Below are 115,343 nucleotides of genomic sequence, written 5' to 3'. Positions count from 1 at the left end.
TAACGCTGCTTCTGTATACGTTGTTTTTAGTTATCGGATGTGCGATAGGTATTTGGCGTGCCTGGATGGAACGGCTGCGGGTTGATCCGGCAACGGGGAAAGTTATGTCCAAAGGGTCAATGGGCACGGCTCTTGTGCTGATCATCATCATGCTGCTGAAACATTACTTCAGCACACTGGATGTACATCATAATGTGGTTTCTCTAAGCAATGCTTTACTGTTCATACCACTCGGGAGTATTGCTGCCCGGCGTGTACTGGTCTATATGCGGATTCGTCAAATGCAAGGGCGCAATGTATAGTTAATCATACGTTTGAGAATGTAAGGCCATCCAACCATTCAAGGTTATGCTATGCGAGAGGGAGATATATGCAAAATCCATATGTCATGCGAGATAAAATACGCAATTTTCTTGCTAATCACACAGGAGATTTAATTCTAAGTCTGCTATTGCTCTACAATCTGTTCAATCCGATGGATACGTTCACGTTGCTTGGGTTGTGTGCAGGTCTGGCTATCCGTTTGCCTTACTTTGTGCTCGTCTGGACACCTGATTGGTTAAAAAGGGATCGAATGCGCACGATCATGATTGTGCTGACTTGGATAGCAACGCTGCTGTATGCCCAGCTGTTTCAAGCGGAGTACCGTATTTTTGAGCTTACCTTTTATCTGATTGGTTATGCTGCGTTGAATCTTCCCGTAGCCCGATCATGGTGGCTTGGCTTGATGATTCTCGCAGGCAATGCCATGCTGTTATATACGGCGGGTGTCGAGCCGCAGTCCATTCTCATATACACGATGGCCTACATTGTTACGTATTTCTTCTGCTGGGGCGCACGCATTAAACGGGAAAGCAGAAGGGAAAGCGAGCGTCATTATACCGAGCTTCAGAGAGTGCATGCTGAATTAAGTCAGGCGCATGAAGAGCTCCGGCATACACATGAGGAATTGGAGCGTGCAACGGTACGCCTCATGCATTACGCTGTGCTTGAAGAGCGGGGCCGAATTTCGATGGATTTGCATGATAGTATCGGAAATCGCCTGACATCGGCGATTGTACAGCTTCAGGCATTGCCTTATATGATGAAGCTGGATGCAGCCGAGGCGGATAAAGCCTTGGGCTCCGTGCTGGATGTTGTAAGGCAGAGCCTGCAGGAGGTGCGGACGGTGGCTCATCAGATGGGCAGCAGCGAATCCGGGCTTGGCCTGGTCGCATTGAACAGTCTGGTGAATGAAGTGAAGGCATTAACAGGGTACTCCATTGATCTGCACTATGCCGGCAAACAAGCAGAATGGTCAGCAGAGACCTCCGAATTGTTGTACCGGATTTTACAAGAGGCATTGTCCAACATTCTTCGGCATGCCAAGGCCACTCGTGTAAGTGTGCATATCACGGAAGAGGAAGAGAATCTATACATGCGAGTGGAGGATGACGGTGTATTTGGTCAGAACCGGACGATTATACCAGGCTCAGGCTTGTCCAGTATTGTGCCGGGTTTTGGAATATCGAGTATGAAGGCACGGTGTGAAAGGGTGGGTGGAACGATGAACATTGAAGCGATCCATCCGCATGGCATGAGGCTGGAGGTATGTATTCCGCAATCAGACATGGCGGCTGCAGGAGGTGAGGAGCAATGACAGAGTCAACAATGATACGGGTACTTCTGGTGGACGACCAGCATCTGGTCAGGCACGGGCTGCGCTTTATTATTAATGCACAGCAGGATATGAAGGTTGTGGGCGAAGCAGGAAGTGGCCCGGAAGCTGTCAGGCTTGCCGCCGAGCTTGCTCCCCATGTTGTATTCATGGATGTGCAGATGGAGGGTGGCAATGGACTGGAGGCCACACAGGCGTTACTGGAGGTGCTGCCGGAATGTAAGGTGGTCATACTGACTACTTTCGACCAAGAGGATTATGTGTATCAAGGAATACGTGCGGGAGCCGTAGGATATTTGCTCAAGGATGCAGCTCCGGAAGAACTGATTGATACTGTGAGAGCGGCCTATCGTGGAGAAGCCATCTACCGTACAGCTGTCGCAGCCAAAGTCATTGCTTTAGCTGTACGCTCAGCGGCATCATCGCCTCAGACGGAAGAATCCGTCCCGACTCCGCATTCCGGTCAGAATACAGACGAGCAACCCGAGCCTCTGACAGATGCCTTCACTGGACGTGAGCTTGAAGTGCTGCAGCAGATGGCTTACGGTCTGCGGAATGAAGAGATTGCCCGGAAGCTGTACATCGGGGAAAGCACGGTAAAGACCCATGTACATCGCATACTGCAGAAGCTTCAGGTGGAGGATCGCACGCAGGCGGTAGTTTTTGCGATTCGGAACGGTTATGTAAAGTAAATATACAGATGTAAGGTTATTGAAATTAGGACACAAATCAGGCCCTGTACCGTGCAAGCGGTTCAGGGCCTTTTGCTTTTTTCGGATAGGCAGCTATCTTTTCTTGTGGTTAACGTTCTGAAGTATGATCGGATGGTGCTAATGAATCTGCTGAATGCGCAGGACGCTGGTGAGCTTCGATGTTATCGGTGCTTGTTTGCTGAGGCGAGTAGAAGTTAATGATATCGTCAACCGTGGAAAATACAACATGTTCTTCGGATTTATATTGTTCTGTTGGAATAAAAACCTCATTTCTGTGATGGATATAAGTTAAGCCAAGTTAGACTATATAAGTTGAACTAAAGATTTTACACAGTAAGGCGAACGCTCCGCTTTTTCAGGTTTTTTCTGTACAGAATAACCTTCAAATGTGGGCATAAATAAAGAGCTGCCAGAGGCAGCCCCCGTATCAATTACAGTTTAGTAACGTTCTCCGCTTGCGGTCCACGGTTACCTTGAGTTACTTCAAACTCGACACGTTGACCTTCGTCCAACGTTTTGTAACCTTCACCTTGAATGGCGCTGAAGTGAACGAATACGTCTGTTCCTTCTTCAGTTTCGATAAAGCCAAATCCTTTGTCTGCGTTGAACCATTTTACTGTACCTGTTTGCATGTGATTCCTCCAAAAATAATAAGTTTTGTACGATCATTGGCATGAGCTGCATTCAATTCTGATTAATGCTCATCCGGTGGTTAAACCGCAAACGTAATGTCCGCTAATGTATCGACCTATATGATCATAACACGTGTACCAATATAAGTCAATTTTTGAATCATTTTTCTAGCAACAGCCTACAGAGAGGGCAGTTCCCCTTGTGGGGTGGCATGCAAAGAGTCAATAGAAGCATAGATGAACACTCGAAAAAAGAAAGCGATTACATAAAAAGTTTTTTATTGTATATTATGTTGGAAACCTTGCTTGAAGGGAAGTCAGTACATTTTCTTCGCTGAGAGATATTGTTCATTTTTTAAGGGTGTGAATCAATGAAGGAGAAGACACCAGCGAATCATCCGCAGGGTGTTGGTATAGTATTTCATGGACAGCGGTGGCTGGATAAAAGGAGGAAACAAGCATGTACCGGGTGCTTCTCGTAGACGATGAGCAGGATGTGCGTGAAGGATTGGTTGTGGAAGTGGACTGGGAGGCTATGGATCTGCGCATCGTTGGCCTAGCAGAGAATGGTCGTGAGGCGCTGGAGATGGCTGAACGGGTGGAGCCGGATATCGTGATTACGGATATCAGCATGCCTTTTATGGATGGTCTGGAACTGGCACGAAGATTGAGGGAACGGAATCCGCTGATGAAGGTCGTTATTTTGACGGGATATGATGAATTTGATTATGCCCGCCAGGCCGTCTCGCTTAGCGTGGATGAATATCTGCTGAAACCCTTCTCGGCGAAACACCTTACGGAGCTGCTCACCCGATTGTGTGCCCAGATGGCAGCTGAGATTGCAGAACGTGAAAATGTACAGCAACTGCGCGAGCACTATCGTACAAGCTTGCCCTTATTACAAGCCGAGCTGATCGCGACTCTGCTGCATCGTCAGAAATCCGCACAGTACATTTTAAACCGTGCAAGTCAGTGCGGGCTTGAGCTGGAGGGTGAGCGATACGGTGTGTCCATCCTGACCCTGCATCCGTCCGAAGATGCAGAGCTGAAGCTGTTTGCCGCCCTGAACATTGCCGCTGAAATCTGGGATGATCATCAGGCAGGATATGCCTTCTTGCATCAGGAGACGGTGGTGCTGCTCTACATAGACCGCCTCGGCGGGGCCGAGGGAGAGAAGCTGCAGCAGCAGGCACTGGAGAAGGTTGTGCGCAGCATTCATCACTATTTGCGTGTACCCGCAACGATCGGGTCCAGTCGTCTTGCAGACACGTTGCCCGCAGTGAAGCATGCCTATGAAGATGCCCTGCTGGCGCTGGATTATCGGCTCGTACCTGGAACAGACTCGTTGATCTATATTGCGGATGTGGAACGTCAGACGGAGGGTAAGCTGCGCTTTGATGAACTGAAGCAGCAGACGTTAACCCGCTGTCTGAAGGCAGGTACGCAGGCAGAGCTGGAGCAGGGACTGCAGATCATTTTCCGGGAAATTACGGTAGAGCATGGGCGCAGTGATATTCAGCTGTATCTAATTGAAGTATTAACGACCGTCTGGAAAGCGGCACAGGCTTCAGGTGAAGAGATGGAGGACATATTCGGTGCCGGATTTCAGCTGTATACGGAGCTGTTCCGACTGCCGGGACTGTCTGAAGCACAGCAGAAGGTGCGGGAGGTCTGTCTGCTTGTTCAAGAGCGCATTTCCAGCGGTCGTCAGCATGTCTATAAGGATATTGTGGAGCAGGCGCTTGCATTTACGAAGCAGCATTATGCCGATCCTGAGCTGTCCATTCAGAAGGTATGTGCACATTTGCATATCAGCTCCGGGTATTTTTGCAGCATTTTCAAAAAAGAAGTGCAGCTCACCTTCCTCCAGTTTTTGATGCAGATTCGCATGGATGAGGCGAGGGAGCTACTGCGCTCCACGGAGCTGAAGTCGTTTCAGATTGCCGAGCGGGTGGGCTTTGCCGAGCCGAACTATTTCAGCTTTTGTTTTAAAAAGCATGTCGGGGTCTCGCCCAAAGAATATCGCAGACAGGCGGAGGCAGCAGCACCGGAAGGCACCCTTCGATGAACTGGAGAGCGTTCACGGGCCCAAGCAAATCTATCGCACACAAGCTTCGGAAATATTTGCGGTCATCCAGGGTCAGCAGCATTCGTTCCATTATTACGTGGTCCTTCTCTGTTTTCATCGTACTGGTGCTCACCATTATGGCGGTGCTGCTGCATGACAAATTCACACAGGCCGCGGAACGCAGTGCAGAGCTCTCCACCAGGCAGATTGTCGATCAGGTCAGTTATAACCTGGAGGATTACGTGCGGAGTATGTCCCATCTCTATCGTGCCATCGAGGAGCATATGCTTCGGGACGGGACATGGGAAGGGGATCAGGTGGATAAACAGCTCGATACGCTGCTCAGCAGCCGGGAGGATATCATTTCGATTACGCTGCTCGACGCGAACGGAGAACTGCTCAAGAACAGACCTGCTGCCGCATTGAAGCGGAGCGCACATGTGACCCAGCAGGGCTGGTTTCAGTCAGCGCTTCGTGTGCCCAATCACCTGAGCTTCTCGTTGCCGCACATTCAGAATATGTATGCAGGACCTTATCAATGGGTCGTCTCGATGAGCAAGGGCATGACGGTTAAGCAGAATGGCCAGGAGCGGCAGGTGATCCTGCTGGTGGATATTAATTTTAAACAAATGGATGAAATCAGCAGCCGGGTCAGTCTGGGACAGCGGGGATACGTCTACATTATCGACGAGAGTGCAGGCAATATCGTGTACCATCCGCAGCAGCAGCTCATGTATATGGGGCTGAAAAAGGAAAATATCGAGCAAGCTCTGGTCGCAGCAGGCAGCTACGAGGATGAGGCTGAAGGACAGAAGAGACTGAACACCGTGAAGTCGGTAGCCAATATTGGCTGGAAGATCGTTGGCGTAGCTTATCTCGATGAGATCATGACGACTCGTCAGGAAGTGAACGGATATCTGATTCGTGTACTGGTGGTGGTGCTGGTGCTGGTCATTGTGGTGTCCATGCTGCTCTCGTCCAGTCTGACCCGTCCGATTCGGCGTATGGAACGCAAGATGAAGGCGGTGGAGCGTGGAGATTTCAACGTGGTGTTGCCAACTACGGGACCGCTTGAAGTCGAGCGCTTGTCGCGCAGGTTCAATCTGATGGTGAACAAAATTCGCACGCTTATGGATGAGATCATCCATGAACAGGAGCAAAAACGCCGTCTGGAGCTGGAGGCGCTTCAGGCTCAGATTAATCCGCATTTTCTCTACAACACCCTGAATTCTGTGGTCCGTATGGTTGGCATGAGCCGCAATGACGAAGTCATCACGATGATTACCTCCCTGTCCCGGTTGTTCCGCATCAGTCTCAGTCAGGGCAAAACCATTATTTCCGTCAGGGAGGAGCTGGAGCATGCGCGCCACTATCTGACGATTCAGCAGATGCGATTCAAACACAAGTTCACCTTCACGATTCATGCGGATGAGCAGGTGCTTGACGGCCTTACACTGAAGCTGATTCTGCAGCCATTGATCGAAAATGCGATTGTACATGGCATTGAGTACCACATGGACGAGGGGAGCATTGAGATTGATGTGCAGCGTGATGAGCAGGATGTGGTGTTCTGCATTACGGATAACGGGGTAGGCATGTCGGAGGAACAGATGGCGGCGCTCCTCAGTGGTCGTGCAGTAGTAAAAAGCGGGGCAGGCTCAGGTGTAGCAGTACGCAATGTACATGATCGCATCCGGCTTTATTATGGGGATGGGTATGGTCTGAACTATGCCAGCGAGCTGGAGGAAGGCACGAGCGTGTGGATTCGGATTCCGTTTCAACAAGCGCAGAAGGAGGACGGGGCGAATGAAGGGCAGCAGTAAATACCGTGATAAATGCAACAGTAAATACGGCAGACCAAGCAGGAGAGCACTTCGTGATATGGCAAAAAAAAGCCAGGCAACTCTGCCGGTATCCCCGGAAATCAGGCCATTAAGAGCGTTGCTTCAGGCAGCCGCAGCTTGCTGCCTGTTCATATGTGCTGCCTGCGGCATGGCGGAAGCCGATGAACCCGCTTTACCGCCGCGGATCGCATTGATCACTCCTGCAGGCGCAGGAGAACTTGCGGAGGCGATCCGCCTGGGAGCTGAAGCAGCCGCCAAAGAGCGCAGCGCACAGCTGATCACCGTTGAAGCGTATCCGGTGGATAACCCTTCACACACCTCCTCGAACGCAGACTTCACTATTGGTCCACCGTTCGCTAACACTGCAGCTGCGGCTGGGCGGGACCTGACCCGCAGTGAGCGTGAACAGGCTCAGGTTCAGGCCGCTGCCCTGGCGTTGGAACAGGGGGCTGCGGCCATACTGGTCGATCCGCTGAGCGAACAGGCTCTTGGCGATATTGTTCGGGAGGCAGAGCTGTCTGGCACGGATGGAGGGATCGTGCCGGTCATTGTGTTAAACGATGAATTTCCTGTCAAAGGCATCACCAGTGTGATCTCAATGGATAATCTTGAAGCAGGACGTCAGGCGGGGCAAGCCATGGCCGAATTGCTGCAAGGGCGAGGGCAGATTGCTTTGGTTGGTCCGGACCCGACAAGCGCCGGACTGGTCAACCGGGAGCAGGGCATTCGGGAAGCGTTAACGTCTTATCCAGCGATTGAGATTAAACCGAAATCGGTCTGTAACAATAGAGAGGACTGCTGGCAAGCAGTCAAACAGCAACTGGATCAGCCCGAGGTAACGGGAGTGGTCGCTCTTCAGGAGCAGGCTTCGCTCGGTGCCGCCGATGAACTGAATCGGCGCAGGGCTGAAGGGCGAAAGGTCAGCATCGTCGGATTTGGCAGTGAGCAGCAGCAGCTGGAGCAGCTGCAGGAGGGGGTATTTCAACGATTGATTGTACAGAACGGCTACAGCGCAGGATATCTGGGAATCAATCAGGCGCTTGCCAAGCTGGAGCATAGGCCGGTTCAGAGGCGAGTGGTGCTTGAAACCAAGGTGGTAAGTACAGACAATATGTTCTGGATGGATAACCAGAAGCTGTTATTTCCTTTTGTACAATAGAACTCATACATTCTGTCGTCGGAGTGGCTTGTGTAAAATTTTTCGTTCAATTTAGATATGTATATAGAACAGATAAATTGAGGAGGATTTCGATAAAACAGATGAAGATATTGTATTCGAATTTAATGTAAACCCTTTCATAATAGAGACATCGGTAAAGCCGAATGAACTTGGGGGAGGTCATCAGAATGATGAAAAAAACGTGGATGACGCTGCTGCTGACGGTATGCATGGCAGTGGCAGCAGGATGTGGCAACGGGGGAAGCGGTGCTGGTGGAAACGGAAACGCAGGAACAGACAACGGAAGCCAGACAGAAGCCGGGGCCCAGACTGAAAATCCGAAGATCGGGGTTGCCATCTACAAATTCGATGATACGTTCATGACGGGCGTACGGAACGCGATGACTGCGGCGGCGGAGGGCGTGGCTACTCTTGATATTGTAGACAGCCAGAATGCACAGCCGACCCAGAATGAGAAAGTGGATCTGTTCGTGTCCAAGAAATACAATGCCATGGCGGTGAACCCGGTAGACCGGACCGCAGCGGGTGTCATTATAGACAAGGCCAAAGCGGCCAATATTCCAGTTGTTTTCCTCAACCGTGAACCTGTGGCGGAAGATATGAACAAGTGGGATAAAGTGTATTATGTCGGTGCCAAAGCCGAAGAGTCCGGCACGATCTCCGGTCAGCTGATTGTGGATTATTGGAAAGCTCATCCCGAGGCTGACAAGAACGGGGATGGCAAGCTGCAGTACGTAATGCTGAAGGGTGAGCCGGGTCACCAGGATGCCGAGCTGCGCACCAAATATTCCGTTCAGGCGATTCAGGATGCAGGCATCGAAGTGGAGGCCCTTGCCGAGGATACAGCCATGTGGGATCGGGTAAAAGGGCAGGAGAAGATGCAGGCATTCCTCGCCTCCCATGGGGACAAAATCGAAGCCGTGCTGGCTAACAATGATGATATGGCACTCGGTGCGATTGAAGCGTTGAAAGCAGCCGGATACTTCAAGGATGGCAAAACGATGCCGGTCGTAGGTGTAGATGCTACAGCTCCGGCAATTCAGGCACTGCAGGATGGCACGATGCTGGGCACTGTGCTGAATGATGCGAAAAACCAGGGGGCGGCAACGGTAGCTCTGGCAGCTGTTCTGGCTAAGGGTGAGACACCAACCAAGGAAAATACGAAATTTGATATTACGGACGGAAAATATGTCTGGATTGCTTACAAAAAAATTACGAAAGACAACATTGCCGACGCCCAATAATAGCAGCTGAGAGGGACGTATGTCATTTGGGCAGCGTCCTTTTTTGACCGGTCAGATGAAAGGGGAGGATATGAAATGCAGTCACCTTATCTGCTGGAGATGAACGGAATTTCGAAAGCTTTTCCCGGTGTGCAGGCACTCAGCGAAGTGACACTGAAGGTGAAGCCGGGAACCGTTCATGCGCTGATGGGCGAGAATGGAGCGGGTAAATCAACCTTGATGAAATGTTTGTTCGGGATGTACCGTCCCGATGCAGGCACGATCCATATTGAAGGAACGCCTGTAGACATTCCAAATTCCAGGGTTGCTTTGGAGAAAGGCATCTCCATGATTCATCAGGAGCTGAATCCGGTTCCGTACCGTCCGGTGATGGAGAACATATGGCTGGGACGTTTCCCGATGAAGGGTCTGCTGATTGATGAGAAGCGCATGTATGCCGATACAAAGGCGCTGTTTCAGGACTTGAATCTGGATATTGAGCCCAGGGCATTAGCCGGAACGTTGTCTGTATCCAAAATTCAATCTATGGAAATCGCCAAAGCCGTATCGTTTCATTCCAAAGTCATTGTCATGGATGAACCCACTTCTTCCCTGACAGGCAAGGAAGTGGAGCAGCTGTTTACCATTATTAATGAACTGCGCAGCCGTGGTGTGTCGATCATCTATATTTCACACAAGATGGAGGAAATTTTAACGATATCGGATGAAGTAACGATCATGCGGGATGGATGTGTCGTAGGAACCTGGGATGCCGCTGATCTGACCACCGACCTGATCATTACCCGAATGGTGGGGCGGGATCTGAGTGAACGCTTCCCGGAACGGCTTAATGTACCCGGTGAAGTCATTCTCCAGGCAGAAGGATTGACATCGAATCAGCCCAATTCATTTCGGGATGTGTCGTTTAATTTGCGTAAAGGCGAAGTGTTAGGCATTAGCGGTCTGGTGGGAGCGCAGCGTACGGAACTGATGGAATCGTTATTTGGCCTGCGCGGACTTGCTTCCGGTACGATATCCATTCACGGACGAAAGGTGAAAATTAATTCGCCCGCCGCAGCGAAACGGCACAACATTGCGCTCCTGACTGAAGAGCGGCGGGTAACCGGTATTTTCCCGGTGTTATCCGTCTATGAAAATACGATTATTGCCAGCCTTGGTCGCTATCAGAATCGTTTGGGATTGCTGGATGAGAAGAAAGGACGTGAAGAGGCGAAGCAGCAGACGCAGAAGTTCAGGACCAAAACGCCTTCGGTTAACACTTTGATTCGAAACCTTTCAGGTGGAAATCAGCAGAAGGTGCTGCTGGCTCGCTGGCTGTTAACGGACCCGGAAATTTTGCTGCTGGATGAGCCGACACGCGGAATTGACGTTGGAGCCAAATTCGAAATCTATACGATCATTACCGAGCTGGCTCGTCAAGGTAAAAGCATTATCATGATCAGCTCGGAGATGCCTGAATTGCTGGGCATGTCAGACCGCATCATGGTGATGAGCGAAGGACGTCTTACCGGTATTGTGGACGGAGCCGAGGCCACGGAGCAGCATATTATGAGGCTGGCCGCCCAACAGCGGATGGCTGGTCAGGAGGATCACGGATGAATACAACTCTAGTTAATCAAGTGAAGCAATATGTAGCCCAGCGTGCGATTTTTATCGTGCTGATCCTGCTTGTGATCGGAATCGCGTTTGCCGATCCGAACTTTCTCGCCTTTTCCACCCTGCGGGACATTTTACAGCAGTCCTCAACCCGGGCCATTATTGCGCTGGGTGCAGCCTTCATTCTCGTGACGGGAGGCGTCGATCTGTCAGCCGGGCGTGTTGTTGGTTTGACGGCGGTTGTATCGGCATCCATGCTGCAGATCGATACCTATGCCAACCGATTTTTCCCTGATCTGCCGCAGCTGTGGGTGGGGTTGCCCATCATCATTGGCATTGTGGCAGGTCTGCTTGTCGGGTTGGTCAATGGCATTATCGTAGCCAAACTGCATGTCCCGCCTTTCATTGCCACACTGGGTACGATGGTTGCGGTGTACGGGTTAAACTCGATCTATTTCGATACCGAGCCTAATCAGTCACAGCCGATTGGAGGGCTTAGACCGGATTTTACAACGATAGGCTCTGGATTTATTGATCTGGGCGGAGGGTATTCGATCCCTTATATCGTGCTGATTGCAATCGGCGTTGCACTTATCTGCTGGGTTGTTTTCAACAAAATTCGTCTGGGTAAAAATATGTATGCAATCGGTGGAAATATTCAGGCAGCCCACGTATCCGGTATTCATGTCGCTCGCAATCTGATTGCACTGTATGCGATTGCGGGTGCACTTTATGGACTGGGCGGTGTGCTGGAAGCAGCTCGTACCGGTGGAGCTACGAATAACTATGGTAACATGTACGAATTGGATGCCATTGCTGCGTGTGTGGTTGGCGGGGTCTCGACAGCCGGAGGAATCGGAACCGTACCGGGTGTTATGGCCGGCGTGCTGATCTTTGGTGTCATTAACTACGGCCTCACCTTTATTGGTGTCAGCCCATACTGGCAGTTGATCATCAAAGGTCTGATCATTGTAGCTGCCGTTGCATTCGACATTCGCAAGTATATGGCCAAGAAATAAAAGCATGTTCTCATCTGATCATCAGCATAATCTATAGTGAAAAGCAGCAAAGAAGCCAGCCCTCAGACTCAGAGAGCTGGCTTTGATCATTTGGTTATGCATTTCATGGTTATGTATATATACTGATTTTGAGATGCGTAATCATACACTTTTTTATATTACAATTACTTCATATGCCCTATTGTTTTGAGAAATTATACATCCTTGCGAATTTTGTTAGCTTCCAATAATCGACAACATCAGCTAATCATAATCGATATAATATTTGTGGATATGTTGTTGTTAGTGTGACTTTTGTCTAAGGGGGCGAGGCTATTTGCTAAGTTACACAATGAAGATGGTAATATTCCCATTAGGTTGTCTGCTTGTCATTATATCCTCATATATATTGGGACAAACATCTCATCCGATCCTGATGCTGGTTACAGGTATATTGCTAGTGGCGAGCATATGGGGAGAGCGGCGTTATCCGGTATTACGAGTGATACAATGGCTAATCCTTGGTGCATTTCATTATTTCAGTCAATTGAACTGGTGTAACCTGCTCTATTATATGCTTATCCTCTCCATGATTCAGAACAAACAGAAGCTCAACCAAACACTGCCGATCTCTGTGCTCCTTATGCTGCAGTACACCGTGATCCGACTTTCTTACGTTTCGGTGATGGATGCGTACAGTTTACTGGTATCTATATTTGATCTGCTGACCTCCGTTGTCATTGTTGTTATATATCATACGTTGATGAATAGTGAAGCGGAAAAACGCAAGCTTCGGGAAAAGAATCAGTTTCTTACTCTCCATGATCCTCTCACGGGATTGTTGAACTATGAAGGTTATATGGAGGTACTTCATAAGACGATGGAGGAAAAGGGATCTTTCCTGTTAGTGCTTTTGAATGTACATAATTTCAGCGGATACAAAAAAGCCTCGGAAGACCCGTGGTGCTCGGTCATCACGGGTACAGGCAATATGATTACAAGCCAGTTTCCGGAAGCCTACGGCATCTCGCGGTATGCAGGTGACCGATTTGCCATCGTGCTGCCGCAAATACAGCATATTGAGGAAAGGATATCCTGTTTGTTGGCCAATGAGCTTCAGGGACTGCAAGTAGGTTATAGCATCTCGCGTTATCCGAGTTTGTCACAGACATTACAGCAATTCATGACCACTGCCGAGGACCAGCTGTTACAGCAGCAGCGCAGCCAGTGGATCAAAAATGAAGAGGAGATATTTCGCTCCGAAAGACTGCGGGCGGTAGGTGAATTGGCTGCTGGCATGGCTCATGAGATTCGTAATCCACTTACTGCGATCAGAGGGTTTCTGCAGTTGTCCCGTGGACAAGCCTTTAATATTGCACCGTGGTATGAAGTGATTATGAGTGAGGTGACGAGAGTTACCGATTTGACGGGCGAATTTTTACAATTTTCCAAGCCGCAAGTCAATCATATGAAGCCGGAGAAGCTGGCACAGTGTCTGGAACGTGTGATGTCGCTGACTGAATCGGACGCAGCCTCGAGAGGGCATCGAATTATCCTTGATATGAAGGATGAATCGGTGTACGTGAACATGGACCGGGATAAAATTGTGCAGGTTCTGATTAATCTGATTCGTAATGCGTTTGAAGCAATGTCGGACCCTGGAGAGGTACATATGGATATGCTGAAGGAAGGGGATAAGGTACTTATCACTGTATCTGATACAGGCAGCGGAATTCCTGAAAGTTCGCTTTCTTCTATTTTTAATCCGTTTTTTACAACCAAAGAGGAGGGCACGGGTCTGGGGCTTGCGCTTTGTCAAAAAATAGTTCAGGATCATAACGGTAAAATTACCGTACAGAGTGAGCTTGGTACAGGATCAACATTTACATTGTGCTTGCCTGTTGAATCGAATGAATAGCGGGAGAGAGGAAACAGACTTGTGCCTCGAACTGTACCAACAGACAGAAACAGCAAACCGTTTATAGTAAATAGTAAGACCAGCGCACAAAGGAGGGAGTATAGCTTGCTGGGTTCGTTATTCAATTTCAATCAAGAAGGGCTGTCTCACATCCATCGGTCGTTGATCAAGATCAATCATTATGGTGTGGGACAGCCTTTTTTGGCATGAAGGTTATTTATATTGAGGTTTCCTGTGACTTGCTTCCGGGTGCGGGCGAGATGGACAGCTTGCGCCATAGCCATTCTACCGGACCTAGCTTATATTTTCGCAGCCAGAAGTGCGAGAAGAGCATTAACATCAGACAGATGCCAAGCCACATCAACAAAATGAAGAGAGAGGACGGCCGTCCGCCAAGTCCGAAGCCCCATCCATAGAAGAGTACAGAGGCAATGATGTTCTGTAAAATGTAACAGCTCAGCGCCATTCTGCCAATCTCCCCGAATCGACGCAGCATTCCAGGGATTTTTTCCTTTTCCATGATCATAGCTATGATTCCGACATAACCGAGCGTGAGCACGGGGGCACTGATGTAACGTACCCAGATGTCCATCATGCCGCCTGGCACAAGCAGCAGCAGATTCAGAGGAATACCCGCTTCAAGTCCGATGATCATCAGTTTACGGCGTTTGAGACGCCCGGGCTCATCGCTGGAGAATACACCTGTCCGCATAAGCAGTGATCCGAGCAGGAATAGAAAGACATTCAAAGGAATAATCGCGATGGACTCGGCCCGGAAAAATCCGAAATTGCTCAGCCGGAACATCACTTGTTCCTGCCACGTACCAGAGGCATATAACCGGGTAATCATATCCATTCCGTTAAAGGTAGAACCGGGCTCAAGTGCCAGCAGGGCTGTAATTCCTGTAACACCAATCACGTGGATGCTACCCGCGATTCCCATCATTATCAGCATAAAACGGCGGGAACGATGAATGATCAGAGAAACAATCATACCTGTGACAGCGTAGCTCATCAGCACATCATACTCCATCACGAACAGGTAATGAAGCAGACCATCCAGCAGCAGCAGTGCGCATGACCAGATATAAACGCCAGGCCAGGTATACCCGTCGCGAGCCGCTTTTTGACGTTTCAATTCCATGCCAGCACCAAATAACAGCGTAAGCATGCCTAGAAATTTTCCGTTCACCAGTATAAGCATGATGGTCTGCAGCAAGCGATCCCCTGAACTCCACCACGGCTCAAGTGCATTGCCAAATACCAGATTCAGATCACCCAGATAAGCAAAAATCCAGATGTTTGTTCCTAATGTTCCAACAATGGCGAAACCTCGAAGAATATCCAGTAAGACAATACGTTTCATGAAGCCCTCCTTAATTAATACAAACGAATTAAAAACAATATAGCACAGTCGTATTAAAAAATACAGTGTAAACGATTTTAGAGTTCGGTGTTTATAAATATGGAAAATATGGTATTATCTATTAGGTGTAGTTTGAATACAGAGGCCGCCGATCAGAGCGTATATGTTCAAAAAACATAGGTAAAAAGGAGGCAATGGTATGTCTAATCATCAATCTCGCCGCTTTATGGCCATGCAATGGAAAACACTAATATCTTCTTTTCTTGCATTCATCCTGTTGCTGGTGTCTGTTGCGCCGGCTTTTGCCGCTTCTCCAGGAAAAACGGTCAATGCTTCGGCCAAGCTGGCGTACAATCTTAAAGGGCTCAAGTATGATAAAGCTGTTCAAAAGGCATATATCGCCAGTAAATATGTATACGTTACGCAGCGTGTAAATGGGACATGTCATCTCTCCAGACTGCTGATCAAAGGCAGCAATGCAGAATATGTGGATCATATGACGATTACAAACAGTGGTCATTGCCAGACACTGGATATGTATACGTACAATGGAGCGAACTATTTCTATTTTAGCTCCAAAGCAGATCCAACAACGAATAAGTACTGGTCGCTTCAGGTAGCAAGACTTCAATATCAGGCAGGTAAGACGGTGAATTATACCGATCTGGATCGCTTCACTTATATGAACTACGCGAACAAAAAGGGTTCAAAGCAGGGTACGACATATCGAGTGGATGGCGGTGGCAACAGCAATTATACCGTATTCCGGATTCAAACGAGGGAGGGCGGAAAATCCAGCACAGATAAGGTGGTGTGGTCCGTATATGATACGGCTGCACTCAACAGGCTGCTTGACCAGAACAAGCAGGTTCGGATGGACAGCTCTGCTGCCATTAAAGCCGCAGTTTCCAGTTTCACGCAGTCGGGCAGTGGCATTATTAGACCGAATGGTTCTTTTCAGGGCGCGGACTTGCTAGGTAAAACACAAATATTTACTTCCGGCGGAGCTGAAGGAGATACACCTCAGATTGCTAAAATTTCGAGCTCAGGCACGTATAAGACTCTTGTAAAAATAACGAATGTCGGAAAGCATGAAATTGAGGGTGTGCAGAACAAGAATGGCAATGTTTACTTTACAATTGTCACAGACCCTGGAAACAAAAAGAACGGGCAGAAAATATACTATGTCCCGGACAGCATATTTTAAGTTGAGTCAACCTCTGGCTGGACTCTGAACACTACACTATGAAGTTCTACGAACTCACTGGAAAGAAAAAAATGCCGTCGTGCTTGCTCTGTATGTTATAGGGCCAGGAGACGGCTTTTTGATATTTGCGTGGTGCAGGGGTTCTGATGGTCATGACCTTGGTTATTAGGCAGGGAGCCGCGTGTCCGAGCTGCGTTTGGAGGTACGCTGTAAAACGAGCTGCACATGATTTGACCTGCATATAGCGAATATGCTACATTGATAATAACTTGTTGTTAATAACAAAATGTTAATAACAGATCGGGGGAATAATCATGTCTCGTGGAGATAGAGAGAATAGAGCTGCAGGTGATACAGGGGCTCAGGCTGAACTACATGCAGAACAGCTTGATCGGAGCAAACCTGTGTTGAGCTCTTTGCAGCAGGAGCTGACGGCTATAAGCGAAGAGGAATTTCTCAGAACATATGATGCAGGAGATTATGAACGTCCTTCAGTCACTGTCGATATGCTGGTATTTACGATTCGCAGTGAAGAACAAGAGAACTATCGCAAGCTTGCGGAACCTGAGCTGGGGTTACTGCTGATTCGCCGGGGAGGTCACCCTTATCTGGGCCAGTGGGCATTGCCCGGGGGATTCGTATCCATGCAGGAATCACTGGAGGATGCGGCGCGGCGAGAATTACAGACGGAGACGGGGCTCGATGACATCTATCTGGAGCAGCTCTACACATGGGGGGATGTGGGCCGTGACCCGCGTACACGCGTAATCAGCTGCTCTTACATGGCGTTGGTGGACAGCAGTGAGCTGGAGCTTGAAGCCGGCGATGATGCCAGTGAAGCAAGCTGGTTTCGAGTGGAGCAGAGGCTGATCGAGGAGAAGCGGCATATCCATGAGCTCGGGCGTGTGACAGAGTGCAGACTTCAGCTCATGTTGAGCAACGGAACCGAGCAGCTGTCGGCCATAGTAGAGACGAAGGAGCAGGTGCAGGGGCGTGTACGCAGCAGCAGTCTGAGTCTGCTGCAGGCTCAAGGAATTGCTTTTGACCATGCCAAAATCATTCATTATGCGCTGGAGCGGCTGCGCGCCAAAATTGAATATACCGATATTGCGTTTAATCTGATGCCTGAGAAATTCACACTGACCGCGCTGCAGAAGGTGTATGAGATCATTAGCGGCAAGAAACTGCTGGCAGCTGCCTTTCGGCGCAAAATGGCAGATTGGGTGATCGAGACGGGGGAATATGCAAGCAGTGCGGGACATCGGCCATCCCGTTTGTATCGGTTGAATCCCGAAAGGGAGGTGATATGAGGATGGAAAAGTTTACGTTTTTCTGGCACACAGCATCTCCATTCTCCCAGTGGCACCCGGCCGATTTTATCGTGAACGGGCTTCAATACACCAGTGCGGAGCAATATATGATGCATCAGAAAGCGCTGCTCTTCGGCGATCTGAAGATCGCAGAGCAAATCATGAGCACGAATTCGGCATCGGTGCAAAAAAAGCTGGGCCGACAGGTCAAGGGTTTTGACCAGACCGTATGGGAAGCCGAATGCCAGCGCATTGTTTATGAAGGCAATCAGGCAAAATTTACACAGAACGAGGAGCTGCTGGCGGCTTTGCTGGCTACTCGTGGTACAACACTTGTGGAAGCAAGCCCGGATGACCGGATATGGGGTGTGGGACTTGCCGAAGATAATCCGCGTATTCGCAATCGCTCAACTTGGCGAGGAACGAACTGGCTCGGAGAGATTCTGACACGTCTGAGAGAAGAGATAGGAGATGCTTGAAATGAGTTATTACGAAAAAAACAATAAACATAACCAATACAATAGTAAGGCTAATGGAGCTAATAGATCTAATGCATCAGCAGACCGTACAGGCGTCAACTCGCGTTCCGGACGCTCGCGTATTGCCCATCAGACGTTGGAGATTCTGGAAGAAGGTACGTACGTGAATGGATATGACCGTGCCGTTCATATCAAGCAAGATATGCAGCAGGCCATTCAGGGCTCCGTGCTTTATCGCCCTTCGGGGCTATCTCTTTTGAAGGAAGAGCTGCACAAAGGAGAGCAAGCTGACTCATCAGGGAACCAGCAGGAGTCCAAGTCTTTCTCTCAAGAAAAGATGGCACGGATTGAAGTAACAGGAGAAACGACACTGGCGGCAGCCGCCCGTCTGACGCTGGAGGAAGGAAGAACGGATGTTGTGTGTCTGAATTTTGCATCGGCCAAAAATCCGGGCGGCGGATTCCTCGGCGGAAGTCAGGCTCAGGAGGAAAGCCTGGCACGTGCAACCGGGCTGTATCCGTGTATTGCCCAGATGCACGAGATGTATGAGTATAATCGCAAGCAGCGCTCTTGTCTCTATTCCGATTATATGATCTATTCACCACATGTGCCTGTGATTCGGGATGACGATGATCGATTGCTCGATCAGTACTATACCAGTTCATTCATTACCGCACCAGCGGTGAATGCAGGTGTGGTCAAGGAGCGGAACGAAGCAACGGATGAGCAGATTCAGGCGGTGATGAAGCAGCGTATTCGATATATTCTGGAGGTTGCGGCTGCCCAAGGTCATCGAACGATTGTGCTGGGGGCTTTCGGCTGTGGTGTGTTTCGGAACGAGCCTGCGCAGGTGGCAGCTTATTTTGCCGATGTACTGGTTGAGGAGCGATATAGTGATTATTTTGATCGTATCGTCTTTGCCGTATTTGACCGGAGCGCAGGACAACGAACGCTGGAGACGTTCCGCCGAATGCTATATAAGTTGAACTAAATTTTTTACACACACCACTCCGATGATAGAATAACCTTCCAATCGCTGTTATCCCCAGATTTTTTCGATACCCTTTTCCAAAGGGGAAAATCCGGTGATAAAGGCGACCGATCCGCTTTTTCAGGTTTTTTCTGTCCCCTCCGTTACCGTGTAAATGAATAGTTCAACTTATATAGCAAAGTAATGGTAATTTGAACTTCCATGTGTCAGACAGTACATGCATTAAAGGATGTGCAGCAAAAAGTATATGATTACAGTGTCATACATGAAGTGTAGCTCGCTTGGTTGCAGGACGACCAAAAGTTCTAGTAAACGGAGTGGTGGAGTATAATCCACATCGCAGGAAAGGATTGATATTACATGCAGTTTGATGAACGGCAGCAGGATTTGTTTGAACTGGAGGAGGACTATTCCCTGGCACACTGCATATCGGCTGACGCACGGATGGGCAAAGGAATCGCTGTGCAGTTTCGGGAGAAGTTTGATCTGCAATCCCTTCAGGAGCAGGCCGGGCAGGAGCCGCTGGAGATCGGCAGATGTTATCCGGTTGGACGGACGCTGAATCTGGTTACCAAAGCTAAATTCTCCAACAAACCGACGTATTTGTCATTAACCCAGGCAGTGGAGTCCATGCGGACAGTCTGTGAAGAGCAGGGGATTACCCGGCTGGCTATGCCCCGTATCGGCTGCGGGCTGGACCGCTTGAAGTGGGAGAAGGTTAGCATCATTATTCAGAATACGTTTGCAGATATGGATATTGAGATCGTTGTATGTGCGGTGTAATGATTAGGATAAAAAATAAAAAAACCTCAGTCTGATAAGGGAAACGCAGGACATAGAGAGCTGTAACACTCGTTAGTGTTGCATCCCTATGCCTATTGAACAGGAGCATGAGCATCATGCTCACTGTCTTGTTAACGCGGTTTCCTTGCCAAAGCGAGGTTTTTTTGTTGTTTGCGGTGTCAGGCAAAGCTTGATTTACTTTTTAGAAAACATTTCTTTCGCTTCGTCCATTGCCATCTTGTTGCCAATCGAGGAATAATCAAGCCAAGGCTGCGCCCCGATCGGATATACATGCCCGGCTTTGACAGCCTTCAGGCCTTGCCAGATCGGATTGTTTTGCAGCTCCTTGAACATCGTTTGTGCTTCATCATCCGAGTTTACCACAACAAAGATGGCATCAGCATCATAGTCTGGCAGCACTTCACGTGATACGACTTGATACGGCTTGGCGGTATCCATCTCTTTGATGCCTTTGGCTGGAGTCAACCCGAGGTCGTCGTACAAAATAGGACCCATCGGACGGCGTGTGCTGAATACACGCAGCTCCTTGGCCGTGACACGAATCGCCATCACGGTACCATCCCCGATCTGATTATGAATCAGAGATTTCACTTCCTTCGTTTCCGCTTCATAATCCTGAATGTACTTCTCGGCCTGCTGCTCGCGGTTCACCAGCTTGCCAATCTCCTTCAGATGATCACGCCAAGTGCCATTGTCGAGGTTGAATACATGCACAGGTGCAATTTTCTCGAATTTGGCGATATCGTCACCGGAAAATTCCTCATCCAGATAGATCACATCAGGTTTAAGGGCAAGCAGTGCCTCCATGTCCGGGTCTTTTACAGGTCCGAGCGGCGTTGTATCTTTCAGGAGGTCAGCGACATGGGACAGGAACCCCTTTGCTTCGCCGCCAATAACGGAGCCGACCGGGGTGATGCCCAGGGAAAGCAAATCATTGGTCAGGTGAATCGACATGGATGCAATTCGCGGTTCACCTGAAGCCGTAGTCTTGTCGGCATTGTCAGCCGAGCTGCTCGTATTTGTGTTTTGGTTTGCTGCATCAGAGCCAGATGTGGACGTTTTGGCTGCCCCGCAGGCTGCAAGTACAAGCACCAGGCTGATGGTTAGCAAAAGCATTAGATTTTTCTTCAACATATTTGTCATTCTCCTTGAACTTCTATTGGATTCATCTTGTGTAATGTAATTGAATTTGAATAAAGTGTATCGAATGGTTCATCTTCATCTATCATTTGGTTCGTACCAGCAGGTATAAAAAATAGGGTGCACCGATCGCGGCTACAACAACACCTGCCGGAATGACATTTGGTGCAAAGATTGTTCGGCCAACCGTATCTGCAGTCACCAGAATAACCATCCCGATCAGTCCGGCAGCGGGAATCAAATGCCGATGTATCGGCCCGACCAGTCTGCGGGCCAGATGAGGGGCAGCAAGCCCGATAAAACCGATCCCTCCAGCCATGGATACACTCACTGCGGACAAGGCTACAGCACAGAGAAGCAGCAGAATACGCCTTGAGCGGACAGGTGTTCCAATGCTGGTTGCAGCCGCATCACCCAGATGGAAAGCGTCCAGCGTTTTGGAGCGACTCCAGATATAGGCGATACATAGCACTACCCAGGGAAGCAAAGCCAGGACATGAATCCAGTCGCGGCCCCACACACTGCCTGCAAGCCAGCGTGCTGCAAAGGAATACGTGTCCTCATCCAGACGCAGCGACAGATACAAGGTGAGCGCATGGAATCCGGCGGCCACAGCAATACCGACCAGAATAAGCTTGATCGGAGACACTCCGCTATGTCTGTCGTAGGACAGCAGCATGATGATCAGGGCGGCAGCGACACTTCCGGCAAAAGCAAAGATCGGAATCAACAGAGCCACAGAGGTATCCATGCTGAACGAAAGGCTGACAAACACGATAAGCCCGAATGCAGCTCCAGCATGCAAACCCAGAATACCCGGATCAGCAAGGGCGTTGCGTGTAATACCTTGCAGAGCAGCACCTGCGATGCCCAATCCAGCCCCCGCAAGCACCGTCACGAGTATTCGCGGCAGGCGGTAATCAAAGAGAATGATCTGATCCTGTTCACTTCCCTGTCCCAGAAAAGTCTGCAGAACAGCTACGGGTGACATTCGCACGGTACCTGTATTCAGGCTAATGGTGATGACCAGTATTGCAAGAAAGAGCAGCACAGCACTGATGATCACTGCTCTTTTGCCCCGGGAGACTTGATCGAAGGCTTGATTGATCCTGCCGAAAATGCTCGCTGCGGATGCAAATTTTCGTTTTACCACTACAAAGCCCTCCTTTCTTTCCGGGCCAAATAGAGGAAGAACGGTACGCCGACAAAAGCAACCATGATCCCTACTGCCAGCTCTTGAGGCGGATTCACAATACGTGCCCCGAGATCAGCCAGCACCAGCAGGATTGCGCCCAGAAGGGAGGACATCGGTATAATCAGCCGGTAATCTACACCCACCAGTTTGCGGGACATGTGTGGAATAACCAGACCTACAAAGCCAATGGAGCCTACTGCTGATACAGATACTCCTGCGAGCACAACGACAGCAGCGAGGGCAAGCAAGCGGGTCCAGCGCAGATTAAGTCCCAGATTCAGAGCAACCTCTTCACCAAGTGACATCAGCGACACACGCCTTGCGAGAGGCATGGTGAGTAGCAGTGTAACCAGCAGCACGGGAAGAATGAGCCTCAGATGGCGCCATTCGATACCTCCAAACCCCCCTGCGTACCAGAAGGCCAGATCCTGGCTCAGGTCAAAATAAATGGCAACGCCTGTGCTTAATGAGCCGAGCATAGCGGCAATAACGGCTCCGGCAACGGTCAGCCTGATGGAGCTGAGCCCTCCGGGTGCAGCCATGCCGAGCAGGAAGATGAGCAGGGTGCCAAGCACAGCCCCAATGAAGGACAGCAGCATAATCCAGCCATAGGGTAATCCCGGCCAGAAGGCAAAGCTTAGCGCTACGACAAAGGTTGCTCCTGCATTAATCCCGAGTATGCCAGTATCGGCAAGAGGATTGCGAGTGATCCCCTGCATTAGCGCTCCCGCGACAGCAAAGGCTGCTCCGATTACAGCGGCAGCCAGGACACGCGGCAGTCGAAGCTCATGAATGATCTGATGAGATGTCATGGAAGGGTTGTAGTTGAATACGGCGGTCCATACCGTTTCAAGCGTTAACCCTTTGGCTCCCAACGAGATAGCAACAAACATACTGATCAGCAGCACGGCGGCAGCGGACAAAAACATCAGGCCAATGGTGAATGCCGATCGTTTAACAGCAGTTGGACGCTGGGGCAGTCCCGGATGTTGGATACGGGTCACTCCTTTATAAAAAATAACATCTTTCGTTGTTATTGATTATCATTATCAATTAGTGAATATTATAAAATCTTAATCCAGGCCCGTACATGGCATAAATTAAGATTTGGGAAATGGACATTTTTTAGATTACAAAAGTACAGGCCTGCTCGTCAACATCGAGAGCGCTTCCTCGAGCTGGATGTTAATGGAATATGGCGCGTAGACAACCCAGGCGCTCCAATCGACAAGATGCACCCGCCCGTTGCGTACGGCAGGATGGCTGCTCCATAACGGATCATTCTTTAATTTTTGCAGCAATGCTGCTCGATTATGCATGTTGTCTATCGCAAGCACCAGCACATCGGCTTCGAGACCATGCCACTCCCCGGGTGTAAACGGCATCCAGTTATAGCCGACTCCAGGAGCTTTTCCGTGCAGTTCAGCCTGGATACGCGAGGGAGCAGCGAGCTGCAGCGTACGATAGAACACATGACCGAAGTTGCGATGACTGTACATCCGTGGACCTTTGGCGGTCAATGTGCCTACAGCAACCGTAAGGCTGCCTGCAAGCTCCTTGATTTTTTTGCGTGTACGATCGGCTTTGCGCTCATGCCCGTCCAGCCAGTCTCTAGCCGCTCGCGTACGATCCACAATGGCAGCAATGCGTTCCAGATGGCCGAAGACGTCCGTTTCGTTCCATGGAATCGTAATGATGGGAGCGACATCGCCAATATGCTCCATCGCTTTGGCTGCGGCATTATCCTTGGTCAGAATCAATTCGGGATGCACATCCAGAAAAGCCTGACGCCCCTGCTCCCAAGGCTCATAGGCATGAAAAGGCAGTTTGAGCGAAGAAGGCATGTGCGGCAAATGGCCTTGAATCTGAGCTGCACATGGCGTAATGCCAAGGGTCATCAAGTGGTCCGTATACGGGTAGGAGAGGGACACAATGTTGCGATGAACCTGTTTGGTATATGCAGTCGGCGCATATCCGGCATAGTTGCGGAAGCGTCTGCTGAAATAAAACTCGTCCCGGTAACCGACCTCGCGCGCGATATCGCGAATGAGAAGATCGGAGGTGAGCAGCATCTCTTTGGCCCGGTTCATTCGCAGATGTGTGATGTACTCGATCGGATTTTTCTGCATTCGGCTTTTGAACAGCTGCGAATAGTAGGACGGATGCATTCCGGCCAGTTCAGCAAGTGTATCCAGCTTGATCTCATGCATGTAATGCTGCTGCATGTATTGAAGGGTTGTTTTTAGCCACGCCTCGGGATTGTTTCGATTCTCTTCAGCGGCAGCGGACTTGTTATCTTCAGGCCAGAGCATATAGAGCAGGTCGGTTAGCAGCAGTTGTGCTTTGATATCACGAGATGCGGCTTCATGATCGGATTGTGCGAGTTCAGTTATCTGTGCTGTAATACGCTGAATGCCGTAAAAAGGTCCTTGAATCAGTCCGGTAACAGGAGAATGCAGCTCACGTTCATAGACACGTCTGGCTTCTGTCTTCTCAATTGCCCGGAACAGATCATATTCAATAATGTACAGCTCAGCCTCGTGATCGGCATCAGCTACAAGTTCAAGGCATGTCCCAGGTGTGAACAGACAGGCCGATTTACGCATGATTCGGGACGGCTCGCCGTTAACATTCAAGGTGCCAGTGAAGCGGTGCATATATATAAAAGTGTGATGTGTGAGTGCAGCTTTATGCCACTGAAATGGCCGGTGTGTGTTAATATGCTTCGCTTGATGCAGCTCAAGCAAGCCATGCTTCAGAAAATGCTCAAGCTCTTTATTTAAGTCCAAGCTCGAAGAGGCAGACTTGCCCTGTTCTGTGAAAGCTATTGTCTTCGTATCTTTAGTTGACAAAGGTGTGGTCTTAGGAGTGTTAGTGCGGACAGTTTTAGAAGAGTTTGAAGTGCTGATAGAGCTGATATTGCTTGCATATTCAGTAGTGCCACTATCTAGCATTAGAGCAGATTTGGCATCAGGGGTGGAGCGTTTATTATTATCGCCGCATGGGCGTTCAGTCAGCTCGTTGTCTGAAGGTATGCGGTTATGGTCGATATTCCTTTTGCTGATCATGGCGTACCTTCCTTTCAGAGAATGAATCCTTTTTGTATTTTCGCGTTCCTATATTTATTCTCAGCTTGTTTCTAACCCATCTTAGCAAATCTGCTGCGCAAAATGAAATGTAACTCGCGCGAGCATCATTTTCTGACGGGAGTGCTTCTTTTTGGTAAAATAAGAGAGATACGATGTTGGACTGGATGAAATGTTCTGAAGTGATAGATCGGCAGCAGCAAATTTCTTTGAGGAGGGTGTATTTATGGAGAAACGGGACAAGGTGCGGTGGGGCATTATGGGGACGGGGTGGATTGCATCCCAGTTTGCCAAAGATCTGGAGCATGCCGGAAATGCGATAAAGGCAGCAGTCGGTTCACGGACGGAAGGTAGCGCGGAGAAGTTTGCAGCCGAGTATGGTTTTGAACACGCTTACGCTTCATATGATGAATTGCTGCGAGATCCTGAGATCGATATCATTTACGTGGCAACCCCGCACCCGGTACATAAGGAAAATGTGATGGCTTGTCTGGAAGCAGGCAAAGCAGTGCTCTGTGAGAAACCGTTTACGATGAATTCTCGTCAGCTGGAACAGCTGGTGGAAACGGCAAGGGAGCGAAAGCTTTTTCTGATGGAGGGGATGTGGACCCGCTTCCTGCCCTCGATTGCTCAAGCACGTGCATGGATTGCAGAAGGACGAATCGGACAAGTGCGGATGGTACAGGCAGACTTTGGCTTTCGTATCGGCTGGGAGCCGGAAGGACGTCTGCTTAACCCTGATCTAGGCGGCGGCGCGCTGCTGGATGCGGGGGTGTACCCGATTTCCTTTGCATCGATGATCTTTGGCGAGCAGCCGCAGCATGTATGGAGCACTGCGCATATCGGGGAGTCCGGTGTAGATGAACAGTTCTCTGTATTATTGTCCTACTCCGAAGGGCGTTCCGCCTCGTTGAACGGTGCCATTCGCTTGAATCTGAACAATGAGGCTGTTATTTATGGAACGGAAGGCCGCATTCGTCTACCATTTTTCTTGGCGGGAAAGGAAGCATACCTACATCTGAACGGCCAGGAAGAGCCTGAGAAGTACGTGGATGAACGGACTTGCATCGGCTATGCATTTGAGGCAGAAGAGGCTGGACGCTGCATTCTGCAAGGCCGCACGGAGAGCAATACCATGAAGCTTGATGAATCACTCGAAATTATGAAGCTGATGGACACCGTCCGTCGCCAATGGGGACTACGTTACAAATCAGAGTAAGGAGCGAATAATCCCCAGCGTTCAGGGCGTGTCTTGAAACCCGCTGAAGTTCATCTATAGCTGAAACCCGCTGAAGTGTAATCTATGGCCGTTTTTTGCTCCTTGCTGTGTGCTTTCCCTGCTGCGTGCTTTCCTTTGGCGTGTCCTCGGTACGCCTGTGAGAAACTTCATGCTTGGAACGAAGATTCGGTAAAATTGGATTCCTTCAGCGTTTTCAGACAACACTGGATGAATTTCAGGAATGATGGCGAGGAATTGCAGATCCCAGCACACGGCGCCCTGCCTTATGACAAGGTGGTGGTATAAGGGGCGCTGGGCATTGAGTTTTGTTGTTGTTATTTTACATCAGGAGGGAGTAGGGTGAATGTTAAAGTTTCTGATCTCCGGGTTTGAGCCGTTTGGCGGGGATACTGTGAATCCAACGGCAGCATTGATGCAGGCTTTGGAACACGAAGCAGTGGAGAGGACTGTAATCAAAACCTTGCTGCTGCCTGTGCATTTTGATGAATGTGCAGATTTGCTGATTGCGGAGATGAAGGCTTTTCAGCCGGATGTCGTTATTGCATGTGGACTGGCGAAAGGCAGAACAGCGATAACACCAGAACGCATTGCAATTAATGTAAAAGATATTCCGTCTGGCTCTTATGCGGATAATCAGGGTCGGCGTCCTGTGGATGAGCCGATTACGGCGGGAAGTCCGGATGGATTATTTTCCACTCTGCCGATTCGGGCAATGGTCAATGATATGGTGGCTGCAGGCATCCCCGCTGCTGTTTCTAATACGGCAGGTACGTATATATGCAATAACACGATGTATCGGGTGCTGGACTACATTCGCATAGAGCAGCTGCCTGTGCAGGCAGGCTTTGTGCACTTCCCGGCTTCAACAGAAATGGCTGCTATGGCGCCGTCTGTCCCGTCATTGCCGCTTTCCATGATGCTTGACGCACTACACTCCATGATTCAAACCGTAATATCTGAATCGAAGAAAATTGAAGGATGAGTAAAGTAAAGTGAAGTGAAGTGAAGTAAAGTAAAGTAAAGTAAAGTGAAGTAAAGTGAAGTAAAGTAAAGGAATGGAGGAGAATAGAATGTAAGTTAATTGAATGGAAGAGGAGAGACGAGAAGGGTATAGAAAAGAAGAGAAGATACCGGAAAAGAGATAAGTGAGTGTAAAGTAATACAAAGATTACTGCAAAGATACTACAAAGAGCAGTACAAAGAGCAATACAAGGAGCGGTACAAAAAGCGGTACAAAGAGCAATACAAAGAACAGTACAAGGAGCAGAACAAGAGTAATACAACGAGTAAGAGGGAGAGTAAGGAGAATGCGGCAGAAGAGCATGAGCAAAGAATAGCTTACTCGTAGATGTATTGACCTCATAACCATAAACAAAGTGGCAGTCCTGTTGACGTAAAGCCGACGAAAGGGACTGCCCTTTGATATGCAACGGATAAATACATAGTGATGCACAATAAGCGTTGGTATACGTACTCATTGGTGACAATATACAGCACACAGTGGGGCAATATGCAGTACCAATCAATATAGAGCACAGAATGATGCAATGCGCAGTGCCAATCATTATAGAGCACAGAATGAGGCAATACACAGTGCCAATCAATATAGAGTGCACAGTGGTGCAATGCGTAGGTCAAACAATATAGAGTACACAGTAGTGCATTATGCAGGTCGATCAATATAGAGCACACAATGGTGCAAGATGCAGCATATACAGTAAGCTAACCAAGCGCTGAATAGCTGAATAGCGTCTCGAGTTCAGGCTGAGAAATTCTAACGATCTCCAGCGACGCTATTTAGCCTAATTTAGCGGTTTTAAAATTCTAACGATTCGTAGGAACGCTATTTCAGTAATTTAGACCAAATCGAGGTCGAATAGAGTGATTTTCGGGCAAATAAGGTTTCTGGGGATCGTTAGATTTGGCAGACCACAAAAAATGGACAAATAAGCTCTCTCAGAATCGCTAGCGGTAGACACAACAGAATGGGATTGACCCAGGCACAGAACCCCGAAAACTCCATGAAATATGTTTAAATGATTGAACACATTGGCTCTGCGAAGGATGCAGCTCTTTACTCTTTACCAGCACTTTACATAGTGACTCTCTTTCCCCGCTCAGCTCAGCAATTATATGCGTAGCAGGTTCAGGTCGAACTCGGGAACCAGCTTTTCTTTCATGGCTCGTCCGAGCAGAGCGGTGATTGCAGCGTATCCATCCTCGCCCAGATTGGCGCTGAATTCGTTGACATACAAGTCGATATGCTGAGCAGCTACAGACGGGTCCATTTCTTGTGCATGTTCCATGACATAGGGTCTTGATTCTTCAGGATGTGCCCAGGCGTACTCGACCGATGCACGTGCCCAGCCAGCCAGAGCTTGAGCATCCAGATCACGGCGAGCAATAATGGCACCAAGTGGTATTGGCAGACCCGTATCGCTTTCCCACCAGTTGCCGAGGTCGGTCATTAGTTTGAGATCGTAATTTTGATACGTAAAACGTGCTTCGTGGATAACCAGTCCAGCATCAATCTGACCGTCGCGGACGGCAGGCATGATTTTATCAAAAGGCATGACCACAATTTCACCTACACCGCCGGGTACATTTTGTGCGGCCCATAGACGGAATAAGAGATAGGCTGTAGAACGCTCGCTTGGTACAGCAACCCGGCGTCCAGACAGATATGCAGGATCGGTAGTGCCATTAGCTGTTAGAACGAGAGGGCCACACCCTCTGCCGAGTGCACCCCCAGCGGGTAATAAAGCGTAATTTTCCAGAACATAGGGGAGTGCCGCATAGGAAATTTTCATGACTTCCGGAATATCCGGTCCGAGTGGGCTGGCTGCAAGGCCATTTGTTATATCGATATCGGCATAGCGTACCTCAAGCTCAGGTGCACCTGGAATCAACCCATGCACCCAGGCGTGGAAGATAAAAGTATCGTTAGGACAAGGGGAAAAAGCAATATTCATGATGTTATAACCTCCCGTAAAATAGAACTTGCTGCCTGGAGCGCATCCAGGGCATCCTTGATGCGCCAAGCGTCGCGGTTGCGTGGACCGACCGCGTTAGATATGCCGCGCAGTTCGAGCACCGGCAGGCCGAACTGCTGCGCGGCTGTTGCTACGCCGAAGCCCTCCATGCCTTCGGCGGCAGCATCCGGCACGCGGCGCAGCAGCTCCGCGGCCGTCTCCGCAGTTCCGGTCGCCGTGGACACGGTGACCGCAGTGCCTCCGCTGACAGCGAGCCCTGCCCGCTGCAGCTCATGGCGAAGGCGTGCGGCAAGCTCCGCGTCCGCCGCCACACGGGACGAGCCGAATCCGAGCTCGTCCACAGAGAGGAAGCCGTCTGGCGTTTGCGAGCCCAGATCGGCTGCAAGCATAGCGTCGGCTACCACAAGGGAGCCGACGGGCGCACGGCCGGGGAACCCGCCGCCGATGCCGGCACTGATCACCAGCCTGTAGGCTGGTGACCCGTCGCCGGTCCCGCGTGCGGGCCCCGGCCAGGATGCGGCAGAGGCCTGTGCCGCATCCGATTCCTCTGGCGCAGCGGAGCCCTGCGCCAGTTTAGGTGCACTTGCCGCTGCTGAAGCAAAAGCCAGGGCAGCGGCAGTTCCGGCAGCGGCCGAGGCAGGGCCAACGCCCGCCGCAATCACATCAAAGTGATCCGCAGCATGGTCGCCCAGCCCCCGAAGAATTGCATCCTTTTCCGCATCAACTGCAGTCACAATCAGTATACGTGAAGATCTGCCTGATGCGTTCGCAGAAGCTCCCTTGCTTGCTTCCGCCCCTACGTATGTGTCCAAGCTGATATTTGTACCAGCTTCGGCATTTGTACCTGCAATCGAATCTGTGATTATCACCATTTCAGCATGTGTATCTTTAGTCGTACCTGTGTCTGTATCTATGCCTGTATCAATGTCAGTATCAGTATCAGTAGTAGCAATTGTGCCCTTAACAATATTTGTTGAGACATCCATGTTAACGTTACTCTCTGGGGATTTGCCGCCCTCAACCGAGGGAGTAACGCTGTTGTTATTACGTTCACCAGGCTGCTGTTCAGTCATATTAGGAATGCTCCTTACCAAGACGTTATTATTTATCAGCTGTAAGCTGTATGATTCGTACATTCTGAGGATTACAAGAGGCTGTGTCCATTGGAAAAGAACAAATTTAGTCTTTTTGTCTTTCAAAGAGTGGACAATGTTTTCAAAAAGCTACTATACCCCTGCAGGTCATACGAATTCTATATATAGATATAAAATAAATATTATAAGAAAATTGATCTATATGTAGATTAGAGATTGTGGTGTGTTAATTATAAAATAGTGTCCACCTTTTGCTAAACAAAATACAAAAATGTGCGCGGGTGGTGGACGGGTTCGAAACGTTGTGAGGTGCGGTTCAAATCTACTTTGAAATCCACGCTCAGATCAACTCTTAGGCAGGACATTACAATAAACACTCGAAATTAATTTTGGATCAAACTTAGCGAAGCGTAACCCAACCCAGCCCAACCCAGCCCAACTCAGCGTAACCCTAACTCAACCCATCCCAACTTAACCAAGCTAGTTCCTTTTATCATAACGAAGGGGTACGAGAAGGACAAGTGAGAGACCACTCATAACAGAAGATTACGTTAGTCGCCAAACCATACCTTTGCTGGAAAAGCTGATCTCATCCACATGAACCAGCCTAAAAGTATTGCAACTTTTTTTTGTTCATACTTCCACATGGTCTAAGCCAATCATGCCTTGCTTCTACGATTCTCTCTCTTACATCAATTACTTACATCAGCTCTTCCATCGGTTACTGTTACAACGTATAGCATACTACATATAAAGCCTATCCCACATTACAGAGTACACTCGTCAAGCACCAGGCGTTTGCACGTAACTTTATGTCAATTATATCATATTGAATACCTGTACATATTGTTCCTCAACCTGAAAATAGATCCATCTAACATATTGACAATCTACATTAACTGTATTATTAATAATAGTACGGTTAGTACGGTGGTGGAATGCAGACCAAAGAACGTAATAAGATGGGCCCCCCGAAGGTGATATAAGTGGTGGATAGCACCGAGGTAGCGGATGAACCTCACCGAAGGTGGTATTCGTGATGGATAGCACACAGGCAGCAGGTGAACCTCACCGAAGGGGGTATTCGTGATGGATAACACGCAGGTAGCAGGCGAACTTCACTCAAGGTGATTTTCCTGATAACAGCACCTCAGCACCTAAGTAAATCATGAATTTCACCAACGATCCCACCGACCGTAATGGCTCAGTGCAGCAGCAGTAATACAGCAATGCAATATTCAACATTTTATGAGAGGAGGTGCCGGATGTTCGAATTGGATGTACGCAGCCGTAAGGCGATCTATGAGCAGCTGGTGGACAAAGTCAAGGAAATGATCGTATACGGTATCCTGAAACCCGACGAGCAGCTTCCATCCGTCCGAGCCTTGTCAACGCAGCTCACCGTGAATCCGAATACGATTCAGAAGGCATACCGTGAATTGGAACGTGAGGGTTATATTTATTCCATACCGGGTAAAGGGAGCTTCGTATCATCATCTGTGGAACATCCGAATGAAGCGATGAAAGATGAGATCAGAGAGTCGATGGTGAAACTTATCGCTGAAGCTTCGTATTCCGGCTTAACCAAAGCGGAACTGACTCTTTTATTCGAAGAAGCGATGGCCCGTATAGAGAGGGAGGTGTCACATGATTGAGCTCAATCAAGTCATCAAGGCTTTTGAACAGGAGAAGGCTGTCGATGGTGTAAGTATGCACATACATAAAGGTTCGATCTACGGCTTGCTTGGTTCCAACGGGGCGGGCAAAACATCACTGCTCAAAATCATCGCCGGTATATACCGTCAGGACCGCGGCACGGTACGCATTGACGGGGCTGAAATTTATGAAAATCTGGACCTGAAGGGTCGCACGATTTTCATGGCCGATGCACCTACCTTTTTCCCGCAATCGACGATTACCCATATGGCTGCATTTTACCGTTCTGTCTATCCGCGCTGGAGCGATGAGCGTTTCGAGCAGCTGGCTTCTGTCTTCAAACTGGATGTAAAACGCAAGCTTCATCGCATGTCGAAGGGCATGCGCCGTCAGGCTGCGGTATGGCTGGGACTCAGCTGTATGCCTGAGGTACTGCTCATGGATGAACCGATTGATGGTCTCGACCCTGTCATGCGCCAGCAGATCAAAAACCTGCTCTTTCAGGAAGCGGCCGAGCGCCAGGTTACAATCATTATCTCCTCCCACAATTTGCGGGAGATTGAAGACCTCTGCGATCATGTTGCGATCATGCACAAGGGCAAGATTATCGTTCAGAAAGATCTTGATGACCTCAAGGCCGATACACATAAAATTCAGGTTGCTTTTCGCCACCCGGATCATGCCCGGTTGCTGAAAGAACAAGTTCACATTTTGCATGAAGAAAAAAGAGGAAGTGTTTCCTTGTATATTGTTAAAGGTCATCGTGAAGATGTCACCGCTCAATTCCGATTGCATGATCCGTATCTGCTGGATGTGCTGCCGCTGACGCTGGAGGAAATTTTTATCTATGAAATGGAGGGTGCAGGGTATGATATTCAACCGATTGTACTTTAACCGCGGCATCCTGTACCAAAATTTCAGGCAGCACGGGTGGCTTGGTCTTATTTATCTGCTTCTCTTATTATTATCTCTTCCGCTGAATATCGGAACAGCATATCGGGAAAATGCAGAGAAAATCAACAGTCTGTTCATGGTAAGAGGGGAATTACTTTGGTTCTTTGCGATAAGTATACCGGTAGTGATCGGGTTGTTTCTGTTCCGTTATATCCAGGCTGGTGGACCTGCTGATCTGTATCACAGTCTGCCGCTGAAGCGTAAACATCTGCTGACGATGAACCTGTTGACTGGATTTGTGATGATTCTTGTACCTATCTGGATTACGGCTGGAGTTACTGGCTGGGTATCTGCTGTCGTGAAGGAGCCTGCCTATATTTTTGATGGCACAGCGGTCTGGATGTGGGGCGTGACCATGAGTATGGTCTCCTTGTTCATGTTTACGTTGACGGTTGCTGTAGGCATGTGTATCGGACAGTCCATTTTGCAGGGACTTACCGTGTACGGGATCTGCCTGATTCCTATTGTGTTCTGGGGAGTCTTTGAACTGCATTTGATGCGGTATCTATTAGGTTTTCCGGATGATGCATTTCAATATGGCAGAACAGAGATATCTCCCATTGTCCGCATCAGCAATCTAAATTATGCTCCAGAATGGGGAGAGCTTGGAATCTATGCTGCACTGACTGTGATTCTGGTTGTTCTGACGTACATATTCTATCGTAAACGTCATGTGGAATCGGCAACACAGGCGATAACATTCCGCATCGTAAAGCCCATTTTCCGTTTTGGATTCATGTTTACGGTGGTGTTGGTCAGCGGAGCCTATTTTACGATGATTGAACCCCGCGGTTCCGAGTTCTGGGGTGTCACCGGATACATCATCGGGGGTATTGCAGGATACCTGGGAGCCGAGATGATTATTCGCAAAAGCTGGCTCATCTGGAGCCGGAGCTTGCTGCCAAGATTTGCTGTATACGCGGGAGCTGTAGCAATCATTTTGTATGTGCCGGTCGCAGACTGGAACGGTTATGCATCGAACGTTCCGACGAGTGATCGTGTGGAGAAGGTACGAATTGGCGGAGACCATTTCACTTATGTGGATAACAATTATATAAAGATGGACGACGACCAATTTTATTCCGCAAATACGGGATATATTGACGCTGTAGTTACACTTCATCAGAAAATCGTAGATTCGGACCTGCCTTTGCGCCCATTGGGGGTGAACCGGGATGCGCGTGACGAAGAAGAAGTCAGGATCGATTATCAGTTGAAAAATGGTAAAACATTATCGAGGCAATATTACATTCCAACCTCCAATTTTCAACAAGAACTGATGGACGTGAAAAACCGGGACGATTACAAAACGACCAGGTACGAGACATATATCCTGGACGGTGAAGTCCGGAACATCGGCATCCGGTCAGGTTACAACCGAGATCGGACAGCGTTTATCACAAATCCGGAGCTGATTCGTGAATTCAAGGCGTTGTTGAAAGAAGAAATTCTGGATCAATCGTACGAAGATCAGCGGTCACCTTGGGAGACATTTGCTTCCGTTGAAGTTTATATGAATATCCCGGAATCTTCGTCCAAACTGATGTTGGATGGTGTCAATCGCAGCGCAACGTACGAGATTAAACCGAGTTATAGTCGATTGATTGAATGGCTGAAAGAAAACAAGCTTTACGATCAGCTGCGGGTATCTGAAGACGAGGTTGCCTCTGCCCAATTCATCAAACAGGAGATCAACAGTCCGGGCAACGTCAAAATGGTCTATGCTGATCCACAGTTTATTGATGGCAATCCCCAGGGCAATCAAATGATCGTGACCAAAAACAAAAAAATTATTAGCGAGCTGCTCCAGCGCCAAAGAGCCGGTTTTTACACAGATAACGACACGATCTATCAGATCAAACTCAACTTTATCAGAGGTCAGAATGTGTATATGATATTGAAAGAGGACGACCTGACCGAAGAGATGAGAGCCATTTTGCTGGACAATTAATGGTTTATCAGTGATATGAGAATTTAGCTTGACCAGATGTTCTGTATGGAATATATTAGAAAAAGTAAAAAATTCAAGCGATTCGTTATTTCACTGAATCTCATATGACACGTTTTGATGGGGAAGCACCCGTAAGAGCAGGCACAAGCCTGACTTACGGGTGCTTTTTGTCGTGACCAGAGTAGTTCAGGGAGCATAGCGGCGTTGTTGCATTCGCTATTTCGATGTGATGGAGGGGGAACAAAGATGGATAAACAAGCACGTGTATCCGAAACAGACAAACGATTACATGCATTGGGAACACCGAATCAACAGGGAATGTTTAAGTGGGTTATCTTATTCATGTTTATGTTCGCGGCGGGAATGACCTGGGATGCAGCAAATGCGTATGGGGAGGGGCTGGAACTGAGTGTAAATGCACAGAAAGCCTGGGATACCGTATTAAACAAGGCTGATGCATCGACCAAGCGCTCCCTGCTGCGAGCTTATGAAAGCACAGGAGAATGGAAGACGCAGGAAGGGCTGTGGCAGCAAAAAATCAAGCAGCTTCACAAAGCTAATGCGGATGAACTTGTGAAGCTTCGAAAGGCAATACGCGAGACGGATGCAGCCAAGCTGACGGCTCTCCAAAAGTCGCTTGAGGACACACAAGCACGTTATGAGCCTTTATTTAACCTCTATCGTTCCCTGAACCAACAATGGTCTGCCGCCAAGGGTGTTCAGAATAAGGAATGGAGAGCTGCTCTTCACGCTCAGACCGAGACGCTGAAGCCGTTGGTGAAGCTGGCAAGGGAGGATATTCGGACGTGGAAGGCAAAGCTTGCTGAAGCTCGGAAGCAGAAGAATGCTGAAATCAAGCGGCTGAGAACCCTGTTAAACGCAGCAACTGCTGTAAAAAAGCAGATACCAACAGCCCAAAAGAGAGTCAGCTTGGCCAGAGAACGATATTCTAACGCATTGCGCAGCTTCAAGCAAACATTAAAAAAGGGTGATCCTGCACGTACATTGACTGCTCTGCATTCACTCGAAGCTGCGGTTGAGAAATGCGTGAGTGCGAGACAAATCATCTATTCATTAGAGCAGAAGATATCCGAAATCTACGTTAAGGTAGGTCAGGAGGTTAGCAATCGTCCCAAGTAACCAATACAAAAAAAGGTGCCCTGTAGTCCGCCATGATTCAGTATGGCGAGACTCCTGGAGCACCCTTAAACTCACTTGTTAAACAGTATAGATAATCTGCGCATTGCTTCTTCAACCGTAGCACGTGAACAAGCAACGTTAATGCGCATAAAGCCGGCACTTTCTGCTCCGAATACAGCGCCATCATTGAAGGCGAGCTTGGCCTCATGCAGAAGTTTGCGAGTTAGTTCGGCATGAGTCATGCCCAATCCGCGGAAATCCACCCATAACAAGTAGGTTGCTTCTGGCAGAAGCACGTTGATGCCATGTATATGCTCTGTAATATACTGCTGCACATACTCCATATTACCGCGAATGTAAGTGAGACACTGGTCAAGCCATTCCTCGCCTCCATCGTATGCAGCCTCGGTAGCAGCAGCCCCGAATGTGCTGATGCTGGACAGACCCATCGTCCGTACACCCAGAGCGAAGCGTTCTCGCAAATCAGTGTTTGCAATAATAATGTTGGATGTACATAAGCCGGGAATGTTAAACGTTTTGCTTGGTGCTGTGCAGATGATGCTGTAGTTTGCAATCTCCTCCGAGATCAGACTAAGCGGTGTATGAGCACCGCGCTCATATATAAGATCGGCATGAATCTCATCTGATACGATGAGTACATTGTATTTCAGACACAGCGAAGCGAGTTCTTCCAGCTCCTCCCGGGTCCACACCCGCCCAACAGGGTTGTGAGGGCTGCAAAGAATCAGCATTTTGATCTTGCCGGTCTGGAAGCTTGCTTCCAGATGTTCCAGATCCATCGTATACTGCCCTTGCTTTTCAAGCAATGGATTGGTGACCAGCTCCCGGCCCTGACCTCTAACTACGTCATAAAAAGGAGGATACACCGGAGTTTGAATAACTACGGCATCACCAGGTGAAGTGAATTGCTGAACGGCTATGCTGAGTGCGGGCACGATGCCTGGTGTAAACACCATCCAGTCTGATTGTATTTTCCAGTTGTGGCGGCGCTCCATCCAGCTGATAACGGCCGCTTGATAAGCATCTGACTGCAGAGTGTAACCAAAAACTCCGTGTCCCACCCGTGTCTGCAGAGCTTCGATAACAGAAGGGGGAGCGGCAAAATCCATATCGGCAACCCACATCGGGAGCGCATCTGTCACACCGAAGAAGTGCTCCAGCCCGTCCCACTTTTCGGAAGCGGTGGATAAGCGGGTAATAGGTGTATTGAATGTGCTCTGATTTATCATAACTAGATGTCCTCCTTGAGTTGGGGTGCATTGTGTATTTTCGCAAAATATCTAAAACATCATCCTATATATCATCGGATACTTCTTCTATTTTCGCAAATTCCAAACCATTTTTATGTGCCCCAGGTCCTGATTTGGCGAGATAACGTTTACACTGTTTAATCCAGTGCTTATGATAGGGCTAATGTGAAATGCAAGCTAGTTATGCATTCAGCATTTATGGATGAAGTACACTGTTAAATGAATTATTCGAATGCTAAATATGGATTCATGCAATCACAGGGATAAATAGTATCCTTGAATTAAGACTTGGAGGCGATCTGAATATGAAGAACAAAAAGTGGTTGATTGGAGCCAGTGTATTTGGCATGGTGCTGACAGGATCAGCGGGTGTGTACGCAGGAAGCAAGCTGGAAACAATCAAGGCTTACCTGAACCATGGGCTTGCAATTGAAGTCAACGGACAAGCCTTCACTCCGACAGGTGATCAGGGCAAGAAGCTTGCGCCGATTACATATCAAGGCAGTACTTATCTTCCGGTTCGTTCTATTGCCGAGGCATTGAAGACAGAAGTGAAGTATGATGCCAAAGGGAATAAGGTAAGCATCGGTGGTTCCAGTTCTTCAGGCGGCTCGTCATCAACGGGTGGTGGTGAATCATCTTCACCTTCGACAGGCACAAACACACAAGCGTCAGGAGTGAAGTCCAAATATCTGCCAGCGGATTTCCCGCTGCCAAAGGATGCCAATGCGACCAGTCTGATTGAGAGTACCGTGGACGGGAACAAAAAGGTGTCGCTTACCTACACAACTAAGGAGAGTCTGACAACAATCGGTACAGACTACAAAAACTATTATCAGACCAAAAATCTCACCCAGAAGAGTGAGGATATCCAGGCTGACGAATTCAGTTTTATCGGCCGTGAGGAAGGTAAATATGCTATTTCCATTACAGGAAATGTGTCTTCGGAAAATAAGGATTTGAATGAAATTACGGTGATCTGGGGAGAGGAATAGCCTCGATACGGACGTGCCTTAACCAGTAACCAGTTGATGAAATAGAGAAAGCCGTTTGCCTGTGAGCATAAGCGATTACAGGTAAACGGCTTTTCGTATTATCAGGTTAACCGCCATTAATGGCTAACCCTACAGGTATTCATTAAACCAGCCAACGATATGCTCTAACCGGCGAACTCTCAGATACGGATGGCCGCCGCGAGATAGCTCATGGTTAGCTCCCGGGAAACGAACGAGCCGTGTCGTCTGCTTGCGTCGTTTCAAGGCAACATATAACTGCTCGGCCTGCTCAATCGGGCAGCGAAGATCCTGTTCTCCATGGAGAATGAGCAGTGGTGTCTGCACGTTGCCGACATATGCGAGCGGCGAATGTTTCCACAGCTTTTCGGTATCATCCCACGCATTACCGCCAATCTGATCCTCCGTGAAGAAATACCCGATATCACTGACACCGTAGAACGATAGCCAGTTGCAGATGGAACGCTGAGTGACAGCCGCTTTGAAACGATGGGTGTGTCCCACGATCCAGTTGGTCATAAAGCCGCCGTAGCTGCCGCCTGTTACACCAAGTCTGGTTGGATCAATAAACGAGTAACGGGATACAACGTAATCCACACTTTCCATCAGATCGCGGTAATCGCCGCCGCCATAATCTCCGCGACATGCATTCACAAATTGCTGTCCGTACCCCAACCCTCCGCGTGGATTGATATATACAACAGCATAACCTTGTGCGACCAGCAGCTGGAATTCATGCATAAATGTGAAGCCGTACATCATATGTGGTCCGCCATGAATCTCAAGAATGGTCGGGACCTTGACCCCGTCCACCACACCATGAGGTTTCATAATCCATCCTTGCACACGCTGCCCATCCGTGGTATCGAACCAGAAGGTTTCCGGTGTGCACAGCCAGATGTCCTGCCCAAGCTGCGGATTACTCAAGGTAAGACGGACCGCCTTGCTTTCAGGATCATTCGGGCTTTCATACAAATACAGATCGCCAGGATGCTGCGTGTCGGCCGCAGCGGCTACAATCTGCCCCTGCTCCAGTTCGGCAAACTGGTAGACCTCACACTTATCAGGCGACAGATACTCGGCATGGCCTCCATCTAATGGAAACCTTGCAATGCGTACACTGCCATGGATACTGGCCAGACAGAGAATAGATGAGCCGTCTCGTGAATACAACGGGCCGGTAGGCACGAGATGAGAGCGCATGTCACCTACCAGGCTGTGGTTCAACTGCACGTCCCAATGTGAACTTAAACAAGAAGGCTCTCCACCTGAGATAGGCAGTGTGTACAGCTTCGCAAGGGTAGCGTTTCCATAAGTGCGATCGCTGGCAAGAAGGGCCAGTGATTGTGCATCAGGTGCAAAGCATAGCCGATAGAATGCATACCCTTCAGGGGTTAATTGTTGTATGTTTGATCCGTCGGGTCTGGAGGTATACACATGGTTGGTCAAAACAAAATCACTGTGCTGTTCGTCCTCCGCGGGAATATGAGTAATCCATGCAACGCGTGTACCATCCGGTGACCAGGCATAATCTCCAATATCATAGTGACCTGATGTTACAGGAATAGCTTCTGCCCTTACGGGGGCGATCACAAAAAGATGAGCCCGTCTGCCATTCCATAATCCGCTCTCATCCGATTTCATGCGAATGCGATCAACGATCAGTTCTTGAGGAAGCAGCTTCTCCGCACTGTCGTGCTCTCGGGCAGCTGTTGGGCTAATCTGCTGCTTAGGGGAGGTATCCACAGTAGACTTTACAAGCAAACAATTGCCATCAGGAGACCATAAAAAAGAACTTACCCCATGCTGCAGCTCACTGATCTGTTGAGCTTCTCCGCCATCCGCAGCCATTAGCCATACCTGAGATTGCCCTTCGGACTTACGTATAAAAGCAAGCTGTGATCCATCCGGTGACCAGGCCGGGGAATGATCATATTCTCCGAATGTGAAGGGCTTGTCTTTCCGACTGCTGAGTTCAAGCATCCGCAAGTGAGAACGATAACCGTCGTGTTTGTCATTGGTTTGCCGGCTAACATAGACCAGCTTCCCACCCTGTGGAGACGGAACCGGATCGTTGACCCATGTAATCTGATACAGATCTTCGGATGTTATGGCGCGTTTTCCGTTCATCATATGTCCTCCTGCTCTTCTTGAGAGATTGGATAATTTCCTAAGCTTTCCATTTATATTAACGGAAAGAAAGGTAGAGGACAACAACGATGCCCGGCTAAACGGAGGAAGGATAATATTTTTCTTCACGCACAAAAAAGGAAAGGAAATGTTTAAGAGCAGCTCGAATGGTTTAATGTACAATGCAATTCCTGTTTTAATCTGCGTATTTATTCAGTTGCCAGAGGGAGGATGTTACGCTTGAATACACCTTATGAACAGCATGTGGAATATCCGAGCAGGAAACGGATGGCTTGGCTTACAGCAGGGGCAGCGCTTTTTGTGTGTGCAGGTTTTTTTCTGATATTTGACCAATCTTTCAAGCCGGGTTCTTCAATCATTTCTAGTGTGATTGGCCTCACATCCATTCTCTTTTTTGGAATATGCTTCTGTTACAGTCTGATCAAGATGATCCGGAAGGAACCCTCCTTTGTCATTCATGAGCAGGGGTTTATTGATTCGTCCTCCTATACTTCGGGCGGAGAAGTCGCCTGGAAGGATATTGAACATATTTTTATGTACGAGTTGATGGGGCAAAAAATGATCGGTGTGAAGCTGCGAGACGAAAATGCATTTCTGGAGCGGCAGAACGGAATGAAGCGCAAGCTGATGACGGCTAACAGCAATATGGTTGATGCAACAATCAGCATAGCTCAGAGCAGTATCAGTCTTCCGCTGGATCAGCTTTATCTTATGATGATGAGTCATTGGCGGCATGCCAGGGACAGCAGGGGATAATTTTAAAAGATCGAAACGAAGCAGGTCTTGTGGATCTGCTTTTTTTGCGTTGTATTGGAATCATACGGAAATGGGCTTTACAGTATTGTATAACTAGTGTACTATTTAACTAACACACCTATACAGAAAGGAGAGAGAACATCATGCCTATCGAATTTGATAACAATTTACCGATCTATCTGCAGATCATGCAGTACATTAAACGTCAGATTGTAACGGGTACGCTCAAGGCGGGAGATAAAATTCCTTCGGTACGTGAGCTGGCTGCCGAATTGCAGATTAATCCGAATACCATACAACGTACATTTCAGGAGCTTGAGCGGGAAGAAGTGGTAGAAACGAAGCGTGGTTTGGGCAGATATGTAACAAGTGAGGAGTGGAAGATCATGCAGATCAAGAAAGAAATGGCTGGCGAGCTGCTGGAACGTTTCCTGACCGGAATGCAGGAGCTCGGAATCAAAGAGCAGGATATTGTGTCGATTGTGACAGACGCTTTGGCAGAAGGAAGTCAGGGGAAGGGGGAGCATACACATGAGTAACATACTTGAACTTGATCAGGTGAGCAAAACATACGGACGAAAGCAGGCGTTGCACAACGTTTCGCTGACAGTTGCTCCGGGGCGAATTGTAGGTCTGCTTGGCAGCAATGGCAGCGGCAAAAGCACATTGATGAAGTTGGTTGCAGGTTTGCTGCATCCTGCGAGCGGAAGCATTCAGGTTACAGGCAAGCCAATCGGTCTGGCGACAAAGTCACTTGTTTCCTTTATGCCGGATCGTCCTTTAACCGAGAAATGGATGAAGGTACGGGATGCGATTGCGTACTATCGTGATTTCTATGATGATTTTGATGAGAGTAAGGCGCAGGAGATGCTGGCTTTTATGAGTCTGGCAGAGAATGATCGTGTGAGTCATCTATCAAAAGGCATGAACGAACGGCTGCAGTTAACACTGGCTATGTCTCGCAAGGCGAAGCTGTATCTGCTGGATGAACCGATCGGTGGAGTAGACCCGATAGCCAGAGGCAAAATTCTGGATGCCATCGTGAAATTTTACGATGAAGATAGCAGCTTGATCATATCCACACATCTGGTCAATGATATTGAACGTATTTTTGATGAAGTGATTTTTATTCGCGAGGGCAAGCTGGTCATGCACGAAGAAGTGGAGACGATCCGGCTGCAGCATGGAAAAAGCGTAGATGAGATGTTTAAGGAGGTTTATGCAGAATGATGACAATGTTGAAGTATGATTTTCGGAGAAGCTGGAATACATTGCTGGCAGGGCTTGTTATTCTGATTCTTGTTCAGGTGGGGCAAACTTTATTTTTGTCTAATGTTACCGGCAATGTACTGGGCATCATGGCATATGTTGGCGCAGGGGTAGCCATTTATGTGAGAATGATTAAAAGCTATACCGCTAACATTCGCTCGTACAATCGCCGTCTTATTCCTGTGACAGGGCTGTCGCATGTGTTGTCACCTTTAATTTTCGGGGCGTTAAACTTCCTGGGTTTGCTGCTGATTGGATTCATACACTTCTACCTGTATACCACGCTGAAGCTCGGACTGAGTTTATCGGATATTAATATGACGTATATGAGTGTCACGGAGGTCATAAGTACATTGTTGTTTGCAGGCTGGATTGTGTTGTTTATGACTGTTATCATCTTTTTCTCCATCAGTGTAGCAGGTAGTTTTCGCTGGAAAACAGGCCCATGGATCGGGATTGTTACGTTCCTGGTTATGGTTAACTTGCTTAGCTGGCTGGAAAATGTGATCTTTTCAGGGAAGTTCAGTCCGAATGATCTGTTTCAGTTCACCGAAGAAAGCACAGGAATTTCCTTTACCGCGAATGGAGTGATCTGGGCAGAAGGTCGTTGGGGAAGCACGGTGTTTGAAATCGGGCTCGCTGCGCTGCTGGTGTGGGGAATCATCTATATGAATAATAAAAAGGTGGAAGTCTGATCACTACGCCAGTAAGAGAATACGGGACTCATGTAACGGGCAGTCAGGCTGCTCGTTCATCTTTTTTTGGAAGGGGAAGGAACGATGCAATTGTACTTCAGAGATAACTTTTTTAATGCCGGATATACCGAAATTATGAATGCGGATCAGGAGCGTGCAGGGTACCTGGATTTGAAAAGTGTATTTGGTTCATCACTCGATGTCTCGGATGAAGCCGGGCTGGTCTGCAGCGGTAAATTCCGCATGTTAACCAATCGGTGGGATGTAACTGCAGCGGATGGAACACATCGGGGTGTACTGAGAGCGAGATTCAGCTTTTTCAGCAAAAAATATGAATACGATGCAGGCCCGCGCGGCATGTATGATGTATCTGCTCCCGCCTTCTCTCAGGAATATGATGTGACGGACGGAGCCGGACGTATTGTGGCAAGCTTTCGCCGTACAAGCGGCTGGTTCAGCTCCGGGGCATTTGTGCTGGATAACCAGTCGGAATATCTGGATACCTATGAATTGGTTGCTGTGGTCATGGGAGTACATGCGATTAACAAAAGACGGAATGCCGCGAGCAGCAGTTCTACATAATCGCTGGCATCGTCAGCATTCCGTCTTTTTTGGCTTATATCGGTTTGGAGTGGTTATCCGCTTGTGCAGCCGCAGCTTCCTCCACATAGGTCGACTCGGAGCGTGCGTATCGAGCCAGCACTTTGGCGGCTGTTTCGGACATTCGTTCCCGCAGGGCAGCGCTGTCCGTGATGCGAACCCGTTTGCCGAGAAAGCGCATTTTGGACAGCACATAATCCACCTCGCTCCGCGTCACCGTCAGCACAATTCGATATACATGATTTTCCTCGTTATATTCGACCTGTCTCTCAAAGCAGGAGAAGGCATACAGAATACGGGATAACTCCGCATTAAACGCTGGCAGCACCTCAACAGTGATGGTTGTCTTTCGTTTCTCGGTTAACAGGGCAATGCTTGCTTTATATCGAGCTGCTGCTTCGGGTTTGACGGACCTGGGCTCCAGCTTTGTAATGCTGTGCAGCTTGGTGGACATTAATCTGGCAAAGTGCGGGGCATACCAGAGCACGTACCACTCCTTTTTGACCATGGAATATTCAAGCTTATACGGAAAACCGAATTGCTCCTGGCTGGTACGCCCATGGCGAATGCGGCCTGTCATCTGAAACCCTTGACCTTGCAGTATCATCTGCCGTAACGGTCTAAGCAGCGGGTGAGACACACTGCGTTCCTCACTTTTGGCCTTCTCGGTCAGATCCTCCTGCACGTCCAAGTGCTGCTCGTCTTGCAGCATGTTGTTCAGCTTTGCCCACGTATCCGGATGCAGCGCTTCCCGTGCAGCCTCATGTTTCATCATCATACGCAGCCAGGCCCGTTCCTGTGAAGTCCAGGTGAACAGCCCGGTTTCATTCAGCCTCGTCATCATCTGATAATTGAACATCTTCTCGAACAGGTTCATAATATGCCGCAATCTCCTTCCATTCCTCAATCATCTCATCACGCAGCTTGAGCGGAGCCAGAATCTCACAGCTGGAGCCGAAGCTGCGCAGCCAAGGCTTGATTTCCGTAATGCCGTTCACCCGGATTTCATAGAGAAAGGTATAATCCGTCTCCGGCGTAATTGTTCCCCACTGCCCTTGCAGCCGGACTCGATCCAGAATAAAGTTGCGCTCACCCTCCTGCGGGTGGAAAAAACGTGCTCGCACCGTGACCGGGCGGCCTGTATCGACAAGCCAGCTGTAGCGGCTGATCTCGGCCCATTCCTTTTTCAACGCTTGCATATGCTCCTCTTCGATTGGGTGAAGCTCCTCCAGCTGGGTGATGCCCTCCATTCTGAACTTTACAAATCTCCGGCGGTTCTGATAGCCAATCACATACCAGCGTCCATATTGGTGATCATACACCACCTCAATCGGGATGATCCGGTTGGAGCTTCCGCCCGCTTCGCGTTCAAACTTTGGATTCGTATTTTGCGAGCTGTAGCTGGACGGTTTCTTCGGTGAGAAATATTGAAACTGCACACGTTTGCGCTGACGAATGGCCCCTAGCAGCGGATAGAGATGGGCTTCGTCCAGAATGCGCGAATAATAATGGTATTTATAAATATATGGCTCAGTTGCTTCTTCTTGCGGGAAATGAGGCGTAATGATTTTTTTCAGACTATCCCGCAGTAAATATCCCTGTACCGATGGAACCTGTGTGTTCGCCATGATATCAACAAAATCGTACAGCTCCAGCTGCTCCTCCGGAGTTAGCTGTGTCAGCACATCCTGCTGCAAGGCATAGCGATAGGGGCGCCCGCCCGGCTCTTTGCGGATGACACCGACATCCTCCAGATATTTCAGATCGGCGCGTATGGTCTTCTCATCCGGCAGGGCCAATTCCTCAGGCAGGTCTGCACAGCAGGCATCGAGCAATTCCATGGCGGTCAGCGCAGCGTTCTGAAGGGTATGTAAAATAACGGACAAGCGTTCGATCTCGGTTTCCTTCATGGATTTGGCGCGAAAAAGAAAGAGCAGCAGCGGCTCGGCAGACTCGCCATACTGAAAGCGTACAAGGTCGGACAGTTCCGACCCGACATTCGGGGCTGCTGGCTGATCCGTCAGGCTCTGATGAATATCTCTGAGCTTGCGCTGGGTTTTATCAAAGGTATGTACGGATATGCCAAGCCGCTTGGCATACTGCTTGCGATTATATGCGCCGCTGGTCAGAGACAGCATGCGCAGGAACTGAATTTCTTTATCAAAGCTTTCTTTAGCCATGGATTTCACTCCCGGTTGGACTGTGATTCTTTAATTGTATCAGGATAAACGCAAGCTTTCATAGCAAAGTTGCACGAATGCATCGCAAGTCGCCATACTTTCACCATGTTCGTGTATGACGGTGTGAAGCATAATAAGGATGTGAAGCGGGGCGATCAAGAAGCTCGGCTGATCCGAATTTCGAGGCGCCCGGGAGGGTTACTTCGACTGTTAATCGGCCAGGTCATTGGTTCGAATCCAATCGCCGCCGTTCATGGCGGTGTAGCTCAGCGGTAGAGCAGGTATAACCTTCCCCCCTTTTTCCTCGGAATCTTTGCATTAAATCTAACGCATTGACGATAGCGTTTGAAGCATATCGAACTTAAATATTGCAAGAGATAAAGCTGGAGAGAAGTTTCATACAGGGAGGTGTTGTGTGGTGAGCAGAGCAAAATCATTATTTGATTCTAATAAGCGAGCCGTATCCAATCATGACGGATATGACGCTTATGTGCGGCTGGTAGAGGAACAATACATTCAGATGCTGATGACAAACACGATGAATAATACGTTTTATGCCGATGAACAGCTGCTGATGCAGGAAGCGGCAAGCAGTCACCAGGAGATGGCAGAGCTGGATGCAGATTTTATGGCGAGGGCGCTGGTGTATGCCCGGAACGAAGGATTCATGCGTTTACAGCCGCTGTATGGCTTGGCGGTATTGTCCAGGATCGCTGCGGAGCCGTTCGCGCAGGTGTTCTCGCATGTGGTGAAGACACCTGCCGATCTGGCGGACTTTCTGACCATTCTGAGAGGAAGCGGGCGCGGACAGGGAGGGCGTGCAGTGAAGCGGCAGGTCAGTCATTTTCTGAATGAAATCAGTGAATACTGGGTGATCAAGTATAATGGACGCGGGCGCGGGTACAGTCTGGGTGATATGGTCGCCACCACACATCCCAAACCAAAGGATGAAAAGCGACAAGCCTTGTTCCGTTATCTGCGTGGACATGAGACGGATCTGACAAAACTGCCTCAACTACAGGCGCTGCACAAGCTGAAAAAGACTCGTAACCCGGCCAGTCAGCTGCATCAGATTGAGAAAGGCAAGCTGCCGTATTCCGTTGTGACTTCTATCCTTCAGCCGACACGTTCTGTATGGGAAGCGTTGATGCTCCAGATGCCAATGTTTGCGCTGCTGCGCCATCTGAATGCAATGGATCGTGCGGGTGTTTTTGAAAAAAAGAAAAATGTCGATTACGTCACACGCCGTTTAAACGATATTGAAGCACTGCGTCAATCGCGTATCTTGCCTTTTCGCTTTGTCAAAGCGTATGAGACTGTACAGCATGCGGGACTGCGGGAAGCCTTGCAGCAGACCGTAGAGATGTCGATTCACAATCTGCCGCCGCTTCCGGGCAGAACAGCCATTTTCCTCGATCGCTCGGGCTCCATGCAGGGAGACTATTTACGCATCGGTTCGGTGCTCGCGCTGGCGCTTTACAAACAAACCAAGGGCAATTCGCTGTTCTGGTTATTTGATCATCAGGTTGAGGATGCCCATCCCAAGCTGGATGAGGGCATCCTGGCTCAGGCGTACCGGATTCAGGTGAAAGGCGGAACCGACACCGGACGACCTGTACGAGAGCTGCGTGAGGCTGAGGAAAGGGTAGACCGTATCATTATGATTACAGATGAGCAGCAGAATGAAGGCATTCCATTTTACGCAGAGCTTGAACGTTATCGACGCCTGATGAATCCGGAGCTCCAGGCATTTATTGTAGATATTAGCCCTTACCGGCAAGCCATGGTTCCGCCGCGGGATGGTCAGACCTTTTATATCTATGGCTGGAGTGAAACCGTGTTGACCTATATTGCCGAGACCGTAACTGGATATGAGACCATTGCACAGCGAGTTCGGGAAATGCCGTTATAAAATAGAGAGTTTGGGATATGGGAAAGAGAAGGAGGAGAGCAGGCATGACGGGTGTTGATCAAAGGATGAGAGAAATCATTGCGAAACAGCTCGCACAGATTGAACAGGAGGAGCAGGTTCGCATTGTATACGCTTGTGAGTCAGGCAGCCGGGCGTGGGGATTTCCTTCACAGGATAGTGATTACGATGTGCGTTTTATCTATGTCAGGCCCCTTGAATGGTATCTGTCGATTGAAGATCAGCGGGATGTCATTGAACGACCAATCAGCGACCAGCTGGATATCAACGGATGGGATATACGCAAGGCGCTGAAGCTGTTCCGCAAGTCCAACCCGCCGCTGCTGGAGTGGCTGCAGTCTCCGATTCAGTATGATGAGCGATATAACGTGGCAGAACAGATTCGGGCGTTGTCTCCGCTGACGTTCTCACCGAAATCGTGTATGTATCATTATCTGAACATGGCCAAGGGTAACTTTCGGGATTACTTGCAGGGCGAACAGGTGAAGATCAAGAAATACTTCTATGTGCTCCGGCCATTGCTGGCTTGCGTCTGGATCGAACGGTATGAGAGCATGCCGCCAATGGAGTTTGAGGAGCTGGTAGAGGCTCTGATCCCTGTGGACACACCACTGTATGCTGAGATTCATGAGCTGTTAAGAAGGAAAAAGGCCGGAGATGAGATGGACCTGGAGCCGCAGCTTCCAGCCATCCAAGCATATCTGACAGCTCAGATTGCACATGTAGAGCAGCTTGCTGTTGAAATGTCAGGTCAGGATTCGGTAGAAGTTGAAGCATTGAATTTCATTTTCCGCACGGCTGTACAGGAGGTTTGGTAAACATGCATCTGATCATAAAAGCGAGCGGGGAGGGGGCAGGCTATGTATCCCATCTGCTCGCCAAAAATCCGAATAATTTGTATGACCGAACAGACAAGGGCGTACGTGTACGCATGGTATACACCAAGGTTGGTGAGCAAGAGACAGAGGTATTGATTCACGCCGAGCCCGACCCGGTTGATCTGGTCAGAGGTACGCCGGATGGATACGACATTACGCAGTATATTAATGACCGGGAATTTGTGACCAGCAGCCTGTTTTGCTCCTACATACGTTCGGCTCTGGGAACCGCTTTGAATGGCAAGCCGAAGGAAGACTATACGCAGTGGGTGGATCATGTGTTTGAACTGGAGCTGACATTTGGCCCGGTAGCTTCTGATCTGCCCGACCGTGTGGTGGAGGAGCTGTTCTCGGTTCTGGGGTATGACGTTGCGATGGAGCGTGGAGAGTCGGCGTATTCTTTTGACCTGAAAAACAGAAGCACGGTTCGTCACATCACACTGCGTGGCAAACAAACGATACAACAGGCTTTGCGTCAGCTGTTCCTGCTGATTCCGGTATTGGATAACTACAAGCATTACTTCATTAGTGAGGATGAGATTGATAAAATTAAACGTTATGGCGAAGGTTGGTTAGACACGCATCCGCTCAAAGAGCTTATCGTTAGACGTACACTTCATTTTGCCGAATTGATCCGCACATATGAGCGTAAGCATGGAGCGCTGACTGTTGAAGACGCTGGAACTGCACAGGCGGGAGTGGCGGATGGCAACCGGGAGAGACGATTAAATTCGGAATCTGAAACGCTTGGGCATGACGGTGCAGGTGAAGACAGGGTGACAGAGACAAAAACAGAAACAGAAACAGATACAGATACAGATACAGATACAGATACAGATACAGATACAGGAGCACTTTCGCCTGACACAGCACCTGTACGGTTAAATGAGCTCCGTTACCGAGCCATCACAGATATTGTAGCCTCCCTGTCGAACAAACGCCGCATTGTTGATATGGGGGCTGGGGAAGGCAAGCTTTCTGCACGACTTGCTTACATTCCGGGCGTAGAAATGATTGCCGCGGTTGAGCCTTCAGGCCAGTCACGTCTGCGGGCCAAGGAACGGTTTGCCAGGCTGCAGGATCGGGCCGGAGTCAAGGCTGTGCCAGAGGTGATGCTCGGTTCCCTGTTTTATTTTGACGAGCAGATGCAGCATATGGATGTCATGATTCTGTGTGAAGTGATTGAGCACGTTGAGGAATATCGTCTGGACCGCATTATGGATACAATCCTGAATGAATATCGACCTGAGGTGCTGCTGGTTACTACGCCAAACAAGGAATACAACGAAGTATATGAGATGGAGCAGGAGCAGCTGCGCCACCAGGATCACCGCTTTGAATGGACACGTGAGCAATTCAGCATGCGCTGCGCACAGTGGGCGGAGAAGGGTGATTATGCTTATGAGATCAGTGGAATCGGTGAGCATAAGGAAGGCTTCGGTCAACCGACACAGCTCGTAAAATTCTCACGAAGAAAGGAGGACCAAGCATGAAACGAGACGAACAAACGGGTGCGAACAATGACATGCATTCAAACGCCACATCAGAACAAAGGAATCGGCATTCAGAAAGCAGGACAGCGGAAAGGCAGCAGAACAGAGACCAGGGCAGACATCGGGAGATTCATCTGCCTTATGCAGGCATTGTTGTGCTGGTTGGTCCGTCCAACAGCGGCAAAAGCACTATGCTGGAAAGGCTCGCAGCTGAAGAAGTCATTCGTTCAACAGAGATCGTCTCATCCGATCAGTTTCGCATGCTGATAGGAGACGACGAATATATAGAATGGAAGCATCGTGCCCGCAGTGAAGCGGATGTGATATTTGCGGAATATCAGCAGGTATCAGCGAAAGCATTTGAAGCTATGGAAGCCATAATTGCAACTCGCTGTCGTCTGAACAAGCTCACCTGGGTGGATGCAACACATCTGTATCCAGAGGATCGGGAACGGTTGATTCAACTTGCTCGCAAAGCACATGTGCCAGTCATTGCGGTTGTATTGGATGTGCCGGAGCAGGTGCTACTTGAGCGAGATGATCAGCGCAAGCATCCGAGAGGACGTCAGCGGGTAAAACAGCAGGTGCAGCAGTTCAGACGTACGCTTCGTTCCATTCGTGATGAAGGCTTTGATGCAAGCTACATTCTGAAGCATCCCTACCCGGTATCCTTTGTCCGTACAGCAAATCCGTTAATGATCGATATAGGCACAGGCATTGATATTATTGGTGATATCCACGGCTGTTATGAAGAGATGATGGAAGTCATCCATCGTCTGGGGTATGTGGATGAGCAAGGGGACGGCATGTTTCGCCATCCCGAGGGGCGAAGGCTCGTTTCTGTCGGGGATGTAAGCAGTCGCGGACCGGAATCCTTGAAATGTTTGCTTTTCTGGCAGCAGCATTGTGCCGCTCGTCTTGCTTATATGGTTGACAGTAATCACGGCTGGAAGATTGCGCGTTATCTGGACGGTCGTGGCGTCACATTAAGTCATGGCGATGAACGAGTCGAGGCTGAATTGCTTCAGCTTGAACAAGTACAAGGCAGCGCTGCAGCCAAGCAAGTAAGGGAGTCATTAAAGCATTTTCTGCTGGAAGCGCCGTCGCATCTGGTGTTTACACGGAATGGCGTAAGACAGGTCGTCGTCGCTCATGCCGGGATTCGGGATCATTTTATTGGCAAGCAGTCCAGGCGTATTCAGGATTATTGTCGGTATGGGGATGTAGAAGGTACGGATGAGAAGGGGCGGCCGGTGCGCAAGGATTGGTACGTAGATCACAACTCTGGTGAATGCATCGTCTGGGGCCATGATCCGAGGCCATATCCTATGATCGTGAATGATACGGTCAATATTGATCAGGGTGTTGTATTTGGCGGTATGCTGACGGCTTGGAGAATGCCGGAACGTGAATCGGTTAGCGTAAAGGCGAAGCAGGATTATGCCGGGGATGCAGAAAGTCCATTGAAACGCTGGGAGCAGCAGCGCTTTGCACCGCCAAATATTCGCAAGTTCAAGGATGGATTTACCGTTCAGACGGAATCACGGCTGAACGTAACTGTACAGGGAGAGCTCGCGCAGACGGCGCTGGATACATTTTCACATTATACGGTTCCCTTGGAGGAACTGGTCTATATTCCGCCAACGATGAGCCCGCCGCCAGGTGAATGTTCTGTAGAAGGGTACATGGAGCATCCACAGGATGCATTCCGTTACTATCGTTCACAGGGCGTGACCCGGATGGTTGCGGAGAAAAAACATATGGGCAGCCGTGCCGTGCTCCTCCTGTTTCGCGACGAGCAGGCTGCGATCCAGCGAGTGGGCCGCCCGCTGCTGGGCAGCATCGTGACTCGTACAGGCAGAGCCTTTTTTGACCCCACGACCGAACAAGAGGTGCTCGCCAGATTACACGCGGACTTGATCGCAGGCAGTTATTTTGACCGACATCAGACGGAGTTTGTTCTGCTGGATGCCGAGATTGTACCCTGGAACCTGAAAGCAAGGGAGCTTATTGCCTCTCAATATGCCCATGTCGCTGAAGCTGCACTAATGGATCGCAGCGTTGTGAAGGACAAAATACGTGAGGCAGCGAACGCAGGCCGTAATGTTGCAGACTGGTTGCTGGAAACGGAGGTTAAGCTGGAGAATGCCCGGACATTCCGGGATGTGTTTCAATATTATTGCTGGGATGTGAACGATATTGGTGACATTAGCATTGCTCCCTTCCACACACTGGCACATAGCACAGGAACGTTCTGGGAGAAGACACATGAGTGGCATATGGAACAGAACCGTGAGCTGGCTCAAATGTGTGCGCTCATCATAGAAACAGAATACCGTGTCATTGCGGATGAAGCAGATGATGAAGAGATTATTCGCTGGTGGGAGGAGATTACAGCTGAGGGGCATGAGGGCATTGTGATCAAACCTGAGACGTTCCGCAGCTGGAACGGTGGCAGAATGATACAGCCTGCTCTGAAAGTTAGAGGACGTGCTTATTTGCATATCATCTATGGCATGGATTATTTGGCTCCTGAGCATGTATCTCGGCTTCGCAAACGCAAAACGTCCAAAAAGGAGAGACATGCACTGCTAGAGAGTGCTCTTGGCATGGAAGGCATCGAACGTTTTGTACGTGGCGAATCCATCGAGCGGATTCATGAATGTGTACTCGCTGCGCTTTCCCTTGAATCGGAACGAGTCGATCCTCGGTTGTAAGCCATGTTATGGAGTGCAGGATGACCGGGAAAATGAATGTAGAAATACGATTGGAAGGTTATTCTGTCATCGGAGGGGCTTGTGTAAATTCTTTGGTTCAAATTATCTAGAGGCCTGAACGGGGATATCTTATGGATGATGATTCATTCATAAGATATCCCTTTTTTTGCTGTTTGCATTTAAACAAACAAACGCTTTTGCTGTCGCTTTTTTTCCTTGTTTATTGCAGTTAAAGTCGGTATTTTCTTCTAAATCTCAGCTTTTGTATGCACCCATACATTAGCGGGATTTCAATCTAACCGACTTGGAAAGGAAGCGAAGCGAATGTTTAAAAGTGTGGAAAATGAATTGGAGTATGCGATGTTTAATGGAATCTGGACAACGGTGTGGACAGAAAAGGGATTTGAAATTGAGTTTTCAGAGAAGTTTCTGGAAAGATACGTGGTGATTACAGAGGAAGGCCATTATGTCGGCTCGATTGAGATCAAACCGTATACCCCTGAAAGTCTCATTAACGAAATGGGTCCGTTTTGGGAGCATCCCTCGATTAAGGACGAAGTGGGCTGCGTTGCAGAGATTGATAAATTGGCTATTTTGTCTACCTATCGGGGGCGATATGTTGCAGATTTATTGTCGGCAATCGTGCACTACGCGGAGATGAAGCAGATCAGTTATTACGTCATGCTGCTGGAGCCTGTACTGATGCGGGCCTTGCGTATTTCCTATCATGTACCTATTGAGAAGGTAGCGGGCAGAGTATTTTATAAGGGCGAGGATGTGATTCCTTCCATTGTGAACGCCAGAGAAGTATATACGCATAAGGAACGGTTTCCTTGGCTTGTGAATATGGAAAATAATTCAACAAAATCATGTGATTAACTTCTTATATCAACGAATTAATAACAATTTTAAATATCTGTCGGCTGCTGTTGTTGAACGGAACAGCGGGTGGGATTACAGCCGCTATGATGAAAATGGGGCCTAAAGGGCCCCATTCCTTCATGAGAAAGTTGGGATGTTTGGATTAGGCTAATGAACCAAAGGCCTATATCCAATCCTGGTATTGTGGGTAATAATTATAAAGGGAAGCATTGGAATCTCACAAAGTAACGATAGGGGGTAACCTGTATGGCGTCAATGATTTTTCTGGTAAAACAGGCGGAAGACGAGGAAAAGGTTATTTATCGATTCGGACCGGATGAGCGGAAGATGGGCCTTATTGAGATGAACAAAATAAAGGAAAGTGTAAAGGAATTGGAGCCTGTTCAGGTGGACGGTGTTAGTCCAAGTTTCTTTTTTAATCGTGCGGCTCAGTGGCTGGTGCGATGTTTATTCAGAGAAGGCGGCAAGTTTCCGGAACGAACCACAGTGGAGACGTAGCTGATAGCTGATTGCAGGTCCTATAGCAGGAAGGCTGTCAGACCATTGAGATAACATCAGACCAGGTGTAACATAGAAGAAGTCCAAGCGCAGCGTTGAATCGTTGCACTTGGACTTCTTTGTGTTAGATATATGTTTAAGGATTAGAGACAGGGGTTGCGAAGCGATGTTGGACATAGGCTCTACAATTCAACTTTAATGAAATAACATATGATTGTTTTCAATACGGTCTCATATACTCGAATTAATATTACTTTTCCATCTTACGATGTTTATTTTGAGACCAGGCTGTACGTAATTTTTTCGCACCGTCTGTAAATTGTTGATTAGTTAGAAGGTGGTAAGTAGACATATCAACATGCGATCGATCCAAAAGAGTGAAACGATATAACCTAGGTACGGGTTGCCCGATATTATTGATAGTAACTCCAACCAACTCACTTTTCATGAAGAATATATATGTTATGTAGAATAATTCTGTCATTGAAGTGGCGAGTATAAACAACCTTCCATGAATGATTACCCAATTATTTTAAGATGCGAAACGTATTTTCGCAATGGATAATAGGGGTTTGACGCGCGAAACAGTTCTATGGTCGGGTTATATAAGAGCTTGCCGTAAGACTTTATTCCTGTACCCGAGAAGCATGAAGCCGAATGAGAAAAGCCCACAAATCCGAATTAGGAATGTGGGCTTATACTTTCAGAACGTTTTGGCATACGAGATCAGAGCTGTAATTGTAATAATGTTAAGCAAAGTCGAGATCAGTACAGTCTGTGCAGCAAAATCAGGCTCGTTATCATATTCCTCTGCAAGAATTGAGGAGTTGACCCCTGTAGGCATGCCTGAGGCGATAATGAGCGCCTGAGCCGCTACACCTTGTAGTCCAAGCAGCAGCACGATGCTGATTCCGATTGCCGGACCAACCAGCAGACGCAGTAATGTGCTAATATACACATCAAGACGGTATAAGCGGATGGGATATTTCACAATTTGCGCTCCAAGTGTCAGCAGAGCGACGGCAACCATACTTTGCTGTGCATAGGTAAGCGGCATGGATAGAAACGTAGGCAAGGGCAGCTTCCAGGCTTGAAACAAAATACCGAGCAGCAACGCGTACGGTACAGGCATTTTCAGAAAACCGATAATTACCGCGCGATAGTTTCCTTTGAGCTTCGCCCCTTGGATAGACAGCACCCCGTAGGTGAAGGTGAGTAAAGACTGCAGGGACATGACCAATGCCTGAATGGAGGAGGCCAGCGGGTCACCACGAAATACCAGTGCATTGATCGGCAGGCCATAGTTTCCTGCGTTATCCAGCATAATGCTATTATTAAAAGCGGCTTTCATGCCTTTGTTCATACGGAATGAGCGGGTAACAACAGAGCCTATAATATAGAGAATGAGTACATAGATCGCATAGAATAGAGTAACTGTACCTAACAGCTCGCCTGACATATTGGAGTGATACATGCTCATAAAGACGGCTGCGGGGGTAATACAATAGAAATTGATTTTGGCGAGAGTGTACAAGTCCAGCTTGAACACCTTTTGCATCCAGGACCCGACAGCGATCAGGAGAAAGACGGGCAGGACGACTTCTAACATGATGTCTGCAATCATCGGTTCAACTTCCTTTTTCATGAAAATTTCAGATCTTTGCGAAAAACACTTCACCCATTATATCATTTTATACACAACAGCAAGAGAATTTGGTCAAAAAAGTTCAGGAGGTGTTGCACCATGATCCCGGATCATCTGGATAAAGGTTTATCTATTCTGTTTATTGGCTTTAATCCAAGCATTACCTCAGGAGAGACAGGCCACCATTATGCGTATAAAGGCAATCGCTTCTGGCGTATTCTGGAGCGTTCGGGGCTAACGCCACGTCTATATGATGCAACGGAGGATGGAGAATTACTAAAGCTGGGGTACGGTTTTACCAACATTGTGGCTCGTCCAACCAAAGGGATTGAGGATATTACGAAGGAAGAGTATGCAGAAGGACGCGAGATTTTGCGGAAAAAGCTGGAGACGTATCGACCGGATATCGCTTGTTTTGTAGGTAAGGGTGTGTACACTCAGTACAGCAAACGAACTAAAGTGCAATGGGGCTTCCAGGATGACCCGATCGTGAAGGAAATTCAGGAGTTTGTTGCTCCTTCCTCCAGCGGACTTGTACGTATGTCAATGGAGGAGATTGTGGATATTTATGTCAAGCTTGCGGATTTTGTGGCGGAGAAGAACGGCGGACAATGAGAAGGTTCTCTGCAATGACTGGAAATAGCTTCGTATAATGAGTTCAACCGTTCTGCGATTATGTGAGTTCACCCGTTCAGCGATGGCTGGAAAGGGTGGATTCTTTTTTTTCAGATCAAGTGAGAAGATTCGGAGACGGCTTCCGTCTATATAGTACAGAACCATGCATGGACGCTGTAGAGAAGGAGGATTACATGACACATCTGGTACCCGAGGAGGAACTGATTCAGCGCATTATAGATGGGGACAAACAGCTATTCAGTGTGCTCGTGGATCGATATAAAAATAAAGTCTACGGCATTATGCGCGGAATGGGCGCAAGTCACCCGGATGCCCAGGATCTCGCGCAAGATACATTTATTCGAATCTATCGCTATCTGCCGACCAGGAGAGAGGGAAGCAGCTTCGCGGCCTGGGTGTATACCATTGCGGTGAACGTGATGAGGGATCACGTGCGGAGTTTTAAATCAACAATTACGAATACGACTGAAGAGCCTTATTCACAAGGGGTAGAAGAGCTGACGCCCGAGAAGCAGGTATTGCAGAAAGAAATGAAACGTGAAATCTATCGCCACTTAGAGCAATTGCCGGAGTCCTATAGATTGGTGCTGCTTCTCAAATATACAAATGAACTGAGTTATGAAGAGATTGGCGAGGTTACGGGCATGAGTGCTGCCCAAATTCGAAACGCATTGTATCGAGGCAAAAAGAGCCTTCAAAAGCAGCTGAAGCGGACAGGAGGGGAGTGGTCTTATGAAGTCTAAACCGACGGAACAGGAAGTGCAGTGGGAGAAAAAGCTGTTTCAGGAAACGCCGGATTTTAATTTTACAGAAAACGTAATGAAGGAGATTGAACATGTGGAAATGGAGCATGGAGAACAAGAGCCTGTTATCACTGATCATGGAAAAAGAATGAGGCAGCGGAAAAGACGCCGAATCATATCGGCAGCTGCGGCTTGTATTTTACTGGCAGGTTCCGTGACGGTCTGGACTCAGCCTAAGCTTAAACATCAGGTGCTGAGTATGTTCTCGCCTTTCTGGCAGCAGGAAGATGAGATTTTTAAGAACGAGAAGGAAATGTCTGAGTGGACATGGTATGGTGACTATTTGCGTTCCAAGCCGCTCGGTTTGATCCAATACCCGAAGATCAAGGTCGAAGACAAAGGCTACAGTTTTGAAGTGAAGCAAGTACAATTTGACGGTTCACGGATGATCATTACTGTCGTTGAAAAGGGACCTGATGGAAAGCTTCTGCAAGCTCCACTAGAGGCGCCATTAGATGAGGGGGGAATCACGGTTACGGATTTGCTGGGTAACAAGGTTGCCAAGGAGGCCAGAAGTGGGGGGGACCCGTCCAACTTGGCACATTATGTGTTTCTTTTTGAAGATGACATACCGGATACAGTTGTCGTGAAAAATGAAGCTGATCATATCACCATCAGTACGGAAGACAAGGAAACCGGAAAGTCTGGACGAGAAAAAGTTGATCTGGATTGGAAATTTCAATTCAAAGTGGACACACGTAAAGGCAAGGAGATGGCAGTCAATCAAACCATCAAGGATGCAGCGTATACAACAAAGGATGGACTCGAATTCGAGCTGGGCAGGCTCATTCGTACCGTAAACGGCATTCGGCTGGATATGAATATTACACCAAACGCGGAGATGATCTCAAAACTGGGGCCAGAATGGTGGCGGGATATTAGGATGTGGTATCACTTCGAGACGGATGATGCGGATGACTCACTCAGCTATATCGGGGATCGTATTAATTACAGTCGGGCCAAGGTTGAAGGGAGGCTGTTTAATCCCAAGCAGCACTCGTTATGGTGGTCGGATACACCTGACAATGTAAACCTTCCACCTGATACCAAAAAGTTGAGGTTTGTTCTGGATGGTTACAGTCTCCCTGTACAGGAAGAAGCAGAAGTAACAATTCAGCTTGAACAGGGCGGAGAAACAAATAAAGCCATGTTAAAGGATAACGGAGATCAAATCAGCTTTACCAAGTATACGTACCAAAAAGATGAGGAAACTAAAGAGAACGAGTTGAGGATGGATATGGAAGGAATATTGAAAAATGACCTTGGTTCTCCTGATGATTGGACAGCTCTGGATGGTACGGGGAAAGAATATAAAGTCGAGTTTAGAGGAGGTGTTGGAACTTATAAAGACGACCTCCAAAAAACAATGGATATGGAGGTGCTCATAATGGGCTTCCCGGCAGATGCCAAACAGATTACTATGAAGCGAAAAACGATAAACAAAATGATTACGGATGTAGACTGGTCTGTAGACCTGCCTTCCTATACAACCCTTCCATGGGAAAAGGCTGGACAACAATAATGAATGATAGAAGACTTGAACCATTCATGCTAATGGATGTGTGCTCAAGTCTTCTTTTTGTTATGAATTACATTTTTCTTTCCTTACGCCGATTCCCGCGGAATCAACGTGGTTGATAACATGACGGTTTCCTTCGGAGTGCCAGGCCGCTCGATGCGGCGCTGCAAGGCTTCGACGGCACGTTGTCCAAGCTCCTCTTTGCACAGATGTACTGTTGTCAGAGAGGGAGAGGAGGTGGCTGCTGTGTACACATTATCAATCCCGATCACGAGACAATGCCCAGGTACGGAGATGCCCATCTGTTGCAGTCTGTGCATCCATTGCAGGGCAATGTCGTCATTGGCGCCAATCCACGCATCAGGGCGCTCTTCAACGGGGAGTCGCTCGATAACAGCGGCAAGCTTGTCTACCCATCTCCCGTTTTCATAGGCAACATTCCAGGTTTTAAAGCTAACGGCTTCACTCGCTTCGGTATGAAAATGATTCAAAGCCAGCTCAATCCCGATCTTGCGCTGCGCAAAACTGGCGGCACGTCCATCATCGGTAATCAAGCCGATGCGTCTGCACTGCTTCGACATGAGATATCTGGCTGCCGTAATGCCTGCTTCCAGATTATCATGGCTGATCGTATCACAGTTCAGCAGGGGCTCCTGATGATCGACCAAAATCATGGGACGACCGGTCTGTGCCAGCGTTTGCAGCACGGTATGCGGGAAAGCGCCCATAACGATAATTCCGGCACAGCGTGTCCAGTCGAGATGAGGTGCGATCGCTTTTTCAGGTGTGATGTCTTTGCCGGGCATGTCCAGCGAAGGGGACACAATAACGTGATGCCAGCCTTGCTCGTTACACCCTGAGATGATGCCTGACAGGACACGCTGCCAATAGTGCGGCTCGCCCCGGTTAAGCTGATTCATACAGATCAGGACGAAAGGGGGCTCGGCAGCATTAACCGGATTCGGGCCTGGGGAATAGCTTGCCGAGCCTGGTGTATTTTGACGATAGCCTAGCGCGCGGGCAAGCTCGAGCACACGTGCACGTGTCGATTCACTGACACCCGTTTTGCCGCTGAGTGCGCGGGATACGGCGTATTTGGACAATCCGAGCTGGTCAGCCATCGTCTGGATGGATACTTTTCGAGACATATCGTTACTCCTTTTAATAGGACATATAAATGACTTGTTTTTACGAACAGCTGAAAGAAATGTGAATTGACGTACATACATAGAACAAGTACACTTACAGGTGATAACGTTATTATAAATTATAATAACAAAAATAACAATATTATTTTAAAATCTAAACAGGTTGATTAACCGGTTTACACAGAAACGGAGAGGACTCCCATCGAACAATTCAGATTACCTAAAATCCCGATGCCTGACCTTGAATTGCCTCAAGCTGTCCTGGATGTGTTAGCTGAAGCGGATGAGCAATTACAGCACAGGCCAAGACTGCTGGCACAGTTTCGCCATTGTTTTCCGAACACACTGGAGACGACGACCAAGCTGTTGGATGACGGTACCACCTTTGTTATTACGGGGGATATTCCCGCCATGTGGCTGCGCGATTCGGTCGAGCAGGTCATGCATTATGTGCCGCTTGCGAAGCAAGACACGCAGCTGCAGCGAATTATCGGAGGCTTGATTAAACGACATGCTTTTTATGCAGACATGGATGTGTATGCGAACGCATTCAATGAAACAGCTAATGGCTGGCACTGGGATGCCAATGATGAGACAGATATGTCGCCTTGGGTGTGGGAGCGGAAGTTCGAGCTGGATTCCCTGTGTTTCTCGATGAAGCTCGCATATACATATTGGTGTGAGACGGAGCTTACGGATATTTTTGATGAACGTTTTAAAAGGGTCATGGAACAGATATTGCAGTTGTGGGAAACGGAGCAGCGGCATACAGAGCAATCTCCGTATCGGTTCATGCGGCGTAACTGTCCGGCTCACGATACACTGCGCAATGAAGGGCTTGGGATGCCGGTAAACTATACGGGCATGATCTGGTCCGGCTTTCGCCCAAGTGATGATGCCTGTGATTTTCATTATAATATCCCGGCAAATATGTTCGCCGCGGTTACACTCAGCCAGATGGGGGAGATGGCGAGATGGGTGTTCCGGGATGAACAGCTGGTGAGCCGTATGGCGAAGCTGGAGCAAGAAATCCGGCACGGCATCGCTTTATACGGTACATATCGTCATCCGGTGTATGGACTCATCTATGCCTATGAAACGGACGGTTATGGCAATGTCTGTCTTATGGATGATGCGGGCACACCGGGCCTGATGTCGATCCCGTATATTGGATATGTTTCTGTGCAGGATGAGGTGTACCAGAACACACGGCGGTTTATTTTGAGTAAAGAAAATCCGTATTACTATGAAGGTACAGCTGCCAAAGGCATCGGTAGTCCACACACACCTCCGGGGTACATCTGGCACATGGCGCTGTCCATGCAAGGGCTAACGGCAGACAATGATGCGGAGATGCTGGCGATGATTGAGCTGCTGGAGAAGACGGATGCGGGCACAGGCTACATGCATGAAGGCTTCCACGCTGATGATCCTGACACGTTTACACGACCTTGGTTTGCGTGGTCGAACAGCTTGTTTGCACAGCTGGTGTATAAGGCGATAAAGAAAGGAATTTTGGCGGCAAATGAGTAAAACTTAAAAGCCCGGACTGTCCACAAATATGGCAGTCCGGGCTTTCGTGATATCTCATTTCTTCTAGAATACAACAATTGAGCAGTGTCTATATCGTTCGCAACAGATCAGCGATCAGCACCTTTTGTCCGGTACGTGCGCTTTCGAGGGACGCGAGAACCATAGCCATGCTGTATTGGTTGTCACTGCAATCCGTCTCAGGCAGACGTCCTTCTTCGAGCGCAGTAAACATTTCCTCCAGACAGCCGTGGTGTCCGGTTTGGTCCATCACCGGCAGCTCAGCTTCAATTCGTTCACTACGCTGGAGGAAGGATAACTTGCCATCGTTCTCCAGCGTAGGTGTGTTTACCACTTCAGCATAGATGTTGTCGTGTCCATCCCAGATGGCGGTTCCTTTTTCACCCGTTACACGCCAGTTTGCTTCCCAGGATGTAGGAACACCCTCTGCACACCAGGACCCGCGATAATCGAAGACAGACCCGTCAGACATCTCGAAAATGCACAGCGCCATCGCATTTCCTTTATACCACGATCCCGGGGGATTGAATTCATGGCAGTAGACCGAAACCGGGTTTGCGCCAAGAATATAGCGTGCCTGGTCAAAGGTATGTATCGCCATATCCAGCAGGAGCGGACTGTCCATCAGGTCACGGAAGCCGCCAAAGTGCGGTCCGAGGAAGAAATCGGCCCCTGCATATCCGGGCTGACCAATCGCTCCACTGGAGATCAGCTGACGATAGGCGCGAATACGCGGATCAAATCTGCGGTTCTGCATCACGGCCTGAATGCGTCCCGTACTGCGGGCGGTTTGCACAATGTCTGCGCAGTCCGGGAACGATTCTGCCAGCGGTTTTTCGCCAAAGACGTGACAGCCCGCTTGAAGTGCGGTCATGGCCACATCATGATGGCTGGAAGGAATGGTTACATCGAAGACGATGTTGGCATCTGTTGCTTGAAGCGCATCACGTATATTGGTGAACGTAGGACATTCCAGACCATGCCGCTGGGCAAACGTCACTGCGGTTTGTTCATAGAGGTCAACGAGCCCTACGATGGCGGTATCTGGGCGTGCTTTGGCGTAGTCGGCCCAGGTGTTTGCCATGGCTCCGCAGCCTGCGATGATAACCCGATAAGTGTTGGTCATGTGTTCAACTCCTTGCGTAGATGTTCATGTTCATGTGGTGGATAGTTTATGTCTCTACACCGGGTTTGGGACAAAGCTGCCGCCGCGGCAGTGCTTCAAATAGTTGAGTGCATGCACCTGCCCGGTCATCTCAAGCTCGTCGCGGTATACCGGATCATGCCAGCCTTCAATATCAATGGTGCCCCGATATCCGTTCTGGCGCAAAATGGTGATAATATCAGCCCAGTTGCTGTCTCCGAAGCCAGGCGTGCGATGCCAAACAAATTCATGCGGACCATGCACACCGTGCTGCTTCACAATATCCCAGGCGATGGTTGCATCCTTGCCGTGTACGTGAAAAACTTTTGGAGCCCATTTGCGGAGCTGCGGAATCGGGTCGATCAAGCTGACCATCTGGTGGCAAGGCTCCCACTCCAGCCCGACATTTTCATCAGGCACAGCATTAAACATCATCTCCCAGGCGGTCGGATTATGCGCAATATTCCAGTCACCCGTCTGCCACGTTCCACCCATATCACAATTTTCAAAAGCAATCCGTACACCCCGGTCTGCCGCCCGTCGTGCCAGTTCACCAAATACTTCCTTGAAACGAGGGATGGATTCGTCAATCGGCTGGTTGGTCAAACGTCCCGTGAAGCCGGAGACGATATCTGCACCGAAGAGCTGTGCGTGGTCAATGACCCGCTCCCAGCTTGCCAGGGTATCGGCATTATCCCCCGTCCCGGTGAGCGGATTACCGAACACACTGACAGCGGAAATGACGATGCCTTGTTCGTCAACGATGTCGCGCACACGTTTGGCCGTCTCGGCGAGATCAAGGTCGCCTGTCGTTTGCCAGAACGTCAGGTTAAAGGATTCAAAACCGTGCTGCATAATTTGCGGAATCACTCGAACGGCATCCTGGCCGCCGACAAGGGTTCCAACACGTATCAATGAATTCATAGTTGTATTTCACTCCAATATTGGCTTATAGTCTTCGTGACACACTCATTATAGCCGTGCAGCTACGGGATGGCTCTAAACAATTTTGTGCTTTATTAGTCGGATTTTGTGTTGAGGGGGAAGAACGTCGTGCTGGACTTGAAAGCGCTTCATGAAGATACGCGAATTGATCATAAATCACATCCGTTTCAGCTCTTCCAGAATCGTTGTTCCGGGAAAAAAATCGAGGAATGCATTCTGTACCTGCATTGGCATGAGCATTTTGAATGGATCATCATGCGTAAAGGAAGAGCAGTGTTCCATATTGACAGTCGGCCTTATGAGGCCGAGGCAGGAGAAGTCATTATCATTCCGGGGGGAGCTCTCCATGTCGGTTATGCATTGAATGAAGGAGACGTGCATTACGACTCCATTGTGGTGAATCGTGCGCTGTTCCAGGATTTTGCCAATGACCCTGTGCATGAGCAGTATGTTGCGCCGTATCTGGAGGGCAGTGTGAGGTTTCCGGTGAAGCCAGCCGCAGAGAATGCGGCCTGTGCGGCCTATTATTCTTTATTAGATGAAGCAGTAGATGAGATGGCAACGCAGCCTCCGGCATATCAACTTGTGGTGAAATCCAAGCTGCATGCGCTGTTTACCTTGATGGCCCGGACGTTTATGCCGCATCAGCTGCGGGACAGGTCGGGCGGAGCATATTTTCCCAACCGCGATCGGTTCAAGCAGTTAATTGCCCGGATCGAGGCTGATCCCCAGGAGAAATTGACGGTTAGTGAGGCAGCAAGTCAAGTGGGGCTGAATGTGTATCATTTCTGCAAAATGTTCAAAAAGCTGACCGGACGCACCCTCGTGGAATACGTGAACGGATGCAGAATGAGTGAAGCCGAGCGTCTGCTGCAGGGTAGCAGCCTTACCGTTACTGAAATTGCTGCCCAAGTCGGGTGCGATAATGCAAACTATTTTACCAAGCTGTTCAAGCAGTACAAGGGCATGACCCCGTCACAGGCACGGGGGATGAAACAAGCGTAAGCCGTGGGACAGACTAAAGGCGAGCAAGGAAAAACCCGAGTCTAGCCCTTAGTAGGGGGCGAAACCCGGGTTGGTTGGCATGATGTATAGCAGTTTGCGATTATAGCATATGTGGTCCTCAGCGATCCGCCAGCTTATTTCAAAAATCGGGAGAGCAGTCGGTTTGCCTTTTTTGAAAGGTCCTCCATTTTGAGATTGGCTTGATCCAGCTGGTTATACGCCCATTTGATTGTTTGCAGCATCCGGGGGGATATAGGTGTGCCTTTGATGCGCGGATAAATGTTGTGATAGGCCCACACCAGATGCTCCCAGCGGTGATCATTGCCCTCCTGAATATACTCCGATACGTCAAGCACTTTGCCGCGTCCATGCTGGAGCAGGACATTTTTAAGGTGAATGTCCCGTGGATTCAAGCCACGCTGACGCACGGCTTCTCGTGCTGCGTCCACATCAAGCATAACCTGCTCGGGGACGGGGATTCCTTTTTCCAAACATTCCAGCAGGGTGTCTCCAGGTTCGTAACTGATGACTAGCATGTTCCGGCCACTGCCGTAATACGTCGGGAAATAGGGCAGTCCCTGGAGCTGCGTGTAAACGTGTTTTTCGTTATTTAATTTATCTAAAGCATGATCCGAGTATACTTTGAAGGCATACTGAGGCAAGCGATCATACGTAAAAACAGCCGCATCCGTACCTACACCAATGCATTGAATTCCTGCTGCCTCGCCGATGATATGTACCAGCTCATTGCGATCGCTTCCGATGACTTGAATCTGTTGTAATGCTGCTTCCGCCTGGAACCAATCCGGCTGCTTCATGGGTGGCGCCTCCTTTGGGATATGCCTGTACATTATTTTAATGGAATACTGCTGTGTGAAAATGTCGTGATTAGCACCATGTAGGTGAGCAAGCCGAGTGACTGGGTGTATGAGCCCCAAGTAGGTGAGCAAGCCGAGTGACTGGGTGTATGAGCACCATGTTGATGAGCAAGCCGAGTAACTGGGTGTATAAGCACCATGCAGGTGAGCAAGCCGAGTAACTGGGTAGATGAGCACCAAGTAGGGTGAGCAAGCCCGAGTGACTGGGTGTATGAGCCCCAAGTAGGTGAGCAAGCCGAGTAACTGGGCGTGTGAGCACCATGTAGGTGAGCAAGCCCGAGTAACTTAGACGGTCGCACCACGCTAACGAATCTGAGACGCCTTATTTGGCTTCAAACTGGCACATAAAAATTGTAACGAATCGTAGTGACGCTATTTCAGGAAAAGTGCCCGTTTTAACCCTCGAATAGGCCAAATTCAGTAGAATAGCGTCTCCTGGAATCGTTAGATTTCGAAACCCCGCCAAAAAGGGCAAATAAGCTTTGTAGGAATCGTTAGCGCTGCGGCAAAGGTCGATAGGGAGCTGCTTCTCCAAGTATCTTCAAGCATCTCAACCATCTCCAACCACCTCAAGCATCTCAAGCATCTCAAGCATCTCAAGCATCCTCACACGCTCTAACCTTTCTTTATCCTGATGTAACTATATAAACGATACGGATTGCAACCTAAACGGTTGCGAGCAGATGAAAATAACGGAAGCCGGGTTGCGGCATGCGTGCCGGGGCTTTATACTGTGAGCAATAAAAGCATCTTCCAGCCCGATGTTATGCAGAGCAGGGGGAGGTAGCAATGAAGCATGGATGTGCTAGCTACAGTCCGAGCCTCCGGTACGATATGGATAACTGGCATGGAGAGAGCCGATATACAGAAAGGCAGAATTCATATGGCACAATACCCGCAGTGGTCTTATTCGCAGTCGCGGGCCAATATGTTCGATGAGTGCCTGCGCAAATATTATTATCATTATTATGGTGCCCACAATGGCTGGAAAACAGAATCCGCTGACGAGATGCAGGTGCGTTTGTACCGTTTGAAGCAGCTGAGCAATTTGTATCTGGTCTTTGGTGATCTCGCACACCGGATGTGTGAGTCGGCAGTGCGGAGCAGGGGGGATGGCAAGCCAAAGCCGCGTGAAGCTTTTTTGGAGCAAACGATGCGTGATCTGCTGAACCAGGCGTATAAGGAGTCGATGGACCCCGAGCAGTGGCGCCTCAACCCGAAGAATCGTACGATGCTGTCCGAAATTTATTATGGGGATGATACGTTAAGCGACCGGGTCGCAACGATCAAGGAACGTGCCGGGGCGTGCACCCGCAATCTGTACCAGACGCTGACGTGGGAAGACCTGTCCCGTGCAAGCACCTCCATTCTTGAGATTGAAAAATGGGATACGATGCTGCTGCATGACACTCGCGTGTATGTGAAAATGGACTTGTTGTACAGACGCAGAAACGGGAACATTGTCATAGTAGACTGGAAGACGGGCAAGGAGGATGATTTCTCCGATCAGTTAATGCTGTACGCTGCCTATGTGAGAGAGCATTACCGGGTTCCGCTGGAGCAGATCGAGATTCGGGTGGAGTACCTGCTGACCGGCAAACATAAGGAGTTTATAGCAACGGAAGAGGATATACGCAAGGTGGAGGAGAACGTGGGGCGCTATATTGAGGAGATGCGCTCCTGTGTAGCCGATGAATATTACAACCGCCCGAAGGACATGTCCTATTTCACTCCGATGCCCTCACACCGGGCGTGTCGGGATTGCAATTTTCGTGAGGTATGCAGTGAACGGATTGTCTAATGCGTGAGCTGCATCCTATCCCTTTCTTTTCCTTGCCTTTATGCAAAAAAAAGAAGCGCACCGCCCGGAGATATTCTCCTTCAGGCGCTGCGCTTCTATGCGTTCCACAGTCTGGACACGGTTGTATCCAGGTGGAACGGCCAGAAGAGCCTACTGGACGGCGGCGGCATTCTCCAGCGCCTGTCCCGCAGGAACATAGGCGTGCCCGAGATCACGGGCTACCGCCTCATACGTGATATGTCCATTCAGCGCATTCACTGCGCTGCGAATGGACGAATTGCCGCGAATCGCGGCGGCTGCACCGTGGTTCGCCAGCTGCAGCGCATAAGGCAGGGTGGCGTTGGTCAGCGCCACCGTGGACGTGCGCGGCACGGCGCCAGGCATGTTCGCCACCGCGTAATGCACGACACCATGTTTCACATAGGTGGGTTCATCGTGGGTGGTGATATGATCAATGGTCTCGACGATCCCGCCCTGATCAATCGCCACATCCACGATAACCGACCCTGGTGCCATGGTCTTCACCACTTGCTCGCTGACAAGCTTCGGCGCTTTGGCGCCCGGAATCAGCACCGCACAGATCAGCAGGTCCGCCCCGGCGACAGCGGACGCAATATTGGAAGGGCTGGATACAAGCGTATGGATCTGGTTGCCAAAAATATCGTCCAGCTGGCGCAGACGCTGCAGATTCAGATCCAGAATCGTCACATCTGCCCCGAGGCCAATCGCAATTTTGGCAGCATTGGTACCTACCGTACCGCCGCCAATAATAACGACCCTGCCGCGGCTGACGCCAGGCACACCGGATAACAGAATGCCTTTGCCGCCTTCTGTTTTCTCCAGCAGCTGCGCACCGATCTGCGCAGCCATGCGTCCCGCTACCTCGCTCATTGGTGTAAGCAGCGGGAGAGAGCCGCCGACTTCAAGCGTTTCGTAGGCAATAGCGGTGACACGGTGATCGACCAGAGCCTGGGCAAGCGCAGGCTCTGCGGCCAGGTGCAGATAGGTGAACAGGATCAGACCTGGCCGGAAATAGCCGTATTCACTGGCAAGAGGCTCTTTGACTTTGAGAATCATATCGGCATCATGCCAGACTTGAGCGGCCTGTTCGACGATTAACGCACCAGCCTTTTCGTATTCCTGATCCATAAATCCACTGCCCAGCCCTGCACCTTGCTCCACAAGGACCTGATGCCCGGCTCGTACAAAATCAGCCGCCCCGGCAGGAGTCATCGCTACACGATTTTCATTGTTTTTGATTTCTTTGGGTAACCCGATTCTCATCGCCATGCACCTCGTCCATTTAATGGTTGTTAGCTTATACTACAAGTTTATGACTCCATGTCTCGTTTTGCACCTTACATAATGTCTAGCTTTTGAAATAACGACTCAACATATTGTCGAAAAAACCTGTTCAGGACATCTGTCCATGGATTATAATGTAAGAAAAAATGACACTAAGAGGGATCGACTTTGCGAAATGACCGTGTATTTACCGTCAGAGATATTCTGGAACGTCCGGTGTTCGGAAGAGCACGGCTTGCAGCAGGGCAAGAAGGCCTGGATCGTCAGGTGGGTTGGGTTCACGTTCTGGAAATTACCAATGTGTCTCCTTTTGTAAGCCCTCATGATCTTATTTTATCCACAGGGTTATGGCTTCAGTCGGAGGATGGACGCGAAGCCTATCTGATGCAGCTGATTCATCGTGAAGCGGCGGGCTTATGTGTGGAATTTGGAACGAGCATTGATGGCATCCCGGAAGCCTTGATCGAACTTGCCAATGAGCATCAGTTTCCACTGATCGTATTTGAGCAGCCGGTAAGGTTTGTGGAGATTACTCAGGATATTCACTCTTTACTTATTAACCACCAGCATCAGTTGTTGAAGAGCCTGGAGACCTATTCCCGGGAACTGCAGCAGCGCACCTTGCAAAGCACAGATATGTCAGCGGTGCTTGAACTGCTGCATATGTATGCATCCAAGCCAATTGTGTACATTTCGTCCATGGAGGCGGGCAGCTTTGTGCCCGGACTTGCCCCGGAGATGGAGCAGGCCATCTACAGCTGGTACAGCCAGGAGGTGGAGCAGCTTAATCTGAACGATTCGGCTACAGAGCTCTGGTTTCACATGGATGAGGAGCATGCACTGCTTTGTTATCCGGTTGTCTGTTTTGGTCAGGTATTCTCGGCGATCGGCATGGTAGTGCATCCTGCGACTGCTGTGGAATATCTGAAGCTGCTGCTGGATTATACAGCCAAAGCTGCGGCGGCACTGACGCTTCGTACTCAATTCCTTGAAGAGAAGATGGTACGCAGCCAGAATGAACTGATACAGGATCTGATGAATGGTCATATTCAGCAGGAGGAGCAGGCACGAACACGAATGGGGCTCCGGTTGCTGGTGAAGGGACAGTACTGGTTCGCGGGAGGTGTGCTGGAGATCGAACATCGGCTGAAGGGAACGGGACGGGAGCGAATGGAAGCGAATCATCAGGATATTCTGGTTCTGCTGCGTTCATTGCTGAAGAAAAATCATCTGACGAGCCTGCTCATGCTGAAAAATAACCAGATCTATCTCTGCTGCGCCAAGGAAGAGTCCCGAACCTCCTCGCGTCAGCAGCTAATGCAGGTGCTGGAAGGCATTACGCAGCATATCAAACGTTTTGCCGGGACCAACTTGAAGCAAGTTGAAATTCATGCCGGCTTTGGCAGGCTGCGTAATCAATTGACTCCTCTGAAGCACAGCCTTCAGGAGGCGTATCAGGTTATTGAAGTGGCGAGGTCGGTCAAACCGATGAAACATGTTCATTTCTATGATCGTATGGGTATATATCAAATGTTAAAAGCAATGCCGCCTTCCTTACTGCAATCCTTTGCAATGGACCACCTGGGAGTGCTTATGGAGCATGATCGGAACCATCAGTTGAGATTGGTCGAAACACTCCATGCTTATCTCTCGAATTTTGGAAGTAAACGAGCTGCTGCTGCACAGCTGTTCGTTCATCGGCAGACCTTGTACAACCGGCTGGAAAAGCTGGAAGAACTGCTGGGGCCCGACTACATGCAGCAGGACAAACGATTGTGTCTGGAGATGGCATTGCTTGCTAATGACATGATTGAGGGCGGGGAGGGCCAGTCCTCTTAATTCGAGAAGCGTCCTCGGTAACGAATGGATTGGTTCGCAGAGGGAGCCAGAGATAAAGAAGCAGGTGCTGCGAGACGATACGGAGACGTCATACGACCGGAGCGCCGCTGGGGTTCCAACTCTTGAACCGGAGTGGTGAGTACGTGTTGATCGAGCCACGCCTCAAGCCGTTTGGGATCAATGTCAAGTTGTCTGCTCAAATAACAGATATCGAGATTTTTTTTCACACAAATCCGCCTTTCCTGAATGATCGGGCTGAGAGTAGAGTACGAAAAGGAAGCACGAAAGGGAAGCATGAAACCAATCGGTTAACGTTGCTGTAGAGGTTTGCTCAGGGTGATCGGCGGTGTGTTCGATATGTGAAGAAGCGGCCAGGGTGTATTGGATGCGGTGTCTTAAATCTGATGTGAGCGCTTCTGTATCCTTTTTCTATAAATTGGCTTTTATCAAGATTCTAACATTTCATATGCTTATGCGCGTCTCAATCTAGTCTCAAATATGAGAGATTAAAGATACTCGAAGTGCCAGAATCCAGTATGGAGGAAATGTATGGGGAATGGTAGTGAAGCTCAAAAAGAAACATATGTCAGGGACGGCAAACGTTTCGTCGCGCGAACGAGAGAACTGATGCTGCTGAAGCAGTGGTTTGAGCATGCCGAAGCGCCTATGACGATATTTTTAGTTACCGGAATGGGTGGGATTGGTAAATCGTCTCTGCTTTCAGAAATGCTGTCCGTGTCAAGGGACCGCGGAGCTACAGCGATCTGGATGGATGGACGTTCCTGCGGCACAACACCTTCGGTGTTTATGGATTATTTCTTGTCCACGCTGGGGCTTGAACTGGAACTGTTGGGCAGAGAAGCTGCACATCCGCTTTCTTTGTTGAAAGAAACGTCGAAGAAGAGGCGGCTGGTAATCGCTGTTGATAATTACGAGGAGCTTGCTCTGCTCGAAAGCTGGTTTATGGAAGTGTTCATTGGGAAACTTCATCTAAGCGGGGTGCTCATTATACTGGCGTCCCGTCCTGAACTGGCGGCGACTTGGCGGACCCACCCGCGGCTGTATCAGCGGCTCGTGCATATGCCGCTGCAGCACTTTACTGCGGATGAAATTACAGAGTATATTGCGATAGCTGGACGACTGAAGCCAAATGTGGCGGGAACGATTACGAGAATGACGGATGGACATCCGCTTGGACTGGCTCTTGCGGTCGAGGCAGCGGATCGCGGCAGGAATTTGCCTTATGCAGAGTGGGCCGAGCTGTCCCATATGATCAGTGCCCGGCTGCTGCTGGAGCTGACCATCCCCCGGCTGCATCCGATGGTAGAGGTGTTAACCCTGCTGGAGTCGGCCAATCAGGAGCTGTTATCCGCCGTATTGGATATGGATGTGCAGCAGGAAGAATATCATATGCTGAGGAGAATGTCCTTCATTCGTTCTGCACCGGATGGCCTGGCTCTACACGATATGGCGAGAGTGCATCTGATGCGTGATTTTCGGCAGCGTGAGCCTCATCGCATGCAAGCTATGCGAATTCGAATCGCTGAGCTGCTGAAGCCGCTCCATGAACAAGCGGGCCCCCATGAGCGGCGGCAAATTGCGCGAAAGATGCTGATGCTCTGTCAGGAGTCAATGCTTCAGTTCCGCAAGTATGCCGATGTATCGAACGATTCGTTGTTTTCACCGCTTGAGCCGATGGATCGAGCTGACCTGCCTTCGCTGCACAAGCTGATGGAACAATGGAGTGAATACAGCGTTGAACCTTGGCAAGCTGTGAACTATGGTCCCTTTCTGGATGAATTGGCGCAGCGTTATCCGGACGGCATTGTACTGAAGCGGGATAAGCGAGGCGAGGTCATTGCGATGTTTATTACCGTGCTCGTGCACCGGGAGACCAGCGAATTGCTTTTAACCTATTTTCCGAACGAAATGAATGAATGCTTTGACCCGGAAGAGCTGGGCCAGGACCCGGATGAGAGCGATACCCATTTTGCGGTGCTAGCTGCCGCGAGAAATGATGTCCCGGGGTATACCCGTGAGGAACTGGTCGGATATATGATACTGGACCGTTTGTCGCTGCTGGGAGATGGGGCAAGAGCGATATTGGTTGCGACCAATCCGCATCTGAAGCTGTTTCTCAGAAGTATAGGCTTTCAGATGAGGGAAACTACTACGCGTGCATGTGATCATTATGAGAATCGGGCAGATGTGCTTGAGTTGGATCTTCGCAGCGGGCAGTTCGGTGCCTGGGTGATGTCACTCCTGCATCCGGGTTTGCCGGTTAATCCATCACAGGCAGGGAAGCAAGCATCAGGTCATCATATGAATATTTGGACTGAACAGGAGGTTCGCAAAATGCTTGGTCAGCTGCACTCTCCGGGCGAGCTGCAGAAGTATGCTGACAAGCTTGCTGGTGTAAAGGGTGGCATTCAGGTGCAGCTATATGTGCTGGACTTGCTGGAAGGCAGAATACATGGCGTAGCCCCGCAGGATCAGAAGCTGCTGCATGCCGCATATTGGACTCACGCTGGCAATCCAACTGCCGCAGCACAGGCTTGTTCCATGAGCCGTGCCACCTTCTATCGTCATCTCGGAAAGGCTCTGAGTCGCTTGGCGAGAATATTGTAAAGGAACATGTGCGTATAACAGAGGCGGAGCTGCTCAGTCAGCAACCTAGCTGAAACCGCGAAAGTTTCGAAAGACAACATTCTTAAACAAGGAAATCCAAAGCATAACAATCCGAAACGTAGCTATCCGAAACGCAAAAATCCGCAGGTTGACGGCAGACGCCCGTTCCTGCGGATTTTTGTTTTCGTTTGTCATACATTCTGTAATCCAAGCCGCTTCAGTCGGTTATACAGTGTGGCCCTGGAGATGCCCAGCTGTTTGGCGAGGGTGCGCTTGTTTCCGCCAACGGATTCCAGATATTGGAGAAGGAGCTGTGCCTCATATGCATCTAACTGCTGCTGATAAGAAGCAGTGGAGTACTGACCAGAGACTGCTTCACTCCGGGTTTCATTTTCCTCCTTCATCGAAATGTGGATGGGCATGCTCTCATGATGCGACATGTCCACGGCAGAAGTAAGTGAATCTGGCAAGTATTCGGGTTTTACCTCTCCATCCATCGTTAGAATCGTTAAACGTTCGATGACGTTGCGCAGCTCGCGCACGTTGCCGGGCCAGTCGTACTGGAACAGCAGCTTGAACACTTCGGGCGGAATCACTTCAATATGCCGATTATAGAGCAGTGAGAACTCTTGCAAAAAGGTTTGGGTTAACTCATAGATGTCCTCTTTGCGCAATCGGAGCGGCGGGATGATGAGATTGATGACATTCAGCCGATAATACAGATCCTCCCGGAATTGATTGCGGGCAATCATGGCGGGAAGATCCTGATTGGTCGCAGCGATAATTCGGCAGTTGGCCTGTTTGGTACGGGTTCCTCCAACCGGGAAATAGCTCCGCTCCTGTAAAACACGAAGCAGCTTTACCTGAAGCTCGGAAGGCATCTCCCCAATCTCGTCGAGGAACAGGGTTCCGCCATCTGCCAGCTCGATCTTGCCCTTTTTTCCCTTGGGATCAGCACCAGAGAAGGCTCCTTTCTCGTAACCAAACAGCTCGCTTTCAAACAAGGAGGCAGGAATAGCCCCGCAATTAATAGCGACAAAAGGAGCGGTCTGCGGCTCGCGCAGATCATGTATCGCTTTGGCGAACAGCTCCTTGCCTGTACCGCTTTCCCCAAGAATGAGCACGGTGGCAGGAGTAGTGCTGATTTTGCGAATCGTTTCCTGACATTGACGGATAATCGGACTGCTACCCTTGATCCGGGCAAACGGGTCAGTCTCGGGACGAAACCGTGCCACGGCTTTTTCCAGATGCTGAACCTTGGAGGTCATGTGCAGCAATTCCTGATGCAGACGAATTTCAGTAGTAATGTCAACCTCTGCCGCTACGGCGCCGACGATGCGACCGTCCAGTCTGACCGGGCGTGCGTTAATGAGAGCGAACAGATCGGGTCTGGGCTGGTGCTGCTTGCGGTAGACTGTTTCGCCAGTATATAACGTTTTGAGGGATTGAAGTCGTTCTGGCGGGAAAAAGTTGGCGGCAGGCTGACCAATAATATCGGCTTTGCTGATTGAGAAAATATGTTCAGCGCCGGATGTCCAATAGGCCACCTTGGCTTCTTCATTAATCAAAGACAGCGCAGAGCCTGCGGTTTCCAGCGTAGTTTCGAGATAAGCTTCCATCAGGCGATGCGCGTGATGCATGGATTTCATGATATCGGATGCGGAGAGATAACCGCTCCATTCGTCACGATCATTTTTGACGATCAGAAAAGGACTCTGGATAAACATCGGAATGACTTGTGCAAGCTCCAGAGTTGGCGGGATCACAGGCACGGATAACATGAAGTGATGCGGCAAGCTGCGGGACGGTAGGACCGGTGTATTGCATGACATGGCAGGTGAGCCATCCTCGAGTAGAGGGTCCGGCTGGTCAAAGGATGCAGGATAAAGATAAGCCTTACCCGCCGCAGAGCGAATAAATACAGGACGATCCGACGTTGTGTCGGGATCAGGATGTACGGGCAGATGAGGGAGTGCGCTAACGGGAAAATCATCGCAGATCAGCATGTCTGTTCGCGTCAGCTCTTTCAGTGTAGGAAGTAAATGTCTCATCAGGATCACCTCGATTACAACATTCAATTTGAAAAATATAGATTAGAAAAAGAAGTTATCATTATTATATCGTTGAAATAGAGGTGTGTATATATTTTTTGACATCGCTTGTTCGGATGAAGTGGGTGGAATGATGGATTGTAAAAAAACATTTTTTGTATGCGTTATCAAAATAGAGACAATCATAAAAGTGTTGATATTCCTGCAAAAATTAACTTTATATAGAAGTTTGAATGTTTGCGTATGTTAAATTTTATTACATAAAATAAGTGCGAAAATGGGGTTGAAAGGAACGATGGGGAACAGGTGAGAACATCCAGCGAGGGTGGGAATGTAACGAGAAGTTTAAATATTGTCTAATTTTGTGAACATAAAATTCGATGAATCTTGATTTTTAGACATCGAGTAAGATGAAAAAACCATGCGATCCGGTATGGAAGAAGGAAGGCATGGTATAGGTACAGATCGGATCGTTACACGGTTAACGAAACATGTTTTTGAGCACCATCCAGAGGTTGGCCGGCTTCTCAGCCAGACGGCGGGTGTAATATGGATACCACATCGTTCCGTACGGCACATAACAGCGGATGCGATAACCCTCCTGTGCCAGGCGCTCCTGTTCGCTCATTCGCAGGCCGTATAACATCTGGAATTCGAAAGCATCGGGGGAGATGTCCCGATCCTTGGCGTATTGTTTCGTCCAGTTGATGATGTGATCATCATGTGAAGCAACAGCGGTGTACACGCCTTGATCAAGATGATGACGAATCATCGTTTTGAACTGATGCATCACTTCGGCTGTACTCTGATACGCAACGGTGGCAGGCTCTTTGTAAGCGCCTTTGACAAGACGCAGTCGAATGCCCTCTCGAATCATGTCACGTGTATCTTCTTCCGTTCGATGCAAATAAGCCTGTAAGACAGTACCTGTATTATCCAGTCCTTCTGCATGAAGTCTTCGTACCAGGTCGAGTGTGGCTTGTGTGAATGGACTATCCTCCATATCAATGCGTACGAACAGATCATGCCGCTTCGCCTTGGAGGCAACGGTTCGAATGTTCTGATAACCTGCTTCGGGGTCAAGTGCGAGCCCCATCTGGGTCGGCTTCAGTGAAACGTTGGAGTCGGCTCCGCTGTGCGCTATACCCTCAACCAGCCTTACATACTCATCTCTGTAAAGGGCCGCCTCGTTTAGATGAGTGATACCCTCTCCCAGATGATCGAGTGTCGCCATAATACCTTTGCTGTTTAATGTGCGAATTTCCTCAAGCGCCTCTTCCAGCGTACTGCCTGCAATAAATTTGCCTGCGAGCTTTTTACCGTATTTAAGGGACAGGCTTTCTACGGCTTTATTGCCAGCCACGGTTAACAACGTTTTGCGGTATAGCTCCGTTCCGACACTCATGGTGCTTCCTCCTTAATAATTCATAATTGTGTATTTCACATATCTAGCAAAAAACGTGCCAAAAGCTGCTGTATGCAATTGCTGAGGCCCTAATTTTTTTAATGAATATTTTTATCTCCGCGAAATCCAAAAAAATATTTCATTCTCAAGCGGAGTTGGCACGCTTCTTGCTTCATATATTTGAATGAGACGTAAGTGCTGCATGAGTCCGAGCTGCGATTTTACACAAGGAACGGAGAGGACAGAAAAAACCTGGAAAAGCGAAGCGGTCGCCTTTATCACCGGATTTTTCCATTTGGAAGAGGGAATCAAAAAAAATCTGGGGATAACAGCGATTGGAAGGTTATTCTGTCATCGGAGTGCTCGTGTAAATTATCTTTGTTCGAATTATTTAGTGAGTAGAGCCCACATCCTGAAGGAGGAATCATTCATGAACATTCCATTTGTTAACGAACCTTTTACAGCTTTTGCGGTGCAGGAGAACCGGGAAGCCTTTGAGGACGCACTCCGCAAGGTGCAATCCGAGCTTGGACGGGAATATCCGATCATTATTGGCGGTCAAAAAATAACCGGCAGCCGCACGTTACATTCCGTGAACCCGGCTGCGAAGGAGCAGGTGATTGGAACAGTTCACCAAGCCAGTCGGGAGCTGGCCGAGAAGGCCATCCAGACAGCGGCAGAAACGTTCAACACCTGGAAGCACACGGACCCGAACGAGCGGGCCCGTTATCTGTACAAAGCGGCAGCTCTTATGCGCCGCCGCAAGCATGAATTCTCCGCCTGGATGGTCTATGAGGCGGGTAAGACCTGGCCTGAGGCAGACGCAGATACCGCTGAAGCGATCGATTTTATGGAATTTTATGCTCGGGAAATGCAGCGTCTAAGTGAACCTCAACCGCTCGTACGGATCGCGGGGGAGGATAATGAGCTGACATATATTCCGCTCGGTGTAGGTATCGTCATTCCGCCGTGGAATTTCCCGCTGGCGATTATGGCAGGCATGACCTCGGCTGCATTGGTGTCAGGCAACACGGTAGTTTTAAAGCCGGCGAGTACAACACCGGTCATTGCGGCCAAATTCATGGAACTGCTTGCAGAAGTGGGGCTGCCGGACGGCGTGGTGAATTTTTTGCCGGGACCAGGAAGTGATGTTGGGGATTATCTTGTAGATCATGCTCTGACACGTTTTATCAGCTTCACGGGTTCACGGGATATTGGTCTGCGAATCAATGAACGCGCTGCAAAAACAGCTCCGGGGCAAAAATGGATCAAACGTGTAATCGCCGAGATGGGTGGCAAGGATTCCATCGTTGTGGACAGTGACAGTGATCTGGAGCTGGCGGCTGAATCCATTACGGCATCAGCCTTCGGTTTCTCGGGACAAAAATGTTCTGCGTGTTCCCGTGCCATAATTCATAAGGATGTATATGATGAAGTATTACAAAAGGTGATTGAGCGTACGCAGAAGCTGACGGTAGGCAGCCCGCTTGAAATGCACAGTTACATGGGACCTGTCATTGACGATAAAGCTTATGCGAAGATCACTGAATATATTGAAATCGGCAAGCAGGAAGGTCGTCTGGTTCATGGTGGAGGCACAGGCGATCCTCAAGGTTATTTCGTCGAGCCTACGATTATTGCGGATGTGGACCCGCAGGCCCGGATCGCCCAGGAGGAGATTTTTGGCCCGGTGCTGGCTTTTATCAAGGCCGATTCGTTCCAGAAGGCGCTGGAGATTGCCAACAATACGGATTATGGCTTGACCGGGGCGGTTATCTCGCGTAATCGGGCACATCTGGAGCAGGCGAGACGTGAATATTTCGCAGGCAATCTGTACTTCAACCGCAAGTGTACAGGGGCTTTGGTAGGCACACATCCGTTCGGCGGGTTTAACATGTCGGGCACGGATTCCAAAGCAGGCGGCAGAGACTACCTGCTATTATTTACACAGGCGAAGCTGGTGTCGGAAAAATATTGACCAGGACTGATGGGGAAGGTTAATCTGTCCTCAGAGAGTTCTCTGTAAACATTAATTATTTCGCGTTCCAGTCAATCTTATCCAGCGCGACGGAAGGAGGACAACGGATGTTAGGTGTTCAGTTGGTACAGGAGCAGCGGCTCCGGCTGTCCATCACGCCGGAGATCAAGCAGTCCTTGCATGTGCTGACCTTGTCGGGTCAGGAGCTGATTCGTTATTTGCAGGATGCCGCGGCGGAAAATCCACTGCTCGAGCTGGAGGAAATACCATTTTCTCCGTACAGGTCAGCCAGAGGAACTGAGCGGTTATGGCATGGTGTGTATGATCCTTTGCTTCAGGCGAGACGTGCAGAGCCTACACTTGAGGAGGTGCTGGCTTCCCAGATTCGCATCGCGATCGCCCCGGAAGAACAGAAAAGAGCTGCCGTCTATTTAGCCGGATGCCTGAATGGAAACGGATACCTGAAGATCGAGCTGACCGAGGTGCAATCTGACCTGGGGATGTCCATAAATGAGGTCACTGCCGGCTTGAAGCTGCTGCAATCCCTTGAGCCTGCTGGAGTGGGTGCACGGAATCTGCAAGAGTGCTTGCTGCTGCAGATTCATCGTGATGCTTCGGCTGTGCCGCATGCGGCGCAGATGGTGCAGGCGGGGCTGGAAGCGCTCGTCCCTTTTCACCCTGCACGAATAGCAGCCAGGCTTGGCATAACCGCGCAAGCAGCACAGCGGGCATATGATTATATCACTCAATTAGACCCAAAGCCATGCCGCTCGATCGGCAGCGATGAATCTCCGCATTATGTTATTCCTGATGCGGCTGTGGAGCTGGTAAACAGCGAGATGGTGCTCAGCTTGTATACAGCGGGTAACCTGCGTGTATCCATGAATGAAGCCTGCAGCAGCTGGATCAGGAAGGCATCTCCCGGTGAACGCTGGGTGCATCGGGCAGCTGAGGCACGGGCGATCCTGAGGAGTATGCAGCTACGACGAAGAACGCTGCTTCGTGTAATTACAGCAGTGCTGGATGAACAGAAGCGTTTTCTGAGCGAGGGGCCTGATGCAATCGTGCCGCTGAATCTGGCGGTCATTGCAGAGAGAATTGACATGCATGAATCAACAGTGAGTCGTGCTGTGAATGGCAAAACCATACGAACCCCGTACGGGATGTATACCTTGAAAGCTTTTTTCGATACGGGTGTGAAAACCTTGTCCGGTACTGAGACCTCCTCATCGGCTGTGAAACGGCGGCTCAAGGAAATTATCCGTTCCGAATCGGTGAACAGGCCTTACTCTGACAGCCAACTCGCTGCTGTTTTGGCTGAAGAAGGCATTGTGATTTCCCGAAGAACAGTTGCGAAATACAGGGACGAACTGCGCATTCTGCCGTCTCTGGAGCGGAAACGCTGGGTCTGACCAAGGAAGTTAATGAGTAGCAGGTGTGCACATGTCTCAGAAATAATAATGCATACACCTGAAAAAATCCCTGTTATCCGAACGAACGGACAACAGGGATTTTTGGTGTTTTTGTCGGCAGCAGATTAATCTTACAACCGCTCCATATTGCGCAGGAAATGCTCTCCGGCAATACCGGGTGTTGTCATCTGCTCGGGATGTAAAATTTCTTCCAATTCTTCCGGTGTCAGCAAACCGCGCTCAAGAATGATCTCCTGCAAGGTCATGCCGGTCTTCAGTGCTTCCTTGACAATGGAGGCGGCTACATTATAACCGAGGTGCGGATTCAAGGCGGTTACAACACTGAAGCTCTGCTTCATAATTAACTCGCAGCGCTCCCGATTGGCTTCCATTTCTTCCACCGCATATCTAGTAAATACGTCAATGCCGTTATTCATAATTTTCAGAGATTGAAGCAGGTTAAAGGCAATTACTGGCCCCATAACGTTCAGCTCGAATTGTCCAGCTTCACAAGCCATACAGATGGTGTGATCATTACCCATTACCTGGAAGGATACCTGATTGATCACTTCGGCCATAACCGGATTTACTTTGCCTGGCATAATGGAAGAGCCCGGCTGACGAGGTGGCAAACGCAGCTCGTTAAGTCCGGCACGAGGTCCTGAAGCCATCAATCGAATGTCATTACAGATTTTGGACAAGCTGACTGCACATACTTTCAGAGCAGCCGACAATTCCAGATAAGCATCGGTGTTCTGTGTAGCGTCTACCAGATCATCTGCGGTCTTGAGCGGGAGACTGGTCACTTCGGACAAATACTCGGTAACCTTTACGATATACTCCGGCTTTGCATTGAGCCCTGTACCCACAGCCGTTGCACCCATATTGATGGAGAGCATACGTTTGTTAGCATATTCAAGACGTTCAATATCCCGTCCGATTACGCGGGCATAAGCCCCGAATTCTTGACCAAGACGGATCGGCACGGCATCCTGAAGATGGGTGCGTCCCACTTTGACAACATCGTTGAACTCGATTTCCTTTTGGTGGAAGGCGTCCTGCAGTCTTTTCATCGTACCCAGAAGTGTCTCCGAGAGACGATAGGCTGCAATGCGCAGTGCTGTCGGCACAACATCATTCGTAGACTGAGACATGTTCACGTGATTGTTTGGATTGCAGTGGAAGTAATCACCCTTGTTTTTGGTTAATAGTTCAAGTCCGCGGTTGGCCAAAATTTCGTTCATATTCATATTCATGGAGGTGCCAGCACCACCCTGAATGGAGTCTACAATAAAATGATCCAGATGATGGCCCTTCATCATTTCATCCGCTGCCATAATAATGACTTCACCGATTTTGTTAGGCAGCATTTTCAGCTCCATGTTCGCCATAGCCGCCGCCTTTTTGACAGCAGCCAACGCCGTAATCAGTTCGCGGTGAACCGGAACGCCGGTAATCGGGAAGTTCTCTACAGCCCGCACCGTCTGAATTCCATAGTACGCGTAAGCTGGGATTTCTTTTTCACCGATAAAATCTTTCTCCGTCCGTGTGGACATAGTAGACATCTCGTTCGCCTCCAGTGGCATCATAGAAATAGTTCGTCTCCAGCACTGCTGAAGCGCACTCAGTATATCATTTAAGCAAAATAGATGCCAAGCTAAATGATTCTTTAGGTTTAACCGATAATAATTAAAATTGGGGAATTTAAAATTCATATCAAGAATAATGAGCAGCAGGGGAGGGCCAACCAAGCTTGTCTTATCATTATGAGCTATATGGTATGAAAGTCATGCATGAAAAGGGAAAAAGGGCAAAATAGAGCGTTTTCAGTGATATATGTCACAAGAAAATTAGTGTATGATTGGTAAAATAGGAAAAAAGGACTACGGGGTGTGGGAATGAAGTGGAATTTGGGAGCGAAGACTGTTGCAGGTTTAATACTTATTTCTATTATTACATATGGGACAAGCGGCTTTTTTATTTTTTTTGTTAAGGATTGGATTTCATTAGATATCCCAAGCTGGTTGTATATCACCATTATTTTAGTGATGGGTGTATGCTGGAACGGCATCCTTGGATGGATAGCCTCGCGTTATCTGACTCGTCCTATTGTGAAGCTGTCTAAAGTGGCACAGCAGGTATCTTCTGGTGACCTGACGGCTGAAGTTCCTGCAAGGCATTCACAGGATGAGCTTACCGTATTATATGATGCTTTTCGCATAATGGTTTCTAACCTTCGTGGAATTGTGAACGATATCACCGATAGCACAAGAACGACATCGCAGAATGCCCAGTCTCTCAGTGAGGCGATTACACAGGCTGCCGAGCAGATCGAGATGATGTCGGATGCCGTTGAACACATCGCTACAGGGGTTGAGGAACAGAAGCATACGTCGCAGCAATCCCTCATGACCGCAGATGAAATGCTGCATGATTTCCAGCAGATGCAGAAGCAATCTTTGGGCATGACGGACCTGTCCGGTCAGATGGAGCAGTCGGTTGAGCAGACCAAAGAGACTTTTTCTTCACTGATGAAGGGAATGGACGAGCTTGCTGTATCTCACAATCGCTCCCGCGATATCATGCTGCTGTTGGAGAAGGAAGCGTCTGATATTGAAGTGATTACACAGTCCGTTAAAAATATTGCGGAAGAGACAGGACTTCTTGCCTTGAACGCTTCTATAGAAGCAGCACGGGCAGGAGAAGAGGGAGCGGGCTTTGCCGTTGTGGCCCAGCAGATTCGCAAGCTTGCTGACGAAAGTAAAGATTCTGTACATCGCATTAATGAGCTGATCAGCCGTGTGCAGCAGCGAATTCGGGAGACGGCACAGCTGAGTCATGAACAGCATGGTCTGGTGGTCAACGAATCAGAGCGCACGGTAACGGTGGATCAAACACTGCATGTGCTGACAGGTGCAGTTGAAGTCTTTATGCAAGGTGCGCATGATATTGGATCCAAAATAGCAGAGCAGACGGGCCGTGTTGAGCTGACTCATAGTCATGTGAAACAAATTCAGGGGAAAGCCGGTTCCTTCTCGGATGAGGCCAGACGAATTATGGATGCGGCTCATGAAGAGACAGCGATCATGCAAGAGATTTCTTCCTCGGCAGAGGAGTTAAGGCAGTTGACGGATCGACTGCTTGAAAAAACAAAAGCATTTCGGATGCAGCCTTGAGCTGTTTCCGAAATGCTTTTTCTTTTTTTATAGAATAGGATTTAAGTTAAACTATTCATTTACACGTGAACGGAGAGGACAGAAAAAAACTGAAAAAGCGGAGCGGTCGCCTTTATCACTGGATTTTCCCTTATGGAAAAGGGAATCGAAAAAATCCGGGGATAACCGCTACTCTCCAGGTTATTCTGTCATCGGAGTGGATTGTGTAAATTCTTTAGTTCAACTTATATTGAGATGAAAATTAGCTTATTATGGTTAAAGCCGAACGTTTTTTCGTGGAATTAAGGATTTGTAAAGTTTTTTTAAGAAAGATTAACAAAATTGCAACGCGCGGGCGATAAATGAAGATATAATAGGATTATCACGACAAAGAAGGAGCCCAGTATATTGAAAACTTGGACAGGTATCCTGCTGATGATTATTTTGGCGGTAGCTACACTTTCAGTAACCTCAACTGCCAAAACGACCAATGAGTCGCAACAACAGCTTACTATAGATGATTCCTCAAGCCAGGCCGTAACGGTCGAAGCTTCTTATATAGATGGAATGAAAGATAATACAAACAACAATCAAGAATCGATGCCGATTAAGGCAGATGATGTATCTGTCGCACCAGAGAATGAGCATGTGCTCGTGTACCCTATGAATGTGGAGGGCTCGGGTTATATATATAACGGTCTTGTAGTAGAAGCCAATGGAATGAAACGTGAGTTCAGTGACTGGCGATCAGAAGGAGGAACTTACAAACCTGAAGTACATGAGCTGGATTTGAATGGAGATGGCAAAAAAGAGATTGTTGTGCTGTACTCGGAAGGACATGGCACAGGCATTTATTTGGGGCGGGTGCATATTCTTGACCCTAATTCGCTGGAAGAGATGAAGCTTCAATCCCTCGAAGACATTGTGAAAAAGCATGTCGATTCCAAAGTTGAACCAGCTTCGGACAAAATCAGGATTGAAGTCGCTGTGGACGGCGTTCCTGCCGATACCTCAACTCTCGATAAAGCGCCTGGTGACGCCCCCTATCATGATCAGTTGCAGTTCGGGCGTGTTACTTATTACAGTGTGGAGAATGGCAAACTTGTTGCGTCTGCTTCTGGTGCGTATGGCGAAGGTTTGTATGCTGGTGATTTGACGTTTGCATACACGTATCAGGATGGGGAATGGAAGGCAACTGATCTGAAATATAGCATGGAAGTATACGAAGAGGAGTTTTACGAGTCTTTTGATTAGATGATAAGTGAGTCCTTTGCTGCAGCATAGGGTCATAGATATGATTACCCAATAACATACGCGTTTGTCTGGTGGACATACGACTATTGAATGAGGCTGAAAAAAAAGCAGGAACTGCAGCCTCATTTTGTGCTGCCCTGCAAAAAAAATGTTCTAATAAATTTTGGAAAACACATTGACATTAGCGCTTTAGTTGTTTAAATGTATAAAGGACAACTCATTTTAAACGTCTGGGAGGGATTTTGATGAAGAAAAAGGTCGTACTTGGTTTGATGGTGGGCACGTTGACGCTTGGAATCGGTACAGGTGCACTGGCAGCTACGGGGCTGGAGCAGATCAAAGCGTATTTGAATAGCAAAATTACGTTGAAGCTGAATGGTGAGACCGTGACAGCGAAGGATGCTAATGGCAAGACTGTATTGCCAATCACGTACAACGGAACGACGTATTTGCCGGTTCGTGCGGTTGGTACACTGCTTGGAACTGAAATTTCATATGATGGTGCTACTTCATCCGTTCTGATCGGTGGAACGAATGGGTCAACTCCGGTAACGAACAATAAATCAACATTAAGCTCGCTCGGAACATCAGTGCTCGGATCTACCGCTTGGCATACCAAAGATCCTGCGGAAACATCATACAAAGGCAAGGATTACAAAGATGTGTATCTGCATAATGATCCTTCGAAACAAGGAAAGGATATTCAGATCAACACGGGCAAAAAGTATTCATCCCTGCATCTGGAGCTGGCAGTTCTGAAAGGAAATCAGGAGATTCAAATCTATGATCAGGATCTCGCAGTTCTTAAAAAGCTGAGCATTACGCCAGAAGATGGTATGGTAAGTCTGGATGTGGATGTAAAAGGCACGGAGGCAGTCTATGTCGAGATCGTATCCGAAGATCCGGGTTCAGCTCTGTTTGTACCGCTCACAACATCTTATCTGACGAAGTAAAATAGGTCATTTATATGGTTGCGCCAACGAAGGTGACTTAATAAAAAACGATTATTCACGATGCATCTCCGCTTTCTATTCAGAGATGCATCAACGTGATAATCGTTTTTATTTTTGCTTCAAAGCAGAAAGATGTAAGTGCTGATTGTCACTCTTAACGAAGCATCGTATCCAGCGGTTTCAGATTGGCTTCGATCTCTGCGCGGCGTCCTTCAAGGAAAGGAGGCAGGGCCAGTGATTCTCCGAGCGTGGCAAAGTCCTCATCGGTATCAAATCCCGGGCCATCTGTAGCAAGCTCGAACAAGATGCCGTTCGCTTCCCGGAAATACAAGGAACGGAAGTAGAAGCGATCTACAAAACCGGAGCTTGGGAATTGGAACTGATGCACCCGGTCTACCCATTGTCTCAATTCCTCTTCATTATCTACACGAAACGCCACATGGTGCACACTGCCGCGTCCAGGGCGTTCCTGCTCCAGATCGTTGCGTTCTTCCAGGTGAACCTCGGAACCGCTGCCGCCTTCGCCGGATTCAAATACAAGCACATCGGGTTGACCAGGTGTAAAGGCCGGATAGCTTCCTTTCGCTCTGAAGCCAAGCAGGTCCGTGAGAACAGGTGCAGTGAGTGAAGCGTCTTGTACCGTCAGATGGATGGGACCTAATCCGACAATACCGTATTCCGCTGGAACAGGGCTTTGATCCCATGGTTTGCCGCCAGCAACGCCCGAATTATGCTCATCGGAAACGAGAATCAGCCGCATGCCTTCGAAGTCTGTGAAAGCCAGTGTTGCACGTCCTCCGCGTTCTACAATCTCGCCATGAGGTACTTCGTATTCGTCAAAGCGCTGCACCCAATACTGGAGGGCGGCATCGTTTGGCACACGAAGGGAAGTTGCCGAGATGCTGTTCACGCCTTCGCGTGTGCGGCCAGCCATCGGAATTTCGAAGAAGGTCAGCTCCGTACCTGGATTGCCTTTCTCGTCGCCATAGAACAGGTGATATACGGACACGTCATCCTGATTCACCGTTTTTTTGATCAGGCGCAAGCCCATAACATCCGTATAGAAGCGGTAGTTCTGGTCGGCATGTGCAGTAAGTGCGGATACGTGGTGAAGTCCTTTGATTAACATAATAGATTCCTCCTGAGAATTATAATTTAGGGTAAAGCTGCAGCACGGCTTGATATTAAATAACGTCATTGTTTAAGATTCAGATCATTTTGCTCTCACGATGACCATAAAATAATTATACTTATTAAAGTTACTAACTTTTAGTACGTTTTGTTCTTGTTTTTATCTTAACATAAAGATATTTAAAATGCAATGCTAAATGCAAGTGAAACTGGACAGCTGTATCGTTCGGTGGCAAAATGAGGAAAGTTACCATCTTAGTGGTGAGATGACACATTTCTGTGAACCTGGTCCAAAGGGGAGAAGTAAGGCATGGCTTATGCACCTTGGCTTGATCCGTATGATGCACCGCCCTTTATAGCATTCTCGACTTCACATATGATATCTATGACCATTATCGTTCTACTTGTGCTGCTGTTATTCCTGTTTCGTCATTCGCTTCGCAGACTGTCAGAACGTTCGAGCCGACTGCTGCGTATAGGACTCGCAAGTGTAATGATTGGCTCTGAGATCGTGCTGCAGCTCTGGTATGTGTATGGAGGCATATGGAGCCTTCAGACCTCACTGCCATTAGAGCTGTGCAGCCTGACATTGCTGTTATCAGCCTTATTATTATTAACACGTACACGGTGGCTGTATTCTGCTGTGCTTTTTGCAGGCATTGCAGGGGCATTGATGGCCATTGTCACCCCGAATCTGGGATATGCTTATGCCCATTTCCGCTTCATTCAATTTTTTACCGCACATGCGATGATTATTCTTGCTTTGCTGTATATGACGTGGGTGGAGCAGTTTCGGCCAGGATGGCGATCCGTGGCAGGATCTATGATTTTTGTGAACATAGCCGCCTTGGTGGTGTATGCTGTCGATGTGCTGCTAGGCGCGAATTATATGTTTCTACGCCATAAACCGAACACTCCATCGGTGCTCGATATGCTTGGACCTTACCCGGTCTACATTCTTGGAGAAGAGGTATTGGCCCTTGTGTTATTCACATTGTTATATATCGTGCTCTTTGCCATTCCTGATCGTGTGAGCCAACATCACAACAGAAAAAAGACGAAGACTCATCAGATTCAATCCAAACTGTAATGTTGGTGTATGAGCTTTGAAATAGATTAACCCGCAGACGTTCTGGTTAGCCAGAGCTTTTGCGGGTTATTTTTTACGTTAAAAGACGGGAATCTATTGAATGACCTACCCGCGCAGAAGAGATTCTGCACCATCCACGTAGATCCGTGTGCCTGTCACATGAGATGCTTCATCTGAAGCAAGGAACAATACCAGATTCGCCACTTGCTCCGATGTACCTGGCTCACCCTTGAGCGGGTGCTCATGACCTTCTGGAAACTCCACTGGAATCTGCACATCCTTCAGATCATCCGATGGATACGTATTATCATCAATATTGGTATCAATCGCGCCAGGACAGACTGCGTTGACACGAATTTTGTAACGGGCCAGCTCCAATGCCGCCATTTTGGTAAAAGCGGTTTGGCCAGCCTTGCTGGAAGCGTATGCAGAGAAACCGATCCCGGAGAATACCCGATTGCCGTTGATCGAGCTGGTGATAATGATGCTTCCACCGCGCTCCTTCAGATGAGGGATGGCATACTTCACTGTGGCAAACGTACCGCGCATGTTGATCTCCATCGTCTGGTCCCAATCTTCGATACTCATCGTTTCGATGGGGGCCATTGCACCATTGATCCCTGCATTGGCAAACACAATATCAAGCTTGCCCGCTTCGGCTGCTGCATGTTGAATTGCCTTCTGTACGTCTTCCGGCTTGGATATATCACATTCTATGACGTAAGCTGTGCCACCGTTGTTCTCAATTCTATGTTTTGTTTTCTCGGCGTTCTCTGGAGTGCGATCCAGCATATAGACCTTGGCTCCATGCTCGGCGAATCGAATTGCGGAAGCCTGACCAATCCCGGAGCCACCTCCGGTAACAATGGCGACCTTACCTTGCAAACGCTGTTCAGCCATTACTCATCCCTCCATGATCTAAAGTTTCCTTAGACGCTTTACTTTCTAAATACCCGGCACGGGAGAGGTGAATCATATGTATGCATATTAAAAAAGGAGCCGCATCCGGCCCCTTGGTTTACAAAATCACCCAATATTTTGTGATTGGTTTCAATCTTTCATTTACTTGTGCTTCTTCCAGTCCATTGAGCTGTTATTCAGCAAGTATTCAAAATCATTATCCCGCCGCTTCTGCTCAGCCTTGCGGGCTTCTTCTGCTTGTAAACGCTCTTGCTCCTTACGCGCGGCTTCGGCTGCTTTGGCTTCATCGGCCTGGGCTTTCAACTTCTCCAGCACATCACTGCTGAGCAGATCCTTCAACGTTGTAGGCTGATCTTGTGCCTGAGCCCGGGCTTTGGGAGCAGGTGCGCGTCTTTTGGATTTTGCCATAGGGAACATCTCCTTTCGCAACATGAATCAGATTACACATCATAACACGCCTTAGTATATCAGGTTCACGCTTTTCATTCCATGAAGTCGGCGCCGGAAGGCAGGAAAAAGGGCATGGCATGGCGAATGAACACAGGTATAAAATCATATAATGATACCGATACTTCGACTATTCCCTGGAGAAAGGAGTCGTTGTTCGTGCATGTGAATCGTAGTTTATTGAAAGGGCTTGCATGGGGAATGGCCCTCAGCGTCCCGCTATGGCTTGCCATTATAGGCTGGCTGCGTCTACTCTGGTGGATGCATTGAGGATGCTGCATTGGCGCTATGAAATGGATCTATATATAGGTATTAATATAAACGTTATCATTAAATAAGCTCTGTTCCGCGCCGAGTGCACAGAACAGAGCTTTTGTTTGTTCCAGAGTAACCGTGTTTACTTGGTGTCCGTTGTAATCTTCACTGGTTCCGGATATTCAATGCCGTGGGTATCCACCGTTACTTTTTTCATAATCTGATCTGTAACAGGCTTGTCTCCTTCACCAATCTGTTGTGACGCGATGCCGTCAACAACGTCCATTCCTTCGGTTACCTTGCCGAAAGTAGCATAGGAGTTATCCAGATGATCAGCGTCAGCCAGCATGATAAAAAATTGAGAACCGGCAGAATCCAGATTTTCGGATTTGCGTGCCATGGAGATAACTCCACGCGTATGCTTTAAATGATTTTTATGACCATTCGAGGTAAACTCACCCTTAATCGCATATCCTGGCCCGCCTGAGCCATTCCCGTTCGGATCACCGCCCTGAATCATAAAGCCTGGAATGACCCGGTGAAAGATCAGACCATCGTAGAAGCCCTTGTTCGCAAGGGAGATGAAGTTATACACCGTATTGGGCGCAATTTTGGGATATAGCTCAATTACAATCTTCTGCCCATCCTGCATCTCAATCGTTGCCACCGGGTCTGGTCCTTCTGGCACCGCCGGAACCGGCGTTTGATAAGCATTGTTTGCAGGGCGTCCGCACCCGCTCATAACGATCAGCAGCATCGCCAGTACGAGCGAAACTGCGGTTGCTTTTTTCCACCGTAAAGACATGAATATGATCCTCCTTGATTCGATCTTCAACTATCATACCGTTTTCAGATGCAGAATGGCAATGTAAGGCATGTTAATCTGGTGAACGGGGATGGTCTTCATAGAAGCATAGGTGTAAAATAAGGAAAATGCTTCCGCATCAGGGGGACGTACGGGTCTGTTCCGATCGCTCCATACACGGCAGTCCCGGCGTCGGCTTCGGAAAGGACGTGCGGATATATGAACTTCTCGTGGAAGCGTAATCTGGTCATATTATGGATCGGTGTCTTTTTTTGCAGTACGGCATATTCCATCTCTATTCCGTTTTTGCCTTTATTTCTGAGCAGTGATCTGGGGGTTCGTGACCATCTGGAATTCTGGTCCGGGCTGGCCTTCGGCATTACGTTTCTTGCCAGTGCCCTTGTATCCCCCTTCTGGGGGTCGCTGGCAGATAAATATGGGCGCAAGCCGATGTTAATTCGTTCAGGGTATAGCCTGGCTGTCCTGTATCTGATTAATTTTTTTGTACAGGACCCGTATTCACTCATTGTAGTTCGTCTTTTTCAAGGGCTGCTCGCCGGATTTGTGCCTGCGGCGATTGCACTGGTTGGCACGAATACACCTGAAGAGAAGACTGGGTATGCCTTGGGCATTATGTCAACGGCGGGAGCAACAGGTGGCATTATCGGTCCGCTGCTTGGCGGACTTGTCAGTCATTATTATGGCAATCGGAGCGCATTTCTATTTTCGGCAATTGTTGTGCTGGTGTCGGCGGTCATTGCCACCTTTTGGGTCAAGGAAGAAAATTTCAACCGCAATAAGGCTCGCTCCCATGTCATGGATGATATCCGTGAAGCCAGAGCAAACCGTGTGTTCATTACTGTGCTCGTCATGATGGGCATCTGTACCTTTTCGGTTATGATTCTGGAACCGCTTTTAACCGTGTATGTGATGGAGATGGGGATACAGCCCGATCGTGCTTCGTTAAGCTCAGGCATTATTTTCTCGGCAGTCGGAGTAGCCACAGTTATTATGGCTCCACGCTGGGGAAAGCTGGGAGCAAGGATCGGCTTTGGTAAAGTGATGGTGATTGGACTTGTTGGCGGAGCAGTAGGCAATCTACTGCAGTTTTTCACAACAGGTTATGTAGCGTTTGGTATCCTGAGATTTGTCTATGGACTTTTCTTCGCGGCGGTGTTTCCGGCAATTAATGCGATGATTGTACAGGTTACGGAGCCGTCATTTCGAGGTCGAGCCTTCAGTCTGAACCAGTCCGCAGCCCAGATGGGCACGATGGCCGGACCCATTATCGGGGGCATACTTGGTGGCTGGCTGCCGATACGCTGGATATTCATTATTAACGGTGCTGCACTTCTGGCTACTGCAATTGCGGTAAAATGGACCAGATTGGAGCATAAACTCCCTGGAGCAGGTTCAACTGTGGAGAAACAGTCCCGGCTTTAGATGATACATTCAATTTATTGTGAATCTATAAGTATAGCTCAGCATTGTTAAGCAGGATAAGACAACAAGCAAAAATCAAGATGACACTGCGCAGGTAGTGGTCATCTTTTTTGCTGTATGAATGGGGACAAGGCTTGTAATCAAACCAAAGAAACCCCGTTCAGTGGGGTCTCTCTGGTCAGACTTTAACTTCAAGCGTAGCTTGATGCAGTGGAGTAACATTCTTTTTTTCTCGTTTGACAATCGATTGTTATAAGTTAACCCTGATCTGGGGCGGGCTTGTCAGAAGGCTGTTCCTTGGGAATAGCATGTTCAATGGCTTGCCGCTGATCTTCATCCTCCAGTGCGCCCGGAAAGGAATCTTCGGTGAACAGTCCAAAATCGGGATCAATATCTCGCTCAGTAACCAGGTTATCCGGTTTTTGGACTTGTCGTTCCTCAGCATTATTGCTCATGAAGACACCTCCCTGATTCAGATATTTTGCACCATCCACTTCGATGACAGAACAACCTGGAGAGTAGCGGTTATCCCCAGATTCTTTTGATTCCCTTTTCCAAAGGGGAAAATCCGGTGATAAAGGCGAAGCTTATACTTCCGATGTAGCTTTCTTTCAGAAAGCTTTTAGCTCCGCTTCTTCAGTTTTTTTCTGTCCTCTTCGTTCACGTGCAAATGATAGTTCAGCTTATTTAGCGCGGCGGCAAAATGTTTCGTTCAGGCTTGGCATCAGCCCCGGCGCCATTTAACAGATCTGTCCCGTGCAGGGCGTCCGGATCGGGTGCGGCCGGGTCTACCGGGCTGCCGGGCTGCAACAGGTCGGCATCAGGTACAGATTCCAGCGGAGGCTCAGCCAGGCGGGATTCCAGAAATTGTTCATCCATACGATCACGTTCTGCGTTACTGATGGGTTTATCAGACATGAAAAACACTTCCTTTCATTAGAATGAATGGGTTAAACGATATGTTTTCAGTAGTAGTATCAAGCATGATATTATTCCCGAGAAGAGTATGGCTTATGTCAGTGTTCGTTAAAATTTAGGAAACACGTATTTCACCAGAAAGTAGAGAAATCCAAAAAAGATAATGATATAGGCAGCATATTTAATAAACGTGGAAGCGACCTTACTTGAATCTGATTTGTACTGCACATCCTTGTGTTCAACTTCTACCGTGCGATGTGGCTCGTTCATCATAATCATCTCCTTGTTTGGTGAGAGTTTGCTTTGAGAAACCATTACACACGATGCAGTGGATTGAATCGCCTGTTGCTGTTTTTAGAGCCATTCGTGTTTGGGCTATGGTATGATGAAGCTTGAATATGCAAGGAGGGGGATCTTGTGGATTGGTTCACACTAGGCAATATGATTACCCGTATTCGAATCGGACAAAAGGCCTCGACTCCCGGGTTCTCCCGCACGGTTATACGGCGGCCGGACGGGCTATTCTGGGTTGGTGGAATTTGGGCTGGACAAGTAGTCCAGCTGCGTGATTTTCTGTTCTCTGACATTTGGACCATCTACGATGATGATGAGACGGAGCAGTGGCTTGAGTTTCGAATGAAAGTAGAGCAGAAGGAACGTGAAATGATTGTAAATCAATTCGAGGACCTGCGTGAGTAGTTCTATTTTCATAACAATAAAATGGAAAAAAAACTATTAATCTACTTTAATGTGAATTGTGTAATTTAATAAGAAGGTGACAAGATCAACCGTGGCGAATCCTATAAAAGGATACATGTGAAGAGAAAATAAATACTTTGAGGTGCTGTGAATGAGAAATGTACCCAAAGCTATCATCATCCTGTGGATGACGATATGGATCATTCTGTTGCCGAATGGGTTAGTGTTTGCTGCAGCGGAAGAGGTCCGGCAGCCTGAAGCGATCACAGGATGGGAAGTGAAATGGGGAGACGCGAACGATCAAGGCTTCATTAGCGAAGTAATGGGCGAGGACGAGATTTGGGAGAAGCAGGGCGCTGGCAGAAGTATGGTAACAAGCCAGAACAGAATGATGCAGCATACCGATTCCTTGTGGACCCGTCTGGAGATTCCCCCATTGCATGATGAAAGCTCAGCGATTCGCTTTGAGAATATAAAAGGGACGCATATCGTAATCTATCTTGAAGATCGGAAAGTATATGAAAACTATCATTACAATTACGATAATAATGCTGTATTTTTACCCTTATCTGTTGAAAACTCGGGGAATACACTCTACATATGGTCACAAAATGAGAATGGCTGGCTGGGCATAAAAGGTGATGTTCAGATTGGGCCTTATGCCATGTTGCAGGAAAAATACATTCATAACGGTTTAATTGATGTTATTTTGGGTTCGACGTTTATATTTACCTCACTTGTTATGCTCAGCTGTACATTTTTCCTGGGTCAGTTCCATAAAGGTCTGTGGATGTCATTATGTGTTGTGATGGGTTCCATTGGGGTCATGGTTATAACGTACTCGCAGTTTCTGTATACGTTCTATCAAGTTTATGGTGATTTGTATTCTCTTCTCTTTGATCTGGCCATGCTGCTGGGTATGCCTGCTCTCTGTTATTTTTTTGAACAAATTATTGGTCCAGGAGTCTATGGCATATTCACCAAACTACGCAAAATTCAATGGGCCTATTCCGTTGTAGCCGTGCTCTCATTGTTTATATACGTCATAACAGGCGGACAATGGGATTGGTTATACAATCTGTTTGTGCAGAATGTGGTGGGCTTCGTGCTCGTTATTTTGCTGACCATTCTGTTCGTTGGTACAATTGCCAAGGCATTACAACGCAATCGTGAAGCCATTCTGTTAGCCACCGGTTTTGGCGTATTTTCTTTGATCAGTGTACTTGAGCTGTTGTGGTACTATCAGCGCAATGGCACGTATCATCTGCTCTGGTGGAAGTGGTCTATGGTTGCGTTTGTGATTTCGTTGATTGCGATTCTGGGAAGCCGTTTTGCGGAAAAGCACAATAAAGTGCTGCAGTATTCCAAAGAATTGGAACTGTTTAATAATGAGCTGCAGCGGTCTGAGAAAATGGAAATCATTAGCGAACTGGCTGCTTCAGTTGCTCATGAGGTGCGTAATCCACTTCAGGTGACGCGAGGATTCCTTCAGCTCATGACCGAGCAGGAGGATAACAAAAACAAAGGATATGTGCGAATTGCACTGGAGGAACTTGATCGGGCTTCGGGGATTATTACTGATTTCCTGACCTTCGCTAAGCCGGAATTCGATCATATTATATCGTTGAACATTTCGGATGAATTTGATCATATCGAAGGCATACTTGTACCGATGGCTAATCTGGAAGGCGGGAAAATAACAACAGATATTCCGCCGAACCTTCATATTCGAGGCAATTCCTCGAAATTCAAGCAGGCTTTTATCAATATTATCAAGAACAGTATTGAAGCGCTCCAGGGGGGACAAGGTCAGATTGATATCTGGGCATACTCGCAGGAAGGCAAAGTCAAAGTACATGTCCGGGATAACGGAGAAGGCATGAGTGAGGAGGCTTTATCCCGTCTGGGGGAACCTTACTTCTCTAATAAAATCAAAGGTACCGGATTAGGCATGATGGTTACCTTCCGTATCGTTGAAGCAATGAATGGGCAGATCAGCTTTACAAGCACCAAAGGGGTAGGAACAGAAGCTGTGGTATCTTTTCCCGAGTTTGTTGAATGATGAACTCGTCTAAGATACCCGGCTTGATGTTCTACCCTTTTTTTATTTCTATTCAAGTTAATGTTCGCAGAGCCTCGAATCAGGTACGCTTAATTTCTCCACGGACCACAATTGACATCATAGTTTACTTTGGAAGGGTTAGGTGGGATCACAAGCACATAATCATTTTGCTGCTCCTCGAACGTACGAACCCTGATATGATCTGGAATCGTAATACCGAATGCCTCGCGAAGCGCTTGCTTTGGATTGGAGTGCAGTTGTTGTCTGAATTTCTCGTCTGCCCAAGCCTTCTCAATAATGTCCTCGTGCAATGTTTTCTCTGATACCATCATAACCAACATTCCCTTCATATTTAAATTAAACCGAATCAGCGTTCCCTTTCTCAGGTAACATAGATGAAGATTCGCTGATCCAGTAGTGAAACCCGCCTTGATAAAGTCTTTTTTTGCGCTGTTTTATATCCAGAACGGCTTGTACCAATGCATTGTACAGATAGGAATTCAATACAATGTATTGTGGCAATACCAAGTTATAAGATGTTAATGCGTTTTGGAACTGAGATGCAATCTCGGCGTAGCTGTCCATGAAGTATGAGTTGTATATATGATTGAGTATGGAATCGTTCACTGTATGAATTGCATAATCATGATGGAGAGCAGCGGATATATGTGAGAGGTAGCTGTTGTAATTGCCATGCACAGCATCTTGTTTCATATCTGTGAAGTCATCTGTCATCTGCAGGGTCATCAGCACAATGTTCAGTGCATCACAGATCGAAGGGATGCGTGCCGGTTGTTCTAATAGAAGTAGTGAGCCGATAGCACCAAGCTGTGAGGGTGAAGCTTTCTGGGCAATGAGAAGTGGGTTTAGCTGAAAATAATCGATGTGTCGTTCACCATTTACACTTACGGCCCAATCTTGGATAACTCGTCTGAAATGCACCCAGAATACGGTTGAAGGTTCAAACAATAAGCTGTAGAGCTGAAGAGCATCAACATAATATAGATTGCCTAAGGTCAGCTTCGCTACAGCATCCTCTTCAGGCTCATCCATAACATCGTCCATATTCAGAAAATATAACATATGCAGCAGACAGGCTGTGCCAAGTAAAAGTGCTTTGTCCAATGGAAGTCCATCGGTGTGGTGCATCCATAACGGAGAGATATAACCGATGCAGCTCAGTCCAGAATCAGTTCTGACAGGATGAAGCTGATGGAGCTGTTCAAGTGCATGCCTGGCCAGTGGCTCAGGGTATTGTCGAAGCTTGTCTTCTGCCGCAGCGAATAAGGCTTCTACATCAGGGGTATACGGATCTAACCATTCTCGCCGCATCATCGAGCAACGTCCTTCCTGCCACGAAATAGAAATCCTATGTTTAGCTACAGAAGTTACATCCAGTATATCTCAAAATTTTTGAAAAATATAGGATTTTTTGTGATCATTTGTGAAAAATTTGATGACATTTCGTATGATTTAGCATAAAAAGCAGTAATTTAGGATCAGACTAGGGAGGCAGAGAATATTTTACATAGGAAAGGCGGAAAAAGATGAAAACGAATTGGAAGACAAGAGTGGCAGTTGCAGTGGCTGCTGTAATCATATCTGCAGTACCTGGACCTCGTGTATTGGCCAGTTCTACTATGCCTGTGGAGCAGGGGAAGGCAGTATCTGCTGAATCAGCAACACAGCATAAGAAGCCCTGTATTCATGCAGGTCATGGCCTGTTTATGATCGGTGAAACTGCAGAACTGCTTGGCATTGGGCTTCGTGATCTGAAGCAGCAGATGGAGCTTGGACATACGCTTGCCCAGATCGCCAAGGAACGCAAGGGCCTCAGTGAACAGCAATTGCTGCAAAAACTAAAGCCTGCGCTATCGGAGCGTCTGGATCAAGCGGTAACAGAAGGCTGTCTGACGAAAGAACAAGCTGCAGCAGCCAAAGCCGATATGGATGTGAAGCTGAAAAAGGTGGTAAACACGCCGCTTCGTGAATTGCGACGGGAATTTGCACATCATGGTAAACATTCAATGATCAACAAAGGAGCTATCGCAAGGTATATCGGAATAACTCCTGAACAGTTACAAGAGCAGCTGCATGCCGGCAAATCGCTGGCTGAAATAGCTCAGACAAAGGGCATCAGTGAAACACAGCTCGTGAATCAGCTGAAGGAACAGCTGACAGGTGATCTGCAAAGGTTTGTTCGTCAAAAGCATCTGGAGCATCCGGTTCCGGTTCGGCCAGGGCATGTACCTGGAAGAGCAGCTTCGACGGATGAAAAATAGGAGCAGTTTATCAATTAAGCTGAATGAAAGCTACGCTGTAAACTGAAAGAGCACTCTCCTGAAAAATTAGGGGAGTGCTCTTCGGGTTTCGGGTTAGCCTGAATGTGAAGGTTGTCTTTTTACACGTGTTTGAGTGCTGCTAAGCGTATTGGATTCCTTGGCTTTGTATCGTTGGCGTGATAGTCCAACTGTGAAACGCGACCCGGGCAGCCTGGACAGCCCCCAGCTGATGCCCAGCGCGGTAACAACGGTAATCGCAAATGACAGTACCGTGGCGAGTAGATGCCACCCGCTGAGGTGCAAAGGTCTCGTAAAATATGCAATGGAATAGATTACCAGAGCATGCACCAGATAGCCGCCGAAGGAATAACGTCCAATCCAGTCAAGCAGGCGCCTGAACCCCAGGTCTTTATCGCGTAATAGTGCCAGCAGACCGTAGAACATAAGCATTTGAGCCATGATAATGATGAAAGTACTCGGCTTCAGATAGGTGGAGATGTTAAGATTCATTGTATCTTCCGAACCACGCAGCACATCATATCCCAGCCAGATATACATCATAATAAAAACGATAATTGTCCACGGGAGGACTTTGGTCGTCCAGCCTCTCCAGTTTTCAACCGCCCAGGCGCATACAGCTCCAAGCAAAAAGTAAAACCAGTACATGATCCATGAATACGACCGATATTCCAGCAGACTCGACCAAGGCTCAGACAGAAGATTAGTCCAGCCGGACATATCATAATACGACCATTTCAAAAGACACACGTACATTGCAGCTGCGGCAATTATTATGGCTAGAGTCCGCTGCCCAGAAGTAAGGCGGCTGTGGGGGTTGCTTTCCAGCCGTTTACGAACAGCATGGGCCCCTGTTAAAAACAACGGGAACAGAATATAAAACTGGAGAATCATCAGGACAAACCAAAGATGATATCCCGTCTGCGGTAAAAACAGTTCCCGTACGAAGCTGCCCAGGTCCGGCATGCCGGAGGACCAGAACGATGGGGTAAACACACGCACAGCTAACCAGTAGATCAGTGTCCAGATCATAAAGGGCATATAAATATCCCCTAATCGTTTTTTAATGAAGCGTGCATAATTCTGCTTGGCATGGCGATGATGGTAGAATAACAGCGCACCCGACAGAAACACAAAGGTGGGTGTACCAAATCTCGTTAGATGATAAATCATCGTTAACATCACGGAATCGGGCTGTTCAATATCCGTCCGATAAATATACTCAGCAATGTTATGCTGCATAACAATTGCCAGGAAAGCTAACCCGCGGAGTTCGGTCCATTCGGCTATTTTCGGTTTTTTCATAATGCATTCCTCCCTTATGAAGCCAGGGTCATCGTATAAGACTAACCTTCAAACATTAAAAGCGCATTAAATGTTGAAAATAATTAAAAAAAAGACGGCATAGGCCGTCTCTTACCAGGAAATCAGCATCGCGCAGATGCTGCTCATTCGTTTGATGTTGATTGTCCAGTCTCTGCTTCGTTCGAATCCGAATGGTCTTCTTCAAACAATTTCTGAATGTAGGCTTGAAGTTTGGGTACGTTCACACCGAGTACTTGAGCGCTACCAGCACGTTCATTTGTTAGGAGTTTGTTGGGTGGAATCTGATGCTGATTCATTTCGTTTACACGAATATCAAAGCCGAGCGAAGCCAGCTTCAGCATCTGTGAGGGACTGAGATCGGTTTGAATATAGGGAGCAACGGCTTCAAGGATCTCCGGGACTTTGAAGAGTGAAGTGCTGCTCTGCATTTTCTTCGCGAGCTCGGTCATAAAGATCCGCTGCCGTTGTGTTCTTGTAAAATCGGATGTGGCATCATGCCGGAAGCGTACATATTGAAGGGCTGTTTTTCCGTCCATATGCTGCAATCCTTTTTTCAGGTCAATGTCATACATATGTTTATCCGCTTTACTTGTATAATACATATCTTTCTCGACATCAATATCAATCCCGCCGAGTGCATCAACCAGCGCTATGAAACCTGTAAAGTCTGTGTAGACGTAGTGCTGGATAGGTATACCCAGCAGGTTGCTGACCGTTTGTTTCGTTAATTCAGCTCCTCCGTAGGAGAAAGCGGCGTTAAGGCGGCTTTTGCTATGTCCCGGAATATCAACATAGGTGTCCCGCAGCACGGAGAACAGATGAGCTTTTTTGGAAACGGGATCAATAGAAGCGACCATCACGGAATCTGAACGTCCAGCATCATCACCTCTGGAGTCACCGCCGATTAGTAATATGTTGACGCGCTCCTGCCCCTCCCACTTGGGGATTTGGACCAGAGACGCATTCGAGTTTTCATCCTTGTCTGAACCATCATTGGAGGACGAAGCACTGGTGACCGTTGAGATGCTATTGGCAAAATGAACAATCGAATATCCGTAATAAATAATGACACCCGTTACAGCAAGGACCAAGGTCAGGACTGTCCCCCACAACCATCTTTTAAGCATAATCTTCACCTTTCTATGTAAGAACTGAACAGCACCCAAACTATTTTAACAAAAAGAAAGAGTTATGTCCTCTTTAATTCCGAAAAACATATAATAGGATTTTTTATTAGACAATTTGTTTATTTATAATTGATCATACAGACGATTTGTTGATTTCATGGGCTTCTTTTCACTGATAATAGACTTTATATTATCTTTTTCGATGTGTTTGATTTTTCCTGTTATATGAAATTTTATGGATTGCTAATGTCATATATTCAATTGCGCACTATACATGTCGATATATTATACAGATGTATCAGTTTAACGCGCCAAGTTGGAGGAGTGGGATGATGGAAAAAGCACGGGGGAACGTACGGGGCAAAATGAGGTTTACGATCAGGGGGAAATTGTTAGCCGGTTTTTCAATTGTTTTAGCATTGCTTATCTTTGTGAGTGTGTATACACTAATGCAGGTTTCTACAATGGCTGATCAATCTCGCCAAGTCAACAAAACCTGGATGCCGAGTGTAAGCCTACTGGGTATTATGAATGGTGATGTCTCGGATGTGGAACGGCTGGCACTTGCCGTCATCGTTGAGCAGGATCCAAGCGAAACCGAGAAGCTGAATGAAGCGTTAAACGTGGTGCTTGCCAAAATCGAGGATGAGCGTAAAGAGCTGCTTACCTTAATCAAGGGAAATACCGATGCTGAGAAGCTGTACGAGCAGTTTTCAACGAATTATGATGCATATCTGCAGAAACAGCCGTCTTTTATCGAAAATGGTCTGAAAAATGACTATCTTGCAGCCAGCAAACTGCATACAGAGTCATATCCATTATGGTATGCGGCTAACGATAGCATTACACAGTTGATTAACCTGGGAAATAACGGAGCGAAGGAAATCGCTGCCGAGTCTGTCAAACTTGCCGAGAATGCATTTAGTATCATTTTGGGTGTAGCGATTGTCGCAACACTGCTTGCATTGTTCATTGCTTTCTTTATTGCAAGTATGATCTCACGTCCACTCAAAAAGATGACGGAGGCCGCTACAGCAATTGCTGAAGGTGATCTCACTGGTGAGAGCATTGTACTGAAAAACAGGGATGAGCTAGGTGTGCTGGCGACAGCCTTTAATACCATGAGTGGTAATCTTCGTTCCATGATTCAATCCGTATCGGAGACATCGGAGCAGGTTGCGGCTTCATCTGAAGAGCTTCTGGCCAGCGCGGAGCAAAATACGAGAGCTTCGGAGCAGATCACCGAGACGGTTGAGGAATTGTCTGTAGGAACAACCGATCAGATTGATCTTGTGAAGCGTTCGTCCCAGGCGATGAACGAGATGGCTCTGGGCTCTGAACAGATTGCGGAGCTGGCTCAAAGTGTATCTGTCTCTGCTGTGGATGCGGCGAATCAATCTACTGAAGGTAACAAGATTATTCAGCAGGCGGTTGAACAGATGGGAACCGTTCGTAATTCGATTGCTTCACTGAGAGTATTGGTCACAGGGCTTGGTGAGCGTTCAGCCGAGATCGGTACCATTACTGAAGTAATCAACAACATTGCGCGCCAAACAAACCTTCTTGCATTGAATGCCGCGATTGAGGCGGCACGTGCAGGAGAGCATGGCCGAGGTTTTGCTGTCGTTGCGGGAGAAGTACGCAAACTGGCTGAAGAATCTTCTGCTTCAGCCCAACAGATCTCAGAGATTGTTCAGCTGATTCAGCAGGATACGAATCATGCTGTAGAGGCTGTGAAGGTAAACAGTAACGAAACGGAAGCGGGAATTGAACTGGTGGCTGCAGCCGGACAAGCCTTCGAACAGATCTCAGGCGCTGTCAATAAGGTAGCAGGGGAGATCGAGGAAGTATCCGCGGGTTCTGAGGAGATGTCAGCAAGTACGAATGAGGTCATGAGTTATGTGAATCAGACCTCGAATATTGCCGGAGAAGCGGCAGGTGCTGTACACAACGTATCGGCAGCTACACAAGAGCAGCTGGCTTCTATGGAAGAGATTGCTTCCTCCGCAAGCCTGTTGTCCAAAATGGCAGAGGAGTTACAGGGGCAAGTCAACAAATTCAGAGTGTAACGTTCAAATACAGAATAGAAAAAGCTGTTTCTCCCGGGATTTCCGGTGAAGAAACAGCTTTTTTGTCATAACACGCTACCTGAAAGTCACAACAAGGTCACAACAATGTTATTCCAGAAGTCACCAATGTTGATATTGCAAGCTACACAAAAGACTATAATGGTAATTAATGGTGGAAGTTGTATGGAGTTACCACCATAGAGAGGAGCGCATGTACTTCGAAACTTACAAGTTTTCAAGCGGAACTTTCAAGAAAAGGAGATGAATCGTATCGATGAAAGGGAGCTGGTGGAGACGAGTTGCAATAGCGACATTATCGGCAGGACTGCTGGCAGGGAGCTTTTCGGTGAATACAGGATTACGTCAGGTGGATGCGGCCGCTGGAGATCATAACTATGCAGAAGCCCTTCAGAAGGCCATTTATTTCTATGAAGCACAGCGGTCGGGACCTTTACCTGCGAATAATCGGGTGGAGTGGCGTGGCGACTCGGGAATGCAGGACGGGGCGGATGTTGGCGTAGATCTTACTGGCGGTTGGTATGATGCCGGGGATCATGTGAAGTTTGGTTTTCCGATGGCTGCTTCAGCTACGATGCTTGCCTGGTCTGTAGTGGAATATGCGGATGGTTATGAACAGGCGGGACAGCTGGAGGAGATCAAGGATAATATACGGTGGGCAACCGATTATTTTATGAAAGCGCATACGAAGCCAAACGAATTATGGGGACAAGTTGGAGCAGGGAACACGGATCATGCCTGGTGGGGGCCTGCCGAGGTCATGCAGATGAACCGCCCTTCGTTCAAAATTGATGCGTCCTGTCCGGGAAGTGATCTGGCGGCAGAAACGGCTGCTGCACTGGCGGCTTCCTCTATCGTATTTGCTGATGACGACCCGGCATACTCGGCGAAGCTGCTCCAGCATGCAAAAGAGTTGTACAACTTTGCCGATACATATCGGGGAAAATATACCGATTGTATTACCGATGCGACTGCATTCTATAATTCCTGGACCGGATATGAGGATGAGCTGGCATGGGGCGGAGCCTGGCTTTATTTAGCAACAAATGATAACGCTTACTTGTCCAAAGCGCTGTCTGCTGCAGATCGCTGGTCTACGAGCGGCGGTTCGGCTAACTGGCCGTATACCTGGACACAGGGCTGGGATAGCAAGCACTATGGTGCCCAGATTCTGCTCGCCCGAATTACTTCCAGTCTGAATATGCCAGAAGCAACGAAGTTCATTCAGTCTACCGAACGAAATCTGGATTACTGGACGGTAGGAACGAATGGAGGCCGTGTCCAATACACCCCTGGTGGTCTGGCCTGGCTCGATCAATGGGGCTCGCTTCGATATGCGGCGAACGCTGCCTTTATCTCTTTTGTATATTCCGATTGGGTCAGTGACCCTGTGAAGAAATCCAGATATCAAAATTTTGCTGCTTCACAGATCAACTACATTTTAGGAGATAACCCTCGTCAGAGCAGCTATGTTGTCGGGTATGGGCAAAATCCGCCGCAGCATCCGCATCATCGGACGGCTCACAGCTCATGGATGAATAACGAAGATATTCCCGCGAATCACCGTCATATTTTATACGGCGCGATGGTGGGAGGACCGAATGCGTCAGATCAATATACGGATGATATCGGGGATTATGTAAGCAATGAGGTAGCGACCGATTACAATGCCGGTTTTACCGGGGCACTCGCGAAGATGAATCTGCTGTACGGACAGAACCATCAGCCGCTTGCAAACTTCCCTGCACCGGAGGTCAAAGGTGATGAGTATTTCGTGGAGGCCGCTGTACGCTCATCCGGCTCTAATTACACGGAAATCCGCGCACTGCTTAACAATCGCTCAGGTTGGCCTGCACGTATGGGCGACCAGCTCTCCTTTAAATATTTCCTTGATCTGAGCGAGGTGTATGCTGCAGGACGCACCGTATCCGATGTTCAGGTTACTGTATCGTCTAGCGAAGGGGCAACCGTTTCACAGCCCGTTGTGGTGGATGCCTCCAAGCGGATCTATGCCATTACAGCAAACTTTAGCAATACCAAAATCTACCCGGGCGGGGAGGGCAATTATCGCAAAGAAGTTCAGTTCCGAATTACAGGACCGCAGGGTGCATGGAATCCCGCGAATGATCCTTCGTATCAGGGCCTGTCGACAGGCAATCCGTTGAAAAGCAACTACATTCCTGTCTACGATGCCGGAGTGAAGGTGTTTGGACAGGAGCCAGGCGTTACCCCTGTTACCGTTCCAGCTGCTCCTGCCGGTGTGCAGGCGGTAGCCGGCAATAGCCAGGTGGCGCTGAACTGGTCGGCTTCTGCCGGAGCTGTATCGTATACGGTGAAGCGTGCCGCAGTTAGCGGAGGCCCTTATACAACCGTAGCCACAGGTATTAATGGACTGACTTACACCAATACGGGACTAACGAATGGCACAACGTATTATTACATCGTGACCGCTGTGAATACCGCCGGGGAATCCCCAGCATCTGTGCAGGTGTCAGGAATGCCTCAAGCCGCATCGACGGTGCCAGGAGCACTGACATTAAGCGGGACAGCCGGCAATAACCAAAACATGTTGTCCTGGACCGCAGCATCAGGGGCTTCGAGCTACACTGTGCAGCGTGCTGCTGCCGGTGGTGCTTATACTGACGTCGCAGTTGGCGTGACCGCGCTGAACTATAACGACACGACCGCCCTTAATGGCACAGCCTACAGTTATCGCGTGGTTGCAGTAAATGCAAGCGGGCAGACGTTGTCCAACGTGGTTATGCTGACGCCTTCCGGGCCTCCTGCTTCGACGGGTACGCTTGAGGTGCAGTATCGAAGCGGAGGCTCAGGCAATTCGAGCAATGCGGTTACTCCGCAATTTAATGTGAAGAATACCGGCACCCAGTCCATTGATCTGAGCACAGTGAAAATCCGTTACTACTTTACCAAAGACGGCACAGAGGATATGTCCTTCTGGTGTGATTACGCGCAGGTGGGTTCAGCCAACGTGCAAGGTAAGTTTGTAGCGGTGAATCCGGCGAAAGGTACCGCGGATACGTATGTGGAGATCAGCTTCACCTCTGGAGCAGGAAGTCTGGCTGCCGGGGCGGAGACAGGTGTAATTCAGACACGTTTCTCCAAAAACAACTGGAGTGTGTTTGATCAAAGCAATGACTATTCCTACGATGCTTCCAAAACAGCATTTGCTGCTTGGAACAAAGTGACGGCGTATCAGGGCAATACCCAGGTATGGGGACTGGAGCCATAAAGGCATACATGCAGATGGAAGTGCAGAAGGCCATGCAATATTTCAAAATTGAATAGTTAAAATGCGGAGCAATTGTGGGAACAGACGAGCGACAGTGATATTATTTTTCACTAATTCAGGGAGGTATATATTGATGTTGAAGACAGCTGCAAAAAAGAGTTTAACGGCCATGCTGGCGGGAACGGTCATGCTGACCGGTTACACGGGACTCTGGACTGGTTCTCAAACGGCGCATGCTGCCGATCAGGCCATTGAAATTCAGGCTGATGGCATTAACGAAGCACGCTTTCTGCAATTATATGCTCAGCTGAAGGACCCGGCGAACGGGTACTTCTCGGCCGAAGGCATTCCGTATCACTCCATTGAAACGCTGCTGAGTGAAGCCCCTGATTACGGGCATATGTCCACTTCGGAAGCATACAGCTACTGGTTATGGCTTGAGACGATGTATGGCCACTACACGGGAGACTGGTCCAAACTTGAAGCAGCCTGGGATAACATGGAGAAGTATATTATTCCGGTCAATGAAGGCGACGGCAAAGAGGAACAGCCAACGATGAGCAAATACAATCCGAACAGCCCTGCAACCTATGCAGCTGAAAAACCATTCCCTGATCAATATCCATCCAATCTAAATGGTCAATATGCCGCAGGGAAGGATCCGTTAGATGCCGAGCTCAAGGCAACTTATGGCAACAACCAGACGTACCTGATGCACTGGCTGATTGACGTGGATAACTGGTATGGCTACGGCAATCTGCTAAATCCTTCCCATACGTCAACGTATGTGAATACGTTCCAGCGCGGTGAGCAGGAGTCGGTGTGGGAGGCGATCCCTCATCCATCTCAGGATGATAAGTCCTTTGGGAAATCAGGCGAAGGTTTTATGAGTCTGTTCACAAAGGAAAATCAGGCACCATCCGCACAGTGGCGTTACACAAACGCAACGGATGCAGATGCTCGTGCAGTTCAGGTGCTGTATTGGGCCAAAGAAATGGGCTACAACAATTCGGAATATCTGGATAAAGCAAAGAAGATGGGTGATTATCTGCGGTACGGCATGTACGACAAGTATTTCCAGAAGGTTGGAAGTGCGAAGAATGGCACACCTACACCGGGTACAGGTAAGGATTCCAACATGTATCTGATGGCTTGGTACACGTCATGGGGCGGTGGCCTGGGCCAAGGTGGAGACTGGGCTTGGCGGATCGGAGCGAGCCACACCCATCAGGCTTACCAAAACCCGGTTGCAGCTTATGCATTGTCTGACCCGGCAGGTGGCTTGATTCCTGATTCGCCTACAGCGAAAGCAGACTGGAACGCTACGCTGAAGCGCCAGCTGGAATTCTACACATGGCTGCAATCCCATGAAGGTGCTGTCGGCGGCGGGGCAACGAACAGCATTGGTGGTTCCTACGCGGCATATCCTGCAGGGGTTAGCACCTTCTATGACATGGCTTATCAGGAAGCACCTGTATACCGTGATCCGGATTCGAACACTTGGTTTGGATTCCAGGCATGGCCGCTGGAGCGTGTAGCGGAGATGTATTATATTTTGGCAGAGAGCGGCGACCTGACTTCAGAGAATTTCCAGATGGCCAAGAAGGTCATTACGAAGTGGGTTGACTGGACGAAGGATTATGTGTTTGTTGACGAGCGTCCAGTAACAGATGCAGAAGGATATTATTTGAATGCGGCAGGACAGCGGATTCTCGGTGGAACGAATGTTCAGGTAGCAACAACACCTGCCCCAGGCGAGTTCTGGATTCCGGGCAATCAGGAATGGCAAGGGCAGCCGGATAAATGGAATGGATTCAGCACATATACGAACAATCCGAACTTCCATGCCATAACCAAAGGCCCGGTGCAGGATACCGGGGTACTGGGAAGTTATATTAAAGCGCTGACGTTCTTCGCGGCTGGAACCGAGGCAGAGAACGGTTCTCTAAGTGTAAAGGGGCAGGAAGCCAAGGAGTTGGCTCAGAATCTGCTGAATACGGCTTGGGATTACAATGATGGGGTTGGTATTGTTACGGAAGAGGAGCGCGCAGATTATTTCCGCTACTTCGCCAAAGAGATCTATATCCCGGCCAACTGGTCTGGTACGTTCGGTCAAGGAAACACCATTCCGGGTACCGCAGGCGTACCTTCCGATCCGGCCAAAGGCGGAAACGGTGTGTACATCGGATACTCCGATCTGCGTCCAGCGATTAAGCAGGACCCGGCGTGGGCATATCTGGATAACCTGTACAAAACATCATACAACCCAACCACGAAGAAGTGGGAAAATGGTGCACCGACCTTTACGTATCACCGTTTCTGGTCACAGGTTGATATGGCTACCGCTTATGGTGAATTCGACCGTCTCCTTGGAGACAGCAGCACGCCTGGAGTTCAAGTGCCGGCTGCACCTGCTGGTGTAACCGCTGCCGGTGGGGATAAGCAGGTTGTGTTGAACTGGAATGCAGCTGCAGGAGCAACTTCATACAGTGTGAAACGCGCAACAGTAAACGGTGGTCCTTATACCTCCGTAGCGACTGGAGTTACAGGCTCTACCTTTACTGACACCGGACTGACGAATGGAACAGCATATTATTATGTAATTACAGCAGTCAACAGTGCCGGGGAATCTGCACCATCCGCACAGGTTACGGCAACACCGCAGGCTGGAGTGACCGTGCCGGGGGTATTTACCCTGAGTGGAACGGCTGGAGACGCACAGGCTGTGCTGAACTGGACGGCCTCGACCGGAGCAGCAACGTATACGGTGCAGCGCTCGACGGGCACGGGGGCATATGCCAACCTTGCAACAGGTTTGACGGCATTAACCTATACTGATACAACGGCAGTGAACGGAACAGCTTATAACTACAGAGTAGTTGCAACGAATGCGAGTGGTCAGACCAACTCCAACGTCGTTGTGCTGACACCGATGGCTGCTCCGATCTCAACGGGAACGCTGGAAGTGCAGTATCGCAATGGAGGGTCCAGTGCTTCGGGCAATGCGATTACACCACAATTTAATCTGAAAAATACAGGTACAACGGCAATTGATCTGAGCAAGGTGAAGGTGCGTTATTATTTCACGAAGGACAGCGCAGCGGATCTGAGCTTCTGGTGTGACTATGCACAGCTCGGCAGTGCCAATGTACAGGGCACCTTTGCTGCTGTACAGCCAGCCAAAGGCACAGCAGATACGTATCTGGAGATCAGCTTCTCTGCGGGTGCGGGAAGTCTGGCAGCTGGCGCTGAGACTGGCATCATCCAGACCCGTTTCTCGAAGAACAACTGGACGAATTTTGATCAATCCAATGATTATTCCTTTGATGCTACTCAATCCGCTTTTGGTGCCTGGACCAAAGTGACAGCGTATCAGGACGGTGTGAAAGTGTGGGGTATGGAGCCTTAATCAGCAAGAGATGATGGAGTGCCGGGCTGGTTTCAGGAATTGGGGACGGAAACGTCCGATGCATCATTCGAATCGCTGTTGATAAGCTCAAGCTGAAAGCCGGGGAGAAATCCCCGGTTTTTCATGTTTGCCAATCCATATATTTTCAAATATAAAGGGGAGATTCCAGATTGGAGTGAAATGAAATGTAGTAATGTTTTCCAATTCAGCTGCAGCAAAATATTAAAATCTAGTTCGCGGGTTGCATAACGGGGGAACAGAAGGCATACATGACCAAAACGCGGCAATCGAAGGTATATCAATTGGTTACAATAATTTAACCTTTGAATTCAGGCCATGTGTGCTCTATTTTTCCAGTGAATGAACGTTTTCCCTGATGCGATGTGCTCAAGCTTGGATAAATCTTTGCAGGACTTTGGGCTGATGAACGTTATGGAATGCCCGTTTACAATAAGGCGAGCCGGGAAGATGTCTTCCTGGTTAAAATTCTGTAATATTCGGAGGGACACGACATCATGAACTGGAAGAATACCATTGTTACGGCAAGTGTAACGGCAGCGATGCTGATGGGAAGTCTGACAACGGCAGCACTCACAGGACAGGTATCCGCAGCAGCGGCAGATCAAACCAAAGCAGAAGTCATCTGGGGTGTAAACCTTCGAACCTCACCAACGACATCGGCAAAAGTTATTCGGATGGTATCCAAAGGAGAAACGGTAACTGTGCTGGAGCAATCCGGTTCAGACTGGTATAAAATTAAAGATTCGGCTAATCGGACAGGCTACATCTCGTCCTCATCCAAATACACTCAGCCGGTGAATCAGGATACAACAGCTGAGAACAAAGGGACCGGTAACGGTTCAAGCAGTTCGAATTCAGACATTTCTAATGCCAACAACGGTTCAGCGGTCAAAGGAAGCGCGGCAGTAGAGAAGGTTATTGCGGCTGGAATGAAGTATATGGGGACCCCTTATAAATATGCAGCAGACCGCAACAGCACGTCCGTGTTTGACTGCTCCAGCTTTGTACGGCGGGCTTTCATTGATGGACTGGGCATCACACTCCCGGCTGATTCGCGTCAGCAAGGAGAGTATGTGAAGAAGAAAGGCCAGGTTACGACCAATTGGAAAAACCTGAAGCGCGGCGATCTGATGTACTTTATGTCTTATAAAGGCACTTCGGCTTCCGCTTACAAAGGGATAAACAAATCAAAGGCAACGATCACACATACGGGTATTTATCTGGGTAACGGTAAAATCCTGCATACATATTCCAACGCTGGCGGTGGTGTGACGATTAGTGATATTGCCGGCAAGCATTGGGAATACCGCTTCCTGTATGGCGGCAGCGCGCTGTAGGACAAGCTCACAGGTATAAAAACACCTTTCAATACCCTGGAATAAGGGCAAATGAAAGGTGTTTTTGTGCTTTTCTTTTTACAAGGCTGGAATGCCATCGTGGTAGAAGAGTCGGAATAAAATATCCTGATTGTAGTTGCCAAAACCCTCACCGTACAGCGTCATGCCGCCTACATGCTGGGCATCCTCTTCCACAGAAAGCCTGAGCGTCCACAGATTGCGCTCTACAGGAATATCTGCGAGTGTAATGCTCGATAGAAGCTGTCCATCAATAAAGGTTCCTTCATGCGTAATACGCAGCACTTTAAGCATGCCGTATTGATTGACAATATCGCTCCACCAGTCAGGTGTAAAGATACCACGTCCATTGCCAGAGTCGCCTGGACTGGTCCATTCACCCAAACGGATGCCATTTAGCGTGAACGTAATGTCAGAGGGCCAGTTGGGATTGACAGAGGGGGCCTCAGAGCCGATCTCCAGTGATAATTCGATAGCATCGATCAGCTGCCCGGTTAGCATATAATTTGGAATTTTATACTCGACAAATCCACGGCCAAACCACAGGATATTGGCGTGCATGCGGTCCGGGTCCAGAAAATAACGGGGATCATCATACTGTCCGATCACATGGGTGGATGTAGCTAAACCGCATGTCGGATACACGTCGAAATGGGTGTAATGTCCGATAGGAATAGATACCTCATGAAACTTGCGGGATATGCCGCTTTCCTGGGGCATGGAGATGCCAATCCAGTCCACGGCCAGGCTGTTCATTTTATGTGTGCCGCCGTCCTTGCGAACCATTTTGGACTGAATGATGCCAACGTCCTGCAGCTTGCGAACATGCATGGTGACGATTGCACTGCTTAGTCCCAGCGATGCTGCAAGGTCCTTCACATTCATAGGTGTTTCAGCGACAAGACGGATAATCTGCAAGCGGACTTCACTTGCCAGTGCTTCATATAGTGGGAGCCATTCGGCATCGGTATTTGCTCTGATCACAGGTGTTCCTCCAATTTCATTTATAGAATTAAGTTAAACATAAATTCATTGAAAAGAATAATGTTTTCTGAATTTCTGGTTGAAATATGCGGTGTTATCGATTTTAATATAAATATGAACGTTGATCCATAGAATATCAATTAATTTTTTTATTAATCTTGAGGAGATGAGATCATTCATGGAAAAAGCGAAAATGACGGTAGATAAAGATTTTACAATTGGTGAAGTCGATAAGCGTTTGTATGGATCATTTATTGAACATCTTGGACGTGCTGTGTATGGCGGAATTTACGAGCCTGGGCATGCTTCAGCAGATGAACAGGGATTCCGCGCAGATGTATTGGAGATGGTGAAGGAGCTGCAGGTGCCGATTGTACGATATCCGGGGGGTAATTTTGTATCCGGTTACAATTGGGAGGACAGCGTTGGACCTGTGTCCGAGCGTAAACGCAGGCTGGAGCTTGCCTGGAGAACGATTGAAACGAATGAATTTGGTTTTAACGAATTCGTGGATTGGGCGAAAAAGGCGAACTCCGATGTGATGATGGCGGTGAACCTGGGAACACGCGGGGTCGATGCTGCGCGTAATATCGTAGAATACAGCAACCATCCGGAAGGTTCGTATTACAGTGATCTTCGGATCAAGCATGGATACAAGCAGCCGCATGGTGTGAAAACCTGGTGTCTGGGAAATGAAATGGACGGCCCTTGGCAGATCGGGCACAAAACAGCCGAGGAATATGGTCGCACAGCTGCGGAAGCAGCCAAAGTCATGAAATGGACTGATCCAACGATTGAACTCGTTGCCTGCGGAAGCTCGCATCTGGGCATGCCTTCCTTCCCGGACTGGGAAGCAACGGTGCTGGATCATACGTATGATCATGTCGAGTATCTCTCTTTGCACCAATATTACGGCAACCCGGATAACGATACCCCAACGTTCCTTGCGCGTTCATTGGAAATGGATCGTTTCATTGATACGGTTAAAGCGACTTGTGATTACATGAAAGCAAAGAAACGCAGCAAAAAGACAATGTACTTGTCCTTTGATGAGTGGAATGTATGGTATCACTCCCATGAGAACGACTCCAAAATGGACCCGTGGCAGATCGCTCCACCGCAGCTGGAAGACATCTATAATCATGAAGATGCGCTTCTGGTAGGCTGTATGCTGATTAGCATGCTGAAACATGCGGATCGGGTTAAAATGGCTTGTCTGGCGCAGCTCGTCAATGTTATTGCTCCAATCATGACAGAAACAGGTGGAGGTTCATGGAGACAGACGATCTTCTATCCGTTTATGCATGCCTCTGTGTATGGTCGCGGAACGGCGTTGGTACCGCTGATTCAATCACCTAAATATGACACCAAAGAAATCACGGACGTTCCTTATCTGGAAGGTATTGCAGTGCATAATGAGGAGCAGGGTGAGGTCACGGTGTTTGCGGTTAACCGTCATCTGGAAGAATCTCTCCCGCTTGAGGTTGATCTGCGCAGCTTCGGTAAATGCAGCCTGATCGAGCATATCGTGCTGGAGGCAGATGATCTCAAAGCAAGCAACACAGCTGCCCAGCCTGACCGTGTCGTTCCGCATAACCGTGGTGGAGCCTCCGTATCCGATACACTGATCACAGCCAGTCTGGCAAAGGCATCCTGGAACGTCATCCGTTTGAAGGTACAGTAAGAGCGGATAAAGGAAATGTACGAGTTATGTGATGAGTTCAGGGAATTGTTAATCGTAGTGTACAGTACAGTACAGTAGAGGGTATCGGGTCAGCAGAAGGAATTATAAGGGAACGATAGAAAAATATAAGGAAGCGTAAGGAATCGTAAGAAAGGTAAAATACTGTAGGCCAAGGTAGATCGCAATAGAGCAAAGAACTCTAAAAAAACACCAAGATAAGTTACCGAATACAAGTCAGCCTTCAACGAGAGCAAGCAGGGGGACGGAGTAAAGTGAATCCCGAAGCAGGCCGAAGACTGAAGTGGCGTGAAGGTCGAAGGGACGTGAAGGTCGAAGGGACGTGAAGGTCGAAGTGACGCGAAGGTCGAAGGGACATGAAGGTCGAAGGGACGTGAAGGTCGAAGTGACGTGAAGGTCGAAGGGACGTGAAGGTCGAAGTGGCGCGAAGGTCGAAGTGGCGCGAAGGTCGAAGTGGCGCGAAGGTCGAAGTGACGTGAAGGTCGAAGTGACGCGAAGGTCGAAGGGACATGAAGGTCGAAGGGACGTGAAGGTCGAAGGGACGTGAAGGTCGAAGTGACGTGAAGGTCGAAGGGACGTGAAGGTCGAAGTGGCGCGAAGGTCGAAGTGGCGCGAAGGTCGAAGTGACGTGAAGGTCGAAGTGACATGAAGGTCGAAGTGGCGCGAAGGTCGAAGTGACGTGAAGGTCGAAGTGGCGCGAAGGTCGAAGTGACGTGAAGGTCGAAGGGACGTGAAAAAATCTGGATGCGAATATTGCATCCAGATTTTTTTTAGCCCCGTGAGCGGAAGCCACCTGGAGAGCGGAAGTCGCCCCGTGAGCCGTGCCGTAATGCCCGACAGGAACAGGATGAATATAGGATGAGTTTGCAGTCTGAGTGAGCTAGGTGGGTGGAGGTTTATTCTCCAAGGGCAGCACAATGCAAAATTCAGAAGCGCTAACGATCTCAGGAAAGCTTATTTAGGTGTTTTTCATCCCTTCCAGAATCTAACGATTCCCAGAAACCTTATTTCACCGAAATGAGCTGATATTACGCAGAAAAAGGGGCAATTCGCACAAATAGTGTCGCCTGGATTCGTTAGAATTTCAAAGTCGCCTAAAAGCCGCGAATAGCGTCATCTCGATTCGTTAGAGCTGCGAGACCAAATTCGAATGTAGGAGCGGTTAAACAAGTTATGCCTAGACGTCTCCGAGACTGATATACGAATGCCATAATATATTACATGCTGCAAGGTTAGCAAGCAGGGAGTCAATTTAGCAGCATTTATTATCCACCGAGAATGAGTTTCTCGCATAGATTTATCACTATTTTCAAGCAAAAATGATAGCGTATCCATCATCTTAATTTTTTTGGCGAAAAAAGTCGAATTATATCAACTAATACAATATGTTTTGTGATAGTATAGCAGTATATTCCAGACGAAATCGTGTGATACGGGGGTTGTTCCGCGCGTAAGCCGTCCAGGGGTATATATAGGTGAAAAGGGAGAGCGATGCTATGGACCGAAGGCTGATTTTGAAATTTACAGCAATTTGCATGATTGTGAGCTTGGTGATGACGATGTGGGGGAAAGTGCCTGTTGTGCTTGCGGCCTCCAGTAATCCGACGGTTACTTCCAAGCTGGAAAGCATTGAGGTATCCGATGTTGTGAATGGTGCGGTGCTGGAGCTCTATCGAGTCTCGGACGGGGTGGTGGTGGCTACTTCAACACCCGTTACAGGGGGCATATATCTGTTTAGTCCCGTTGTTCCTGACAGGGAACAGTACTACGTGAAACAAACGGTGAATGGAGAAGTCGTAGGATATTCCCCCTTTGTCAATTCCGAGTTGCGCAAGCCTCAAGCATCAGGGGATGTAGAGGAAGTGCTGGTTAGCAATGTATACCCTGGAGCGGAAGTAAAGCTGTATGAATCCAACGGAACCTTGGTCAACATCACAGGGGAGCTTCAATCCGATGGCACCGTGCTGTTCAAAGGTGTGACGGCAGGAATAAATTATTACACTACACAGAGTATTAATGGAGTCATTCAAGGTTCCAATACGGTGACGGTAGCTCCTAAAAGGCCTAAAGCCGAAGGAAAACCGGGACAGATTACGGTCAGCGAATTTCAGTCGGGGGCCATACTGAAGCTGTATCAGGTGAATGGTGGTACCCTGGAAGCTACTTC

91 protein-coding genes (2 of these 91 cut by a window edge) are annotated in these 115,343 nt (G+C 48.6%); 57 read left to right on the top strand and 34 right to left on the bottom strand.

Translation table 11 applies throughout. The features are described 5' to 3' along the window. The 3 genes from IEW26_RS14235 to IEW26_RS14225 all read left to right on the top strand — a co-directional run. Nucleotides 1-302, top strand: partial view of a DUF1453 family protein gene (locus tag IEW26_RS14235; RefSeq protein WP_188592853.1) — the 3' portion only. Its footprint begins 145 nt before the window's first position; the window shows 302 of its 447 coding nt (coding positions 146-447); its start codon lies beyond the left edge, outside the window; its stop codon occupies nucleotides 300-302. 68 nt (nucleotides 303-370) lie between these two features. After that, nucleotides 371-1,639 (top strand): sensor histidine kinase, encoded by a 1,269-nt coding sequence (locus tag IEW26_RS14230; RefSeq protein ID WP_188592852.1) that lies wholly within the window; start codon nucleotides 371-373, stop codon nucleotides 1,637-1,639. Beyond that, nucleotides 1,636-2,349 (top strand): response regulator, encoded by a 714-nt coding sequence (locus tag IEW26_RS14225; protein WP_188592851.1) that lies wholly within the window; start codon nucleotides 1,636-1,638, stop codon nucleotides 2,347-2,349. The genes IEW26_RS14230 and IEW26_RS14225 overlap by 4 nt, the downstream gene beginning before the upstream one ends. Before the next feature lie 452 nt (nucleotides 2,350-2,801). Here IEW26_RS14225 and IEW26_RS14220 read toward each other — a convergent pair whose 3' ends face one another. Continuing rightward, a complete protein-coding gene (locus IEW26_RS14220; RefSeq protein ID WP_111270569.1) occupies nucleotides 2,802-3,002 on the bottom strand; it encodes a cold-shock protein in 201 nt (66 codons plus the stop codon). 460 nt (nucleotides 3,003-3,462) lie between these two features. Between IEW26_RS14220 and IEW26_RS14215 the strand changes: the two genes are divergently transcribed. The 7 genes from IEW26_RS14215 to IEW26_RS14185 all read left to right on the top strand — a co-directional run bounded on the left by IEW26_RS14215 (nucleotide 3,463) and on the right by IEW26_RS14185 (nucleotide 13,850). Then, nucleotides 3,463-5,070 (top strand): response regulator, encoded by a 1,608-nt coding sequence (locus IEW26_RS14215; RefSeq protein ID WP_188592850.1) that lies wholly within the window; start codon nucleotides 3,463-3,465, stop codon nucleotides 5,068-5,070. Then, nucleotides 5,067-6,893, top strand: a complete 1,827-nt coding sequence (locus IEW26_RS14210) for a cache domain-containing sensor histidine kinase (protein ID WP_188592849.1) — start codon at nucleotides 5,067-5,069, stop codon at nucleotides 6,891-6,893. Before IEW26_RS14215 ends, IEW26_RS14210 begins: the two co-directional genes overlap by 4 nt. Continuing rightward, nucleotides 6,877-8,073 (top strand): substrate-binding domain-containing protein, encoded by a 1,197-nt coding sequence (locus IEW26_RS14205; protein WP_188592848.1) that lies wholly within the window; start codon nucleotides 6,877-6,879, stop codon nucleotides 8,071-8,073. Before IEW26_RS14210 ends, IEW26_RS14205 begins: the two co-directional genes overlap by 17 nt. A 188-nt stretch (nucleotides 8,074-8,261) precedes the next feature. Beyond that, nucleotides 8,262-9,338 carry a galactose ABC transporter substrate-binding protein gene (locus tag IEW26_RS14200; protein ID WP_373288472.1) on the top strand — a complete coding sequence of 359 codons (1,077 nt, stop codon included), beginning with the start codon at nucleotides 8,262-8,264 and terminating at the stop codon, nucleotides 9,336-9,338. A gap of 75 nt (nucleotides 9,339-9,413) precedes the next feature. Next, nucleotides 9,414-10,937 carry a sugar ABC transporter ATP-binding protein gene (locus IEW26_RS14195; RefSeq protein ID WP_188592847.1) on the top strand — a complete coding sequence of 508 codons (1,524 nt, stop codon included), beginning with the start codon at nucleotides 9,414-9,416 and terminating at the stop codon, nucleotides 10,935-10,937. Beyond that, a complete protein-coding gene (gene mglC, locus IEW26_RS14190) occupies nucleotides 10,934-11,953 on the top strand; it encodes a galactose/methyl galactoside ABC transporter permease MglC (RefSeq protein ID WP_188592846.1) in 1,020 nt (339 codons plus the stop codon). Before IEW26_RS14195 ends, mglC begins: the two co-directional genes overlap by 4 nt. A gap of 316 nt (nucleotides 11,954-12,269) precedes the next feature. Continuing rightward, nucleotides 12,270-13,850: an ATP-binding protein gene (locus IEW26_RS14185; RefSeq protein WP_229729849.1), complete on the top strand. Its 1,581-nt coding sequence runs from the start codon at nucleotides 12,270-12,272 to the stop codon at nucleotides 13,848-13,850. A gap of 217 nt (nucleotides 13,851-14,067) precedes the next feature. On the opposite strand, the gene IEW26_RS14180 is transcribed toward IEW26_RS14185, so the two are convergent. Then, nucleotides 14,068-15,216, bottom strand: coding sequence for a DUF418 domain-containing protein (locus tag IEW26_RS14180; protein ID WP_188592845.1), 1,149 nt, complete (start codon nucleotides 15,214-15,216; stop codon nucleotides 14,068-14,070). A 199-nt stretch (nucleotides 15,217-15,415) separates the two neighbouring features. Between IEW26_RS14180 and IEW26_RS14175 the strand changes: the two genes are divergently transcribed. From IEW26_RS14175 to IEW26_RS14155, 5 genes are all read left to right on the top strand, one after another. Continuing rightward, nucleotides 15,416-16,423, top strand: a complete 1,008-nt coding sequence (locus tag IEW26_RS14175; protein WP_188592844.1) for a helveticin J family class III bacteriocin — start codon at nucleotides 15,416-15,418, stop codon at nucleotides 16,421-16,423. Between the two features lie 314 nt (nucleotides 16,424-16,737). Next, a complete protein-coding gene (locus IEW26_RS14170) occupies nucleotides 16,738-17,733 on the top strand; it encodes an NUDIX hydrolase (protein WP_188592843.1) in 996 nt (331 codons plus the stop codon). 2 nt (nucleotides 17,734-17,735) lie between these two features. Further along, a complete protein-coding gene (gene ybiA, locus IEW26_RS14165; protein ID WP_188592842.1) occupies nucleotides 17,736-18,212 on the top strand; it encodes a riboflavin biosynthesis intermediates N-glycosidase in 477 nt (158 codons plus the stop codon). Nucleotide 18,213: 1 nt separating this feature from the next. Beyond that, nucleotides 18,214-19,203, top strand: a complete 990-nt coding sequence (locus IEW26_RS14160; RefSeq protein ID WP_373288471.1) for a TIGR02452 family protein — start codon at nucleotides 18,214-18,216, stop codon at nucleotides 19,201-19,203. 360 nt (nucleotides 19,204-19,563) lie between these two features. Next, nucleotides 19,564-19,986 carry a macro domain-containing protein gene (locus IEW26_RS14155; protein WP_188592840.1) on the top strand — a complete coding sequence of 141 codons (423 nt, stop codon included), beginning with the start codon at nucleotides 19,564-19,566 and terminating at the stop codon, nucleotides 19,984-19,986. Between the two features lie 195 nt (nucleotides 19,987-20,181). Here the strand turns inward: IEW26_RS14155 and IEW26_RS14150 are convergent, their stop codons facing one another. The 4 genes from IEW26_RS14150 to IEW26_RS14135 all read right to left on the bottom strand — a co-directional run bounded on the left by IEW26_RS14150 (nucleotide 20,182) and on the right by IEW26_RS14135 (nucleotide 25,410). Continuing rightward, entirely contained in the window at nucleotides 20,182-21,138 is a 957-nt protein-coding gene (locus IEW26_RS14150) for an iron-hydroxamate ABC transporter substrate-binding protein (RefSeq protein WP_145403852.1), read from the bottom strand. A gap of 94 nt (nucleotides 21,139-21,232) precedes the next feature. Further along, nucleotides 21,233-22,255: a FecCD family ABC transporter permease gene (locus tag IEW26_RS14145; RefSeq protein ID WP_188592918.1), complete on the bottom strand. Its 1,023-nt coding sequence runs from the start codon at nucleotides 22,253-22,255 to the stop codon at nucleotides 21,233-21,235. Between the two features lie 44 nt (nucleotides 22,256-22,299). After that, the gene (locus IEW26_RS14140) at nucleotides 22,300-23,271 is read right to left on the bottom strand and encodes a FecCD family ABC transporter permease (protein WP_167434014.1); all 972 of its coding nucleotides are present in this window, start codon (nucleotides 23,269-23,271) and stop codon (nucleotides 22,300-22,302) included. A gap of 201 nt (nucleotides 23,272-23,472) precedes the next feature. Further along, nucleotides 23,473-25,410 (bottom strand): helix-turn-helix domain-containing protein, encoded by a 1,938-nt coding sequence (locus IEW26_RS14135; protein ID WP_229729848.1) that lies wholly within the window; start codon nucleotides 25,408-25,410, stop codon nucleotides 23,473-23,475. Between the two features lie 244 nt (nucleotides 25,411-25,654). On the opposite strand from IEW26_RS14135, the gene IEW26_RS14125 reads away from it, so the two are divergent. Both IEW26_RS14125 and IEW26_RS14120 read left to right on the top strand, forming a co-directional pair. Continuing rightward, the gene (locus IEW26_RS14125; RefSeq protein ID WP_188592837.1) at nucleotides 25,655-26,647 is read left to right on the top strand and encodes a Gfo/Idh/MocA family protein; all 993 of its coding nucleotides are present in this window, start codon (nucleotides 25,655-25,657) and stop codon (nucleotides 26,645-26,647) included. A 364-nt stretch (nucleotides 26,648-27,011) separates the two neighbouring features. Then, nucleotides 27,012-27,650, top strand: a complete 639-nt coding sequence (locus IEW26_RS14120; protein WP_188592836.1) for a pyroglutamyl-peptidase I — start codon at nucleotides 27,012-27,014, stop codon at nucleotides 27,648-27,650. A gap of 1,147 nt (nucleotides 27,651-28,797) precedes the next feature. On the opposite strand, the gene IEW26_RS14115 is transcribed toward IEW26_RS14120, so the two are convergent. Beyond that, the gene (locus IEW26_RS14115; protein ID WP_188592835.1) at nucleotides 28,798-29,640 is read right to left on the bottom strand and encodes a 1,4-dihydroxy-6-naphtoate synthase; all 843 of its coding nucleotides are present in this window, start codon (nucleotides 29,638-29,640) and stop codon (nucleotides 28,798-28,800) included. After that, nucleotides 29,637-30,404 (bottom strand): futalosine hydrolase, encoded by a 768-nt coding sequence (locus IEW26_RS14110; RefSeq protein WP_373288476.1) that lies wholly within the window; start codon nucleotides 30,402-30,404, stop codon nucleotides 29,637-29,639. Before IEW26_RS14110 ends, IEW26_RS14115 begins: the two co-directional genes overlap by 4 nt. A 1,616-nt stretch (nucleotides 30,405-32,020) precedes the next feature. On the opposite strand from IEW26_RS14110, the gene IEW26_RS14105 reads away from it, so the two are divergent. The 4 genes from IEW26_RS14105 (at nucleotide 32,021) to IEW26_RS14090 (ending at nucleotide 36,456) form a co-directional block, all read left to right on the top strand. Next, nucleotides 32,021-32,410 (top strand): GntR family transcriptional regulator, encoded by a 390-nt coding sequence (locus IEW26_RS14105; protein ID WP_110897269.1) that lies wholly within the window; start codon nucleotides 32,021-32,023, stop codon nucleotides 32,408-32,410. Then, the gene (locus IEW26_RS14100) at nucleotides 32,403-33,305 is read left to right on the top strand and encodes an ABC transporter ATP-binding protein (RefSeq protein ID WP_145403582.1); all 903 of its coding nucleotides are present in this window, start codon (nucleotides 32,403-32,405) and stop codon (nucleotides 33,303-33,305) included. The genes IEW26_RS14105 and IEW26_RS14100 overlap by 8 nt, the downstream gene beginning before the upstream one ends. Continuing rightward, a complete protein-coding gene (locus tag IEW26_RS14095) occupies nucleotides 33,280-35,316 on the top strand; it encodes a hypothetical protein (RefSeq protein WP_188592834.1) in 2,037 nt (678 codons plus the stop codon). Before IEW26_RS14100 ends, IEW26_RS14095 begins: the two co-directional genes overlap by 26 nt. A gap of 246 nt (nucleotides 35,317-35,562) precedes the next feature. Continuing rightward, a complete protein-coding gene (locus tag IEW26_RS14090) occupies nucleotides 35,563-36,456 on the top strand; it encodes a hypothetical protein (RefSeq protein WP_188592833.1) in 894 nt (297 codons plus the stop codon). A 71-nt stretch (nucleotides 36,457-36,527) separates the two neighbouring features. On the opposite strand, the gene IEW26_RS14085 is transcribed toward IEW26_RS14090, so the two are convergent. Continuing rightward, nucleotides 36,528-37,706 (bottom strand): MalY/PatB family protein, encoded by a 1,179-nt coding sequence (locus IEW26_RS14085; protein WP_188592832.1) that lies wholly within the window; start codon nucleotides 37,704-37,706, stop codon nucleotides 36,528-36,530. Between the two features lie 326 nt (nucleotides 37,707-38,032). On the opposite strand from IEW26_RS14085, the gene IEW26_RS14080 reads away from it, so the two are divergent. Further along, nucleotides 38,033-38,722, top strand: a complete 690-nt coding sequence (locus IEW26_RS14080) for a stalk domain-containing protein (protein ID WP_188592831.1) — start codon at nucleotides 38,033-38,035, stop codon at nucleotides 38,720-38,722. A gap of 129 nt (nucleotides 38,723-38,851) precedes the next feature. Here the strand turns inward: IEW26_RS14080 and IEW26_RS14075 are convergent, their stop codons facing one another. After that, nucleotides 38,852-40,873 (bottom strand): prolyl oligopeptidase family serine peptidase, encoded by a 2,022-nt coding sequence (locus IEW26_RS14075; protein ID WP_308423468.1) that lies wholly within the window; start codon nucleotides 40,871-40,873, stop codon nucleotides 38,852-38,854. 237 nt (nucleotides 40,874-41,110) lie between these two features. On the opposite strand from IEW26_RS14075, the gene IEW26_RS14070 reads away from it, so the two are divergent. The 5 genes from IEW26_RS14070 to IEW26_RS14050 all read left to right on the top strand — a co-directional run bounded on the left by IEW26_RS14070 (nucleotide 41,111) and on the right by IEW26_RS14050 (nucleotide 44,193). Further along, nucleotides 41,111-41,647 carry an STM3941 family protein gene (locus IEW26_RS14070; protein ID WP_111271618.1) on the top strand — a complete coding sequence of 179 codons (537 nt, stop codon included), beginning with the start codon at nucleotides 41,111-41,113 and terminating at the stop codon, nucleotides 41,645-41,647. Nucleotides 41,648-41,790: 143 nt separating this feature from the next. Then, nucleotides 41,791-42,186 (top strand): GntR family transcriptional regulator, encoded by a 396-nt coding sequence (locus tag IEW26_RS14065; RefSeq protein ID WP_111271617.1) that lies wholly within the window; start codon nucleotides 41,791-41,793, stop codon nucleotides 42,184-42,186. Beyond that, nucleotides 42,179-42,877, top strand: coding sequence for an ABC transporter ATP-binding protein (locus IEW26_RS14060; RefSeq protein WP_188592829.1), 699 nt, complete (start codon nucleotides 42,179-42,181; stop codon nucleotides 42,875-42,877). The genes IEW26_RS14065 and IEW26_RS14060 overlap by 8 nt, the downstream gene beginning before the upstream one ends. After that, nucleotides 42,874-43,611, top strand: a complete 738-nt coding sequence (locus IEW26_RS14055; protein ID WP_145403576.1) for a hypothetical protein — start codon at nucleotides 42,874-42,876, stop codon at nucleotides 43,609-43,611. The genes IEW26_RS14060 and IEW26_RS14055 overlap by 4 nt, the downstream gene beginning before the upstream one ends. A gap of 84 nt (nucleotides 43,612-43,695) precedes the next feature. Then, complete coding sequence (locus IEW26_RS14050; RefSeq protein WP_145403575.1) at nucleotides 43,696-44,193, top strand: LURP-one-related/scramblase family protein; 498 nt, start codon at nucleotides 43,696-43,698, stop codon at nucleotides 44,191-44,193. 34 nt (nucleotides 44,194-44,227) lie between these two features. On the opposite strand, the gene IEW26_RS14045 is transcribed toward IEW26_RS14050, so the two are convergent. Next, nucleotides 44,228-45,088: a WYL domain-containing protein gene (locus IEW26_RS14045; protein WP_145403574.1), complete on the bottom strand. Its 861-nt coding sequence runs from the start codon at nucleotides 45,086-45,088 to the stop codon at nucleotides 44,228-44,230. Then, nucleotides 45,036-46,391, bottom strand: coding sequence for a helix-turn-helix transcriptional regulator (locus IEW26_RS14040; RefSeq protein WP_188592828.1), 1,356 nt, complete (start codon nucleotides 46,389-46,391; stop codon nucleotides 45,036-45,038). Before IEW26_RS14040 ends, IEW26_RS14045 begins: the two co-directional genes overlap by 53 nt. Nucleotides 46,392-46,809: 418 nt before the next feature. Between IEW26_RS14040 and IEW26_RS14030 the strand changes: the two genes are divergently transcribed. From IEW26_RS14030 to IEW26_RS14005, 6 genes are all read left to right on the top strand, one after another. Further along, the gene (locus tag IEW26_RS14030; RefSeq protein WP_188592826.1) at nucleotides 46,810-48,303 is read left to right on the top strand and encodes a TROVE domain-containing protein; all 1,494 of its coding nucleotides are present in this window, start codon (nucleotides 46,810-46,812) and stop codon (nucleotides 48,301-48,303) included. 44 nt (nucleotides 48,304-48,347) lie between these two features. After that, on the top strand, nucleotides 48,348-49,139 hold the full coding sequence (locus IEW26_RS14025) for a nucleotidyltransferase domain-containing protein (protein WP_188592825.1): 792 nt from the start codon (nucleotides 48,348-48,350) through the stop codon (nucleotides 49,137-49,139). A gap of 2 nt (nucleotides 49,140-49,141) precedes the next feature. After that, entirely contained in the window at nucleotides 49,142-50,692 is a 1,551-nt protein-coding gene (locus tag IEW26_RS14020; protein WP_188592824.1) for a methyltransferase domain-containing protein, read from the top strand. Then, nucleotides 50,689-53,409: a polynucleotide kinase-phosphatase gene (locus IEW26_RS14015; RefSeq protein ID WP_229729847.1), complete on the top strand. Its 2,721-nt coding sequence runs from the start codon at nucleotides 50,689-50,691 to the stop codon at nucleotides 53,407-53,409. Before IEW26_RS14020 ends, IEW26_RS14015 begins: the two co-directional genes overlap by 4 nt. A gap of 324 nt (nucleotides 53,410-53,733) precedes the next feature. Continuing rightward, complete coding sequence (locus tag IEW26_RS14010) at nucleotides 53,734-54,288, top strand: hypothetical protein (protein ID WP_188592823.1); 555 nt, start codon at nucleotides 53,734-53,736, stop codon at nucleotides 54,286-54,288. A 249-nt stretch (nucleotides 54,289-54,537) separates the two neighbouring features. After that, on the top strand, nucleotides 54,538-54,789 hold the full coding sequence (locus tag IEW26_RS14005; protein WP_111271607.1) for an RNA-binding protein: 252 nt from the start codon (nucleotides 54,538-54,540) through the stop codon (nucleotides 54,787-54,789). Nucleotides 54,790-55,492: 703 nt separating this feature from the next. Here the strand turns inward: IEW26_RS14005 and IEW26_RS14000 are convergent. Then, a complete protein-coding gene (locus IEW26_RS14000; RefSeq protein ID WP_111271606.1) occupies nucleotides 55,493-56,413 on the bottom strand; it encodes an AEC family transporter in 921 nt (306 codons plus the stop codon). Nucleotides 56,414-56,533: 120 nt separating this feature from the next. On the opposite strand from IEW26_RS14000, the gene IEW26_RS13995 reads away from it, so the two are divergent. From IEW26_RS13995 to IEW26_RS13985, 3 genes are all read left to right on the top strand, one after another. Further along, nucleotides 56,534-57,049, top strand: a complete 516-nt coding sequence (locus IEW26_RS13995) for a mismatch-specific DNA-glycosylase (RefSeq protein ID WP_188592822.1) — start codon at nucleotides 56,534-56,536, stop codon at nucleotides 57,047-57,049. A 194-nt stretch (nucleotides 57,050-57,243) separates the two neighbouring features. After that, nucleotides 57,244-57,813 carry an RNA polymerase sigma factor gene (locus IEW26_RS13990; RefSeq protein WP_188592821.1) on the top strand — a complete coding sequence of 190 codons (570 nt, stop codon included), beginning with the start codon at nucleotides 57,244-57,246 and terminating at the stop codon, nucleotides 57,811-57,813. Then, the gene (locus tag IEW26_RS13985; protein ID WP_188592820.1) at nucleotides 57,803-59,395 is read left to right on the top strand and encodes a DUF4179 domain-containing protein; all 1,593 of its coding nucleotides are present in this window, start codon (nucleotides 57,803-57,805) and stop codon (nucleotides 59,393-59,395) included. Before IEW26_RS13990 ends, IEW26_RS13985 begins: the two co-directional genes overlap by 11 nt. Before the next feature lie 83 nt (nucleotides 59,396-59,478). Here IEW26_RS13985 and IEW26_RS13980 read toward each other — a convergent pair whose 3' ends face one another. Continuing rightward, nucleotides 59,479-60,540, bottom strand: a complete 1,062-nt coding sequence (locus tag IEW26_RS13980; protein ID WP_188592819.1) for a LacI family DNA-binding transcriptional regulator — start codon at nucleotides 60,538-60,540, stop codon at nucleotides 59,479-59,481. Nucleotides 60,541-60,741: 201 nt separating this feature from the next. Here IEW26_RS13980 and IEW26_RS13975 point away from each other — a divergent pair, with 201 nt between their 5' ends. After that, a complete protein-coding gene (locus IEW26_RS13975) occupies nucleotides 60,742-62,073 on the top strand; it encodes a glycoside hydrolase family 125 protein (RefSeq protein WP_188592915.1) in 1,332 nt (443 codons plus the stop codon). 88 nt (nucleotides 62,074-62,161) lie between these two features. Here the strand turns inward: IEW26_RS13975 and IEW26_RS13970 are convergent, their stop codons facing one another. Both IEW26_RS13970 and IEW26_RS13965 read right to left on the bottom strand, forming a co-directional pair. Continuing rightward, nucleotides 62,162-63,217 carry a Gfo/Idh/MocA family protein gene (locus IEW26_RS13970; protein ID WP_188592818.1) on the bottom strand — a complete coding sequence of 352 codons (1,056 nt, stop codon included), beginning with the start codon at nucleotides 63,215-63,217 and terminating at the stop codon, nucleotides 62,162-62,164. A 54-nt stretch (nucleotides 63,218-63,271) separates the two neighbouring features. Next, on the bottom strand, nucleotides 63,272-64,159 hold the full coding sequence (locus tag IEW26_RS13965) for a sugar phosphate isomerase/epimerase family protein (RefSeq protein WP_145403563.1): 888 nt from the start codon (nucleotides 64,157-64,159) through the stop codon (nucleotides 63,272-63,274). A 129-nt stretch (nucleotides 64,160-64,288) separates the two neighbouring features. Here IEW26_RS13965 and IEW26_RS13960 point away from each other — a divergent pair, with 129 nt between their 5' ends. Continuing rightward, nucleotides 64,289-65,185 carry a helix-turn-helix transcriptional regulator gene (locus IEW26_RS13960; protein ID WP_188592817.1) on the top strand — a complete coding sequence of 299 codons (897 nt, stop codon included), beginning with the start codon at nucleotides 64,289-64,291 and terminating at the stop codon, nucleotides 65,183-65,185. A 134-nt stretch (nucleotides 65,186-65,319) separates the two neighbouring features. On the opposite strand, the gene IEW26_RS13955 is transcribed toward IEW26_RS13960, so the two are convergent. Further along, nucleotides 65,320-66,003, bottom strand: coding sequence for a serine/threonine protein kinase (locus tag IEW26_RS13955; RefSeq protein WP_188592816.1), 684 nt, complete (start codon nucleotides 66,001-66,003; stop codon nucleotides 65,320-65,322). A 943-nt stretch (nucleotides 66,004-66,946) separates the two neighbouring features. Between IEW26_RS13955 and IEW26_RS13950 the strand changes: the two genes are divergently transcribed. Further along, a complete protein-coding gene (locus IEW26_RS13950; RefSeq protein WP_188592914.1) occupies nucleotides 66,947-67,864 on the top strand; it encodes a RecB family exonuclease in 918 nt (305 codons plus the stop codon). A 150-nt stretch (nucleotides 67,865-68,014) separates the two neighbouring features. Here IEW26_RS13950 and ald read toward each other — a convergent pair whose 3' ends face one another. Then, nucleotides 68,015-69,148, bottom strand: a complete 1,134-nt coding sequence (ald, locus tag IEW26_RS13945) for an alanine dehydrogenase (protein WP_188592815.1) — start codon at nucleotides 69,146-69,148, stop codon at nucleotides 68,015-68,017. A 189-nt stretch (nucleotides 69,149-69,337) separates the two neighbouring features. Here ald and IEW26_RS13940 point away from each other — a divergent pair, with 189 nt between their 5' ends. Then, the gene (locus tag IEW26_RS13940) at nucleotides 69,338-71,008 is read left to right on the top strand and encodes a PucR family transcriptional regulator (RefSeq protein WP_188592814.1); all 1,671 of its coding nucleotides are present in this window, start codon (nucleotides 69,338-69,340) and stop codon (nucleotides 71,006-71,008) included. Here the strand turns inward: IEW26_RS13940 and IEW26_RS13935 are convergent. Further along, a complete protein-coding gene (locus IEW26_RS13935) occupies nucleotides 71,005-71,235 on the bottom strand; it encodes a hypothetical protein (RefSeq protein WP_145403558.1) in 231 nt (76 codons plus the stop codon). The genes IEW26_RS13940 and IEW26_RS13935 overlap by 4 nt on opposite strands. A 322-nt stretch (nucleotides 71,236-71,557) precedes the next feature. On the opposite strand from IEW26_RS13935, the gene IEW26_RS13930 reads away from it, so the two are divergent. Beyond that, complete coding sequence (locus tag IEW26_RS13930) at nucleotides 71,558-73,636, top strand: nSTAND1 domain-containing NTPase (protein ID WP_188592813.1); 2,079 nt, start codon at nucleotides 71,558-71,560, stop codon at nucleotides 73,634-73,636. Between the two features lie 191 nt (nucleotides 73,637-73,827). On the opposite strand, the gene IEW26_RS13925 is transcribed toward IEW26_RS13930, so the two are convergent. Both IEW26_RS13925 and IEW26_RS13920 read right to left on the bottom strand, forming a co-directional pair. Further along, nucleotides 73,828-75,687: a sigma-54 interaction domain-containing protein gene (locus tag IEW26_RS13925; RefSeq protein WP_229729845.1), complete on the bottom strand. Its 1,860-nt coding sequence runs from the start codon at nucleotides 75,685-75,687 to the stop codon at nucleotides 73,828-73,830. 481 nt (nucleotides 75,688-76,168) lie between these two features. Continuing rightward, complete coding sequence (locus IEW26_RS13920) at nucleotides 76,169-77,092, bottom strand: proline dehydrogenase family protein (protein ID WP_111271591.1); 924 nt, start codon at nucleotides 77,090-77,092, stop codon at nucleotides 76,169-76,171. A 430-nt stretch (nucleotides 77,093-77,522) separates the two neighbouring features. Between IEW26_RS13920 and pruA the strand changes: the two genes are divergently transcribed. Next, on the top strand, nucleotides 77,523-79,070 hold the full coding sequence (gene pruA, locus IEW26_RS13915; RefSeq protein WP_188592812.1) for an L-glutamate gamma-semialdehyde dehydrogenase: 1,548 nt from the start codon (nucleotides 77,523-77,525) through the stop codon (nucleotides 79,068-79,070). Between the two features lie 107 nt (nucleotides 79,071-79,177). Continuing rightward, entirely contained in the window at nucleotides 79,178-80,482 is a 1,305-nt protein-coding gene (gene rpoN, locus IEW26_RS13910; protein ID WP_188592811.1) for an RNA polymerase factor sigma-54, read from the top strand. A gap of 131 nt (nucleotides 80,483-80,613) precedes the next feature. On the opposite strand, the gene IEW26_RS13905 is transcribed toward rpoN, so the two are convergent. Then, nucleotides 80,614-82,047, bottom strand: a complete 1,434-nt coding sequence (locus IEW26_RS13905; RefSeq protein WP_188592810.1) for an aspartate ammonia-lyase — start codon at nucleotides 82,045-82,047, stop codon at nucleotides 80,614-80,616. 333 nt (nucleotides 82,048-82,380) lie between these two features. On the opposite strand from IEW26_RS13905, the gene IEW26_RS13900 reads away from it, so the two are divergent. The 3 genes from IEW26_RS13900 to IEW26_RS13890 all read left to right on the top strand — a co-directional run bounded on the left by IEW26_RS13900 (nucleotide 82,381) and on the right by IEW26_RS13890 (nucleotide 85,844). Beyond that, nucleotides 82,381-83,658 (top strand): methyl-accepting chemotaxis protein, encoded by a 1,278-nt coding sequence (locus tag IEW26_RS13900; RefSeq protein ID WP_145403552.1) that lies wholly within the window; start codon nucleotides 82,381-82,383, stop codon nucleotides 83,656-83,658. 387 nt (nucleotides 83,659-84,045) lie between these two features. After that, nucleotides 84,046-84,891 (top strand): hypothetical protein, encoded by an 846-nt coding sequence (locus tag IEW26_RS13895; RefSeq protein ID WP_145403551.1) that lies wholly within the window; start codon nucleotides 84,046-84,048, stop codon nucleotides 84,889-84,891. A gap of 245 nt (nucleotides 84,892-85,136) precedes the next feature. Beyond that, nucleotides 85,137-85,844, top strand: a complete 708-nt coding sequence (locus IEW26_RS13890; RefSeq protein ID WP_188592809.1) for a stalk domain-containing protein — start codon at nucleotides 85,137-85,139, stop codon at nucleotides 85,842-85,844. A gap of 154 nt (nucleotides 85,845-85,998) precedes the next feature. Here the strand turns inward: IEW26_RS13890 and IEW26_RS13885 are convergent, their stop codons facing one another. Then, nucleotides 85,999-86,973, bottom strand: coding sequence for a ring-cleaving dioxygenase (locus IEW26_RS13885; RefSeq protein ID WP_188592808.1), 975 nt, complete (start codon nucleotides 86,971-86,973; stop codon nucleotides 85,999-86,001). A 312-nt stretch (nucleotides 86,974-87,285) separates the two neighbouring features. Here IEW26_RS13885 and IEW26_RS13880 point away from each other — a divergent pair, with 312 nt between their 5' ends. Beyond that, on the top strand, nucleotides 87,286-88,065 hold the full coding sequence (locus IEW26_RS13880; protein ID WP_145403548.1) for a YwaF family protein: 780 nt from the start codon (nucleotides 87,286-87,288) through the stop codon (nucleotides 88,063-88,065). A gap of 105 nt (nucleotides 88,066-88,170) precedes the next feature. Here IEW26_RS13880 and IEW26_RS13875 read toward each other — a convergent pair whose 3' ends face one another. The 3 genes from IEW26_RS13875 to IEW26_RS13865 form a co-directional block, all read right to left on the bottom strand. Next, nucleotides 88,171-88,965: an SDR family oxidoreductase gene (locus IEW26_RS13875; RefSeq protein ID WP_188592807.1), complete on the bottom strand. Its 795-nt coding sequence runs from the start codon at nucleotides 88,963-88,965 to the stop codon at nucleotides 88,171-88,173. A gap of 162 nt (nucleotides 88,966-89,127) precedes the next feature. After that, nucleotides 89,128-89,394, bottom strand: a complete 267-nt coding sequence (locus IEW26_RS13870) for a YqkE family protein (protein WP_145403546.1) — start codon at nucleotides 89,392-89,394, stop codon at nucleotides 89,128-89,130. Nucleotides 89,395-89,830: 436 nt separating this feature from the next. After that, nucleotides 89,831-90,493: a peptidylprolyl isomerase gene (locus IEW26_RS13865; protein ID WP_188592806.1), complete on the bottom strand. Its 663-nt coding sequence runs from the start codon at nucleotides 90,491-90,493 to the stop codon at nucleotides 89,831-89,833. 219 nt (nucleotides 90,494-90,712) lie between these two features. Here IEW26_RS13865 and IEW26_RS13860 point away from each other — a divergent pair, with 219 nt between their 5' ends. Continuing rightward, on the top strand, nucleotides 90,713-91,936 hold the full coding sequence (locus IEW26_RS13860) for an MFS transporter (protein ID WP_145403544.1): 1,224 nt from the start codon (nucleotides 90,713-90,715) through the stop codon (nucleotides 91,934-91,936). Between the two features lie 257 nt (nucleotides 91,937-92,193). On the opposite strand, the gene IEW26_RS13855 is transcribed toward IEW26_RS13860, so the two are convergent. The 3 genes from IEW26_RS13855 to IEW26_RS13845 all read right to left on the bottom strand — a co-directional run bounded on the left by IEW26_RS13855 (nucleotide 92,194) and on the right by IEW26_RS13845 (nucleotide 93,127). Beyond that, nucleotides 92,194-92,391 carry a hypothetical protein gene (locus tag IEW26_RS13855; RefSeq protein WP_188592805.1) on the bottom strand — a complete coding sequence of 66 codons (198 nt, stop codon included), beginning with the start codon at nucleotides 92,389-92,391 and terminating at the stop codon, nucleotides 92,194-92,196. 232 nt (nucleotides 92,392-92,623) lie between these two features. Further along, the gene (locus IEW26_RS13850; RefSeq protein ID WP_145403542.1) at nucleotides 92,624-92,854 is read right to left on the bottom strand and encodes a hypothetical protein; all 231 of its coding nucleotides are present in this window, start codon (nucleotides 92,852-92,854) and stop codon (nucleotides 92,624-92,626) included. A gap of 108 nt (nucleotides 92,855-92,962) precedes the next feature. Further along, nucleotides 92,963-93,127 (bottom strand): hypothetical protein, encoded by a 165-nt coding sequence (locus IEW26_RS13845; RefSeq protein ID WP_167433920.1) that lies wholly within the window; start codon nucleotides 93,125-93,127, stop codon nucleotides 92,963-92,965. A 144-nt stretch (nucleotides 93,128-93,271) separates the two neighbouring features. On the opposite strand from IEW26_RS13845, the gene IEW26_RS13840 reads away from it, so the two are divergent. Both IEW26_RS13840 and IEW26_RS13835 read left to right on the top strand, forming a co-directional pair. Further along, entirely contained in the window at nucleotides 93,272-93,553 is a 282-nt protein-coding gene (locus IEW26_RS13840; RefSeq protein WP_145403541.1) for a hypothetical protein, read from the top strand. A 151-nt stretch (nucleotides 93,554-93,704) separates the two neighbouring features. Beyond that, entirely contained in the window at nucleotides 93,705-95,615 is a 1,911-nt protein-coding gene (locus tag IEW26_RS13835; RefSeq protein ID WP_145403540.1) for an ATP-binding protein, read from the top strand. An 89-nt stretch (nucleotides 95,616-95,704) separates the two neighbouring features. Here IEW26_RS13835 and IEW26_RS13830 read toward each other — a convergent pair whose 3' ends face one another. Both IEW26_RS13830 and IEW26_RS13825 read right to left on the bottom strand, forming a co-directional pair. After that, the gene (locus tag IEW26_RS13830) at nucleotides 95,705-95,947 is read right to left on the bottom strand and encodes an NHLP leader peptide family RiPP precursor (RefSeq protein ID WP_188592912.1); all 243 of its coding nucleotides are present in this window, start codon (nucleotides 95,945-95,947) and stop codon (nucleotides 95,705-95,707) included. Between the two features lie 25 nt (nucleotides 95,948-95,972). After that, complete coding sequence (locus tag IEW26_RS13825; protein ID WP_188592803.1) at nucleotides 95,973-96,950, bottom strand: hypothetical protein; 978 nt, start codon at nucleotides 96,948-96,950, stop codon at nucleotides 95,973-95,975. Between the two features lie 212 nt (nucleotides 96,951-97,162). Between IEW26_RS13825 and IEW26_RS13820 the strand changes: the two genes are divergently transcribed. Next, on the top strand, nucleotides 97,163-97,897 hold the full coding sequence (locus IEW26_RS13820) for a hypothetical protein (RefSeq protein ID WP_188592802.1): 735 nt from the start codon (nucleotides 97,163-97,165) through the stop codon (nucleotides 97,895-97,897). A gap of 93 nt (nucleotides 97,898-97,990) precedes the next feature. On the opposite strand, the gene IEW26_RS13815 is transcribed toward IEW26_RS13820, so the two are convergent. Further along, nucleotides 97,991-99,220 carry an acyltransferase gene (locus IEW26_RS13815; RefSeq protein WP_188592801.1) on the bottom strand — a complete coding sequence of 410 codons (1,230 nt, stop codon included), beginning with the start codon at nucleotides 99,218-99,220 and terminating at the stop codon, nucleotides 97,991-97,993. A gap of 143 nt (nucleotides 99,221-99,363) precedes the next feature. Then, nucleotides 99,364-100,368 carry an LCP family protein gene (locus IEW26_RS13810; protein WP_188592800.1) on the bottom strand — a complete coding sequence of 335 codons (1,005 nt, stop codon included), beginning with the start codon at nucleotides 100,366-100,368 and terminating at the stop codon, nucleotides 99,364-99,366. A gap of 365 nt (nucleotides 100,369-100,733) precedes the next feature. Here IEW26_RS13810 and IEW26_RS13805 point away from each other — a divergent pair, with 365 nt between their 5' ends. The 4 genes from IEW26_RS13805 (at nucleotide 100,734) to IEW26_RS13790 (ending at nucleotide 110,472) form a co-directional block, all read left to right on the top strand. Next, nucleotides 100,734-102,437 carry a methyl-accepting chemotaxis protein gene (locus IEW26_RS13805; protein WP_145403845.1) on the top strand — a complete coding sequence of 568 codons (1,704 nt, stop codon included), beginning with the start codon at nucleotides 100,734-100,736 and terminating at the stop codon, nucleotides 102,435-102,437. A 274-nt stretch (nucleotides 102,438-102,711) separates the two neighbouring features. Next, entirely contained in the window at nucleotides 102,712-105,705 is a 2,994-nt protein-coding gene (locus tag IEW26_RS13800; protein WP_188592799.1) for a glycoside hydrolase family 9 protein, read from the top strand. Nucleotides 105,706-105,838: 133 nt separating this feature from the next. After that, entirely contained in the window at nucleotides 105,839-109,114 is a 3,276-nt protein-coding gene (locus IEW26_RS13795; RefSeq protein ID WP_188592798.1) for a glycoside hydrolase family 48 protein, read from the top strand. 515 nt (nucleotides 109,115-109,629) lie between these two features. After that, on the top strand, nucleotides 109,630-110,472 hold the full coding sequence (locus tag IEW26_RS13790; RefSeq protein WP_188592797.1) for a C40 family peptidase: 843 nt from the start codon (nucleotides 109,630-109,632) through the stop codon (nucleotides 110,470-110,472). 78 nt (nucleotides 110,473-110,550) lie between these two features. On the opposite strand, the gene IEW26_RS13785 is transcribed toward IEW26_RS13790, so the two are convergent. Continuing rightward, nucleotides 110,551-111,471, bottom strand: a complete 921-nt coding sequence (locus IEW26_RS13785) for an ArsR/SmtB family transcription factor (RefSeq protein WP_373288475.1) — start codon at nucleotides 111,469-111,471, stop codon at nucleotides 110,551-110,553. 181 nt (nucleotides 111,472-111,652) lie between these two features. Between IEW26_RS13785 and arfA the strand changes: the two genes are divergently transcribed. Together arfA and IEW26_RS13775 are read left to right on the top strand one after the other, a co-directional pair. After that, nucleotides 111,653-113,158, top strand: coding sequence for an arabinosylfuranosidase ArfA (arfA, locus tag IEW26_RS13780; protein ID WP_145403531.1), 1,506 nt, complete (start codon nucleotides 111,653-111,655; stop codon nucleotides 113,156-113,158). A gap of 1,514 nt (nucleotides 113,159-114,672) precedes the next feature. Further along, a protein-coding gene (locus IEW26_RS13775) for an S-layer homology domain-containing protein (protein ID WP_188592795.1) crosses the window boundary here: on the top strand, nucleotides 114,673-115,343 show its 5' end (the start). The gene runs 2,911 nt beyond the window's last position; the window shows 671 of its 3,582 coding nt (coding positions 1-671); its start codon is at nucleotides 114,673-114,675; its stop codon lies beyond the right edge, outside the window.

Source organism: Paenibacillus silvae, assembly GCF_014639235.1.
Classification (GTDB): domain Bacteria; phylum Bacillota; class Bacilli; order Paenibacillales; family Paenibacillaceae; genus Paenibacillus; species Paenibacillus silvae.
The sequence above is the reverse complement of the archived record's forward strand: the minus strand, read 5'-3'. Positions and strand labels throughout refer to the sequence as shown.

Coding starts and splice junctions, on each gene's coding strand:
- IEW26_RS14215 (WP_188592850.1), top strand. CDS start 3,463: ATGTACCGGGTGCTTCTCGTAGACGATGAGCAGGATGTGCGTGAAGGA.
- IEW26_RS13865 (WP_188592806.1), bottom strand. CDS start 90,493: ATGTCTTTACGGTGGAAAAAAGCAACCGCAGTTTCGCTCGTACTGGCG.
- IEW26_RS13890 (WP_188592809.1), top strand. CDS start 85,137: ATGAAGAAAAAGGTCGTACTTGGTTTGATGGTGGGCACGTTGACGCTT.
- IEW26_RS13920 (WP_111271591.1), bottom strand. CDS start 77,092: ATGAGTGTCGGAACGGAGCTATACCGCAAAACGTTGTTAACCGTGGCT.
- IEW26_RS14015 (WP_229729847.1), top strand. CDS start 50,689: ATGAAACGAGACGAACAAACGGGTGCGAACAATGACATGCATTCAAAC.
- IEW26_RS13790 (WP_188592797.1), top strand. CDS start 109,630: ATGAACTGGAAGAATACCATTGTTACGGCAAGTGTAACGGCAGCGATG.
- IEW26_RS13850 (WP_145403542.1), bottom strand. CDS start 92,854: ATGTCTGATAAACCCATCAGTAACGCAGAACGTGATCGTATGGATGAA.
- IEW26_RS13990 (WP_188592821.1), top strand. CDS start 57,244: ATGACACATCTGGTACCCGAGGAGGAACTGATTCAGCGCATTATAGAT.
- IEW26_RS14195 (WP_188592847.1), top strand. CDS start 9,414: ATGCAGTCACCTTATCTGCTGGAGATGAACGGAATTTCGAAAGCTTTT.
- IEW26_RS13800 (WP_188592799.1), top strand. CDS start 102,712: ATGAAAGGGAGCTGGTGGAGACGAGTTGCAATAGCGACATTATCGGCA.
- IEW26_RS14075 (WP_308423468.1), bottom strand. CDS start 40,873: ATGATGAACGGAAAACGCGCCATAACATCCGAAGATCTGTATCAGATT.
- IEW26_RS14000 (WP_111271606.1), bottom strand. CDS start 56,413: ATGATTGCAGACATCATGTTAGAAGTCGTCCTGCCCGTCTTTCTCCTG.
- IEW26_RS14140 (WP_167434014.1), bottom strand. CDS start 23,271: ATGTTTTTGTCCGCTGCCGCCGTGCTGCTGATCAGTATGTTTGTTGCT.
- IEW26_RS14155 (WP_188592840.1), top strand. CDS start 19,564: ATGCAGTTTGATGAACGGCAGCAGGATTTGTTTGAACTGGAGGAGGAC.
- IEW26_RS14205 (WP_188592848.1), top strand. CDS start 6,877: ATGAAGGGCAGCAGTAAATACCGTGATAAATGCAACAGTAAATACGGC.
- IEW26_RS13900 (WP_145403552.1), top strand. CDS start 82,381: ATGAAGTGGAATTTGGGAGCGAAGACTGTTGCAGGTTTAATACTTATT.
- ybiA (WP_188592842.1), top strand. CDS start 17,736: ATGGAAAAGTTTACGTTTTTCTGGCACACAGCATCTCCATTCTCCCAG.
- IEW26_RS13815 (WP_188592801.1), bottom strand. CDS start 99,220: ATGAAAAAACCGAAAATAGCCGAATGGACCGAACTCCGCGGGTTAGCT.
- IEW26_RS14180 (WP_188592845.1), bottom strand. CDS start 15,216: ATGAAACGTATTGTCTTACTGGATATTCTTCGAGGTTTCGCCATTGTT.
- IEW26_RS14050 (WP_145403575.1), top strand. CDS start 43,696: ATGCAATTGTACTTCAGAGATAACTTTTTTAATGCCGGATATACCGAA.
- IEW26_RS14160 (WP_373288471.1), top strand. CDS start 18,214: ATGAGTTATTACGAAAAAAACAATAAACATAACCAATACAATAGTAAG.
- IEW26_RS13845 (WP_167433920.1), bottom strand. CDS start 93,127: ATGATGAACGAGCCACATCGCACGGTAGAAGTTGAACACAAGGATGTG.
- IEW26_RS14065 (WP_111271617.1), top strand. CDS start 41,791: ATGCCTATCGAATTTGATAACAATTTACCGATCTATCTGCAGATCATG.
- IEW26_RS13985 (WP_188592820.1), top strand. CDS start 57,803: ATGAAGTCTAAACCGACGGAACAGGAAGTGCAGTGGGAGAAAAAGCTG.
- IEW26_RS13925 (WP_229729845.1), bottom strand. CDS start 75,687: ATGAGACATTTACTTCCTACACTGAAAGAGCTGACGCGAACAGACATG.
- IEW26_RS13820 (WP_188592802.1), top strand. CDS start 97,163: ATGAAAACGAATTGGAAGACAAGAGTGGCAGTTGCAGTGGCTGCTGTA.
- rpoN (WP_188592811.1), top strand. CDS start 79,178: ATGTTAGGTGTTCAGTTGGTACAGGAGCAGCGGCTCCGGCTGTCCATC.
- IEW26_RS13870 (WP_145403546.1), bottom strand. CDS start 89,394: ATGGCAAAATCCAAAAGACGCGCACCTGCTCCCAAAGCCCGGGCTCAG.
- IEW26_RS13995 (WP_188592822.1), top strand. CDS start 56,534: ATGATCCCGGATCATCTGGATAAAGGTTTATCTATTCTGTTTATTGGC.
- IEW26_RS14170 (WP_188592843.1), top strand. CDS start 16,738: ATGTCTCGTGGAGATAGAGAGAATAGAGCTGCAGGTGATACAGGGGCT.
- IEW26_RS14080 (WP_188592831.1), top strand. CDS start 38,033: ATGAAGAACAAAAAGTGGTTGATTGGAGCCAGTGTATTTGGCATGGTG.
- IEW26_RS13805 (WP_145403845.1), top strand. CDS start 100,734: ATGAGGTTTACGATCAGGGGGAAATTGTTAGCCGGTTTTTCAATTGTT.
- IEW26_RS14135 (WP_229729848.1), bottom strand. CDS start 25,410: ATGATCAGCAAAAGGAATATCGACCATAACCGCATACCTTCAGACAAC.
- IEW26_RS14055 (WP_145403576.1), top strand. CDS start 42,874: ATGATGACAATGTTGAAGTATGATTTTCGGAGAAGCTGGAATACATTG.
- IEW26_RS14005 (WP_111271607.1), top strand. CDS start 54,538: ATGGCGTCAATGATTTTTCTGGTAAAACAGGCGGAAGACGAGGAAAAG.
- IEW26_RS13795 (WP_188592798.1), top strand. CDS start 105,839: ATGTTGAAGACAGCTGCAAAAAAGAGTTTAACGGCCATGCTGGCGGGA.
- IEW26_RS14230 (WP_188592852.1), top strand. CDS start 371: ATGCAAAATCCATATGTCATGCGAGATAAAATACGCAATTTTCTTGCT.
- IEW26_RS14220 (WP_111270569.1), bottom strand. CDS start 3,002: ATGCAAACAGGTACAGTAAAATGGTTCAACGCAGACAAAGGATTTGGC.
- IEW26_RS13955 (WP_188592816.1), bottom strand. CDS start 66,003: ATGAAGCAGCCGGATTGGTTCCAGGCGGAAGCAGCATTACAACAGATT.
- IEW26_RS13970 (WP_188592818.1), bottom strand. CDS start 63,217: ATGACCAACACTTATCGGGTTATCATCGCAGGCTGCGGAGCCATGGCA.
- IEW26_RS14175 (WP_188592844.1), top strand. CDS start 15,416: ATGTCTAATCATCAATCTCGCCGCTTTATGGCCATGCAATGGAAAACA.
- IEW26_RS13980 (WP_188592819.1), bottom strand. CDS start 60,540: ATGTCTCGAAAAGTATCCATCCAGACGATGGCTGACCAGCTCGGATTG.
- IEW26_RS13825 (WP_188592803.1), bottom strand. CDS start 96,950: ATGATGCGGCGAGAATGGTTAGATCCGTATACCCCTGATGTAGAAGCC.
- IEW26_RS13855 (WP_188592805.1), bottom strand. CDS start 92,391: ATGAGCAATAATGCTGAGGAACGACAAGTCCAAAAACCGGATAACCTG.
- IEW26_RS14210 (WP_188592849.1), top strand. CDS start 5,067: ATGAACTGGAGAGCGTTCACGGGCCCAAGCAAATCTATCGCACACAAG.
- IEW26_RS14100 (WP_145403582.1), top strand. CDS start 32,403: ATGATTGAGCTCAATCAAGTCATCAAGGCTTTTGAACAGGAGAAGGCT.
- IEW26_RS13885 (WP_188592808.1), bottom strand. CDS start 86,973: ATGTTAATCAAAGGACTTCACCACGTATCCGCACTTACTGCACATGCC.
- IEW26_RS13965 (WP_145403563.1), bottom strand. CDS start 64,159: ATGAATTCATTGATACGTGTTGGAACCCTTGTCGGCGGCCAGGATGCC.
- IEW26_RS14095 (WP_188592834.1), top strand. CDS start 33,280: ATGATATTCAACCGATTGTACTTTAACCGCGGCATCCTGTACCAAAAT.
- IEW26_RS13830 (WP_188592912.1), bottom strand. CDS start 95,947: ATGATGGTATCAGAGAAAACATTGCACGAGGACATTATTGAGAAGGCT.
- IEW26_RS13835 (WP_145403540.1), top strand. CDS start 93,705: ATGAGAAATGTACCCAAAGCTATCATCATCCTGTGGATGACGATATGG.
- IEW26_RS13810 (WP_188592800.1), bottom strand. CDS start 100,368: ATGCTTAAAAGATGGTTGTGGGGGACAGTCCTGACCTTGGTCCTTGCT.
- IEW26_RS14120 (WP_188592836.1), top strand. CDS start 27,012: ATGTTAAAGTTTCTGATCTCCGGGTTTGAGCCGTTTGGCGGGGATACT.
- mglC (WP_188592846.1), top strand. CDS start 10,934: ATGAATACAACTCTAGTTAATCAAGTGAAGCAATATGTAGCCCAGCGT.
- IEW26_RS13905 (WP_188592810.1), bottom strand. CDS start 82,047: ATGTCTACTATGTCCACACGGACGGAGAAAGATTTTATCGGTGAAAAA.
- IEW26_RS14085 (WP_188592832.1), bottom strand. CDS start 37,706: ATGATAAATCAGAGCACATTCAATACACCTATTACCCGCTTATCCACC.
- IEW26_RS13860 (WP_145403544.1), top strand. CDS start 90,713: ATGAACTTCTCGTGGAAGCGTAATCTGGTCATATTATGGATCGGTGTC.
- IEW26_RS14200 (WP_373288472.1), top strand. CDS start 8,262: ATGATGAAAAAAACGTGGATGACGCTGCTGCTGACGGTATGCATGGCA.
- IEW26_RS13930 (WP_188592813.1), top strand. CDS start 71,558: ATGGGGAATGGTAGTGAAGCTCAAAAAGAAACATATGTCAGGGACGGC.
- IEW26_RS14225 (WP_188592851.1), top strand. CDS start 1,636: ATGACAGAGTCAACAATGATACGGGTACTTCTGGTGGACGACCAGCAT.
- IEW26_RS14125 (WP_188592837.1), top strand. CDS start 25,655: ATGGAGAAACGGGACAAGGTGCGGTGGGGCATTATGGGGACGGGGTGG.
- IEW26_RS14020 (WP_188592824.1), top strand. CDS start 49,142: ATGCATCTGATCATAAAAGCGAGCGGGGAGGGGGCAGGCTATGTATCC.
- IEW26_RS13950 (WP_188592914.1), top strand. CDS start 66,947: ATGGCACAATACCCGCAGTGGTCTTATTCGCAGTCGCGGGCCAATATG.
- IEW26_RS14045 (WP_145403574.1), bottom strand. CDS start 45,088: ATGAACCTGTTCGAGAAGATGTTCAATTATCAGATGATGACGAGGCTG.
- pruA (WP_188592812.1), top strand. CDS start 77,523: ATGAACATTCCATTTGTTAACGAACCTTTTACAGCTTTTGCGGTGCAG.
- IEW26_RS14115 (WP_188592835.1), bottom strand. CDS start 29,640: ATGAATATTGCTTTTTCCCCTTGTCCTAACGATACTTTTATCTTCCAC.
- IEW26_RS14025 (WP_188592825.1), top strand. CDS start 48,348: ATGACGGGTGTTGATCAAAGGATGAGAGAAATCATTGCGAAACAGCTC.
- IEW26_RS14010 (WP_188592823.1), top strand. CDS start 53,734: ATGTTTAAAAGTGTGGAAAATGAATTGGAGTATGCGATGTTTAATGGA.
- arfA (WP_145403531.1), top strand. CDS start 111,653: ATGGAAAAAGCGAAAATGACGGTAGATAAAGATTTTACAATTGGTGAA.
- IEW26_RS14040 (WP_188592828.1), bottom strand. CDS start 46,391: ATGGCTAAAGAAAGCTTTGATAAAGAAATTCAGTTCCTGCGCATGCTG.
- IEW26_RS14060 (WP_188592829.1), top strand. CDS start 42,179: ATGAGTAACATACTTGAACTTGATCAGGTGAGCAAAACATACGGACGA.
- IEW26_RS14090 (WP_188592833.1), top strand. CDS start 35,563: ATGGATAAACAAGCACGTGTATCCGAAACAGACAAACGATTACATGCA.
- IEW26_RS14105 (WP_110897269.1), top strand. CDS start 32,021: ATGTTCGAATTGGATGTACGCAGCCGTAAGGCGATCTATGAGCAGCTG.
- IEW26_RS13880 (WP_145403548.1), top strand. CDS start 87,286: ATGGCTTATGCACCTTGGCTTGATCCGTATGATGCACCGCCCTTTATA.
- ald (WP_188592815.1), bottom strand. CDS start 69,148: ATGAGAATCGGGTTACCCAAAGAAATCAAAAACAATGAAAATCGTGTA.
- IEW26_RS13875 (WP_188592807.1), bottom strand. CDS start 88,965: ATGGCTGAACAGCGTTTGCAAGGTAAGGTCGCCATTGTTACCGGAGGT.